Origin of the sequence: Pseudomonas migulae (assembly GCF_043225285.1) — a bacterium.
Taxonomy (GTDB): Bacteria; Pseudomonadota; Gammaproteobacteria; order Pseudomonadales; family Pseudomonadaceae; genus Aquipseudomonas; species Aquipseudomonas migulae_C.
The window spans coordinates 964893-1078276 of record NZ_CP171224.1; the positions used below are offsets into that span (position 1 = coordinate 964893).

A 113384-nucleotide genomic window follows, 5' to 3' on the forward strand; every position below is an offset into this window, starting at 1 on the left:
TGTGGGTATCGCTCAGGTTCAGCTCCTGGAGATCGAGCATTTTGCTCACATCGACGGTGGCCCCCAAGCGATTGCCGCCGAGTCCCAACTTGCGCAGATTGCGCATCGCGGCGAGCTTGCGCAATGTGTATTCGGTCAGCTGTATCTTGTTGCCGTTCAAGTGAAGGTTCTCAAGGTTGGGCATGAGCGACACCACCTCGGGCAACCTTGTGAGCTGATTGCGGTCCAGTTCCAGAGTGACCAGCTTTGTGAACGGTTTGAGGAAATACGCCAGTTCATCGCCGGCCTGCATGTCCTTGATCGAGAGCGTACGAACATGCGCGACATCCTGCTCGGTCAGTGTCGGCAACGGACCTGCGGGGTTACGGTCAAGCCTGAGCGTGTCAAAAGGCTTGTTCCGCTCCCATCGCGGATGCGGGACCCGACGCCAGCAGCTTTCAATGGTATTGGCCACTTGCCGACGATTAACGCGAACATCGCTGAGAGGCCCCGGCAGCTTCTTCATCTGCACCTCATCGTCGCGCCAGATTCGCAGCACCTTGAGAAACTCTTTCAGTTGCTTCTCCAGCTCCCTGATCCGGTTCACCCGCAATATCGGGGTGGTGCCGGCTTCGTCGAGAAACGACGAGACCTGGGCATCAGTGAACAACGGATAGAGCTTTCGAACCCGGTGAACCAGGCCCCTGGAATAGGAATTCGCGGCGGGAGAATCCGCCTGGGCGCAGGCAGTAAGGTATTTCGGTATTTCACTGCGTTCCCCTCGTAACACCCGCCCGGTACGCGCCGGATCGCCAGAGGCAGCTTTCGACAACTGTGATCGTAACGCTGCGGCGTCCAGCGTATCGTCCCCCGTCAACCCCATGGCCGTGCGCCGGGTGGCGGGCAATGCATCGAGTATCGCTTGAGGCAACGTATCGCTCGTCAGTGTGGAAGACACATTGCCATTGCTTTGGGCGACCTGATAACCCGAAGCGGTCTTGACGATGACCCCAGGCGTCAGCGCATCCGCATCGCCCACGCTGTCCAGCAACGCGCCACTGGCGGATCCCTGCCGAATTTCAAGTCGATAAGCCTCATCCCAACCTTGCACCCGATCCATCAGCCCGAGCGTGAGTTTGTCGGTATCGGCATTGGCCAGTTGCGGAAAATTCAATCCCGTCACCGCGCGGTCCTGCCTGATAGCAGCCTGCGCCTCACGAACTTGGCGGAAGAGATCATTGCCGAGGATCTTGCGGTCACGCAGAAAACTGCGATCCCTGGCAGAGGCATTGTCCAGCAATTCCTGACACACGCGGGTGGGCAGATCTGGAGCCTGCTCATGCAAAGTCGCAACGTCACCGGTGGAAGTGCCATCGTATTTTTTATACAGCCACTCACGCAGTGGCTCGCGATTGCCCTTGATACTGGCCCCGATCCTGTTGGCCAACAGCTGCGATTTCGACTCCTTGATCGTGATCGTGGTGCCGATCATGGCCTCGACTTCTTTCGGGTAGAGACCACTGATGACGGTATCGAGCAGTTCACCCGAAGCCAGTTCCGATTCACTGACATGCACGCTGTTGATGTCATCGTTGTGCGGGGCGGTCTCGGGGAAACGCGACACCACGAGGTCTTTTTCGTCGCGCACTTCAATGAAGCGTTCCTCCGGCCAGCCGGGCAACCGTGGAAGTGTGTGCAGTTGTTCCTGAATGAAATCAGTATTCTCGGTCTCGCCCCGCTCCATGGCGGCGACCATGTTGCTGATGGAGCGATCGAGCTTCACGCGCTCGACACAATCGTTCAACCGCTCCGGCAACGCGAGTTTGCTTTCATGCAGATGGTGCAAGGTGTCGGTGGACACATCGGTGATTTGCGCAAAAGGTTCGAGGTCGATGCCCAGATCGCTCAGGCGCGGACTCGTTCGTTCCAGTGCGTAGCCACCGTCACGCCACTCGTGCGCGTGCTCATAGGCATGCCGCCAGCCACCTTCCACGTTTCGTTCGACCGCCGGCTGGAATGCCTCCGATCGGGTGGGATGATTAATCGTCCACGCCGCCCCCTTGGCGTTTTGGGTGACACGATAAGAGGCGCCATCCATGACGATCGACGTCAGCCCGGCATGCCGGTAGAGCCCTTGCGAATTCGCTTGAACGTCCGCTGGCACTGTCGAGGCCTGCTTGTAGGGTTCGAGATCGGGTTTCCATAACCTGGCTTTGCCATCTGCACGAGTGACAGCCTCCAGTCCATCGTAAAACGCCACCTGTTCCTTCAGGCTTTTACCAACGCTCGAAACTATTTTTCCACCGGCTGCAAATGCCGCCAGTTGCGCGACGTTTTCCACCACGTGGAGCAAATGGGACAACGCCTTTTTTCGCTCGTCGTGCGTCCAGTCAACTACGCCTTCATACACCTCGCTGACGATGTCGACGGCCGCCGTCACCAGCATCAGCTGACCGATTACCGGTACGAAAAAAGCGGCTGCGTTCAACAGCAGAAGCCCTTCATTGAGCAATAGCTGAATGGTTTTTTCCCGCTGCTGCTCATCGACGTCTGCGGTGGGTACGACGAGTATCTTCGCATCCTTCTGGATTTTGCTGACGAATGCGCTGTAGAGAAAATAGCCCACAGGGACATCGGCAGGCAGCGCGGAAATCGTGCTCACCACCTTGTCCTTGTCGAAACCGCTAAAAAAATCGGTCTTGTCATTGCCAAACAGGAACAAATCGATGAAGCGCTTTCTGTAACTTTTGCTTTGCAGGTGCAGTGCAAGATAGTCCTTGAACTCGTCCAGCGAGGCATATTCATAGAAAGGTCGCCGGGGTTCATTGGGCATGTAAACCACACACTTGGCGTTGCTCTCGGTATCGATGGAAACTTTGCTGAACACCAACACCCCGACCAGGCAAATGTCATTCACCATCACGCCTTGCCAGATCAGCGGTCCACCATCAAACACCGCGTCTTGAACTTGAGCCGCCGGAACATCCTGTTCGATGATCTTCAGCAACGCTGTGTAAGCCGTGCTGCTGATGTCTTTTTTCAGGCAGGCCATGTGCGCCGCGACTTGCATATCCAGGCGCCTCAACCGGAGGATGTCGGCGGCGGTCGCGCGAGCACCCTCTACAGCATCCCCCGTACGGGTGGTCAGAGCCGGCAAGACTTCGTAAATGTGGCGCTGGTAGCGTTTGCCAAGGTCCAGCTCGCGACAGAGCGTGGCGAAGTTCGTGGGTGTTATTCCATCGTCTGACGGTGTTTGCCCGTTGATCTTGATCACAGAGTCGGCGGGAATGCCGCCAGGCCGGGCTTGGTCGGCGGTGAAGTTTTCCATTGCGGCGTGAAGCAGACTACGGGAAGTGGTGATGGTTTGACTGTCGTAGCCGAGCGGTAAAAGCCCCGTCCCCGAAGCCACTTTTGTGATGATTTCCAGGGTGTCGTGCTCGACATCGACTTCAATCTTCCATTTGGTCTTGAGCAAACTCGTCAATTCCTCCTGACAGAACACATCCATTGACTTGAGCCTTGTGACAACTTCCGAGGCCTTGGCATAGAGGCGATCGGATTGTGCAAAATCTGAGTTCAGGGCCTGCACCACACTCAGGTCCGGAGCGGCCAACCAGTCTGGAATCGACTTGTGCAGCACCTCGGCCTTGTCCAGATCACCCGTGTGCTCCAGCAATGCCGCCAGGCGGTCCTCGGATGTAAATGCCTTGGCAGTATTTGTATTTTTGGGGGCCAGCATGAGCAATATCCTTATTGCATTAAGAGGCACCCAGTTTATGAAGCCCGGCCGGCAATGAATAATTCGAATACCGGGTCGAACTGCTGCGCATTCCAGCAGCTACTTGTATGCATTCCATCATTAATTACCGCCACGGCCAGGTGCATTTCTGCTCTGGCCACCATTCGTCCAGCAAACCCCGCTTATAACTGATTGATCTAAAACTCCCACAACCGAGACGGGTCAGTTTCTGAGTACCCGGCGTTTTGGCCGGGTATGGCTTGACCCTCCCCAACGGAAAAACCGGTAAGGACTTTATGTGCGGATTAGCTGGCGAGTTACGCTTTGATCATCAACCTGCGGACCTTGCAGCCGTTGAACGAATCACCCATCACCTGGCACCTCGCGGGCCTGACGCGTGGGGCTTTCACAGCCAGGGACCGATTGCCCTGGGCCATCGTCGCCTGAAAATCATGGACCTGTCGGACGGCTCGGCGCAGCCGATGGTCGACAACCAGCTGGGCCTGTCCCTGGCCTTCAACGGTGCGATCTATAACTTTCCGGAATTGCGCACCGAGCTGGAAAACCTCGGCTACGCCTTCTACTCCGGCGGCGACACCGAGGTGCTGCTCAAGGGTTATCACGCCTGGGGCGAAGCGTTGCTGCCGAAACTCAACGGCATGTTCGCCTTCGCCATCTGGGAGCGCGACGCCAAGCGCCTGTTCATCGCCCGCGACCGTCTCGGCGTGAAGCCGCTGTACCTGTCGCGCACCGGCCAGCGCCTGCGCTTCGCATCCGCTTTGCCGGCGTTGCTCAAGGGTGGCGACATCAACCCGATCCTCGATCCGGTGGCGCTCAATCACTACCTGAATTTTCACGCCGTGGTCCCAGCGCCGCGCACCTTGCTGGCCGGTATCGAAAAACTGCCGCCAGCGACCTGGATGCGCATCGAAGCAGACGGCCGCACCGAGCAGAAAACCTGGTGGACCCTGCCCTACGGCCCACACGCCGACGAGATGGATCTGACCCTGGAAGATTGGCGCGACCGCGTGCTCGACAGCACCCGCGATGCCGTGGCGATTCGTCAACGGGCGGCGGTGGATGTCGGTGTCCTGCTGTCCGGCGGTGTCGACTCGAGCCTGCTGGTCGGCTTGCTGCGTGAAGTCGGTGTGGAAAACCTCTCGACCTTCTCCATCGGCTTCCAGGATGCCGGCGGTGAGCGCGGTGACGAGTTCCAGTATTCGGACCTGATCGCCAAGCATTACGGCACCCAGCACCATCAACTGCGCATCGACGAAAAGGAAATCATCGAGCAACTGCCGGCAGCGTTCCGTGCGATGAGCGAGCCAATGGTCAGCCATGACTGCATCGCTTTCTACCTGCTGTCCCGGGAAGTCGCCAAGCACTGCAAAGTGGTGCAAAGCGGCCAGGGCGCGGACGAGCTGTTCGCCGGTTATCACTGGTACCCGCAGGTCGATGGCGCAGAAGATCCGTACGCGGCCTACCGCGAGGCGTTCTTCGACCGCAGCTATGAAGACTACGCCGCCACCGTGCAGCCGAAATGGCTGACGGCGAATGACGCCGCCGGCGACTTCGTCAAAGAACATTTCGCCCAGCCCGGTGCCGAGGCCGCGGTGGACAAGGCCTTGCGCCTGGACAGCACGGTGATGCTGGTGGACGATCCGGTCAAACGCGTCGACAACATGACCATGGCCTGGGGCCTGGAAGCGCGCACGCCGTTTCTCGACTATCGCCTGGTGGAACTGTCGGCCCGGGTGCCGGGCAAATTCAAACTGCCGGACGGCGGCAAGCAAGTGCTGAAAGAAGCGGCGCGGCTGGTGATTCCGAGTGAAGTCATCGACCGCAAAAAGGGGTACTTCCCGGTGCCCGGCCTCAAGCATTTGCAAGGCGACACGTTGAACTGGGTGCGCGAACTGCTGCTGGATCCGAGCCAGGATCGCGGCCTGTTCAACCCGGCGATGCTCGACCGTCTGCTGACCGATCCACAAGGCCAGTTGACCCCGTTGCGCGGCTCCAAGCTGTGGCAACTGGCGGCGCTGAACCTGTGGCTCAGCGAACAAGGAATCTGATCGATGAAACCTCACGCCACGGCGTATAGCCAACGCCTGTTGCGCGGGCAGGCGCCCTCCTACGAACGCTTGCAGGCGCGACTGGCCGAGGACGGCAGTGAACTGGGCGCCGCGCCGATTGCCGTGCATTGCGGCTGGGGCCGGTTGCTGATCGGCCACACGTTCCCCGATCCGGCGAGCCTCGCCCAGGAACTGCTCAATGAACAGTCGGGTGAACGCGACATCGCGCTGTATGTCGCCGCGCCCCAGCAAATACTGGGGCTGGAACCGACGCAATTGTTCCTCGACCCGTCTGACACCTTGCGGTTGTGGTTCAGCGATTACCGCCAGGCGACCCGCGTGTTCCGTGGTTTCCGCATTCGTCGTGCGCAAAGCGACGCGGACTGGCAGGCGATCAATCAGCTGTATCAGGCGCGCGGCATGTTGCCGATCGACGCCAGCCTGCTGACTCCGCGTCATCTCGGCGGGCCGGTGTACTGGCTGGCCGAAGACGAGGACAGCGGCGCGATCATCGGCAGCGTCATGGGCCTCAACCACCACAAGGCGTTCAACGATCCGGAAAACGGCAGCAGCCTGTGGTGCCTGGCCGTCGACCCGCACTGCTCGCGGCCGGGTGTCGGCGAAGTGCTGGTGCGGCATCTGATCGAACACTTCATGAGCCGCGGGCTGAGTTACCTCGACCTGTCGGTGCTGCACGACAATCGACAGGCGAAAAACCTTTACGCCAAGCTCGGTTTTCGCAACCTGTCGACCTTCGCCATCAAGCGCAAGAACGGCATCAATCAACCGCTGTTTCTCGGGCCCGGCCCGGAAGCCGAGTTCAATCCCTACGCGCGGATCATCGTCGAGGAAGCCCACCGTCGCGGCATTGACGTACAGGTCGATGACGCCGAGGCGGGTCTGTTCACCCTGGTTCATGGCAGTCGGCGGGTCCGTTGCCGCGAGTCATTGAGCGACCTGACCAGCGCCATCAGCATGACCTTGTGCCAGGACAAAAGCCTGACGCACAAGGTCCTGAAAAATGCCGGCCTGAACCTGCCCGCGCAACAGCTGGCGGGAAATGCCGATGACAACCTGGCGTTTCTCGACGAACACGAACGGGTGGTGGTGAAACCGCTGGATGGTGAACAGGGCCAAGGGGTGGCGGTGGATTTGCGCACCATCGATGAGGTGCAACAAGCCATCGAATCCGCCCGCCGATTTGACAGTCGCGTGCTGCTGGAGAGTTTCCACGAGGGCCTAGACCTGCGGATTGTGGTGATCGGTTTCGAAGTGGTGGCGGCGGCCATTCGGCGGCCGGCGGAAGTGGTGGGTGATGGTCAGCACGCCATTGGCGCGCTGATTGAAGCCCAGAGCCGGCGGCGTCAGGCGGCCACCAGCGGCGAAAGCAAGATCCCGCTGGACGCCGAAACCGAGCGCACCTTGCAGGCGGCGGGTTACAGCTACAGCAGCATTCTGCCGGCGGGCGAGCATCTGTTCGTACGACGCACGGCGAATCTTCATACCGGCGGCATTCTGGAAGACGTCACGGCGATCCTGCATCCGACCCTGGTGGATGCTGCCGTGCGTGCGGCTCGGGCCTTGGACATTCCAATGGTCGGGCTCGACCTGATGGTGCCGGCGGCGGATCAGCCGGAGTACGTGTTCATCGAAGCCAATGAACGCGCCGGGCTGGCCAACCACGAGCCGCAACCGACGGCGGAGCGGTTTGTGGATTTGTTGTTTCCGCATAGCCAGGCGGCGGTCTCGTAAATGTGCATCGCATGAACTGACGCTATCGCGAGCAAGCTCGCTCCCACATTTGAGCGCACTCCCCTGTGGGAGCGAGCCTGCTCGCGATAGCGGTGTCACAGACACCGCAAATCTTCCTCATCGAAACCATCGATGCGCTCAACTCATCAGGAGTTTCCATGACCAGCAAAATCCCCGAACCAGACCTGAACTACCTGCAAAAAGTCCTGCTGGAAATGCTCGCGATTCCGAGCCCGACCGGCTTCACCGACACCATCGTGCGCTATGTCGCCGAACGCCTTGAAGAGCTCGGCATTCCGTTCGAAATGACTCGTCGCGGCACCATCCGCGCCACGCTCAAGGGCAAGAAAAACAGCCCCGATCGCGCCGTCTCCGCCCACCTCGACACCATTGGTGCCGCCGTCCGCGCCGTGAAAGACAACGGCCGCCTGACCCTGGCGCCCGTCGGCTGCTGGTCGAGCCGTTTCGCCGAAGGCAGTCGCGTCAGTCTGTTTACCGACAACGGTGTGATCCGTGGCAGCGTGTTGCCGCTGATGGCCTCCGGGCATGCGTTCAACACCGCCGTGGATGAAATGCCGATCAGTTGGGATCACATCGAACTGCGCCTCGACGCCTATTGCGCGACGCGCGCTGACTGCGATTCCCTGGGGATCAGCGTCGGTGACTTCGTGGCATTCGACCCGTTGCCGGAGTTCACCGAGAGCGGCCACATCAGCGCCCGCCACCTCGACGACAAGGCCGGCGTCGCGGCGCTGCTGGCGGCGCTCAAAGCGATTGTCGACAGCGGCGAAGAGCTGATGATCGACTGCCATCCGCTGTTCACCATCACCGAGGAAACCGGCAGTGGCGCGGCGGCGGCATTGCCTTGGGACGTCAGCGAATTCGTCGGCATCGACATCGCCCCGGTCGCGCCCGGCCAGCACTCCAGCGAACATGCGGTCAGCGTGGCGATGCAGGATTCCGGCGGACCGTATGACTATCACCTGTCGCGGCACCTGCTGCGCCTGGCCAGCGACAATGAGTTGCCGGTGCGGCGCGACCTGTTCCGCTATTACTTCAGCGATGCGCACTCGGCGGTCACCGCCGGTCATGACATCCGCACTGCCCTGCTCGCCTTCGGCTGCGACGCGACCCACGGTTACGAACGCACGCACATCGACAGCCTCGCCGCCCTCAGCCGCCTGCTCGGCGCCTACATCCTCAGCCCACCGGTGTTCGCCAGCGATGCGCAACCGGCCAAGGGTTCGCTGGACCGGTTCAGTCATCAGATCGAACATGAGACGCAGATGGAAAGCGACACGCGGGTACCGTCGGTGGACAGTTTGGTGGGGCAGCGGTCCGAGAGTTAGCCCGGTTTTTTGGGTTGCCGGGTAGATCGCCATCGCGAGCAGGCTCGCTCCCACATTGGATCGCGTTCCTCTGTGGGAGCGAGCCTGCTCGCGAAAGCGTCAGCCCAGGCAACGCATCAGGTCCAGACTAGCCGCAACCGCCCATTCGCCGTAGCATCGCGCCATTGTTTACCCGAGGTGCCTATGCTGATTCCCCACGACCAACTTGAAGTCGACACCCTGACCCGCCTGATCGAAGATTTCGTGACCCGCGACGGCACGGACAACGGCGATGACACGCCGCTGGAAACCCGTGTATTACGGGTTCGGCAGGCGTTGACCAAAGGCCAGGCGCTGATCGTTTTCGACCCGGAAAGCGAACAATGCCAGTTGATGCTCAAGCACGATGTGCCCAAGCACCTGTTCGACTGACGCCTTCACTTCAACGCGCCTTGGTTTTTGCCTCTTTGGCCTGGATGCGCTCGTAGACTTCGGCCCGGTGCACATTGACGCTCTGCGGCGCTTCGACACCAAAGCGCACAGTGTTGCCGTTGATGGCCACGATACGCACCGAAATGTCGTCACCGATGGAAATCATTTCCCCCACTACGCGGCTGAGTACAAGCATGGCAATTGTCCTTCAGGGTTATCGAACCCTGAAGATGCCCGGCGCATGGCTGGCGTTCAATGCGATGAAAGCAAATCAGTCTCGCCCTACAACCTTGGCCGAACACCTCTTTCGGAAACGTCCGACAAACCCTGAAATAGCCTCAGGAAGCGGAAAAACGCGGGCCGAACAGGATGACGCTCGCGCCAATCACGCACAGCGCCACGCCGATCCAGTCCGAGCCCAACGGACGAATCCGCTCGACCACCGCCAGCCAGCCGATCGACGCAATGATGTAGATGCCCCCGTAGGCGGCGTAGGCGCGCCCGGCGTAGCTCGCCTCGACGCGGGTCAGCAACAGCGCGAACAGCGTCAGACTGAGCAGCGCCGGCACGACCCACCAGACACTTTTGCCCTGACGCAGCCACATCCAGAAGGCGAAACAGCCGGCGATTTCAAACAGCGCGGCGAGAAAGAACCACAGGTAATTGAGCATGCGAACGCCCCGCAAGGATGACCGATGGCGGTCACCCTAACGACGACGTTGCCGGGGGGCAAGTTCAGCCTGCGGACTGTTTGGCCTTGGCGCGCATTTTATCGGCCATGATGGTCATTTCGTTGTAGAGCAGTTGCGGGTTCTTCTGCTTCAGCGCCCAGGCCATGCGGCCCTGTTCGTGGGGCAGAATCATGAACTCGCCGGCGGCGACGTGCTGATAGATGTAGTCGGCAATGTCGGTCGCGGTGATCGGCGAGCTTTCCAGCAACTTGCCGACCTGGGCCTTCATCGCCGGGGTCGGGCCACGGAAAGAATCCAGCAGGTTGGTCTGGAAGAACGATGGGCACACCACGTGCACGCCGATTTCCTGCTGAGCCAGCTCGATCAACAGGCTTTCGGACAAGGCCACCACGCCGGCCTTGGCCACGTTGTAATTGCTCATGGCCGGGCCCTGCATCAGCGCGGCCATCGACGCGATGTTGATGATCTTGCCTTTGCTCTTTTCCAGCAGCGGCAGGAACGCCTTGCAACCCTTGACCACGCCCATCAGGTTGATCGCAATCTGCCAGTCCCAGTCCTCTAGGGACAGCTCGCTGAAGAACCCGCCCGAGGCAACGCCGGCGTTGTTGACGATGATATCGATGCCACCGAGCTTCACTTCACAGGCCTGGGCGAACGCGGTCAGCTGACTGTAGTCGCGCACATCGCAACGCTGGATGAAACCGTCGCCGCCAGCTTCGCGAACCAGCTTCAGGGTTTCCTGCAGGCCCGGCTCGCTGACGTCCGACAAGGCCAGCTGCCAGCCTTCACGCGCCCAGCGCAGCGCGATTTCGCGACCCAGGCCCGAGCCCGCGCCAGTGATCATCATGCGATTTTGCATAGCAAACAGCCTTGTTGTTCCGGGGAAGATGCCTCGAGTGTAGCGAAGGACCCCGCCCATTCCACGCTCCATCAGATTGCTGAATGGCCCGAGCAAACCGTGCAAGTGACACCGCCCATTTACCCGCTCTAAAAAGAAATAAGCGTGCCTTCGAAAAACATTAAAAAAACATGGAATTTTCTTTCAAACGCAACAGTCGGACTTTGTAAGCAGCTTGGGTTTATTGCATTCCAGCTGATTGTTAAATGCCAGGTAATTCCAGAACACTTCCAACAAGGAAACAGACATGGGCACAATTCTAATCATTATCCTGATCCTCCTGCTGGTAGGCGGTCTGCCGGTTTTCCCACACTCCAGAAGTTGGGGTTATGGCCCGTCGGGTATCATCGGTGTGGTGTTGGTGGTGCTGTTGATCCTGCTGTTACTCGGCAAGATATAAGACGGTAACAGGCAAAAAAAAGAGGCCCTTGAAGGGCCTCTTTTTTATTGCTCGCAGAACTTAGTCCGGCTTGCCGTCAACCACACCGGCGGTGTTGTCGATCAGGCTTTTGGTTGCCGTTTGCAGGAACGACTCAAGTTTCTGCTTGAGGGCCGCCTCATCAGCCGACTCGGGGATTACTTCACCTTTCGGATTGGCGCCCAGTTCGTATTGATACAGCTTTGGCGGCATCTCTTTCGGCAACACCAGCACGCGGTCGGCGGTCAGCAACGCCACGGTCTGATCGCTGCCCGACGGTTTGATCACGCCAAACCCCTTGTCGCCTTCCGGCAGGTTCAGCAAGTCACGACCCCAGCATTGATGGATCACGTCGCCACCGATGCGACCCATGATGGTCGGCACGATGTCGATCTGGGTGCCCACGGTGTGGTCAACCTGGCCGAACTTGTCCTGGACGCCCGGCCCGATCAGCAGCATCGGAACGTTGAAACGGCCCAGGTCCATTTCGGTGATCTGTTGCTCGTTGCCGAAACCGTGGTCGCCGACGACGACGAACAGGGTTTCCTTGAAGTACGGTTCCTTGCGCGCTTTCTCGAAGAACTGACCCAGCGCCCAGTCGGAGTAGCGCATGGCGGTCAAATGCTCGTTGAGGCTGCCACGGTCGGTCACACGGTCTACCGGCAACGGTGTCGGCAAGGCATAAGGCGTGTGGTTGGACAAGGTTTGCAACAAGGCATAGAACGGTTTTTTGTCCTTGCCGTCGCGGGCCTTCAACTCTTCCAGGCCACGGTTGAACATGTCCTGGTCGGACACGCCCCACGTCGGATCGGAGAACACCGGATTAACGAAATCGTTACGCCCGATGAAGTTGGTCATGCCCTGGTTGCTGAAGAAGCCCGACTGGTTGTCCCAGGCGAAATCGCCGTTGTAGACATACACATCGTCGTAGTCACGGGCGCTGAGCAGTTGCGGCAGGCCGGACAGTTTGTGGCTGCCTTCCGGGGTCTGCATCAGGTATTCGAAACCCGGCAGGTTCGGGAAGCAGGCCATGGTGGCGAACATGCCCTGGTGGGTGTGCGTGCCGTTGGAGAAGAAACGGTCGAACAACAGGCCTTCTTTCGACAGTTTGTCGAAAGCTGGCGTGATATTACCCGGACGACCCAGCGCGCCCACCGAATGACCGGCGAAGCTTTCCATCAGGATCACGACGACGTTCTTGATCGGCAGGGTCTTGTCGGCATTCGGGGTGTAGTTGCGGCGAACAGCAGCCGTCTCGGCATCGACCAGCTTGTCGCTGGGCGTCAGCAACATGTCGCGCACGACCTGCTGAGCCACTGGCTGTTCGATGGTGGCTTTCCAGATGTTGTCACGCTCTTCGGACATCCGGCTCTTCGCTGCGGCAATCAGCGACAAGGTGCCGTTGAGGCCCAGCTGGTTGGCAAAGTTCGAGTCGGTGGTGTAGACGTCACCCCAGCGCAGCGGTGGACCTTGACGCAGGGTGCCGCGAGCCGCAACTACGCAGACCAGCAGGCACACCACGAAGACCACGATGCGCGCGTACCACGGGGCGATCTGGCGCGTGCCGATGCTGCCACCGCTGAACGGACCGCGAGGACGGGTCGCACGGTCGGCGCCCTTGAAGGCCAGGGTCAGGATCAGCGTGCCTACGGCCCAGGCCAGCAGGTAGCGAACCACCGGGAAGCCGTACCAGAGCATGCTCATCACGGTTTTCGGGTCTTCCTTCACATACTGGAAGACCAGGCCGTTGAGACGCTGGTGGAACTCGCGGTAGAAGTCCATCTCCATCAGGCCGAGGAACAGCGCGATGCTCGAAGCGATGGTCAACCAGAAACGGAAGAATCCGCGGGCGGCCATAGCCCGGGCGCTGAACAGGGCCAGCAGCAACGGAATGCTGAGGTAGACCACCAGACGCAGGTCGAAGCGCAGGCCGTTGGCGAACGCTTCGAGGAAGGTCGAGGCCGGGGTGTCGAGGATCATCTCGCGGTTGTATACCAGCAGCGCCAGGCGCAGCAGGCTGAACATGACCATCATGACCAGGGCACACAGCAGCGTGTAGGCCAGATGCGATTTGACGGTCGGTTGCAGCAGGCGACTAGAAGCTCGCTGCTGATTCAGGGCGTCCGGGATTGCCATGTCGTTTTAGGACCCATTGGAAGTTGAAGTTTCAAAAATACAGCTGCGCCCTGCCCTCTGTCGGCCAGCTCTCGGCCCCGGGGTTTGCGCGGTGCGCAAATGTTGCACGATCAAACGCGGCATTGCCATTTATTACTGGCTGACCCGTCGGTGCGGGGGCGAATTGTCTTGGACACATTGTGAAAATATTGTTGAACGTGCATTTGGAAACACATTTGACGGTTATTAAATTGGGGACATATCCGTTTTTTCGGTAACGGCGGCTATTGGTTTCGCCCTTACGGCGAGTCACTTGGAAAAACGGAGCGCCGCCCGGCCCTAAGTAACCAAGGGCTCTTGCCCCTGTCGTTCGGTGCCTCGCTAAGGCTCGGCATGCCCTCGCTCCGGATATGTACACCGTTCCCCTGTAGGAGCCGGCTTGCTGCGGGCGGCGTTCCGACGATGGCGTCCGTTCAGTCAATAAATGTGTCGACTGACCCACCGCCATCGCCAGCAAGCCGGCTCCTACACAGGATTGGGTTCACACGGTCAAAATGATTGGGTTCACACAGTTCGAAACTGTAGGAGCCAGCTTGCTGGCGATGGACGTCAACGATAACGCGGGATGCCTGGATGAATGCGGTGTCTGGGCGTTTTTCGCCAGCAAGCTGGCTCCTACAGGGGGCGCGCGTACGCTTTTGATCCTCACCACTCATCAGGCCGAGCGTTAGCTCGCCTTTCGCTTTTGATCTTGCGGTGCCCGCCCCCTCGAGAGGCCGAGCGCAGGTTCTGCGCAGTGGGCAACCCGGCGTGGATGGCCGATGGCGGCGGGCCCACGGAGCAGGACCGGAGCGAGGGTATGCCGAGCCATGGCGAGGCACCGAACGAAAGGGGCAAGAGCCCTTGGTTACTTAGGGCCGGGCGGCGTTCCGTTTTTCCAAGTGACTCGCCGTAAGGGCGAAACCAATCGAAGCCGTTACCGCAGCAACGGATATGCCCCCCTCCAACAACCCAAAAAAAACGCCCCGATCAAATCAGGGCGTTTTACTAAAGCAACGAAACACTTACTTCTCAGCGCGCTCTTTCAACGCCTTCAACGTATTGAACGGCGCATCAACCACAAACTTGTTGGCAATCATCGAAGGCACACTACCACCCGGCTCAGTGTGAACCTGATAGGTCACTTCAATCTGCTCACCCTTCGGCACAAACTTCCAGAAACCATCAACCTTCGCCACCCGCACAAAACCTTTTTCTTCAGGAATGTACTTCGGCACGCCTTCAAGTTTGCGCGTCAGGCTGCCATCGGCCCCTTCAGTGGTCGTGATGTGCAGCACCGAATCACGCGGAGTCACCGGCCATGGCGTATTGAACTGGGTATAGGTCCAGCTCTGATCGCCTTCGTGCTTGAGCAACTTCTGCATCTTGCACTCGTGAATCCAGGTGCAGGCGCCTGCCACGTCTTCCTGAAGCGCACGCAACTTGGCCATGGTGGTTTTCATCAGGGTAACGCCCTGATAGGCCTTGTAGTCGGAACCGGCCACTTCGCTCAAGGACACCTTGATGCCGTCTTCATTCTTGGCCACTTTCCATTCTTCGGCCTGTGCGGCGGAAGTCGCCAGCACCACCGTCAAACCACAGAGCACAGCCATACGATGCAGCGAACCCATAATCTTTTCCTTATTGTTGAAGTTCCGTTCGTTGTACACATCACGCAGCCGTCATTTGCTCCCACCAGCCCAGCAACCTGATCGCTTCGTCACTGCTGCTGCCGCAGACCTCGACGTCGGCCTCGAACGCCGAGCACACCGCCGGACGTTCCGGTTGGCCGAAAATATTGCACAGGTTTTCGACAGAAAGTTGTATGCAACGTTCTCCGGCGGCTTTGCCATTGGGCATGCCTGGAATCGGTGAACTGATGGAGGGGGCAATGCAACAGGAGCCACAGCCTTCACGGCATTTCATGACGACGAGCTCCTCGCGACGGGCGATGCATTAAAGGACGGGGCACAGAGTAACCGCTTAAACAGTTGTTTTAAATTACCCAAAGCCGGGTTTTTACGCGCAAACGGCTGTGACTGACCAGTCTCCGACAAAGCGTCTGGCTGGCGGGACACAGATGGCACGGAATCAGCGCTTGAACTCGAACTCCAGCGCAGCGCCATCCACTTCACGGCGTTCTTCGTTACGCAGTTGCAACTTCATTTCGTTGCTGATCAGCCGCCCATTGAGCTGAAACGGCGAGCTGCCGGTCTTGTCGCCGAACATCTGCGGCAACACGGTATCGTGCCGGGGCAACGGGACGGTGCCGACCGGTTTCAACTCTTCGGCCATGTCCTCGGGCAGGCTCAAATCCAGGTTGGCCGAGGGGAGCTGGGTCTTTACGACTTCACTGGCGGGTTTGGACTTGGAGGCGATCGGTGGACGTTTCTTGACCTGGGCCACGTTCTTTTTGGCCGGTGTAGTTTTCTTGGTCGCGACGTTTTTCTTGACCGGTTCGGCTTTCTTCACCGTTGCCGTTTTTTTCGCGGCCGTGCTCGCGGCAGGCTTTTCCTGAACGGTAGCCGCCAGGATGCTTTGCGCTTGAAAGGTCATCAACAGGCAGATCGACAGCCAGACGGCGGAAAAAATCGGTTTCATGGACCCAACGGAGCTGACGGCACTTTCGGCAGAGGGCCATATGCTCGCTTGTTGGACGCGACAAGACAAGCTCGGGCGGGAATTACCCGCCCGACAGTCAGATGCTGCCCGCCATCTCCTGGCAGAGTTGCGTGGCGAGCATGCCCAGGGTCATCAAGGCCCGCTCGGCTTCACGGTTCCACGGCGTTCCGCAATTGAGCCGGATGCAGTGATTGAACTGCTCGGTGTTACTGAAAATCAGCCCCGGCGCAATGCTGATGCCTTGTTGCAGTGCACGCACGTGCAGTTCCTGAGTGTTGACCCGACCTGGCAGGCTCACCCACAGGATGAATCCGCCGGTCGGCCGGGTCATCTGCGTGCCTTCCGGGAAGTACTGCTGCACCGCGAGCTGGAAGGCGCTTAGGTTCTTGCGGTATTCCTGACGGATGTAGCGCAGATGCCGGTCGTAACCGCCGTTTTCCAGGTACGCCGCGATGCCCATCTGCGTGACGCTGCAGGCGGAATGCGTGCTGAACGTCTGCAAACGCTGGATTTCCTGCTGGTATTTGCCGGCGATCATCCAGCCGATCCTCACGCCCGGCGACAGGGTTTTGGAGAAGCTCGAGCAATAGATCACCCGATCCAGACGGTCATAGGCCTTGAGTGACTTGGTGCGACCCTGCTCGAACATCAGTTCGCCATAGATATCGTCTTCGACCACCTGGATATCGAAATCCGAAGCCAGACGCAGCAGTTGTTTCTGCCGCTCTTCGGGCATGGTGCCGCCGAGCGGGTTGCTCAGGCGTGTGGTCAGCACCAGTGCCTTGATCGACCACTGGTTCGCCGCCAGTTGCAGCGCTTCCAGGCTCATGCCGGTGGCCGGATCGCTCGGAATCTCGATGACTTTCAGGCCCAACAGGTCAGCCAGCTGCAGCAAGCCGTAATAGGTCGGCGACTCGGCGGCGATCAGATCGCCCGGGCGGGTCAGCACACGCAGGGACATCTGCAGGGCATCGACACACCCGTGGGTGATCACCACTTCCGACGGATCGACCACCACGCCGGCGTCGCGCATGCGAATCGCCACTTGTCGCCGCAACGGCTCGAAACCGGGGCTGAACATGTAGCTGAAGGCACGCGGACTGTGGAAGCGGGTGACTTTGGCCAATTGCTGATGCAGTGCGCGCACTGGCAGGTAATCGACGCTCGGCACCGCCGCGCCCAAGGGAAACACGCCCTCGCGACGGGACTCAACCAGGACTTGTTGAATGATGCTGCTGCGGGTAACCAGCCCCGGACGTTCGACCCGGGCGATGTCCGGCGTTGGCGCGGTCAGGGCCGGCGTCTGGTGCACGTAGTAACCGGACTGCGGACGGGCGCGGATCAGCCCCTGATCTTCGAGGTTGGCGTACGCCTGCAACACCGTCGCATGGCTGACGTTGAGCTGCGAACTCATCTTGCGCACCGAAGGCACGCGCTCCCCCGGTTGATAGACACCCCGGCGGATGTCCTCAGCCAGTTGCTGAGCAATACGTTGGTAGAGCAAGAGATTGGTCATGACGCAGCACTCGATTTCACGGGCATTTTATTCTTGTGTGAAACAATACCGGAACAGTTTAGAAGTGTACGGGGACAGTTGCCACAATAGTCGACGGTACAGTGCAGTGTCAGCAAAATCTGTACTGGTTTGCGAGGCAATTCGCAGACACAAAAAAACCCGGCGCTGTCAGACAGCCCGGGTCTGTAGGAGCCAGCTTGCTGGCGATAGGATCAATGCGGTGTTTCAAGTAAACCGCAGTGATGCTATCGCCAGCAAGCCGGCTCCTACGAAGTACGTGGGTTAGCGGGCAGCGCCGAGCTGGCCTTTTTCGTCAGAGAACACAATTTCCACCCGACGGTTCTGCGCCCGGCCCCGTTCGGAGGCGTTCGCGTCCACCGGGTATTCGTCGCCGTAACCCTCGACCTGGATACGTTTGTCGTCGATGCCCAGGTCCATCAGCACGTTCGCCACCGATTGCGCGCGATCACGAGACAGCTTGAGGTTCTCCTGCTTGCCGCCGGTACTGTCGGCATAACCTTCGATGCGTACGACACGCTTGGGGTTGAGTTGCAGGAACTGCACGATCTTCAACACCACGCGGTTCGCCGAGTTTTTCAACTCCGCTTCGCCGGTGTCGAACAGCACATCGCCCAGGGTCATCACCAGACCACGGTCGGTCTGGGTGGTGGCCAGCGCGACAATCTGCTCTTCAAGCCACTTGCCCTGCTGTTGCACGCTGAGCAATTTGGATTCGCGCAGGGCCAGCTGCAGGCGCTGACGCTCCAGCTCGAGCTTCGCCGCGCGCTCTTCGTTAAGCACCAGCGTGGTGTGTTCCCGGGCGATTTCACTGTAGCGCTGGCTCAAGTAGGCGTAATGCACCACATCCGAACCGCTGCCCCAGTAACTGGACAGGCGATCGGCCCGGGCCAGGGACTCACCGGCGCGGATCACGTCTTTCGGCGCGATACGCAGCACATTGGAGTCTTCCTTGACCTTCTGGAAGTCGGCACTCGCGTCTTGCAACGCGGCTTCGCTGTGCTGGCCGGCGCAGCCATACAGGCTGGCGCACGCGGCGAGGATCAATCCGCCGATAGCATTGGACTTGAGGCTCATTGGGCATCTCCCACTTGCTTGCGCAGACGGGTGATGCGGGTATTGAGCACGTTCAACTGCTCCTCGCTTTTAAGGGTCAGCACTTTGGCTTCGGCAAGACGCGCATCCAGTTCGGCCTGTTCTGCACGCATCCGCGCGTGCTTGTAGGACTGATCGGTCATGTCGCCCTGGGCACGGCTGAACTTGTCTTCCGCCAGCTTCATTTCCGGCACATCGTCGGCGGTGGCGCCCACGGCCTTGGCTTGTATCAGGGCCTGTTCAGTCAGGCGTATCTGTTCATTCGGCGCCGGATCGGCTGCACAACCCGCCAGAGCCAGAACGGCCAGGGCAGCGAAAAGAGGTCGAATACTCACTAAAAATCCCTACTGTTTTGGGGTACTGACGGGTGGCTTCTGTAGCTGTTGCTGCGCTTTCCAACGCTCGATATTGCGTTGCAGTACAGCTTCCGTCAGTCCGGACGCGGGCAATTCTGTCATCTTTTTGGCCAGCTGTCCGCGCAACCACGGATCGTTGCAAGCGGAGTTATGGGAAACCGCGAGGAACAGGCCGGGTTTGTCCACCGGTTGCGGACGGGCCACCAGATCATTGGCCATACTCAATGCCTGCGCGGCCGCCATGCCTGAATAACGTCCAGCGAGGACAAATTCCACCTCACCCAGGAGCAATTTCTGAAAGGCTTGGGTCAGGTTGGGTGTACGCACGAGGGACAATTGCTGCTCGGCGAACGTACCAAATGCCTGGGTCATTCGAGACTTTTCCGACAACGCGCCGGGATGACCATGAAGGTCCTGCGCTTCGTTGTAGAGCAGTGGCGAATCTTTCCGGGTCCAGACCAGGTAATCGTTTTCCAGCAACGGCGGATGGATGTAATCCAGGGTGTCCAGTTCGCTGACCGTCAACGGCGCATCGGCCAGCATGTCCATGCGACCGCTGCGCACTTCATCCAGGGCCTGGGAGCGTTTGCCGGCGTACAGCAATTCGACCTTGATCCCCAACTCCCCCGCCACTTGCTGCAACAGCTCGGCACTGGCGCCGATCAGGTGCTTGGGGTTTTGCGGGTCTTGCCACAGGTACGGTGGCGCGTCCGGGCTGCCGGTGACCACCAGGCGTTCGCACTTGCCTGCGGCAATCGATAGCGCAGGCAATATCGTCAGACCCAGCAGCAATGACCAACCGAACACTCGTCGCACGACACTCTCCCACTTGAACTTATACACCCTGTAGGAGCGAGCCTGCTCGCGATGGACTCGAATGCGCCGTGCTCAACCTGAATACACGCGTCATCGTTGACGACCATCGCGAGCAAGCTCGCTCCTACAGGATGGGCAAAAAAAAAGCCCGACCAAAAGGTCGGGCTCTTTATAGGTCAAGCAGCAGGATTAGACCAGCTTCTCGAGCTCAGGGATGGCTTCGAACAGGTCCGCCACCAGGCCGTAATCGGCCACCTGGAAGATCGGCGCTTCTTCGTCCTTGTTGATCGCAACGATCACTTTGGAGTCTTTCATGCCGGCCAGGTGCTGGATCGCGCCGGAGATACCGACCGCGATGTACAGCTGTGGAGCAACGATCTTGCCGGTCTGACCGACCTGCATGTCGTTGGGTACGAAACCTGCGTCGACCGCGGCGCGGGAAGCACCGACGGCAGCGCCCAGCTTGTCGGCCAGGGCGTACAGGTGTTTGAAGTTGTCGCCGTTCTGCATGCCGCGGCCGCCGGAAACGACGATCTTGGCAGCGGTCAGTTCAGGACGATCGGACTTGGCCAGCTCTTCACCGACGAAGCTCGAGGTGCCGGCGTTGTGCGCAGCAGCAACGGCTTCAACGGCAGCCGAACCACCTTCAGCGGCAACCGGGTCGAAACCGGTGGCACGCACGGTGATCACTTTGACCGCAGCGTTCGACTGAACGGTAGCGATGGCGTTACCGGCGTAGATCGGGCGCTTGAAAGTATCGGCGCTTTCAACCGAGATGATCTCGGAGATCTGGTCAACGTCCAGCTGAGCGGCAACGCGCGGCAGGATGTTTTTGCCGTTGGAGGTCGCGGCAGCCAGGATGTGGCTGTAGCCAGCGCCCAGCTCGGCAACCAGCGGTGCAACGTTTTCCGGCAACTGGTGAGCGTAGGCGGCGTTGTCGGCCACCAGCACTTTAGCCACGCCAGCGATTTTCGCAGCGGCTTCAGCCACAGCGCCGACGCCCTGGCCAGCGACCAGAACGTGGATGTCGCCGCCGATTTTGGCAGCGGCAGCCACGGTGTTCAGGGTGGCCGGAGCCACTACCTTGTTGTCGTGTTCAGCGATTACCAAGATAGTCATGATCAGATTACCTTCGCTTCGTTTTTCAGTTTCTCGACCAGTTCAGCCACCGACTTGACCTTGATACCCGCGCTGCGTGCCGCAGGCGCTTCGACTTTCACGGTCTTGTTGGTGGAGGCGGTGGAAACGCCCAAAGCGTCCGGAGTCAGCACTTCGAGAGGCTTCTTCTTGGCTTTCATGATGTTTGGCAGGGACGCATAACGCGGCTCGTTCAAACGCAGGTCGGTGGTGACGATGGCCGGCAGTTTCAGGGAAACCGTCTGCGCGCCGCCGTCGATTTCGCGGGTCACGGCAACGCTGTCGCCGGACACTTCGACTTTCGAAGCGAAAGTGCCCTGACCGTAGCCGCTCAATGCAGCGAGCATCTGGCCAGTCTGGTTGTTGTCGCTGTCGATGGCTTGTTTGCCAAGGATCACCAGCTGAGGCTGTTCCTTGTCGACAACAGCCTTAAGCAGCTTGGCAACGGCCAGGGAAGTCAGATCTTCAGCGGATTCGACGAGGATGGCGCGGTCGGCACCCAGAGCCAGCGCGGTGCGCAGTTGCTCTTGAGCGGTGGTCGGGCCGATGGAGACGACGACGATTTCAGTCGCAACACCTTTCTCTTTCAGGCGTACGGCTTCTTCCACTGCGATTTCGCAGAACGGGTTCATCGACATCTTGACGTTGGCGAGGTCTACGCCGGAATTGTCCGCCTTGACGCGAACCTTGACGTTGTAATCCACAACGCGTTTGACAGCTACAAGAACCTTCATGGATTCCTCGTTACTCTCCGGTGAAAAGAAAGTCGCCTAGGCGAACCTGGCGGTTGATGCTCATCGGGCGCAAGGGCACCTCTAAAAACGCCGGCATACGTGTCAAGTGAGCGTCGCTCGTGATGTGGATGACCGTTCGTCAGTGGTGACCAACAAGTCATTCAATCTCACGGCGTGTAAACTGCGCGCAAACCTGCGCAACACATCACCTGCTACTGCCATCGCCCTGTCTTTAGAGGTGCTCTTGAAACCATCATTCAGCCTACGGCGAACGCAAAACCGCCCGTATCTTGACCGGAACACCTATTCCGGTCAATACGGCAAAATAGCCGTTCATAAGCCGCGTGACTTTGATTTCTCTGGCTTTGAGCCAATTCAAACAAACGTTTGTATTGGACGCTGAGAGTGGTGTAGATATAATGCGCCACCCAGAGAGAAAGGTGGCTCATCGATTGTCCACTTCCTGCATCTCGCAGGATTTCATGGATGCGACACCAAACCTCCAATTAGAAAAAAAACTGTTGAGCCTTGAGTAGGAGATAACCTGTGGAACGCGAATACATGGAATTCGACGTGGTCATCGTCGGTGCCGGCCCCGCTGGTCTTTCCGCCGCCTGCCGCTTGAAGCAGAAGGCTGCTGAAGCCGGTAAGGAAATCAGCGTCTGCGTGGTCGAAAAAGGCTCCGAAGTGGGTGCTCACATCCTGTCTGGTGCCGTGTTCGAACCACGCGCCCTGAACGAATTGTTCCCGGACTGGAAAGAACTCGGCGCGCCGCTGAACACGCCGGTCACCCGCGACGACATCTTCGTGCTGAAAAACGCCGAGAGCGCGCAAAAGATTCCAGACTTCTTTGTGCCCAAGACCATGCACAACGAAGGCAACTACATCATCTCCCTGGGCAACCTGTGCCGCTGGCTGGCCCAGCAAGCCGAGAACCTGGGCGTGGAAATCTACCCAGGCTTCGCCGCTCAGGAAGCGCTGATCGACGAGAACGGCGTGGTTCGCGGGATCATCACCGGCGATCTCGGCGTTGACCGCGAAGGTCATCCGAAAGAAGGCCTGTACACCCCGGGCATGGAACTGCGCGGCAAGTACACGCTGTTCGCCGAAGGTTGCCGCGGCCACATCGGCAAGCAGCTGATCAAGCGCTTCAACCTGGATAATGATTCCGACGTCCAGCACTACGGAATCGGCCTGAAAGAAATCTGGGAAGTCGACCCGGCCAAGCATCAGCCAGGCCTGGTGGTTCACACCGCCGGTTGGCCTATGGACATCATGGGCACCGAGAACACCGGTGGGTCCTTCCTTTATCACCTGGAAAACAACCAGGTGGTCGTCGGCCTGATCGTCGATCTTTCCTACAGCAACACCTACCTGTCGCCGTTCGACGAGTTCCAGCGCCTCAAGCATCACCCGGTGCTCAAGCAGTACCTGGAAGGCGGCAAGCGCATCAGCTACGGCGCTCGCGCGATCTGCAAGGGCGGCCTGAACTCGCTGCCGAAGATGGTATTCAAGGGCGGCGCGCTGATCGGTTGCGACCTCGGCACCCTGAACTTCGCCAAGATCAAAGGCAGCCACACCGCGATGAAGTCGGGCATGCTCGCCGCCGAATCCGTGGCCGAGGCACTGTTCGCCGAGAAGGACGGCACTGAAGAGCTGACCACTTACGTCGACGCGTTCAAGAACAGCTGGCTCTACGAAGAGCTGTTCGCCAGCCGCAACTTCGGCCCGGCGATCCACAAGTTCGGCGCGATCGTCGGCGGTGGTTTCAACTGGCTGGACCAGAACATCTTCGGCGGCAAACTGCCGTTTACCTTGCACGACACCAAGCCGGATTACGCTTGCCTGAAGCTCGCGGCCGACTGCAAGAAGATCGACTACCCGAAACCGGACGGCAAGATCAGCTTCGACAAACTCAGCTCGGTGTTCATCTCGGGGACCAACCACGAAGAAGAGCAGCCGTGCCACCTGAAGCTGACCGACCCGAGCATCCCGATCGCCAAGAACCTGCCGATGTACGATGAACCTGCCCAGCGCTACTGCCCGGCCGGCGTGTACGAAGTGGTCACCAAGGAAGACGGCGAGAAGCGCTTCCAGATCAACGCCCAGAACTGCGTTCACTGCAAGACCTGTGACATCAAGGACCCTGCACAGAACATCACCTGGGTGACACCGGAAGGTGCTGGCGGCCCGACTTACCCGAACATGTAAGTCGCACGCCTGAACAACGAGGCTCCCGAATGGGGGCCTTTTTGTTGCCCGCAATTCATAACCCGACACAGATCCAATGTGGGAGCGAGCCTGCTCGCGATGGCAATTTATCATTCAACATTGATGCAAGCAGACCCACCGCTATCGCGAGCAGGCTCGCTCCCACAGAGGATGTGTGGTGTGTCAGGCAGCGCGCTCTTCTCCGGGACTGCGCTCGAAGTAGCGCTTGTACTCGCGGCTGAACTGCGACGTGCTTTGATACCCGACCCGATGCGCGACCTGCGCCACGCCCAACCCCTCCGCCACCAACAGCGTCTGCGCCTTGAGCAGCCGCAAACGCTTCAGGTACTGCACCGGCGATAACAGCGTGCTGCGCTTGAAATGCTCATGAAAAGTCGACGTGCTCATGTTCGCGCAGCTGGCGAGGGTCTCGACGTTCAAGGGTTCGGTGTAGTGCGCATGCAAATGACTGATCGACGCCGCCACCCGTGCAAACTGCCCCTGCTGTTCCACCAGCGCCCGCAACACATCGGCTTGCGGCCCACGCAAGGCGACGAACAACAACTCGCGCACCCGTGACGGCCCCATGATCCGAGCTTCCAGCGGATCGTGCAGACAGCGCAACAACCGCTCCACGCAGCCGCGCATTCCATCGTCGAGCACCACGGAGGTCATCGACTCCGGCGTCTGCGCCGCCACCTGTCGCCCCGGCGCCAACCCCATGGCCAGCACCAGTTCCCCCAGCAACACGCGGTCGATGGCCACGGAAACACCGAGCAGCGGCGCATTCGGCGCGGCAAAGGTTTCGCACTCGAACGGCACCGGCAGCGCCTGGATCAGGTAATGCCCGGCGCCGTACTCAAGGGTTCGCGGCCCCAGATACGCTAGTTTGCTGCCCTGGGCGATGATCATCAGGCTTGGCTCATAAATGTGCGGACCACGGGCAACATCGCAACTTGCCCGCAGGACTTGCACGCCGGACAACTCGGTCTGGCTGAAACCATCGCGGGTCGCCAGTGGCTCAATCAGTGAAACCAGGGTGGCATTGGCATCGAGATGACGAGTCAACAACATAAGAATTCTTCACAAAGAAAGTCGCGGAATAAGGGACGAAAACATCATCGCAGGTCTGATCGTACGTTTGATCAGGTATACGCCGATGCCGGAGGAATAGGCATGACACCCGGAGGAATCGCCATGGCCGGTGACCGATGCGGCGCCCAGAATGCGCCGCCTCACCTGTCACTGCTTATGCGAGGTTCACCATGTACACCGCCATCGGATACGCCGCCCAGTCGGCCACCACTCCCCTCGCCCCCGTGAAATTCGAACGTCGCAGCCCGCGTGCCGACGACGTCGCGATCGACATTCTCTACTGCGGCGTCTGCCATTCCGACATCCATCAGGCCCGCAACGAGTGGGGTATCGCCGTTTACCCGCTGATGCCCGGCCACGAGATCGTCGGAAAAGTTACCGCCGTCGGTGCGAACGTTACCCGGCACAAGGTCGGCGATCTGGTCGGCGTCGGCTGCATGGTCGATTCCTGCCGCAGCTGCGAAGCCTGCCAGGCCAACCTCGAGCAGTATTGCCTCGAAGGTCCGACCATGACTTATGCCACACCGGATCGGGTGGATGGCAGCAACACCATGGGCGGTTACTCCGACAGCATCGTGGTCAGCGAGCACTTCGTGGTGCGCATCCCGGAAAAACTCGACCTGGCCAGCGCCGCGCCGATCCTCTGCGCCGGCATCACCACCTACTCGCCGCTCAAGCACTACGGCGTGAAAGCGGGCGACAAAGTCGGGATTCTCGGCATGGGCGGCCTTGGACACATGGGTATCAAGTTCGCCAAGGCAATGGGCGCGGAAGTCACGCTGTTCACCCGCTCGGCAAGCAAGGCCGAAGAAGGTCGCCGCCAGGGTGCGGACCATGTGATCGTGTCCACCGATGCCGAGCAGATGAAGGCGGCCGCAGGCCATTTCGACTTCCTGCTGGACACCATTCCGGTGCAGCACGACCTCAATCCCTACCTCGACACCCTGCGTTTCGACGGCGTGCACATTCTGGTGGGGTTGATTGAACCGATTGATCCACCGGTCCACGCGGCCAAGCTGGTGCTGGGCCGCCGTGTACTCGCCGGGTCGCTGATCGGCGGCATCGCCGAAACCCAGGAAGTGCTGGATTTCTGCGCCGAGCACAACATCACCTGCGACATCGAAATGCTCGACATCCGCCAGATCAACGAGGCTTACGCGCGCATGATCGCTGGTGACGTGAAATACCGCTTCGTCATCGACATGGCAACGCTGAAGGTCTAGACCTTCAAGCCGAGTTCCGCCGAAAGCCGGGCCGTGACCCCTTTGATCAGGGGAATCAGCTCGGCCATTTTTTCCAGCGGCATGTACGGCACGGTGCTAGCGATGCTGATGCCGGCGACGATGCGCTTGCTGGCATCGCGGATCGGCGCGGCCACACAGCGGATCGACGGTTCGTTGTCTTCCAGGTCGAAGGCGTAACCGCCCGCTACATACTCAATCATGCGCTGCTGAAACTGCTCCCAGGATTGCTCCGGGTGCTGCGGCCAGAACTGATTTTTCCCACCCGCCGGCAGGCTGACTTCGTACAGACGCTGCCACTCTTCCCGGGTGTCATCGAGCATCAGCGCCTTGCCGATCCCGGTACGCGCCAACGGCATGCGATGGCCGACCCGCGAACGCATTTCCGGACCATTGCGCCCCGGATTCTTGTGCAGGTACAGCACCTCGTCACCCTCGCGAATTGCCAGGTGAATGGTGTCGCCGGTCAACGCCGACAACTCATCCAGATACGGACCGGCCAAGGTCACCAGCGGCAATTCCTCGCGCGCCTGGAAACCCAGTTCGATCAGCTTCGGCCCCAACAGATAACCGACTTGCGGCACCACACGCAGATAGCGCTCGTCCACCAGGCAACTGGCCAGACGATGGGTGGTGCTGCGCGTGGTGCCGATCAGCCGGGCAATTTCCTTGAGATCGCGGGCACCACTGGCCACGGCCTGAACCACACCCAGACCACGGAGCAATGTCTGGGTGCCGGTCGGCGCGGCGTCCTTGGCGATTTTTGGGGCGTCTTCCTGCATATCCAGCCTTTACCGTTGAGCGAGTGAACGGGCGGCATTATGGTCGCCCGACGCCTGCGACTACAACTTGATACGCTCGACCTTCCCGACCAGCAACACGTAGGAAAGCGCACCGATCAACGCCAGAACCGAGATATAGGTAATCGCCGGCGCAAAGGAATCACCGCTGGCGAGGAAACCTATGACGATAGGCGTCGTAATCGCCGACAGGTTGCCGATGAAATTGAACACCCCGCCCGTCAGCCCCAACAGGCGTGCCGGTGCCAGCGTTGAAACCAGCGACCAGGTGATCGACGCCAGTCCGTTGCCGAAAAACGCCAGCGCCAGGAAGGCAATCACCAGCGGCGTCGACTCGACGAAATTGGCGCCGATGATCGACGTGGAAATCAACAGGCCGCCAATGATCGGCAACTTGCGCGCGAAGCCCACGGTGTAGCCGCGACGGATCAGGAAGTCGGAGAAGAACCCGGAACAGAGCACGCCAACAAACGCCGCGAGAAACGGCAGCGACGCCAGCAGGCCGGACTTGATGAAGTCCATGCCGCGGTATTTCACCAGGTAGGTCGGGAACCACGTCAGGAAAAACCACAGCGTCGAGTTGAGGCAGAACTGGCCGAGGTAGATGCCCCAGAGTTTGCGTTTGGTCAGGACGATACCGAGATCGGTCCAGCTGAATTTGGCTTTGACCTTGGCCTGCTCGGCCTGGATGTCCACCAAACCGCCGCCCTCGCGGATCAGGTCGATTTCGCCCTGGTTGGCACCTTTGAAATCCCGCGGTTCGCGATACACCGCGTACCAGATCACCGCCCACAGAATGCCCACCGCACCGGTGCTGACGAACACCATGTGCCAGCCGAATTCATGCTGCAGCCAGGCCAGTACCGGCGTCAGGAACGCCAGGCCGACAAACTGGCCGGAGGTGTAGAAACCAATGGCCGTGGCCCGCTCGCGCTCGGGAAACCAGGTGGTGACCACGCGACTGTTGATCGGATAAGCCGGCGCTTCCAGCGCACCGACGGCCATGCGCAAGACGAACAACGCGATGAAGCTGGCCGCGAAACCGAGCATGACCGTGGCCACCGACCACAGCAGCAGTGCGACGCTGTAGAGAATCCGTGGAGGCACCCGGTCGACCAGCCAGCCGCCGGGGATCTGCATGGCGGCGTAGGTCCAGCCGAATGCGGAGAAGATCAGCCCGACGTGGATCGGGTCGATGCCCAGTTCGCTAGTCAGCGCCGGCGCGGCGATGGAGAGGTTGCTGCGGTCCAGATAGTTGATGACCACGGTGATGAACAGCAGCACCATGATGAAAAAACGCTTGCGGCTGGGCGCCACCAACGACGCCTGCCCGGTGAGGGTTTGCGGTTGCATGGGGAATGCCTCTTCTTATGTTTATTGAGGTCGGTATCGAGATTTGCACTACCCCTTGTGGGAGCGAGCCTGCTCGCGAAGACGGCGGCACATCCGGCATTGATGTGACTGACAGGACGCTATCGCGAGCAGGCTCGCTCCCACAGGGGTCAGGGTTGAGTCAGACAGAACTCACCACTCGGCAAAACTGCCATCGGCATGGCGCCAGATCGGGTTGCGCCAGCGGTGGCCGACCGCCGCGCGTTCGATCACGTACTCTTCGTTGATCTCGATGCCCAGACCCGGGCCGTTGGGGATTTTCACGAAGCCCTTGTCGTAATCGAACACCCGCGGATCCTTGACGTAATCCAGCAGGTCATTGCTCTCGTTGTAGTGAATGCCCAGGCTCTGTTCCTGGATGAACGCGTTGTAGCAGACCGCGTCCAGCTGCAAGCACGCCGCCAGGGCGATCGGGCCCAGCGGGCAATGCAGCGCCAGCGCCACGTCGTAGGCTTCGGCCATGTTGGCGATCTTGCGGGTTTCGGTAATGCCGCCGGCGTGGGAAGCGTCCGGCTGGATGATGTCGACGTAACCTTCGCTGAGCACACGCTTGAAATCCCAGCGCGAGAACAGGCGCTCGCCCAGGGCGATCGGCGTGCTGGTCAGCGGTGCCAGTTCCTTCAGCGCTTCGTAGTTTTCGCTGAGCACCGGTTCTTCGATGAACATCAGCTTGTACGGGTCGAGTTCCTTCATCAGCACCTTGGCCATGGGTTTGTGCACCCGGCCATGGAAGTCCACACCGATGCCGACATTCGGGCCGACCGCATCACGTACGGCGGCGACGTTGGCCAACGCGAGGTCGACTTTTTCGAAGGAATCGAGGAATTGCAGCTCTTCGGTACCGTTCATTTTCACCGCGGTGAAACCACGGCTGACCGCTTCCTTCGCCGCCCGCGCGGTGTCGGCCGGACGGTCGCCGCCGATCCACGAATACACCCGAATCTTGTCGCGCACCTGACCACCGAGCAAGTCGCTGACCGACACGCCCAGGGCCTTGCCCTTGATGTCCCACAACGCCTGGTCGATACCGGCCAGGGCACTCATGTGAATCGCGCCGCCACGGTAGAAGCCGCCGCGGTAGAGCACGGTCCAGATATCTTCGATGTTGCGTGGGTCTTTGCCGATCAGGTAGTCGGACAATTCTTCAACGGCGGCCGCCACAGTGTGGGCTCGGCCTTCGACCACGGGCTCGCCCCAACCGGTCACGCCCTCGTCGGTCTCGACCTTGAGGAAGCACCAGCGCGGCGGAACGATGAAGGTGGTCAGTTTGGTGATTTTCATCTGTGCTCTCTTTTTGTAGATGCAGCTCTTATAGATGTAGCGCGCTCGGCGCCAGAAAGTCTTAACGCAGAGCGTTCCATGCAGCGACATACGCCTTGGCGTTCACGGCCACGTCTTCTGCAGTCATGCCCGGTTTGAACAACCCGGAGCCGAGGCCGAAACCCTTGACGCCGGCGTCGATAAACACCTGCATGTTGTCCGGGGTGATCCCGCCGACCGGCGCCAGGATCGTCCCGGCGGGCAGCACCGCCAGCCAGGCTTTCACGACCGCCGGGCCCATTTGCTCGGCGGGGAACATCTTCAGCACATCCGCACCTTCGGCCAGTGCGGCGAAAGCCTCGGTCGGCGTCGCCACGCCCGGTGACAGGAACAGCCCCGCCGCTTTCGCCGCGCGCAGCACCTTGGGGTCGCTGTGGGGCATGACGATGACTTGCCCGCCCGCGGCTTTCACTTGCTCGACCTGCTCCGGTGTCAGCACCGTGCCCGCGCCGATCAGGCAATCGGCAGGCAACGTACTGCGCAGGATGCGGATACTTTCGTACGGCTCGGGGGAATTGAGCGGCACTTCGATGACGCGAAATCCGGCGGCGTACAGGACTTCGCCGATGGCAGCCGCTTCTTGCGGACGCAGGCCGCGCAGGATCGCGATCAGGCCGTTCTGCGCCAGGGCTTGCTTGAGCATGTCAGACCTCCAGTCAGGTTTAACGGGATGGATGTGGGGTGACGAGTCCGGCGGCGAGCGCCAGCTGCCACAACCCGCGTTCGGTGGCTTGTTCGGCCAACGTCACGCGAGCGAAACCGCAGGCGCTGAGCGCCCGGCTGTAGCGTGAACACAGTTGGGCATTACCGATGAGAATGACCGACGGCAGATGAACGCTGTAGCGCCGACGCCGCTGAACCGCAGCGAGCGCCGACAGCTCATGGCCGATCAGCAGGCCGGACAGATAGTCCGGTTGCGCGCTGGCGCTCAGTTCGCCGGTCAGCCCGAGGCTGCGAGCGCTGAACAGCGTCGACAACAGGCCGATCTCACCCTCCGTCGACAGCGCCACTTGCACGCCCCGGTCAAACGCGTCGCCATCAAACGGCGCACCACGCTGCTGGGTGCGCCCGAGAATGCTGTGTTCGCTGAGCACAGCGAAGACTTCGCCGGTCATGAAAGTATCGAAATGCACGATGCAGCCGTCGGCCACTTCCACCCATTTCGAATGGCTGCCCGGCAGGCCGATCAACAGATCGCTACCCGCCCCGTCCGGCAGGTTCTGCAGCACCCCGAGCACCTGGGTTTCTTCGCCGCGCATCACGTTCGGCAACTGCGAACGCTGAATCACGCCTGGCACGATGTGCACGTCGACGCCGCGAAGACTACGAATGGTTTGTAGGGAAGTTCCGAGATTGGCGACGTTCGCCGGCGTATCGCGGTAGGCCGCTTCGCGCCAGCCTTGAGCGCTGCCGACCATGCCGCAGGCAATCACCGGCAAACCGGGTTGCGCATCCAGCCAGTCACCGCAGGCTTCGTCGAAGGCCAGTTCAAAACCGTCGGAGCATTCCTGGCCGTTGATGATTCGCGGCGTCCGCGGCAGCTGCATGATCCCGGACGACAGCGAACGCTGCTCCAGCACCTGGCCACCCGCGGCGAGTTTGTAAGCACGTAATGAGGTTGTCCCCCAGTCGAGCGCGATCAATTGCGCCAGCATCGCTTCACCTGTTCTGTTTATTGGCAGTGAGTGAGCTGGACTATAAACCCGGACGCGGACAAATCTCAATATATAAATATCACTCCCATATATTGGGATGAATTCAAAAAAAGATCGCAGCCTTCGGCAGCTCCTACGGTGAGATGACGCACACCCTGTAGGCGCTGCCGAAAGCTGCGATCTTTTGAGCGATCAATTCCCCGCCGCAAAATCCCTCAACACCGCCCCATCCATCCGATACCGCACCCACTCTTCCTGCGGCTGTGCGCCAAGGGATTTGTAGAAGTCGATGGCCGGCTTGTTCCAGTCCAGTACGCTCCATTCGAATCGCCCGCAATCATTGGCGCAGGCGATTTTCGCCAGGTGCCGCAGCAAGGTTTTGCCGGCACCGCCGCCGCGTTGTTCCGGGGTGATGTAGAGGTCTTCGAGGTACAGGCAATTGCTGCCGAGCCAGGTGGAGTAGCTGAAGAAGAACACCGCGAAACCGATCGGCAAGCCGTCGCGCAGGCAGATCAGGCCGTGGGCGGTGGCGCCTTCGCTGAACAGGCTGCGTTCGATGTCGGCGACGCTGGCGATGACTTCGTGGCGGGCACGTTCGTAGTCGGCCAGTTCGGTGATGAACCCGAGGATTTGCGGGGCATCGCTGGGGGTCGCCGGGCGGATTTCGATCGTCATGGACGTGCCTTCGTCAAAAGTGGAAAACGCCATACTAAGTCGGCGCCGGACTTGTGGCGAGGGCATTACTCCGCCCGTCACTAACCCTGGAATCGAGAACCTCGGACCTAACATCGGCGCCTTGCGTGATAGATAGATGACACCACCGTTATCGGGTCAAGGAACCGCGTCATGTCTACCGCACCACCGCAAGTCTCCAGCAAGCTGTTCGGCCTGTTTTGCCTCGCCAGCTATTTGTTGTCGCTGTCCTATGGCTCGACGTTTTTGCTGTCGTTGCTGATCGGCTCCCGCGGCGGCAATGAACACGATGCCGGCAGCGTGATTTCGGCGGCGATGCTCAGCACGTTTGCGGCGGTGATTGTCTCCGGGCACTTGTCCGACCTGCTCGGCGCGGCGCGTTCGATTGCGTTGTTCGGCGTGCTGCTGGTGCTCGCCAGCCTGGGCTTTGCACTGACGCCGGGCTTCGGTCATTTGCTGTTGTTTTTCGGCTTGCTGCTGGGGCTCGGCTGGGGCGTTTTTTATACGCTGGGTCCGATCATCGTCGCGAGCCTGGTGACGCCTGCGCAACGGGCCAAATATTTCGCGCTGCTGTCGGGCAGCATGATGACCGGCATCGGCAGTGGCCCGTTGCTGGGCCGCGCAGCCAGTGCGTTGGGCTATCCGGTGACGGCGGCGTTTTACCTCGCAGCGCTGGCCAGCCTGATCGGCGTCCTGCTGTTCTGGCGACTGGACGCGCAACTGAAAAAAGCCCCCTCGCCCACCGCTGCGGTCGCCCGCATTTCCTGGCGCGCAACCCGACAGGTATTGTCGTCCCGTGCCGTATTTCCAATCGTGATGGTCGGCCTCGGCGGATGCGTCTTCGGTGGCCTGTCGAGTTTCCAGACCAGTTATGCGACGTCGCGCTCGCTGGATTATTCGTTGTTCTTTTTCGGCTTCATGGGCGCAGCGATCAGCAGCCGGATGCTGATCGCCGGCTTCGTGGTCAAGCGTGATCCGTTCCGCGCATCGTGCCTGCTGTCGGGGCTGATGATGGCCTCGATCCTGATGTTCGGCTTCGTCGTCGACAGCGGCTTCAGTTATGTACTGGCGGCGATGATGCTCGGGGTCGGCTACGGGCTGACGTATTCGGTGATCAACGGCCTGGCTGCCAATGAAGCGCCGCCGGGCACCACCGCGCAATCGCTGCTGCTGTTCAGCCTGTCGTACTTCATCGGTGTGTTCGGCTTCCCGTTGCTGGCCGGGAAGATCATCGTTGAACAGGGGATGACGACACTTTTGCTCACAGTTCTCGCCGTCGCGTTGCTGAACTGGCTGATCACCGTGGGCCGCTTGCTCTGGCGGCGCTACAGGGTCGAAACGTTACAACGGGCCTGAACCGTTCGTCGTTCATCAGGCACCATCCAAATCGAGGGCGGACCAACGTCAGGTAAGGACTCTAATTCAATGGAGACGACACCATGATCATGTCCCGACTGACCGCCCTCGCCCTCACTGCCCTGCTGTCCTCCACCACCTTCGCCGCCACCACCGCTTCCGGTACCGGCCCGACCGACCCGGTCGAAAAACCCAAATCCCCCGCGATCCAAAGCGCACCCGGCATCAACACCAATGGCACCGGCGTCGACAGCAGCCTGCCGCCGTCCACGGGCACCGACCCGCGGATCCAGGGCAACGACGCGGGCCGTCAAGGCGGCATGAACATGCCTGACAGCCAGACACCCGATAACGCCGGCCCCGGCATCGGCTCGAAAACCACCACCGGTGGCTCGGGTTCCGAAGGCGGCGCCAGCCAATGAATCGCCCACGCGAGTTGCACGATCCACATCCATGAAGAGGTAACCATGAACGTCGATAAAAACCTTGAGAAAGAAGTCCTGACCCGTTTGCTGCACGCCCACCCGAGCGGGCTGGGCAAAGAGGTCCTGGACAATTACCGGGGAGAGAAAGTCGTGGCCAGCACCCTCGCCACGCTGCAGGACCGCGGGCTGATCCAGCAGGGTCATGTGACGTGTAACGAGGCCGGTGAGCACTCGTTGAATTTGCCGATCAAGCTCAGCGCCGCTGGGGTTGAGGCGGCGCGCAAGCTGGACGTTTAAACCCGATGAATCAGGTCGCAGCCGTGCGCGGCTGCGACTGATTTGCACAAGGCTGGGTAAGTATCAAAATTTTTTGGTGAATGTGCCGCCGTCATCGCGGGCAAGCCCGCTCCCACAGGGTTTTGGGTGTACCCAAAATGGTGAACACTCTCGATCACTGTAGGAGCTGGCTTGCCAGCGATGGCGGTCGATCAGGCGCCGAACGTCTTGCTGATCAACGCATCCACTTCGGCAGTCCCGGGCGCAGTCGCCGGCCCCCACCGGGTCACCGCCAGCGCCGCCGCCGCATTCGCCCGCCGCGCCGCTTCAGCCGCCGACAACCCGCGCGCCAACCCAGCCACAATCACCCCGGCATGGGCATCCCCGGCGCCGTTGCTGTCCACCGCCTCAACCGTGAAACCGGGCACATGCAGACGCTCGCCACGCTGATGAATCCAGCAGCCTTGCGGCCCGTCGCGCACCACCATCAACACCGACGCCGGCAGATGCGCGGCCAGGCGATCCAGCGCCTGGGCAATGTCCGACGCGCCGGTAAAGCGCAGCGCCTCGACACTGTTGCTGGTCCACACATCGATGCGCGGCAACAGCGCCTGCATCAACGGTGCATCCGGCGATTCCACCAGCGGGCCCGGATCGAACACGACGTTGATCCCGGTGGGCAAATCCAGCACCCAATCCACCAGCGCCTGAGCCTTGCCGACATGCAACAGGCTGTAGCCGCTGACGTAGGCATAGTCGCCCGCCTCCGCCGCGACGCTATTCAAATCCTCCACGGACACTTCACCTTCGGCACCGATATAGGAAACGAAACTGCGCTCGGCCGAGGCGTCGGTGATCGCCACGCACAACCCCGTGTCTCGTTCCGCGCGGTGAGCGATGCCGATGTGAATGCCTTCCGCCTTCATCGCGTCCCGGGCGAGGTCACCGAAACGGCCGGTGCCGTGACGCCCCAGGTAAACCACCGGCAAACCATTGCGCTGCGCCGCGGCCATTACGTTGAAGCCGCCGCCGGCTTCGAAACTGGCGGATTGCGCCAGCACGTCGCCACCGGTTTGCGGCAGTTTATCCACGGCCATGACCAGGTCGATGATGACCTGGCCGGTGTGCAACAACTTAGGCATGAGCATTCTCGATCAACCCGGCACGACGATCCTTCGCGCCACCGAGTACAAAATAAATTCCGCCAGCGACCAGGAACGTCACGATCCAGCCGAGACCGTTATGACCCAGCCACGAGTCGGACAGGAACCCGCGGAACCAGACGGTTTGTTCGGTGGTGCCGATGGTGGTGAAGCTGAAACCCAGCACGATCGCCAGCGCCCACGCGCCGAACGCACGCCACTCGACACCGCCGCGATACCAGTAGGCACTGCTCGGGCTGACGTCCAGCAAATCTTGGGGGCTGTAGTAATGACGGTGAATCAGGTCGACGACGAAGATCCCGACCCACGCCGTGATCGGCACCGCCAGCAAGGAAATGAAGGTGATGAACGGGCCGTAGAAACTGTCGGCGATCAGCATGAAATAGATCGAACCGGCGAAGATCGCCACGATATCAACGACCACGGCGTAGACGCGCTTGACCTTCAGGCCGAGCGTCAGCGTGGTCAAACCGGCGGAGTACACCGAGAGGTTGTTCGACAGCAGCAGGCCGCCGAACGCGGTGATCAGGTACGGCACGGCCATCCAGGTCGGCAGCATGTCGCGGATCGCGATGATCGGGTCAGTCGCGGACGCGAGGTCGTTGTTGCCCACCGACAGCAGGCCGCCGAGGGTGATCAGCAGCACCAGCGGAATCCCCGCGCCGAAAGCCGCCGAAGCGACCAGACGGACCGCCTTGACGCTGCGGTGCTGATAACGCGACATGTCGGCACCGGCATTCGCCCAGCCGATCCCGGTGCCGGCGGCCATGGTGCCGACGCCGATGATCATCGCGCTCAGCGGTGCGGGCGTGGCGTTGAATACCGCGCTCCAGTCGATGGTGGCGCAGAGGAAACCGCCGACCAGAATGTTCAGCGCGCCGAACACGTAGGTCGCCCACTTCTGGATCACCAGCAGCGTCGCGTGGCCGAGGCCGGACACCGACAGGGTCAGCAGCACGAAAATCGCGATGAAGATCAGGGTCAGAACCGGCGCGCTCTTGGCTTCCACCGGCGAGCCGAACAGAATCGAGCACAGCGACAGCAAAACAAATGCAGCCGTGGTGGTGTTGACGGTTTCCCAGCCCAGTCGCGACATCAGCGAGACCAGCGTCGGGCCGATGTTGCCGCGCACGCCGAAGATCGCCCGTGACAGGGTCAGGCTCGGTGCGCGGCCACGACGGCCGGCGATGGAGATGATCCCTACCACCGCGAAAGAACCCGCTGCGCCGAGGATGGCAACGATGATCGCCTGCCAGATCGCCAAGCCGCGAAACGCCACCAGCGTCGCGCCCAGCGGCAGGCCGAGGATGGAAATGTTGGCGGCGAACCAGACCCAGAACAGTTGCAGCGGATGACCGTTGCACTCCGCTTCCGGCACCGGCTCGATGCCACGGGTTTCCAGTTGCCCGGCACTTTGCCCGGCGTTCGATGAACTCATGTGAAATGCTCCTGTTGCCATTTTTGTGGTTGTGGGCAATTGCGGAAGTCGACAAAACATCCCGGCGGTCCTGGCCGTGGGTGTGCGTTCCGTTGCGGGTTATCAAATTAAATCGGCGGTGCGCCCATCGCGAGCAGGCTCGCTCCCACAGGTTTTGTGAGTACCACGGATCACCGTGGGAGTGAGCCTGCTCGCGATGAGGCCAGCCCAGTCAGCGCAGGTTCAACAGTCCCTGCACCAGAGGCTCTAAATCCAACGCATTCACGGCTTTGACCTTGTCGATCATCTCGACCGGCCAACTCTCCAACCCCAGGCAGGCCCCAAGCATGGCGCCCAGAATCCCCGCGATGGTGTCAGTGTCACCGCCCAGGCTCGCCGCCATGCACACCGCTTCGAAGGCCTCCATTTCGCCGATGGCCACTTGCTGCGCCAACGCGAACGCGACGACCACCGACTCCTGCGAAGCCACCGAGGTGCCGATCACGTCATACATCAAATCGGCCAGCAACGCTTTGTCGCTGTCGACGCTGATGCTCCGCGCCCAGCTGATGCGCGAGGCGATGCGCCCACCCGCGACCCAATGGCCGTGGCTTTCCGCTTGCTGAGCAAATTGCTGACCGAGGTTCAGCGCCTCGCCCAGATCCATGCCATTGATGCCGGCCGAAATCACGGCCGCCACCGCCGCCGCGCTGGAAATGCCCAGCGTGGTGTTGTGAGTGACCTGGCAGGCTTGCACCACGGCGCTGATGAAACCCTCGGGGTTGGCGACATCCGCTGAAATACCCACCGGCGTGATGCGCATCGCCGCGCCGTTGGTGGTGCCGTAGCGCCCCGCTTCTTCCGGGGAATGGCCGGCGAGGATCATCTCGATCGCGCGCTTGGTCGAAGGCCCGAGCAAATCCTGCGAACCCTTGGCCTGCATCACGGCTTCCCACTCGATCAGCCGTTCAGCCAGAACCGCCGGTTCGATCCGGCCTTCACCGTCGATCAGCAACTGGCCGACCAGAATCGCCTGTTCGGTGTCATCGGTGATCGAGCCTTTGGGCATGTTCGGCGCGATCGGTTGATCGGGGCCGGCGTCCTGCAGGTCGGTGATTTCGCCGAAGCGCGTCTTGATGTCAGCGCGGCTCAGGGATTGCGTCGGCATGCCCAGCGCGTCGCCCAGGGCCAGTCCGTAAAACGCGCCCAGGGCACGGTTGAGCGCGGTCATTGTGGGTTTCCAAATTGCAGGTGCAGGCGAAAGTGCACGGGGTCGAGCAGGCTTTCGACCTGCTCCATGAAACGGTTCTGCCGGTCGTAAGTGGTGCGCAAGGCTTTGAGGAACACCGTGCCGGTGGGACGGCCGAGCAGTTCGGCGTCTTCGGCGCTCAAGGGTTCGGCGCCGATCCATTGATCGCCGCGCTCGCCGATGTAGCCGTAGGCGGCCAGGGTGATGGTCAGGGAATTGTCGATCAGGCCGACACGCGGCAGGCTTTCCAGGCCTCCGGTGGCGGGCATCAATGAGCGTTCGAGGGAAACCAGCGTGCCGTCGTTGGCGCGGCGGCGACGGTCGAGGGTGATGAATTGATCTGTGCCGAAACGCGACAGCAGGTCGGGACGCGTCACCGCCTCCAGCCGCAGCACTTCGGTATTGACCAGCGCCCCGCTGTCGGCCAGCGCCTGGGCCCAGCCACTGCGCTGATCGAGCACCACCCCGTCGAACGTGACGATGGAACCGACACCGCTTTGCGTCGCGATGTAGTTGCGTCGTTTCAATTCGGCCAGGGCCTCGCGCAGCGTGCCGCGGCTGACTTTGAATTCTTGAGCCAACTGATGCTCGCCCGGCAACAGAAAACCGTCCTCCATGAGGCCGCTTTCGATGCGCCGGATGAGCTCGTCGACCACCCGTTGTTTCTTGTCAAATCGAACCTGTCTAATCATGTACAAAGTGATAACCGAAACAGGTTGTAACGAGCAAGAAATATTTAGGGGAAGTGACGGAAGGAAGGGTGACCGCTGCGCGGCCAATCGCGAGCAGGCTCGCTCCCACAGTGACAGCGTACGCCGTGAATCCCCTGTGGGAGCGAGCCTGCTCGCGAAGGCGTCGGCACATCCAACATCAATGTGTCAGATCCACCGCTTTCGCGAGCAGGCTCGCTCCCACAGGGAGGATCAGCGTTGTTTCAGGCGATCGATGACCACCGCCAGCAACAGGATCGAACCACGGATCACGTACTGATAAAACGTGTCGATGTTCTTCAGGTTCATCGCATTCTCGATGATCGCCAGAATCAGTACGCCGGCAATCACGTGACGGATCATGCCGATCCCGCCACTCAGCGACACCCCGCCCAGCACGCAGGCCGAGATCACCGTCAGCTCGAAACCCTGGCCGATCATCGGCTGGCCCGAGGTCATGCGCGACGCCAGGATCACCCCGGCCAGTGCACCGATCAAACCGTGCACGGCGAAGATGATGATCTTGGTCCGGTCAACGTTGACCCCGGCCAGCAGCGCCGCTTCCTGGTTGCCGCCGATGGCCATGGTGTTGCGCCCGTAGGTGGTGTAATTCAGCAGCCAGCCGAAAAACAGGAAGCAGACGATGGTGATCAGGATCGGCACCGGCACACCGAACAGCTGGCCGTTGCCGAAGACGAAGAACGACTCCTGGGACACGCCCACCGCTTTACCGTTGGCAAAAATGTAGGCCAGGCCGCGCACGATCTGCATGGTCGCCAGCGTGGTGATCAACGCATTGACCCGCAGCTTGGCAATCACGATCCCGTTGATCAGCCCGACGATCAGCCCCATGAACAGCGCCGCCACCACCCCGAGGAACACGCTGTCGGTGTCGCGCATCACCACTGCCGCGACCACACCGGCACAGGCAATCACCGAACCCACCGACAAGTCGAAATGCCCCGACGCCAGGCAATACAACATGGTGCACGCGGCAATCCCGGTGGTGGAAATCGCCAGGCCCAGGCCACGCATGTTCAGCGGCGACAGGAAGTTGTCGATCAGCAAGGTGCAGAGCACAAAGATCCCGACCGCCGCAGCCAGCATGGCCCAATCATCAAGAAAGCGCCGCAGGTCGAGCGGTTTGCGCGCAGTTGGCAGGGTTTCGTTTTGGGTTGTCATCATAGTCACCTCTCAGTTCGCCGCGCCGTCAGCGCGGTGGCGCGGCAAAGCCAGTTGCAGCAGGTTGGATTCGTTGGCTTCGTCACGGCCCAGTTCGCCGCGCATCGCCCCTTCGCAGAGCACCAGGATGCGATCGGAAATGCCCATGACTTCCATCAGGTCGCTGGACACCACGATCACCGCAATGCCACTCTCGGCCAGGTTATGGATGATCTGGTAGATCTCGGCCTTGGCGCCGATGTCGATGCCGCGAGTCGGTTCGTCGAGCAGCAGGACTTTCATCGGCATCGACAGCCAGCGACCGAGAATGGCCTTCTGCTGGTTGCCACCGGACAGGAACTTGATCTGCTGGCCGGCGTGGGGCGTCTTGACCCTCAGCGCCTTGATCTGTTTGTCGGCATTGTCCTTTTCCCAGAGCCCGCGAATCAGGCAGCGGAAACCGGAATGGGCGGGACGCGCGCTGATGTTGATGTTCTCGGCGACGCTGCCCAGCGGAATGATGCCTTCCTTCTTGCGGTCCTCGGGGCACAGCAGAATGCCGGCGGCAATCGCGTCCCGGGGTGAACGCAGTTTCAGTTCACGGCCACGCAATTCCAGGCGCCCGGCGGTGTTGCGCTCAAGGCCGCTGAGCAGGCGGAACAGCTCGGTACGCCCAGCGCCAACCAGGCCGAACAACCCGAGGATCTCGCCTTTGTGCGCGTCGAAACTCAACGGCTCACGCAAGCCCGGCCCGAGCAGACCGTCGACCCGCAACGCCACCGCGCCACGCTTGCGCGGGCGGTAATCGTAGATGTCCTGGATGTCGCGACCGACCATGCACGTGACCAATTGATCGTGGGTCAGCTCGCTCATGTCCTCGAACGTACGGACGTAGCGACCGTCCTTGAACACCGTCACCGCATTGCAGATGCGGAACACTTCTTCCATGCGATGGGAGACGTAGAGCACCACTTTGCCTTCGTCTCGCAGGCGACCGATGATCGCCATCAAGCGATCGATCTCCCGCGCCGAGAGGCTGCTGGTCGGTTCGTCGAACGCGATCACATGCGCGCCACGGGACAACGCCTTGGCGATTTCCACCAGTTGCCGCTGGCCGAGGGACAGGCGCCCGACCTTTTCCTGCGGATCGATTTCATCGGCCAGGCCCTTGAGGCAGGCCAGTGCCTGCTTGCGCAGAGCGCCGCGATTGATCAGGCCGAAACTGGCCGGCAGGTGACCGAGAAAAAGGTTTTCCGCCACGGTCATTTCCGGCACCAGGTGCAACTCCTGATGGATCACTGCGACCCCGCTGCCGATGCTGTCGGCGGTGGACTTGAACGCCATCGTCCGCTCGCCGATCTGCAGGTCGCCGCTGCTCGGCGTGTAGGCGCCGCCGAGGATTTTCAGCAGGGTCGATTTGCCGGCGCCGTTCTCGCCCATCAAGGCATGAACCTGCCCGGGATGGGCGACGAAGCTGATGCCGTCCAGCGCCTTCACCCCGGGGAAGGTTTTGCCGATCCCGTTGAAGCGCAAACTGCCGCCGACGCCATCCTGTTGTGTCTGTACTTGCGCGTGCATAAACCACCTCATCACACAGATCAGGCAGCCCCGTCGCCAGGGCCGCCGATGAAATCAACCGCGCCTCAGTTCCACAGGCCGATCTTTTCCAGTTCCTGCTTGAAGTTCTCGCGGGTGATCAGGGTTACGTCATCCATCGCGGTGTATTTCGGTGGTTCTTTGCCGGTGGTGACCCACTCGAACATCATGCTGGCGGTGTTGTAACCCTCGATGTGCGGGCTTGGCAGCATCGAGCCGAAGAAGCCGCTGTTAGGCTTTTTCAGTTCGCCGATGGCGTCGGTGCCGTTGATGCCGATGCCGATCACGTTGGCCGCGGCAAAACCGGCGCTCTCGGTGGCGCGCACGCCGCCCAGCACGGTGTTGTCGTTCATGCCGCCGATGATCAGGTTTTTCGCCGCGCCCGGCAGTTTCACCAGCGCCGAGTTGGTGGCGTCCATGCTGCCCGGCACGTCGAGGGTTTTCAGGGCCGAGGTCAGAATGTGGTCGGCGGGCATGCCGGCTTTTTTCAGGGCATCGATGGAGCCGTCAGTGCGCTTCTTGCCGGTGTCGAGCTCATTGAAGGTGTTGATCACCGCGTAGGTGTCTTTCCAGTCCCAGTTGCGATGTTTCGCTTCGGCGGCCATGGCGTTGCCTTGTTTCTGGCCTACTTCGAAAGCGGCCATGCCGAGGTACGGCACGTCTTCCATGAACTTGCCGCCGGCGTCAACGAAGCGGTCGTCGACGGCGATGACTTTCATGCCGTTGGCTTTGGCCTTGGCCATGATCGCCGGCCCGAGGGACACGTCCGGAGGGCAGATCACGAAGCCCTTGGCGCCGTTGGCCGCGAGGCTGTCGATGGCGGACAGGGTTTTCTCGCCGTCCGGCACGGCGATCTTGATCACGGTGAAGCCTTTGTCTTTACCGGCCTTTTCCGCGAAAGCCCATTCGGTCTGGAACCAGGGCTCTTCCGCCTGCTTGACCAGAAAACCGATCTTCACTTCCTCGGCCGCCAGCAAGCTGCTGCTGAGGCTGACTGCAGTAACCGCCAAAGCGGCACGGCACAGGGAACGGATCCCACGACGATGATTCATAAGCTGACTCCTTGTTATTTTTCTTGAGCGTTATTTTTCAAGCCGGTGCAAACGTTGAAGCAAATAGTCATATCGTATGATGATTGGATTACAGACGGAATTAGGCGTCTGGAACCCCGTTTATTCAGTCGTGGTACATCACCGAGCGCCCGCCATCGATGGTGATGCACGAGGCGTTGATGAACGGCGCTTCATCGCTGGCCAGGAACACAGCGGTCATCGCGACTTCAATCGGTTGGCCGATGCGTCGCGGCGGGTGCAGATCGAATGCCCGCTGACGTTCGGCGTGCGGGTCGGCAAAGCCGTTCCAGTAATCGACGTTCAATTGGGTTTCGATGTAGCCCGGCGCAATGGCGTTGACCCGAATGCCTTTCGGCGCATATTCGATGCCCAGCGCGCGGGTCAGGCCGAGCAAACCGTGCTTGGCCACCGGGTACGGGAAGCAACCGGGAATGATGTGCGAGGAATGGGTCGAAGCGATGTTGATGATGCTGCCGATGCCTTGCTCGATCATCTGCGGCAACACGGCCTTGCAGCCGAACCAGGCGCCGTCGAGGTCGATGGCGAAGCAGCGCCGCCAGTCTTCCTCGGTCATTTCCAATGGGTCGCGGAACACGTTGACGCCGGCGCAATTGACCAGCACATCGATGCGACCATGCAACTCGACTGCCCTTTTTGCCATTGCGTTCAGGTCTTGCTGACTGGATACATCAACCTTGATCGCCTGGACATCGCAGCCCTGGTCGCGCCAGTGAGCGGCGACCTTTTTGACTTTTTCGCCCTGGATGTCGCTGATGATCAGCCTGGCCTGCTGGCAGGCGAAAGCAGCCACAATTGCCTCGCCGATGCCCTGCGCGGCGCCGGTCAGCAGCACGACCTTGTTTTTTAGGCGCTCACCCTTGGGCGGTTCGGGCACCGGCGGCAGGGACAGAGATTGAGCCATGGATCAGGACTCCTTTCCCGGGCACGACAAAAACCGGGCATCTGTCGATGTCCGGCCAAAAAACCTGTTGGAAAATCGCTGCATCACTTCACCTGTTTTGTTTTTTTAAGTGTGAGTGCGTGTAACTGATGGAGCCGACTATAAACCCGACCGCGAAATAATCTCAATATATAATTTTACATCCCATATTTTGGGATCTATCCAGCAAACCTCGTACAGGGTTTTCCTGGCACATCGACCCGGATCGACAGCACTGCGCCGTCCAGCGGATGGTTGAGCGGGCTCGCGGCGCTGGTGATGTAGAGGGTTTTCAGGTCGGCGCCACCGAAAACACAGCTGGTCGGGCGACTGACCGGCAATTCGATGATGCGATCGACATACCCATCCGGTGTCAGGCGGATCAGGCAACTGCCGTCCCAACGTGCGTTCCAGATGTAACCCTCGGCATCCATCGCCGAGCCATCGGGGCCGCCGCGCTTGTCAGGGCCGAACCAGACATACGCTGTATCCAGGTTGCCGTCAGTGTGGATGAAATGGCGATACAACGTGCCATCGAGGCTGTCGCCGAAATAGAGTGTGGTGCCGTCGTCGCTCCACAGCAGCGTATTGGGAATGCCCAGGCCTCGAAGCAACGGCGTGACCCGCGCATCACGGTCGATGCGAAACAGCCCACCGGACCGCCGCACGAGGGGCAGGTCCTCGCCGTTGTCGCCGATGTTGTTTTGCATGGTGCCGAGCCAGAGCCGGCCCTGGGCATCACAACGGGCTTCGTTGCCGCGATTGCCGGGTTGTGGATCGGCAATGCAGAACAGCGTCAGCCGTGGTTCAAGTCCCGGTGAATCGAGGTCCAGCCGATACACACCACTGCTCAACGTCACCAGCGCATCGCCGCTTTCGCAGGGAATGAACGCCGACACGTGTTCGGGCATCTGCCAGATCTGCACGTTGGCACCGATCAGGCGCAAGGCCTGTTTGCCGGCGATATCCACCCAGTAGAGCGCTTGCGTCGGCACATCCCAGAACGGGCCTTCGCCGAGTTGGGCACGATGCTGGGTGACTGCGGTCCACGTCATGAAACCTCCTTTCTTATTGCTTTTATGTGGGAGCGAGCCTGCTCGCGATTGCGGTGGATCAGACGACATTTTTTATTGGCAGTTACCCCGCCATCGCGAGCAGGCTCGCTCCCACAGGGGTTTTGTGTGTTTAGCCGGCTTTTTTGTCGGCCATGACTTTCGGGTAGAAGCGTTTGATGGCCAGGTCCGCGTTGTCGATCAGGGTCATGCACGCCCAGACACCGCGTGCCGCATCGCGGGCAGCGATAGCATCGGCCATGTCTTTATGAATGGGTAGTGTGCGGCGCAATTCGTCCGGGTCGGCAGCGGACACTTCAAACGACACCGCCAGCAACGCGCCGAGCGCCGGGACCATTTGTTCGATGAATTGATTGTGGCTGGCCGCGAGAATGCACTCGTGGAAATACTGGTCGGCACGGTTGTAATCGACGCCGCTGTCGACGGCGCGCTCCAGAGCGTTGTAGGCCTGGAGCACCGCGTGCACCTGCTCGACGGTGGCGCGTTCACAGGCCCAGCGCACCGCCATCGGCTCGATGGTGCGACGCAGGTCGAGCAGGTCATCGACAAAATTTTCCGGCAAGCCGCTGCGTGACAGCCAGCCGACGACTTGCGGATCGAAAAGGTTCCAGCGTCGCACCGGCAACACCCGGGTGCCGACCTTGGGCCCGACTTCCAGCAGGCCTTTGGCGACCAGGGTTTTGATTGCTTCGCGGATGACGGTGCGGCTGACACCCAACTGCTCGCCGAGGTCGGCTTCGACCTTGAGGGTGCCGCCCGGTTTCACCTGGCCCGCGGCAATCCAGCAACCCAGCCAATCGACCGTCGATGCGTGAAAACTGCTGGACATGGGCACCTCGAGGGATGGACGGCACAAAGCCGTTCGCGATGGTTGCCCACGCTAATCATCATACGATTGGCTGTCAATTTGATTTTTTGAAGAGTGCATTAATCCCTGTAGGAGCGAGCCTGCTCGCGATGGCGGTGTTTCAGACGACAACTATGTCGAATGTAACGCCGTCATCGCGAGCAGGCTCGCTCCTACAGGGATTCTTACGGCTCGAGGCCGACGGGGAAAAACAGGCCGCCGCTCCACACGCCCAGCCAGCGCTGCCCATCGATCTCACGGGTCACCGCCAGCTCCACCAATTGGTAAAACACGTTGCGGTGAATCAGGGCTTCGAGGTTGGTGCGCACATGCACATAAGGTGCAGGTTCTTGCGTCACCGGATCGATCACCACGCGAATCGCATGTTCGACACCGGCCTCGGTGGTTTCATCCACGTTGGTGGTGAAACGCAGGACCTGGGCCTCACCCTCGCCTTCCACATCGACCGCAATCGCCACGAACGGCGCGTCGTCGACCTTGATGCCGACTTTCTCGACCGGGGTGATGAGGAAATAATCATCGCCGTCGCGGCGAATGATGGTGGAGAACAGTTTGACCATCGGCTTGCGCCCGATCGGCGTGCCCAGGTAATACCAGGTGCCGTCGCGGGCGATGCGCATGTCGATGTCGCCGCAGAAGTCGGGGTTCCACAAGTGGACCGGTGGCAAGCCTTGGGTCTTGGGGATTTGCCCCAGAAGGTCGTTGGCTTTTTGCGGGCCACTCATGGCGTTCTCCTTGGATTACTGGTCGCTGAGCCCCAGCAGGCTACGCGCGTATTGCTCCAGCGGCGGGCCCATCAGGTCTTCTGGCTTTTTGTCGTGGAACGTCAGTAAACCGCCACGACTCTTGATACGCGCAGTATCAATCAAATACTGGGTGCTGGTCTCGATCAACATGATCTGAATCACGCCCGTGTCGACACCGAGGCGATCCACGGCTTCCTGGTCGAGCCACTCGTCCGAGTTGCCGATACGGTCGTCGGACTTGGCGAACCGGGTGTAGAGCAGGTAATGCGCGCCGGCCGCACGGGCTTCGCCCATGGCCTGATCGAGGCCTTCCGGCGCACGCGCGCGGCGGACCATCGGGAAGTATTCGATAAAGCCATCGAAGGCGACTTCGGCGATCACGTTAGGCCGTGGATACACCGCGCTGCCCGGCGGCGCAAAGGCACCCTGGGCGATGTAGACGAACGAATCCGGCTGGATGCGCAGGTTGTTCACGCGGCGGCTATCGCTGTGGTCGAGCAGACCCGCGTCGCTCATGTGGTAGCGAGTCCCTTCAGCCATATCGCTGACATTCATGCAGCCACCAAGCGCCATAACGGCCAGCAGCAAAACCAGGCTACGCATCCTACCCTCCAGAGGCCGGTGACGGAAAACCGGCGAATGGCCATGGGATGCAGCTTCCGCGCCAGCTCCAAGACATCGTTGCCTGTTCAAATGCATTCGCGGGCAAGCCCGCTCCCACAGGATTTGCGCAAACCCTGTGGGAGCGGGCTTGCCCGCGAAGGGGACCTATCAGCCACCAATAATCTTCATGACGGTGGCGCCACCGGAAAACGCCACTTCCTGCTTGTCACCCAAGGCTTTCACCAACAGGCGCTGCAAGGCCGGCAAGGCCTGGTGACGCGGCTTGTCCAAAAGATCGCCGACATAGTGCCGGTTACTCGACGACAGACAGCCATGCAACCAGCCCGTCGACGACAGACGCAGCCGCGAGCAAGTGCGGCAGAACGGAACGCTTTCGTTGGCGATCACACCGAAGTGGCCCTGCCCCGGAATCTCGTAGCGCACGGCGGTGGCGTCGACAGGCGCATCGGCCTGCAGGTATTCGTAGCGCTCGCCAATCAGGCTCAACAGCTGTTGCAGGCTGACGAACTGTTGCAGAAAACCATTGTTGTCGCTGGCCAGATGCCCCATGCGCATCAGTTCGATAAAGCGCAGTTCATAACCGCGCTCCAGACAGTAATCGAGCAGCGGCATCACCTGATCGAGGTTCTGCCCGCGCAGCGGCACCATGTTGACCTTGATCTTCATGCCGGCGGCGCTGGCCTGGTCCATGCCGTCGAGCACCGTCGCCAGATCACCGCCGCGAGCAATGCTGCGAAACGCACCGGCATCCAGGGTATCGAGGGAAACGTTGATCCGGCGGATGCCGGCGTCGACCAGCAGCGGCAGCTTTTTCGCCAGGAGCTGACCATTGGTGGTCAGGCTGATGTCTTCCAGCCCCATTTGCCCGACAGCCGTCATGAACGCTTCTAGCTTGGGACTGACCAGCGGCTCACCGCCAGTGATGCGCAGGCGCTCGATGCCGGCGGCTTCGATCAGATACGCCACACCGCGCGCCATGGCCTCGGCCGACAGTTCGTCCTGCGCAGCCACCAGCCGCTTGCCGTTGGGCACGCAGTAGGTACACGCGTAATTGCAGGCTGAGGTCAGGCTGATTCGCAGATTGCGGAAACGCCTGCCTTGACGGTCAACGATCATGGTCACTCCGGCACGAGGAATTCGGACGACGCAAAACTTGACTCACAAATCAAGTTTTAGCAAGTCCTATGCCTGAGTATATTACTGAGGTACGGCGCCATATAGCGAAATCATGGCGCGATAAGGCATCTGAATGGCTTAGCTGCTCGGCGTGTCGGTGTCGCGCTTGCGCTTGTTGCCCATGCGCACGCCGATGTCCATCAGGAACTGGAAGAAACCTTCCTGATCTTCCAGCACATTGCTCCAGAACGGCGAGTGATACAGCGCCACGGCGCCATGCACCAGCGCCCAGGACGCGCAGTAATGGAAGTAAGGCGGCACGTCTTCGAGCTTGCCTTCGCTGATCCGGCCCTTGATCAGCAGGGTCAGGCGTTCGAAGTTCGAGGCGCGGATCTTGTGCAGCTCCTCAATCATCTCCGGCACCTGGTTGCCCTTGACCACCTTTTCTTCGAGGCGATCGAACAAGCGGTAGCGTTGCGGATCGCGCATGCGGAATTCGAAGTAGGCCCGGGACAGGGCTTCCTTGTCCTTGTCGACGTCGGCCGAGTGCAACAGCTCGTTCAAATCGCGCTCGTAGTCGAGCATCAGGCGCAGGTAGATCTCCGCCTTCGATTTGAAATGCTTGTAGATTGTGCCTTTGCCGATACCGACGGCATCAGCAATCATCTCGACGGTGACACTGTCTTCACCTTGGTCGAGGAACAGCTTGAGCGCGGTATCGAGAATTTCTTGCTCACGGCGACGAAATTCACGGACCTTACGAGGTTCTTTATGCATAAGAAAAGGTCTGTCGGGGTCAAAATTCGAAGCCGCGTATTATGCCTAACTTGCGACAAAATGCACGGATCATCCATCCATATCTGTGTTTCTAGATGAATTCTGTCGGCACCGGCTTTTAATGAGAACGCTTCCGAAGCGCACGTATTCCAAAATTGTTTAAAAACCGGGGTCGGGAAACTGGACTCGGCGCAATACTGATCAATACTTCAACTGTCGGCGGGGCATCTCCCCCAAGTGCCGCGTCGATATTGGTACCAACGGACCGCGTGCCATTGTTTTACTCCTAATGGTCTTAACCCGGATTCACCCCCCAGAACCCGGGTTTTTTTTGCCTGCGATTTAACCTTTTACGTGTGCCAGCGGGAACAGTCGCTTGAAGTTCTCGGTGGTCTGTTCGGCAAATCGCTCGTAGGACTCACCGCGCAGCATCGCCAGGAACTCTGCCACTTCCCGCACATATTGCGGCAGGTTCGGTTTGCCGCGATAAGGGATCGGCGCCAGGTACGGCGAGTCGGTTTCCACCAGCAAACGGTTGGCAGGCACTTTACTGGCCACGTCTCGCAGTGCATCGGCATTGCGGAAGGTGACGATGCCGGACAACGAGATGTAATAACCCATGTCCAGCGCCGCTTTGGCCATGTCCCAGTCTTCGGTAAAGCAATGCAGGACGCCGGCCTGGGGCAACGCGGCTTCGCGCAACAGGCTCAACGTGTCGACACGGGCACCGCGCGTGTGAATGATCACCGGCTTGCCGGTCTGCTGCGCGGCCTGCAGGTGCAGGCGGAAGGATTCCTGCTGCAACTCCGCCGCCTCAGGCTCGTAGTGATAATCCAGGCCGGTTTCACCAATCGCCACCACGCGCGGGTGATTGAGTTCCCGCAGCAGCCAGTCGAGGGCCGGCGCGGCGCCTGGCTGCACGTCCAGTGGATGCACACCCACCGAACAATCGACGTCGTCGTAACGTTCGGCCAGGGCTTTGACGTCGGCTGCGTTATCGACGCTGACGCCGATGCACAGAAAATGCCCTACCCCGCGCTGCCGGGCGGCGTCGAGGGCGGCATCCAGGGAGCCGTCGTGGGCGGCGAGGTCGAGGCGATCAAGGTGACAATGGGAATCTACGAGCATAAAAAGGCTGCAACTTACATCGTATGAGTGGGACGGTCGGACTTCAGGGCTCCGGCCAGATGGGTTTCGATGCGACTGCGGGCGGCGTCGTCGCCGTCGTTGAACTGCACGCCGACACCGGCGGCACGGTTGCCCTGAGCGCCTTTGGGGGTAATCCAGGCCACTTTGCCGGCCACGGGAATCTTTTCCGGCTCGTCCATCAGGTTCAGCAGCATGAATACCTCGTCGCCCAACTTGTAGCTTTTGTTGGTCGGGATAAACAGGCCACCGTTCCTGATGAACGGCATGTAGGCCGCGTACAGCACGGACTTGTCCTTGATGGTCAGGGACAAAATACCGTTGCGCGGCCCGGAATTGACGGCTTCATTCATGCTCACCTCCACTGCAGATGTTCAGAGGATAGGCCCAGTCGGTCACTTCTGGGTAGGCAAAGACGCCCACTGCACAAGCAATGCTTCCAGCAACAGCACCCGATTGAGGTTGGCCTTGCTCATGACTTTCTGGCGCTGGGCGAGGATCCAGTCCTGAATCCCCAGCACTTTATCCTGGCTGCTTTTCTGCGCGAGGTATTGAATGACTTTGCGCATATCGGCCAGCCCCAGCCCCTCTTCGTCCTGGGTCAGCTGATAACGCAGGATCAGGCTCGACCAGTCGCAAAACCAGTCGAACAGCAACAACAGCGGAATCGAATTCCAGCCTTCGGCCAGTTGCGTCGGCGATTGCTGCTGCTTGAGCAACTTCTTCACGCCATCGACCACCAGCGCCCGCTGTTCACGGACGCCCTGGGTCTGCAAATTGACCGCAGCCAGTGGCGAGCCGGCGGCCAGGGTCAGCAGTTCGACGCGCTCTTCCTCGGAACAATCCGGTAACGCCTTGGCCAGCCACGCCAGGCTCATCGCCTCGCTCGGCAACGGGCAGGCCTGCTGCACGCAACGGCTCTTGATGGTCGGCAACAGACGGCTGGTCTGGTGACTGACCAGCAACAGAACCGTATCGCCGGACGGCTCTTCAAGGCTTTTGAGCAAGGCGTTGGCGGCGTTGATGTTCATCGACTCGACCGGCTCGATCAGCACCACTTTACGACCGCCCATTTGCGAAGTCTGCACCACGAAGCTGACCAGATCGCGCACCTGATCGACCTTGATCGCCTTGTCGGCTTCTTCCGGCTCCAGGATGTAGTTGTCGGGATGACTGCCGGCCTTCAGCAACAGGCAGGATTTGCATTCACCGCACGCGTCGAGCGCAGTCGGACGCTGACACAGCAGGCTCGCCATCAAGCGTTCGGCCAACGCCCGCTTGCCGATCCCGGCCGGACCATGCAACAGGTAGGCGTGAGCGTGTTGCTTGCGGCCGGCCAATTGCTGCCAGAGGCTGTCCTGCCACGGATAGGCTTCAGCCACGGGTCAGCTCCAGCAAACGCGGGACCAAAGCGTCCAGCGACTGCTGAACCTGCGCCAGCGGTTGGGCGGCATCGACCAGCACATAACGCGCCGGGTCCGCTTCCGCGCGCGTGAGAAACGCACTGCGCACCGCGTCGAAAAAGGTCCGGCCTTCCAGCTCGAAGCGATCCAGGCGACCGCGCGCACTGGCGCGGGCCAGGCCCACTTCCACCGGCAGATCGAAGATCAACGTGAGGTCCGGACGCAGATCGCCCTGGACGAACGTTTCCAGGGTGGCGATGCGCTCCAGCGACAAGCCGCGACCACCGCCCTGATAGGCGTAAGTCGAATCGGTAAAGCGATCACACAGCACCACGGCTCCACGGGCCAGCGCCGGACGGATCACGCCGGCCAGATGCTGAGCGCGCGCGGCGAATACCAGCAGCAACTCGGTGTCCGGGTCCATGACTTCATCGACCGGCGCCAACAGCACTTCGCGGATCCGCTCGGCCAATGGCGTGCCGCCCGGCTCGCGGGTCAGCACGACCTCGATACCGGCGGCGCGCAGCTGCTCGGCCAGGTATTCGCGGTTGGTGCTCTTGCCGGCGCCTTCGGGGCCTTCCAGGGTAATAAACAAGCCAGTCACAGGCAGTCCTTATTCAGAATCATTGCGGGCTTTTCGGCGCACTGGCGTCCGGTTCGGGCGCAGGCGCGGCAGCGGGCTCTTGGGCAGGTTCCTGAGCCGGTTCTTGGGTTGGCGCTGGAGTCGGTGGCTGAACCGGTTCCTGCGGCGTCACGGGCGGCAAAGCCTCGGGCGCCGTGTCGGGCGAGGCCGCCGGGATCGGCGCCGACTCGTTCGTCGCCTCGGGCGCGGTCACCGGTGCAGGGCTCGAACGATAGTCGGCGCGGCGCTTGAGCTGGAATTCACGCACCGCGTTATTGTGCGCGTCCAGATCATCGGAGAACACGTGGCTGCCATCGCCGCGCGCGACAAAATACAGACTGTTGCCAGCTACCGGATTCAACGCTGCGTGGATCGCTTCGCGGCCGACCATCGCAATCGGCGTCGGCGGCAGGCCGGCAATCACATAGGTGTTGTAAGGGGTCGCTTCCTTGAGATGGGCGCGGGTCAACTTACCGTTGTAGCGATCGCCGAGGCCGTAGATCACGGTCGGATCGGTCTGCAACAGCATGCCCATTTCCATGCGCCGCACAAACACGCCGGCAATCTGCCCACGCTCTTGCGGTACGCCGGTTTCCTTTTCCACCAGCGAGGCCATGATCAGCGCCTGATAGGGTTCGGTGTACGGCACGTCCGCCGCGCGTTGCGCCCATTCCTTGGCCAGGACTTCATCGAGGCGGTCGTAGGCTTTTTTCAGCAGCTCGACGTCGCTCATGCCCCGCACGAAGCGATAGGTGTCAGGGAAGAATCGACCTTCCGGGAAGACCCCGGCGTGACCGAGCTTGTCCATCACTTCGCTGTCGCTCAGGCCGTTCAGGGTCTGCTCGAGCTTTTCATCCTTGGCCAGCGCGGCGCGGACTTGATGGAAATTCCAGCCTTCGACCAGCGTCAGGCTGTACTGCACCATTTCCCCGCGCTTCCACAGACCGATCAGGTCCTCGACCGTCATGCCAGGCTGCATGCGGTATTCGCCTTTGTGCAGCGGTTGCCCGGCCAGGTTGAAACGCCAGTAGACACGCAACCAGAACGCGTCCTTGATGACGCCGTCGGCTTCGAGTCGATAGAAGGTGCGGGTAGGTGTCGTGCCTTTGGGCACGTCCAGCAAACTTTCCTGGGTAACGTTCAGCGGCTGCTCCAGCGCCGAATGGATTTTCCAGGCCGAAGCGCCCAGACACAGCCCTGCCAGAACCAGGCCGGTTTCCAGCAACAGCAAGAATTTACGTCTCACGTATCAAGCATCCAGTAGCGCGCGGGCAATGGTTTGGAGTTTACGGGTGAGCGGCCCAACCGGCCAGCTCAGTGCTGCATAGGCGCGCACAGGCCAAACGCCATACACGCTGTTGCAGACGAAGACTTCATCAGCCCATTGCAGTTGTTCAAGGGTGATGTCGGTGATTTGCGTGGGGATCCCCAGCGACTCGGCTTGAAACAATAATTCCGCCCGCATCACGCCGGCCACACCGCATCGTTTGAGATCGGCAGTGACCAGCACGCCATCGCGCACCAGGAACAGATTGCTGAATACGCCTTCGATCACGCGGCCGTCCAGATCCAGCATCAAGCCTTCGGCATGCTCGGTGTCTTGCCATTCGGAACGGGCGATGACTTGTTCAAGACGGTTCAGATGCTTGAGCCCTGCCAGCAACGGTTGCCTGGACAGACGCGTGGTGCAAGGGAACAGACGAACGCCCTGCTCCGCATGAATCGCAGGATAAGCCGCAGGGGGATTGCCTTGCAGAATGCGTCGGGGCTGGGCCGAAGGATCGGGGGCGTAACCACGCAGGCTGTCGCCGCGAGTGACGATGAGCTTGAGCACGCCCTCACCCAGCGCTGCGGCGTAGGCCAGCAGCTCGTCGCGAATCAGATCGTGATCGGCAGAAATCGCCAGTCGCGAACAGCCTTGCGCCAGGCGCGACAAATGTCGGTCCAGCAACAGCGGCTGCCCGCCACGCACGGCAATGGTCTCGAACAGACCATCACCGTAAGCCAGGCCGCGATCTTTCAGCGACAACGCGTCAGCCGGCTGACCGTCGACCCAGCTGTCCATCAGTCAGCGAACCGGCGGAACACCAGCGAGCCGTTGGTACCGCCAAACCCGAACGAGTTGGACAGCACCACATCGATGTCCATGTTGCGCGCCGTGTGCGGCACGAAATCGAGGTCGCAGCCTTCATCTGGCTCATCAAGGTTGATGGTCGGCGGAGCCACCTGGCTATTGATCGCCAGCACGCTGAAGATTGCTTCGACTGCGCCCGCCGCACCCAGCAGGTGACCGGTCATGGACTTGGTCGAGCTGACCGCCAGCTTGTAGGCGTGATCGCCGAACACCGACTTGATCGCGCAGGCTTCGGCGAGATCGCCGGCCGACGTCGAGGTGCCGTGGGCGTTGATGTACTGGACTTGATCGCGATTGATCTTCGCGTCGCGCAGCGCATTGGTGATGCAACGCGCAGCACCGGCACCGTCCGCGGGCGGCGAAGTCATGTGGAACGCATCGCCGCTGGTACCAAAGCCGATCAGTTCGGCGTAGATGGTCGCACCGCGAGCCTTGGCGTGCTCCAGCTCTTCAAGCACCAGCGCACCGGCACCGTCGGACAGGACGAAGCCATCGCGGCCCTTGTCCCATGGACGGCTGGCGCGGGTCGGCTCGTCATTGCGGGTCGACAGCGCGCGGGAGGCACCGAAGCCACCCATGCCCAGACCGCAAGCCGCCATCTCGGCGCCGCCGGCAATCATCACGTCGGCTTCGTCGTACATGATGTTGCGCGCCGCCATGCCGATGCAGTGCGTACCGGTGGTACATGCGGTGGCGATGGCGTAGTTGGGTCCCTGTGCACCCAGGTGGATCGACAGGAAACCGGAAATCATATTGATGATCGAGCCAGGCACGAAAAACGGAGAGATCCGCCGTGGGCCGGAATCATGCAGCGTGCGGCTGGTTTCTTCGATATTGGTCAGACCGCCAATACCCGAACCCATGGCCACGCCGATGCGCTCACGATTGGCGTCGGTGACTTCAAGGCCTGCGTTACGCACCGCCTGGAAACCGGCTGCCAGACCGTATTGAATGAACAGGTCGAGCTTGCGAGCTTCCTTGACCGACAGGTATTCCTCGACATTGAAGCCCTTTACCGAGCCGCCAAAACGGGTGGAATAGGCAGAAAGGTCGGTGTGTTCGATCAGACCAATGCCACTGCGGCCAGCCAGAATGCCCTGCCAACTGCTCGGCACATCCGTGCCCAGTGGCGACAACATACCCATACCGGTGACTACGACGCGTCTACGCGACACAGCACTCTCCTTTTTCAAATGACGACTTTGCATCAGGCCTAAAGAAAAAACCGCACGCCATGATGGCAGTGCGGTTTTTCCATGACAGCAAGCAACGATTACAAACTATTACGCCTGGTGGCTAGTAACGTAGTCGATTGCAGCTTGTACAGTAGTGATCTTCTCAGCTTCTTCGTCAGGGATTTCGGTCTCGAATTCCTCTTCCAGAGCCATCACCAGCTCAACGGTGTCAAGGGAGTCGGCACCCAGGTCTTCAACGAAGGAAGCAGTGTTGACCACTTCTTCTTCTTTAACGCCCAGTTGCTCAGCAACGATTTTCTTGACGCGCTCTTCGATGGTGCTCATACCTTGTTTTCACTCCTAATGGACAAATTCAGGCAGCTGGCCAGTGGGTAAGTGTATAGAAAGACTTTTCAGCATTTCAACTGAAAGCTTCACTCCTCAAACCCGGTGGCCCTCTGCCTATAAATAGATTGCAGCTTTATAACGGATTTTAGACAGCTCGTATGACATTTTTTTGAAGCAATCCGTCACATTTAACTCATGTACATCCCGCCGTTCACCGGGATTGTAGCCCCAGTAACGTAAGCCGCACCGTCGGATGCAAGAAAAGCGACCACAGACGCGATCTCTTGTGCTTGCCCCAGACGGCCCAGCGGAATTTGCGTCTGCAAGGCTTCACGCTGCGCCTCGGGCAGTTCGCGGGTCATATCGGTGTCGATGAACCCAGGGGCCACCGAGTTTACCGTAATCGAACGCGAACCGACTTCACGTGCCAGGGCACGACTGAAACCCTCCAGACCTGCCTTGGCGGCAGCGTAGTTTACTTGGCCTGCGTTGCCCATGGCACCCACAACCGAGCCAATACTGATAATTCGTCCCCAACGGGCTTTGGTCATACCGCGCAAAACGCCCTTGGACAGGCGGAACAGACTGTTCAGGTTGGTATCGACGACGTCATGCCATTCGTCATCTTTCATGCGCATCATCAGGTTATCGCGGGTGATACCGGCATTGTTCACCAGAATCGCCGGAGCACCGAACTGCTCCTGGATGCTCGCCAGCACCGCTGCAACGGATTCGTCGCTGGTGACGTTGAGTTCCAGGCCAGTGCCTTGAATACCGTTTTCCTTCAGGGTAGCGGCGATACGCTCGGCACCCGACGCAGAGGTCGCAGTACCGACAACGATGGCACCCTGACGACCCAGTTCCAGGGCGATAGCCTGGCCGATACCGCGGCTCGCACCGGTGACCAGTGCAACTTTACCTTGCAGACTCATGCAAGCTTCTCCTGATTCAGGCCAACGCTGCGCGGGCGGCAGCGAAAGCGTCTGGGGTATTGAGGTTGGATGTCGACACGCCTTCGGCGCAGCGTTTGTTCAGGCCGGCGAGCACTTTGCCAGGGCCGCATTCGACCAGTTGGGTCGCGCCCTTGGCGGCCAGCGCCTGGACCGACTCGACCCAGCGTACTGGCTTGTAGAGCTGCTCGAGCAGATCGCGCTTGAGGGTTTCCAGATCTGCCGGAACCTCGGCACTGACGTTCTGCACCACCGGAATCTGCGGCGCCTGCCAGTTGATCGCGGCGATCGACTCGGCGAAACGCTCAGCCGCCGGGCGCATCAGCTCGCAGTGGGACGGCACGCTGACCGGCAACGGCATCGCGCGCTTGGCGCCACGAGCCTTGCAGCCTTCGATGGCGCGCTCGACCGCAGCCTTGGCGCCAGCGATCACGACCTGACCCGGGGAGTTGAAGTTGACTGCGCTGACCACTTCGCCTTGTGCCGCTTCGGCACAGGCGGCCAATACGTCAGCATCGTCCAGACCGAGGATGGCAGCCATGCCGCCCTGCCCGGCCGGAACCGCTTCCTGCATCAACTGGCCACGACGCTCGACCAGTTTCACCGCGTCGCCCAGGCTCAGGCTGCCAGCCGCGACCAGCGCGCTGTATTCACCCAGGCTGTGACCGGCAACGTAAGCCGGACGCGCGCCACCTTCAGCCAGCCACAGACGCCACAAGGCAATCGAGGCGGTCAGAATGGCCGGCTGGGTTTTATCGGTTTGATTGAGTTGTTCTTCCGGACCTTGCTGGGTCAGTGCCCACAGGTCGTAACCGAGAGCATCGGATGCTTCTTTGAATGTTTCGAGGACCAGCGGATGTTGCGCGCCCAACTCGGCCAGCATGCCGAGGGACTGCGAACCCTGTCCTGGAAAGACGAATGCGAGGGAAGCAGACATGTAACAAGCCCCTAATGATCTTGTCGTCGGAGAATTGACGTCCCGCTTGGGGGACGCAAGAAACTGACAGTTGGATGGCCAATTGAACTGAGCGGTCACATTTAAGCATTGTCCGACGAAAACGCCTAAAGCAACAAATCCTCCAGACGACCGTGAATCCGTTCCGGCAGGTTTTCCTGGATCTCGATCAAGGCTCGCGAGATGGCGCTCTGGAAACCCTGAACCCCGGCAGAACCGTGACTTTTCACCACAATTCCCTGCAAACCCAGGAAACTTGCGCCGTTATGCCGCGCGGGCGCGAGGTCCGCCTGCAAGCGTTTCATCAACGGCAGCGCCATCGCGCCGACAACTTTTGATGCAAGGTTTTTTTTGAACAAGGCTTCGATGCGCCCCGCGATCATGGTCGCCAACCCTTCGCTGGACTTGAGCAGGATGTTGCCGACAAAGCCGTCACACACCACCACATCCGCCTCGCCCCGGTACAGGCCGTCGCCTTCGATAAAACCGATGTAGTTGATGCCCCGAGCGCTCTGCAGCAGGGTGGCCGCCAGCTTGACCTGCTGATTACCCTTGATGTCCTCGGTGCCGATGTTCAGCAACGCCACACGCGGCCGCACGATACCCAGGGTTTCTGCCGCCACCGAGCCCATCACCGCAAACTGCAACAGGTGCTCGGCGCTGCAATCGACATTGGCGCCCAGATCGAGCAACTGGCAATAGCCCTTCTGCGTCGGGATCGCGGCGACCATGGCTGGCCGATCGATGCCCGGCAAGGTCTTGAGCACAAACCGCGACAACGCCATCAAAGCACCGGTGTTGCCAGCGCTGACGCAAGCCTGAACCTTGCCGTCTCGCAGCAGCTCCAGCGCCACACGCATCGACGAATCGGGCTTGCCGCGCAAGGCCTGTGCGGGTTTCTCGTCCATGGTGATGACTTCGGACGCCGGAGCAATCGACAGGCGCGAGCGATCCACAGCCGATTGGCCAGCGATCAGTTCTTCAAGAAGGGAGGGTTGACCAACGAGGGTCAGGTGCAGCGAGGGCGTAGCAGACAGGCAAGCGAGACTGGCCTGAACAATGCTGCGGGGACCGAAGTCCCCGCCCATTGCGTCAATCGCGATGACTTGAGCGGACAAGTGATTACTCGTCAGCGCCCTTGTCGATCACTTTACGGCCACGGTATACGCCTTCTGGCGATACGTGGTGACGCAGGTGAACTTCACCGGTGGTTTTTTCTACAGACAGGGTGCTAGCCTCGAGAGCGTCGTGCGAACGACGCATGTCACGGGCAGAGCGGGATTTTTTGTTCTGCTGAACAGCCATAATTGATTAACTCCTAAACGTTTGGGTCACGCTTTAACTGCGCCAATACACTGAACGGGTTGGACCGCGTTACCTCGTCCTCGCTCGGTTCGGGCTCATCTGCTCCCGCCGGCTGCTGGCATTCTTCCGGATGATGAGCAGGCACAATGGGCAAGGCGAGCAGAAGCTCCTCCTCGATCAGTGACTGCAGATCCAATGGATCTTCGCCCAGTTCCAGCACGTCATAACCTTTCGGCAACGACTGGGTATTCGCACCCTCCTTCACCACAGCATAACTGCATTCGCTATGGATCGGCAGGGTGACCAGCTCAAGACAACGCTGGCAAACCATTTTGACTTCGGTGTCGATAAAGCTGTGGATTACCACAGACTTACGTTCATCTCGTTCAAAAACGAATTTAGCCTGCACCGTACCGACATTGTCGGAAAGCGGGTCGCAGAGTCTCTTCAAATCGGCCAGCAGCAGTTCACCTTGAAGGGTGGTGCCACGGTCAGCCAATTTGCGCGGGTCAACGTGAGGTGGAATCGGGTCATTCAACATAGGCGCAGCATTATAGGGATGCACCCGGCCATGTCAAAGGAAATTCAGCCCTGTCCGTCACCTGGAAGCCTCGCTAGAATTCGCGCCTGCCTTCTGGAGATACGCATGCTGCCTTTATTACTCGCTTCAAGCTCGGTGTATCGCCGGGAATTGCTGGCCCGCCTGCAGCTGCCATTCACCTGCAGCTCGCCGGATATCGATGAAAGCCATCGCCCGAACGAACCCGCCATCGAACTGGTCAAGCGCCTTGCCAAAGAAAAAGCCCAGGCTCTCGCCGACAGCCATCCCGCTCATCTGATTATCGGTTCCGACCAGGTGGCAGTGCTCGGCGACCGCATTATCGGCAAACCCCACACCTTCGAAAAGGCCCGCGAACAATTGCTGGCTTCAAGTGGCGCCAGTGTGACCTTCCTGACCGGCGTAGCCCTGCTCAACAGCCAGACCGGCCACTGCCAGGTCGACTGCGTACCTTTCACCGTGCACATGCGCACGCTCGATGCTGAACGCATCGAACGCTACCTGCGCGCCGAGCAGCCCTACGACTGCGCAGGCAGCTTCAAGGCCGAAGGTTTGGGGGTGAGCCTGTTTCAAAGCACCGAAGGTCCTGACGCCACCAGCCTGATCGGCCTGCCGCTGATTCGCCTGATCGATATGTTGCTGGCCGAAGGTGTGCAAATCCCCTGACGGCTGCGCCATCGCCGGCAAGCCGGCCCCTACAGGATGTGAGCGCTCAACAAAAAAAACCGGCCACTTGGGCCGGTTTTTTTATGCAACGGGAAGATCAGCGCAGCGACGGGCCGTGAAAACCCATCCACATCGCCAATTGCTCAGCCACGCTGGCGCCCAGCTTCTTGGAGAAGCGATCGAACGGCGACTCCTGAACGGTGAAGTCCACCAATTCTTTCTCGCCAATCACATCACGCGCCACGGAACTGGCATTGCCCAGACCATCGATCAACCCCAGCGGCAGCGCCTGCTCGCCGGACCAGACCAGCCCGGAGAACAGCTCCGGATGCTCCTTGTCCTTGAGGCGATCGCCACGGCCCTGCTTGACGCTGTTGATGAACTGCTGGTGCGTCGTGTCGAGCACGCCCTGCCAGAACTGCGTCTCTTCAGGCTTTTGCGGCTGGAACGGATCAAGAAACGATTTGTGCTCGCCCGACGTATAGGTCCGGCGCTCGACACCGAGCTTCTCCATGGTGCCGACAAAGCCATAACCCGCCGCCGTCACACCAATGGAACCCACCAGGCTCGCCTTGTCGGCATAGATCTGATCCGCCGCACTGGCAATGTAATAGGCACCGGAAGCCCCCAGGTCAGAGATCACCGCGTAAACCTTGGTGTCCGGGTGCAGGCCACGCAAGCGACGGATTTCGTCATAGACATAACCCGACTGCACCGGACTGCCACCCGGACTGTTGATGCGCAGGATCACGCCCTTGACCTTGTCATCCTCGAAGGCGGCACGCAGGCTGCCGACGATGTTGTCAGCGCTGGCAGGCTCCTTGTCGGCGATCATGCCGGTGACGTCGATCAGCGCGGTGTAGTTGGCGCTGCGGGTCGCGGCTTTTTCCATGTCCATCAGCGGCGTGAACAGGGCCAGCGCACCAAACAGATACACAAACGTCAGCAGCTTGAAGAAGATCCCCCAGCGCCGCGAGCGACGTTGCTCCTGCACACTGGCCAGCAGGGTCTTTTCCAGCAGCTTCCAGCTCTTCTCGTCACCGCTCTCTGCACTCGCCTTGGCGGGCGGCGCTTTCCATTCGTCGGTCATGACATCTACCCCAGCAAAAATCTATTAAGCCCGCTGACTCAGCCAGGCGTGCAATTCTGAAAAACGATGGACGGACAACACCGGTTCGAACACCTGCAACGCCTCGATCGCTTGCGCGCCGTAGCTGACCGCCACCGAATCCATGCCGGCATTGCGCGCCATTTGCAGATCGAAGGACGAGTCGCCGACCATCAACGCCTGCTCCGGACGCACATCGCAATGCGCCAGGATCTGCTCGAGCATCAGCGGATGGGGCTTGCTGGCGGTTTCGTCGGCGGCACGGGTGATGTCGAAATAATCTTCCCAGCCATGTGCCTTCAACACCCGATCCAGTCCGCGTCGGGCCTTGCCAGTGGCGACCGCCAATTGATAACCCTCGGCGCGAAATGCCTCCATCGACTCGACAACGCCTTCAAACAACGGCGAAGGCACCGCTTCTGCGGCGATGTAGTGATCGGCGTAATGCTCACGAAAAGCCACCAGCTCGTCGTCACCGATTTCCGGATACAACGTACGAATGGCTTCCGGCAGGCCCAGGCCGATAATGCCTTTGACCGCAAAATCATCGCGCAGCTGAAAGCCGGAACGCTCCGACGCTACGTGCATCGCCTCGACGATCCGACCAATGGAGTCAGCGAGAGTGCCGTCCCAATCGAAAATCAGCAGCTTGTAATCAGAAGGGTGCACTCAGGCGCTCCACAGTCTTGGCCCACATCTCGTCGACAGGCGCCTGCAACTTCAGCTCGCCGCCATCCGGCAGCGGAACGGTCAGCATGTAGGCATGCAAGAACAGGCGCTTGCCGCCCAGGTCGCGGATTTCCTTGCTGAAGCCTTCATCACCGTATTTGGTGTCACCGGCAATGCAATGCCCGGCGTGCAAGGTATGGACGCGAATCTGGTGAGTCCGTCCGGTGATCGGCTTGGCTTCGATCAGGGTGGCAAAGTCACCGAATCGACGCAGGACCTTGAACACGGTCACAGACTCCTTGCCCTCCTCCTCGTCAACCTCGACCATGCGTTCGCCGGAGCGCAGATTGCTCTTGCCCAGCGACGCACGGACCTGCTTGATCGACGTCGCCCAGTTGCCGCGAACCAGCGCCATGTAGCGCTTGTCCACGCCGTCACCGCGCAAGGCCGTGTGCAAGTGACGCAGCATGCTGCGTTTCTTGGCGATCATCAGCAGGCCCGAGGTGTCACGGTCCAGGCGATGAACCAGCTCGAGTTCCTTGCAGTCCGGGCGCAGCTGACGAAAGGCTTCGATTACGCCGTAAGTCAGGCCGCTGCCGCCGTGAACCGCAATGCCGCAAGGCTTGTTGATCACAAGCAGCGCCTTGTCTTCGAAGACAATCGAGGCTTCAAGCCGTTGCAGCAGGCCTTGGGCCAGCGGCACCGGCTCGTCGCGCTCAGGCACGCGAACGGGCGGCACGCGCACGATATCGCCCGCCTGCAGCTTGTATTCGGGCTTGATCCGACCTTTGTTCACCCGCACTTCGCCCTTGCGCAAAATGCGGTAAATCAAGGTCTTGGGCACGCCTTTGAGCCGGGCGAGAAGGAAGTTATCAATACGTTGGCCGGCATATTCCGGCGAGACCTCAAGCAGTTGTACGCCTGGGGTCGAGGGGGCAGTAGTCGTCATGGCGCGGATGATATCAATTTTTTATGGAATTGAAGCACTTAATCATTACTGCTATAGTCGCGAACGCCGCCAAAAGCGGCCTGGACAGCGGACCAACGGTCAAAAACCGGCCCTGACCAATGCAATTCACCAGGACGCGAGGCCGTCCTACGGAGCTTTCGCTACGTAACGGTGGAGTTTGCAGCTGTAACGAGCGCAGGTGACATGAGGCCTGAATCACGCCGCAAAGCAGAGTTTTCACTCGCCACGCGAGCTCATATTCACGGCCAGTTCACAAAGTGCAGTCAGCTGCGAATGACCCCGAGCGAAGGCTTCGGAAACAACGCCTAAATTAGCCATGATGCGTGACCTCCCCTTTCGGAGCTCACGGTAAATGCCAACCCGCTGCGGATTCTGCGCGCGGCAGCACCCGAATTATCAGGGATACGTGTAGGGTGGAGATGCACAACCGCTGGACTGTGTAGCAATAGGCTTTATCAAGACGCTTCATCTCGTCCACAGCCGCCGGTTGATTCCTCCTCCTGACTGAGTGCTTAAGTAGCCACAGCAAGCAGGACGCGTACGTCGCGACAAAGGCCCACATTGGCCGGACATCGCTGGACACGGGAATGGCCAACCACTCCCGACGCACCTGACACCGACCGTGAGAAGTCGTGTGTGCCGAACGCCGTTTCCGGCAGCCCGGAAACCGACGGTACTACATGAAAAGAATGCTGATTAACGCAACTCAACCCGAAGAGTTGCGTGTTGCACTGGTAGATGGCCAACGCCTCTACGACCTGGACATCGAATCCGGTGCACGCGAGCAGAAGAAGGCCAACATCTATAAAGGCCGGATTACTCGCATCGAACCAAGCCTTGAGGCTGCCTTTGTCGATTTCGGCTCCGAGCGCCACGGCTTCCTGCCCCTCAAAGAAATCTCCCGCGAATACTTCAAGAAAGCCCCTGAAGGCCGCGTCAACATCAAGGACGTCCTGAGCGAAGGCCAGGAAGTCATCGTTCAGGTCGAAAAAGAAGAACGTGGCAACAAGGGCGCAGCCCTGACCACCTTCATCAGCCTGGCCGGTCGTTACCTGGTGCTGATGCCGAACAACCCGCGTGCCGGCGGTATCTCCCGTCGCATCGAAGGTGAAGAGCGCAACGAACTGCGTGAAGCCCTGAACGGCCTGGTTGCACCGGCTGACATGGGCCTGATCGTTCGCACTGCCGGCCTGGGCCGCAGCAGCGAAGAAATGCAGTGGGACCTCGACTACCTGCTGCAACTCTGGACCGCCATCAAAGAAGCGTCGCTGGATCGCTCCGCGCCTTTCCTGATCTACCAGGAAAGCAACGTGATCATCCGCGCCATCCGCGATTACCTGCGCCAGGACATCGGCGAAGTGCTGATCGACAGCGTTGAAGCCCAGGACGAAGCCCTGACCTTCATCCGCCAGGTGATGCCGCAGTACGCCAGCAAGATCAAGCTGTACGAAGACAGCGTTCCGCTGTTCAACCGTTTCCAGATCGAAAGCCAGATCGAAACCGCTTTCCAGCGCGTTGTCGAACTGCCTTCCGGCGGCTCCATTGTCATCGATCCGACCGAAGCCCTGGTGTCCATCGACATCAACTCGGCGCGCGCCACCAAAGGCAGCGACATCGAAGAAACCGCCCTGCAGACCAACCTTGAAGCCGCCGAAGAAATCGCCCGTCAGTTGCGCCTGCGCGACATCGGCGGCCTGATCGTCATCGACTTCATCGACATGACCCCTGCCAAGAACCAGCGCGCCGTGGAAGAGAAAGTCCGCGAATGCCTGGAAGCCGACCGCGCTCGCGTGCAAGTCGGTCGCATCTCGCGCTTCGGCCTGCTGGAAATGTCCCGTCAGCGCTTGCGTCCGTCCCTGGGCGAAAGCAGCGGCATCGTCTGCCCGCGTTGCAACGGCACCGGTATCATCCGTGACGTTGAATCGCTGTCCCTGGCGATCCTGCGCCTGATCGAAGAAGAAGCCCTGAAAGACCGCACCGCCGAAGTCCGCGCTCAAGTGCCGATTCCGGTTGCAGCCTTCCTGCTCAACGAAAAACGCAACTCGATCACCAAGATCGAACTGCGCACCCGTGCCCGCATCGTCATTCTGCCGAACGATCACCTCGAAACGCCGCACTTCGAAGTTCAGCGTCTGCGCGATGACAGCCCGGAAGCCAGCATCAACCAGTCCAGCTACGAAATCGCTGCTGCCGCTGCCGAAGTCGAAGAAGTCCAGCCAGCCGCTGCGACCCGCACCCTGGTTCGCCAGGAAGCCGCGGTCAAGACGGCTCCGGCTCGCGCCAACGCTCCGGTCCCGACCGAAGTCGTCGCCGCACCGGTTGCTGCGCCGGCCGCCGCGCCAGAGCCAAGCCTGTTCAAAGGCCTGGTGAAGTCGCTGGTCAGCCTGTTCGCTACCAAAGAAGAGCCTGCTGCTCCGGTTGTGGTTGAAAAACCAGCGACCACCGAGCGTCCGGCCCGCAACGAAGAGCGTCGCAACGGTCGTCAGCAGAGCCGCAACCGTAACGGTCGCCGCGATGAAGAACGCAAGCCTCGCGAAGAACGTGCACCGCGTGAAGAACGCGCACCACGTGAGCCACGTGAAGCCCGCGAAGAAACCCCGGCCGTTGCTCGCGAAGAGCGTGCACCACGTGAAGAACGCGCACCACGCGCCCCTCGCGAAGAACGTGCACCGCGCGCACCTCGTGAAGATCGCAAGCCACGTGGCGAGCGTGAAGAGCGGGTTCGTGAACTGCGTGAACCACTCGACGCCGCTGCTCCGGCTGCCGCCGCCGCTGCCGCTACTGCTGAAGAGCGTCCAGCTCGTCAGCCACGTGAAGAACGTGCACCGCGCCCACCGCGTGAAGAACGTCAACCACGTGCCGAGCAAGCCGCTGCCGCGGTTGCCGAAGAAGAGCTGACCGGCAACGAAGAACAACTGCAGGAAGACGGTCAGGAAGGCGCCGAAGGCGATCGTCCACGCCGCCGCTCCCGTGGCCAGCGTCGTCGCAGCAACCGTCGCGAGCGTCAACGCGATGCCAACGGCAACGTGATCGAAGGTTCGGAAGAATCCGAGTCCGCCGAAGGTAACGAAGGCGCCGAAGGCCGTGAAGCACCAAGTGCTGCCGATCTGGCTGCCGGTCTCGCTGTTACCGCAGCCGTTGCCAGCACCGTGATCAGCGCTCCGGCCGAAGCACAAGCCAACGAGCAAGCCGAACGCGCCACCGCCGCCACACTGGAAACCGCTCCAGTTGAAGCGCCGGTTGTTGAAGCGACCACGCCGGTAGAAGCCACTGCGGCTCCGGAAGTCGAAGTGGCTCCGGTTCGCGAAGCACAGCCTGAAGTCGAAGCTGCCGCCGAGCCTGCCGTCGTTGCTGAAACCCCTGCCGTGGTTGCAGAGCCGGTTGTTGAAACCGTCGCTGAAACCGTGACCGAAACCGTTCGTGAAGTTCGCGAAGAGCAGACAACCTTCAACTGGGTTGCCGAGCCGGCTGCCGTCGAAGCTCCAGCGCCAGTTGCTGAAGTCGCGGCTGAGCCTGTGGTTGTGGCTGCCGAACCTGAGCCTGCTCCGGTCGTTGAAGCCCCTGTTGTTGCCGAATTGGCTGCTCCAGTGGTTGAAGCTGCCCCGGCCAGTGCCCTGACGCCAAGTGGCCGCGCGCCGAACGACCCGCGTGAAGTGCGTCGTCGCAAGCGTGAAGAAGAGCGCCTGCAGAAGGAAGCCGAACTGGCTGCCGCTGCTGCTCCGGCTGCTGAAGTGGCTCCGGTTGTTGCTGAAGTCGTCGAGGCTGCTCCTGCCCCGGCTGCCGAAGTGGTTGCCGAACCGGCTGAGTCCGTGATCCACGAAGCCCCGCGCTCCGTTCAGGAAGCGGTAGAGCAACACGAACAAGCCCTGGAAAAAGAACACGAGCCTAAACCGCTCGTCTGATTCCAACGGCTATTAAAAAGCCCCGCCTGGTGATTCCAGGCGGGGCTTTTTTATGTCTCCGAATATATCGCCCCCCCCTGTGGGAGCGAGTCTGCTCGCGATGGCGCAGGCTGATCCACCGCCATCGCGAGCAGGCTCGCTCCTACATGGGATTTATGCAGGTTTGAAGATCAGTGACTCAGGCACATCCACATCCCACAACACCCCGGCATCCTCCACCGCCACCTCGACCACCTTCGCCGACGCAAACAACGGCTTGGCCCCGCGGTCACCCGACAACGCCATCAGTCCCGGTCCAAACGCGCTCCCGAAACCCACCGGATGCCCATACTCGCCATTCAGCACCGGAACACTGATCCCGTCCCCGGACATACCTGCCAGCACCTGCTCAACCGTCGACGGCAGAATGAACGGCATATCCCCCAACACAATCAGCCAACCCGCGAGCTGCGGACACGCCGCCACCCCGGCCGCAATGCTGTCGCCCATGCCGGTCGATTCGATCAGCACGCACTCGAACCCATACGCCTGAGCCATACGAACCACCTGCGGGCGATCCTCCGTCGTCACCAGCACCCGTTTCGCCAGCGTGGCCGGCAGACTCACCAGCACCTGCTCGATCACCGAACGAACGGCGCCATCGCGTCCGGTACAGTCCGCGAGCAACTTGTCCTTATCCTCACCCGCCACCTGCCGAAACCGGCTGCCCTGCCCCGCCGCCAGCACAATGACGCCAATGGCCTCGTTCATACGCTCTCCTGCAACGGCTTCTTCTGTTTCAGCTCGACGCCGTTCTTGGTCGCCACGATTTCAGCCATCAGTGACAAAGCGATTTCAGCCGGGGAATGGCTGCCGATGTGCAGACCGATCGGACCATGCAAGCGCTCGATGGCTTCCTGTGACAAGCCTAGCTGAGCGAGGTTTTCCCGGCGTTTCAGGCTATTGACCCGCGAGCCCAATGCACCGACGTAGAACGCCCGGGAGTCGAGGGCCGTGAGCAGCGCCATGTCGTCCAGGCGCGGATCGTGGGTCAGTGCGACGATGGCCGTGCGTTCGTCGGTTTGAATGTTCAGCACGGCTTCGTCCGGCATGCCGGAGACAAAGCGGCCATGCTGTTCTTCCCAGCCGTAGACAAACTCGGTGCGCGGATCGCAGATCAGCACTTCGAAATCCAGCAATCGCGCCATCTCGGCGACATACCGGGACAGTTGCCCCGCACCAATCAACAGCAATCGCCAGCGCGGACCGTAAATCGCCCGCAAGGCGTTGCCGTCAAAACTCAGCACATCGCTTTTGGTCGCGGGTTGCAACGTCACTTCACCGCTTGCGACATCCAGCACCCGCGCCGAGATTTCATGGGCCTCGCACCGCGCCAGCAACTCGGCGACCCAGGCCGGATCGCCGATACGCTCCTCGGTCAGCCGCAAAGTGCCGCCGCACGGCAAACCGAAGCGTGCGGCCTCCTCGCGGGTCACGCCGTAGGTGATCAGTTGCACCGGCGGCCCGTCAGCCGGGATACGGCCATCGTGCAGCCGGGCAATCAGGTCATCCTCGACACAACCGCCGGACACCGAGCCGATCACCACCCCGTCTTCGCGCAAGGCCAGCATGGCGCCAGGCGCCCGGGGCGCGGTGCCCCAGGTCTGGACCACGCTGTACAACACCACCCGCTGACCGGCGCGGCGCCATTCCAGCACGCTGCGCAAGACGTTCAGATCGACGCTGTCCATCAGGCCTCAGCCTTCTGCCAACCCTGCAATTGATAGCGGACCGGCAGGTTGCGGATGCGTTTGCCGGTGGCGGCGAAGATCGCATTGCACAGCGCCGGCGCAATCGGCGGCACGCCAGGTTCTCCGACGCCACCCAACGGCACGACGCCCGGTGGCGTAACCAGGTGCACGGCGACTTCCTTCGGCGCCAGGGACATGCGCGCCACTTCATACATGTGGAAGTTGTCCTGCTGGACCTTGCCGTCCTTGAAGCTGATTTCCCCCAGCACCGCGTTGCCCAGGCCCATCACGCAGGCGCCTTCGAATTGCGAGCGGATCCGCTCCGGGTTGATCTGCGGGCCGCAATCCACGGCAATGTCAGCCTTGTGCACGATCAACGTGCCATCATCCTTGACCTCGACTTCGATCACCGCCGCCACGTACGTGACGAAGCTGTAATGCACCGCCAGTCCCAATCCGCGGCCCTTCGGCAATTCTCGTCCCCAACCGGCGGCTTTGGCGGCAGTTTCCAGTACGGTGCGCATCCGCCCGATGTCGATCGGATAACGCTCGGGCGACTCGCCGTAGTTCCACTCTTCGCTCAAGGTGCGCGGATCAATCTGACGATCCGGGCCGAGCAACTTGATCTGGTACTTGAGCGGGTCTTCACCGGCCTTGTGCGCCAGCTCGTCGACAAAGCTCTGGATCGCAAAGCCGTGAGGGATGTTCGACACCGAGCGATACCAGCCGACCCGCGTGTGGATCGCCGCTTCCGGGTTTTCCAGGCGCACGTTGGGAATCGCATACGCCATGTTGGTGAAACCCATGCCCAGCTCGAAGGCCGCTTCGTGGTTCATGCCCGGCGCGAACAGCGCGGTGATGCTCGGCGCCACGGTCCGGTGCAGCCAGCCGGAGGGCAAGCCGTCCTTGTTCAGGCTGGCCTTGAGGTATTCGGCGGATACGGTGTGGAAATAGGAACAATGGATGTCGTCTTCGCGGGTCCATTGCACCCGCACGGCTTTGCCGGGGAATTCCTTGGCGAGGATCGCCGCTTCGATGATGAAATCCGGCTTGGACTTACGGCCGAAACCGCCACCGAGCAAGGTGACATGAAAGGTCACGTTATCGAACGGAATGCCCAGGCGTTCGCCGAGCCGTTCACGGGTGACTTGCGGCGCCTGGCTAGGCCCCCAGGCTTCGCACACGCCGTCCTTGAAGCGCGCGATGGCGACCATCGGTTCCATCGGCGCCTGCGCCAGGTGCGGCAAATAGTAGGACGCTTCGAGGGTGCTGTTGGCGCTGCCCATGGCCTGGTCGATGTTGCCGGTATTGCGCACCACTTTGCCGGGCTTGAGCGACGCGGCTTCCAGTTCCTTGCGATAGGCGATCGAGTCATAGCTGGCGTTGGGGCCATCGTCCCACTCGATTTTCAGTGCATCGCGGCCCTTGATGGCCGCCCAGGTATTGCTGGCCACCACGGCCACGCCGCCCAGCGGCTGGAATTCCGAAGGCAGCGGACGACCTTCGATCTGGATGACCTTGATCACGCCCGGCACTTTCAGCGCGGCGCTGTCATCCAGGGATTTAACCTTGCCGCCGTACACCGCCGGACGGGCGATGGTGGCGTAGAGCATGCCGTCGAAATGCACGTCGGCGCCGTAGATCGCGCGGCCGTTGACGATGTCCGCGCCGTCGATGGCCTTGGTGCCTTCCTTGCCGATGTAACGGAATTCCGCAGGTTCCTTGAGCCGCACGCTGTCGCGGGCCGGCACCGCCAATGCACCCGCAGCCGCGGCGAGGGCACCGTAGCCCAGTTCGCGGCCGGTGGGTTTATGGATGACTTTGTGCAACTGCGCACGGCATTCGCCGAGCGGGACTTTCCATTGATCGGCGGCGGCCTGCTCCAACATGGTCCGCGCGGCAGCGCCGCAACGGCGCATCGGTTCGAACCAGTGACGCATGCTGCGCGAGCCGTCGGTGTCCTGGTTGCCGAAACGCACTTCGTCTCCCGGCGCCTGTTGCACTTTCACCAGCGCCCAGTCGGCGTCCAGTTCGTCGGCCACCACCATCGTCAGGCTGGTACGTACGCCCTGGCCCATCTCCGAACGGTTGCAGATCACCGTCACCGTGCCATCAGCGGCGATGCTGACGTACACCTTCGGATCATCGATCCAGCCGTGAGGCATGCCGTCGGCGCCGAATTTCTTCTCTTTCTCGGCAGCGAACGCATCCTGCCACCCCCAACTCGCCGCGATCACCAGCGCACTGGTGGCGCCGACGCCCTTGAGGAAACCCCGACGGCTGAGGTTACTGAGGTTGCTCAGGGCGAAATCATTCGGTAACTGGCTCATGCCTTGGCTTCCTTCAGGTGAGTGGATGCCTGGCGGATGGCGGTCTTGATGCGGTTGTAAGTGCCGCAACGGCAGATATTGCCGACCATCGCCTCTTCGATCTGTTCGTCGCTCGGGTTGGGATTGGTCTTGAGCAGCGCCGTCGCCGACATGATCTGCCCGCCCTGACAGAAACCGCACTGGGCCACGGCGGTATCGAGCCAGGCCTGCTGGACGATTTGCCCGACCGGATCGGCGTGCAGATTGTCGATGGTGGTGACGTTCTGGCCGATCACCGAACCGATCGGCGTGATGCAACTGCGCGCCGGGGAGCCTTCGATATGAATGGTGCACGCGCCACACAGGCCCATGCCGCAGCCGAATTTGGTGCCGTTGTAGCCCGCCACGTCGCGGATTGCCCAGAGCAGCGGCATGTCCTCGGTGACGTCGAGTTGATGGTCTTGACCATTGAGCTTCAGGGTAATCATGGGCACGCCCGCATATTTGTATGGTTATGGGGTCGAGCAATCTGCCGCCGGGGGATGGCGGTTGGCATCACGCAGATCGGCTCAGGCTAATGAGGCTCTCTTATGCGGACGAAAGCGTCTGCATCGGGCCTTTGGTGGAACAAACGCTTGATCGTCAGGTGGCTAAGTTAACCCAGCATTAACAAAAAAGCCCTGCACAATGGAAGTTGCACAGGGCTTTGAAATCAGTCTTGAAAGCTTAGCTCAATACCGATTGGGCTCCATTTCCAGATCCACATGGAAACGCTCTGCAATGTCTTTCTGGATGCGTTGCGCCAGGTCGAGCAATTGCAGGCCCGTCGCCGCCCCGTAGTTGACCAGCACCAGCGCCTGCAACTTGTGCACGCCGGCGTCGGCCTCGCGGAAGCCTTTCCAGCCTGCCCGCTCGATCAGCCAGCCGGCGGCCAGTTTCATCTGCCCGTCCGGTTGCGCGTAGGCCACCACATCCGGGTATTCACCCTTGAGTTGTACGACCAGCGCGGCCGACACCAACGGGTTCTTGAAGAAGCTGCCGGCATTGCCGAGGACGGCCGGATCCGGGAGTTTTTCGTTGCGGATGCTGCAGATCGCCAAGCTGACGTCGGTGGCGGTCGGCTGATCGATGCCCTGCTCGGTCAGGCGTTGACGCACCGGGCCGTATTCCAGATGCAGGTGCGCGGCACGGTCCAGCGTGAACCGCACCCGCAGGATCAACCAGCGTCCCGGCTCCTGCTTGAACAGGCTGTCGCGGTAGGCGAAGTTGCACTCGGCCAACGTGAAATCGCGAAGTTCACCGGTCTGGCGATCCAGGGCGGTGAGGCCGGCAAACACGTCCTTGATTTCCACGCCATAGGCGCCGATGTTCTGCATCGGTGCCGCGCCGACGGTGCCGGGGATCAGGCTGAGGTTTTCCAGCCCCGACAAACCCTGCGCCAGCGTGTGTTGCACGAACGGATGCCAGGGCTCGCCGGCCTCAGCTTCGATGACAACCTTGCTGCCGTCGTCGCTCAGAATCCGAATCCCGCGGGTGGCCATGCGCAATACCAGCGACTGGATATCGGCGGTCAGCAGCAGGTTGCTGCCACCGCCGATTACCAGCAGCGGCACGTCATGCGCCGCCGCATAGGCCAGGGCCTCGCGCACGTCGGCATCGCTGTGGGCCTCGGCAAACAAACGGGCCTGAACATCTACGCCAAAGCTGTTGTAAGGCTTTAGCGAAACCCCGGAATGAACCTGCAAGCTCATAACCGGCCCTTCAGTTCGATCAGCAGCAAATCGCTGGCGCGCTCGATCAGGTCCAGTACGTGCTCGAAACCCTGTTCACCGTCGTTGTACGGATCCGGCACTTCATCGACGTCCGACTGGTAGCGACGCAGGAACAGGTCCAGTTCGGCCTTGACCTTGCCCTTGGTCGGTTGCAGCGCCATGAGGTCACTCAGGTTGCTGTTGTCCATCGCCAGGATCAGGTCGTAGGTGGAAAAATCGGCGCGGGTCACCTGCTGGGCGCGCTGCATCGACAGGTCGTAACCGCGCAGCCTGGCCGCGGCCTGGCTGCGCTGGTCCGGCGCCCTGCCGACGTGCCAGTCACCGGTACCGGCGGAGGCCACTTCGACCTGATCGGCCAGCCCCGCTTCCCGCAGTTTGTGTCGCAACACGCCTTCGGCCGTGGGTGAACGGCAGATGTTGCCCAGGCATACGAACAGAACCCGCATCAGGCCTCCAGCAGGCGACGAACGCGCTCTAGATCTTCAACGGTGTCGACACCGGTGGGTGGAGCGATCAGCGCATCGGCGACGTGAATCCGCACGCCGTGCCACAGGGCACGCAGTTGCTCCAGGGATTCGGTGTTTTCCAGCCAGCACGGGCCCCAGCTGACGAAGTCATGCAGGAAACCGGCGCGGTAGGCATAGATGCCGATATGGCGGCGGTACGGCACGCCTTCCGGCAGCACATCACGATTTTTTGCGAACGCGTCCCGGGCCCATGGCAAGGTCGCGCGACTGAACGTCAGCGCCAGGCCATTGAGGTCGCTGACGACCTTGACCACGTTGGGATTGAACAGGGTTTCGACGTCTTCGATCGGCTCGGCCAGGGTGGCCATGCGCGCTTCGGTGTGGGCGGCGAGGTTGGCGGCGACCTGATCGATCACGCTCGGCGGGATCAATGGCTCGTCACCTTGCACGTTGACCACGATCGCGTCAGGCGCCAGGCCCAGTTTTGCGGCGACTTCAGCCAAACGGTCAGTGCCGGAATTGTGGTCTTCGCGAGTCAGCACCACTTCGGCGCCAAAGCCCTTGCACGCCTCGACAATGCGCGCATCGTCGGTGGCAACCACCACGCGCTCAGCGCTGCTTTTGCTCGCCTGTTCCCAGACGTGCTGGATCATCGGCTTGCCGGCGATCAGCAGCAGCGGTTTGCCCGGCAAACGGGTGGAGGCGTAACGCGAGGGAATGACAACGGTAAAGGCTGTGGTCATTTATCCAGGCGCTCGTCAGAGGTCAGGGTGCGGGCTTCGGTTTCGAGCATCACCGGGATGCCGTCGCGAATCGGGTACGCCAGGCCGGCGCCCTTGCTGATCAGCTCGGTTTTGTCGGCGCTGAGCTTGAGCGGGCCTTTGCAGACCGGGCAAGCGAGGATGTCGAGCAATTTGGTGTCCATGAGCATTCCCTGGATAAAAACGGTTTAAGGCAAAAGACGAGCCGGCAACAGGCGCATCAGCTGCGTATCGAACCAGGCCACGAAGGCCGGCGATGGCGCAGCATCGACCGCCAGGTACCACCAATCGGCGGCGGCGAAGGCACGGCACTTCACCGCGTCCTTTTCGGTCATCACCAATGGCAATGACGGGGTGAAATTCAAGGCCTGCACGCTGTACTCGGCGTGGTCGGCAAAGGCATGAGGGACAGGCTGCCAGTGTAGCGTTTCGAGGGTCGTGAAGAAACGCTGCGGATTGCCGATCCCGGCCACCGCGTGCAGCGCCTGGCCTGCGGGAAAGTGATCGAGGGGACGTCGCTCGCCGCTGTGCAGGTTGACCAGCTCGGTCGGTTGTAGCTGGAAGGCGAAACCGTCCGCGCGATCGGAGGCGGCACCGTTGTACAACACGGCGTCGACGCTGTGCAGGCGCTCGGCCGGTTCGCGCAACGGTCCGGCGGGCAGGCAACGCTTGTTGCCCAGGCCACGGGCGGCGTCGATCAATACCAGCTCAAGGTCTCGCGCCAGACGGTAATGCTGCATGCCGTCATCGGACAGAATGAGGTCCAGCGGTTCGCTCGCCAGCAGCGCTTTGACCGCTCGGCTGCGGTCCGGATCGATCATCAGCGGCACACCGGTGCGCTGGACGATCAGCAGCGGTTCGTCCCCCGCCACCTCGGCGCTGTGCTCGGCCTCGACGCGCCACGGCAGTTGCGGCGGCTTGGCGCCATAACCGCGGCTGACCACGCCGACCCGCAAACCGCTGCGCTGGCAATGCTGGATCATCCACAGAATCAGGGGCGTCTTGCCGGTGCCACCTACGGTGATGTTGCCAACGACGATCAGCGGCACCGGTGGCTGATAGATCTCGCCCTCGCCCGCCAGAAAACGCTTTCTCTTGTTCGTGACCACGCGCCGATACAGCCACTCCAGTGGCTGCAACAGTTTCAGGGCCGGATGACCTTGATACCACGCGGCGAGCAAGCGATCGGACATGGCCATCAGGGCGCGGGCGGCGCCGCCTCGACGGTGGTCATGCGCAGGTGGCTGAAGCCGAGTTTGCCGGCGGCGTCCATGGCGGTGATGACCGACTGATGCTGGGCCTTGCCGTCAGCGCTGATGGACAACGGCAGGTTGGTGTCGCCACTGGACTCTTTCTGTAGCGCATCCATCAAGGTCGCGAGGTCGTTCTTCTGCAGGATCTGATTATTCACCGAGAACACGCCTTCGGCACTGATGGCGACGTCCAGGTGCTTGACCTGCTGATCTTCGGCAGGCGAACCGCTGACCGCTTGCGGCAGTTCGACGCGCAGCTGGGTTTCACGGGTGAAGGTGGTGGTCACGACGAAAAACAGCAGCAGGATAAACACCACGTCGATCAGCGACGCGAGGTTGATGTCCACATTCTCCCGTTGCTTGCGGCGGAATTTCACGCTTTTTTGCCCTCGGACAGGTCCACGTCACGGTCACCCTGCACCACCTCGACCAGCTTGATCGCTTCCTGTTCCATGCCCACCACCAGCTCATCGATCCGGCGTTGCAGGAAACGGTGGAAGAACACCGACGGGATACCGACCATCAGGCCCGCAGCCGTGGTGATCAGGGCCTTGGAAATACCACCGGCCAGCACGGAGGCGTTGGTGGTCATGCCGGTGCCCATGAACGCGCTGAAAATATCGATCATGCCCAGCACCGTGCCCAGCAAGCCCAGCAGTGGCGCCATGGCGGCGATGGTGCCCAGCGCATTGATGTAGCGTTCGAGCTCGTGAATCACCCGCGCGGCAGCTTCTTCGATGCACTCTTTCATGATCTCGCGACCATGTTTGGAGTTGGCCAGGCCCGCGGCCAGGATTTCGCCCAACGGTGAGTTGGCGCGCAATTCCTTGAGTTTGTCTTTATTGAGTTGCTTGTCCTTGATCCATACCCAGACTTGCCCGAGCAAGTGCTCCGGGGTCACACGGCTGGCACGCAGGGTCCACAGGCGCTCGGCGACAATCGCCATGGCCGCGATGGAACTCAGAATGATCGGCAGCATCATCCAGCCGCCGGATTTGACCAATTCCCACACAGTGACAGTCCCCTCGAAAAAGTGCGCCACTCTAACATAGGGGGTGGGCGCACCGAAGACCGTGATGTCGCATCCGGTCGGGCTTTAATAGCGTGCGGTTATGGCGCGGTACGCCAGAAACGCCGCTCCTGACGCATCGTCCAGGGCGGTTTGAAGCGCCCGAGATGCAGACGAATGGCGCCCTGCCCGGCGCTGTCGTAAATCGCCATCCCGCGTTTTTGATAGCGGGCCATGACCGTGGGATGCGGATGGCCGAAGGAATTGCCGTTGCCGCGCGAGATCAGCACCGCTTTGGGTTGCAGCGCGACCAGCAGTGCCATCGACGACGAACTGCGACTGCCGTGATGTGGCGCCTGCAGCCAGTCGGTGGGCACGGCCAACGGACTGTCGAGCAGCACGCGCTCGGTGGTTGTGTCGATATCGCCGGTCAGTAGCAAGCGCTCGCCATTGGCTTCGATTTGCAGAACGCAGGATTTCTGATTGCTGTCCGAGGCGGAGGGCCATTGCCAGAGCTGAAACCGGACGTCATCCCAGGTCCATTGCTCGCCACTTTCGCAAGCGGCGGCGTGCAATTTGGCGGGCAGCGCCAAGGGATCACCGCTGAGGACCCGCGTCACCGGCAGCCCGTTGGCGACGGCCCGCGCACCGCCGGCGTGATCGGCGTCGGCATGGCTGATCAGCATCAGGTCGAGTTCGTCCACGCCCAGTTTGCGCAACGTTGGCAGCACCACTCGTTCACCGAGATCGAAGTCGCCGAAGCGCGGGCCGGTGTCATATAGCAGTGTGTGATGACGGGTGCGTACCAGTATTGCCAGCCCTTGGCCGACATCCAGCTGCCAGACTTCGGCGATGCCCTCCGGTAACAGAGATCGGGGTGGAAAAATCAGCAGCAACATCAACGGCCATCCCAGTGGGCGCAACGGTACGCCGCGTGGCATCAACAGCAGAATCGCACCGAGCGTGCCCAGCGCCCAGATCCACACTGGAATCGCCACCGGCACCCACGCGGGTAATTGACCGGCCATCAATCCCAGCCCCTTGAACAGCCAGTCGATCAGCCCTCCCGCCAGCCACAGCAGACCTTCGCCCACATAAGGCAGCGGCAGCAACAACGTTCCCAGCAGGGCCGGTGGCAGCACCAGCAGGCTTATCCACGGCACGGCGAACAGATTGGCGACAGGCCCGCTGACACTGATTGGCAATCCCAGCACCAACAACAAAGGGCCCAGACCGATCGCGATCAGCCACTGAGCGCGGGTCCAGGTTTGCCACCATCGCCAGGGGCCGAGGCGACCGCCGAAGGTGAAGATCAACACCGCCACGGCGGCGAAGGACAACCAGAAACCTGGCTGCAGACTTGCCAGCGGGTCCAGCAACAACACCGCGTCCAGCGCCAGCAGCAAGGGCCACCAGGCACCGAGATGGCGAAATCGCAGGCGCCATAACAGCACCAGGCCGATCATCACGCAGGCTCGTCGCACCGGCACTTCGAATCCCGCCAGCAGTGCGTAACCGAGGGCCGCGGCGAACGCCAGTCCGCACGCCCAGGGCAGCCACGACAAGCGGTTCGGCCACATGCCGTAGCGAGCCAGCCCGGCGATCAGCAGATACACCACACCCGCCAGCAAACCGACATGCTGCCCGGAGATCACCATCAGGTGCACGGTGCCGGTGTCTTGCAACACCTGCCAGTCCTCGCGACTGAGCCCGGCGCCATCGCCCAGTACCAGCGCGGTCAACGCAGCGGTTCGCCCTTGGGCGTCCACGGCTTGCAAGCGTTGGCGGATGCCGTCACGCCAGGCCCATCTGGCTTCTTCCAGCCGATTGCCATCCTTGACGGTGCCGGTTGCGCCGATGCCTTGCGCCAGCAGCCAGGCGTCGTAATCGAAGGCATGCGGATTGAGCAGCCCGGCAGGTCGCTTCAGTTTCACCGCCAGACGCCAGCGTTCGCCACTGTTGACCGGTGGTCCGTCGTACCAGGCCAGGCGCATCAATGAGGGCACTTTTGCCTGACGCGAGCGTGCATCCGCCAGTTCGAAGCGCACTACCCCGTCATTGTTCTGAGGCAATCCGGTCACGCGACCTTCGACCCAGCGGGTTTCGCCATCCAGATCTGGTGACAGACGCTCATCCAGCGCCCACTGCGCATTCGCGCCCGCCCAGCTGAAACCGAACAGGAAGAACGCCAATGGATAAGTCCTGAATGGCAGCAGCATCAAACCTGTTGCCGGCAACAGCAGCCACAACCAGACCGGCGGTAATGCCGGTAAAAAACGCAGGGCCAGCAGACCCAACGCCAGCGCCATCATCCCTGTGCGCATAAGCCCGTCCTTGAGAGTCCCCTCCCTAGGCATAGCCGGCCCACGGCACGTGCATCGTTATTAATTGTCACAAAGTCTGAATGGGCGACTCATAGAATCCAGACATACTTGCCGCCTTAACCGACCGAGAAGCCCTATGCCCCGGCGCTTATTCAAACGTTACATGCCAGACCCGATCAGCATCAGGGAACACAAATCCTTACGCTTTCTCGGCTCTCTGCTGCATGACCCGAACCTCTGGCACCTTAACCGTCACTCGGTCGCGCGGGCCATGGCGGTGGGTTTGTTCGCGGCGTTCCTGCCGATTCCCTTGCAGATGCTGGTGGCGGCGGTCCTGGCCATTGCCGTGCGCGGCAATATGCCGATTGCGGTCAGCCTGGTCTGGCTGACCAACCCGATCACCATGCCTGCGGTGTTCTTTTGTACCTACCAGACCGGGGCGTGGCTGATGGATGTGCCGGCCCGTCATCTGCCGGACGAGTTGACCTGGGAATGGATCAGCGGCGAGCTCTCGACCTTGTGGCAGCCGTTTTTGCTGGGGTCTGTGGTGGTGGGGTTGGTGCTGGGGGCGCTCGCGTATTGCCTGGTGATGATGTACTGGCGGTGGTGGGTGAGTCGGCAGTGGGCGCGGCGGAAGAAGAAGCGGATGCGGTGAGTGCGGGGTTAGGGTGCAGATCCGTTTCTGCGGTAACGGCGGCTATTGGTTTCGCCCTTACGGCGAGTTACTTGCAAAAGCGGCAAGTAACCAAGCGCTTTTGCCCCTTTCGTTCGGTGGCTCGCTAAGGCTCGCCATGCCCTCGCTCCGGTCCTGCTCCGTGGGCCCGCCGCCATCGGCCATCCATAGCCGGGGGCGGCTACCGCGGCATCCTTGCCACGGTGCCCACTGCGCAGAACCTCCACTCGGCCTCTCGAGGGGGCGTGCACCGCAAGATCAAAAGCCAAGGCGAGCTAACGCTCGGCCTGATCAGTGGTGAAGATCAAAAGCGTACGCCGATCCCCTGTAGGAGCCAGCTTGCTGGCGAAAAACGCACAGACACCGCGTTCATCCAGACAACCCGGGTCATCGTTGACGTCCATCGCCAGCAAGCTGGCTCCTACAGTTTTGACCATGTGAACCCAATCATTTTGACCGTGTGAACCCAATCCCCTTGTAGGAGCCGGCTTGCTGCGGGCGGCGTTCCGACGATGGCGTCCGTTCAGCCAATAAATATGTCGGATGACCCACCGCTATCGCCAGCAAGCCGGCTCCTACAGGGGATGGTGTGTATATCCGGAATGGGTGCCGCAGCCGAGAAGAACAACGCGGTCGAACAAAGAGCCAGGTCGGCTACTAGGCCGCCTCGGCGGCTGTGGCGGTGGTCGCCCCCTCGAGAGGCCGAGTGGAGGTTCTGCGTAGTGGGCAACCCGGCATGGATGCCGGGTTAGCCGCGCACGGCCATGGATGGCCGATCGCGGCGGGCCCACGGAGCAGGACCGGAAGGAGGACATGCCGAGCCTTGGCGAGGCACCGAACGAAAGGGGCAAAAGCGCTTGGTTACTTGCCGCTTTTGCAAGTGACTCGCCGTAAGGGCGAAACCAATATCAGCCACTACCGAAGCAACGGATATATACCCTTAAGTCCGCATCCCCCGCCCGCTAACCAACAACCGCGCACACCCGATATACAGAACAACCGTCGCCACCAGCATGAACGTAATCGCCACACTGATCCTGATGTCCGAAACCCCAAGAATCCCATAGCGAAACGCATTGACCATATGCAACACCGGGTTGGCCAACGACACCGTCTGCCAAAACGGCGGCAACAACGAGATCGAGTAAAACACCCCGCCCAGGTACGTCAGCGGTGTCAGCACAAAGGTCGGGATAATCGAAATGTCATCAAAGTTGCGCGCAAACACCGCATTGATGAAGCCCAGCAGCGAGAAGATCGTCGCCGTCAGCACCACCACCAGAATGGTCACGCCCAGGTGATGCACCTGCAATTGAGTGAAGAACAGCGACAGCAGCGTCACGATCAGCCCGACCATCAACCCGCGCAGCACGCCGCCCAAGGTGTAGCCGATCAGAATCGTGTGTGGCGACACCGGCGACACCATCAACTCTTCGATGGAGCGCTGGAACTTGCTGCCGAAGAAACTCGACACCACGTTGCCGTAGGAGTTGGTGATCACCGACATCATGATCAGCCCCGGCACGATGTATTCCATGTAGGTGAAACCACCCATGTCACCAATCTGCCGGCCGATCAGGTTACCGAAGATCACGAAGTACAGAACCATCGTGATCGCCGGCGGCAGCAGCGTCTGCGGCCAGATCCGGGTGAAGCGCCTGACTTCGCGGTAAACGATGGTATTGAGCGCGACGAGGTTGGGTTGCAGCTCGGAACTCATACCGCCACCTTCGACAGATTTTTCTCCACCAGGGACACGAACAACTCCTCGAGGCGATTGGTTTTGTTACGCAGGCTCAGCACTTCGATGTTTTGCTGTGCCAATTGGGTGAACAGCGCGGTGATGCCCATGGACTTGTCGACCTGGACTTCAAGCGTGTGGCCGTCGACCAACCGGCTCGGGTACCCGAGCAATTGCGGCGCGACGCTCAGTGTGTTCTTCGTGTCGAGCAGGAAGGTTTCCACATGCAGCTGGCCGAGCAGCTGTTTCATGCTGGTGTTCTCGACGATGACGCCGTGATCGATGATGCCGATGTTGCGGCACAGCTGCTCAGCCTCTTCCAGATAATGCGTGGTGAGGATGATGGTGATGCCTTTCTGGTTCAGCTCGGTGAGGAAAGTCCACATCGAACGACGCAGCTCGATATCCACCCCCGCCGTCGGTTCGTCGAGGATCAGCAGGCGCGGTTCGTGAACCAGAGCGCGGGCGATCATCAATCGACGCTTCATGCCGCCGGACAGCGAACGCGACGGCACATCGCGCTTGTCCCACAGGCCCAACTGGGTCAGGTACTGCTCAGCGCGTTCCTTGGCGACTTTCGGCGGGATGCCGTAGTAACCGGCCTGGGTCACGACGATGTCGAAGGTTTTTTCGAACTGGTTGAAGTTGAATTCCTGCGGCACCACGCCGATGGAGCGCTTGAGCTGCGCAGGATTCTTGTCCAGGTCGTTGCCAAAGATATTCACCGTGCCGCTGGTCTTGTTCACCAGGGTCGAGAGAATGCCGATGGTCGTGGATTTGCCGGCGCCGTTCGGGCCGAGCAACGCGAAAAAGTCACCTTCGGCGACGTCCAGATCGATACCACTCAGGGCCTGGAAACCGTTGCCGTAGGTTTTGGTTAGCTGCCGGATGGACAGAGCGGAACTCATATCGGATTTACGCACCAAGAAGGGAAGAAAGGGCTCAATAAGCGCGGGCGGCGAACAATGCAACCGCGGCGCATGAGCGCAATGGTGCTTGTCGCCGCCACACAAGTACAGTCAAGTGTGTCGATAGTGAGTATTAAGTCAACGCGGTCATGACGGCTTTTTTGTACGCCGGGCGCTGTTTCAGGCGCGCATACCAGGCTTCAAGATGAGGCCGCGGCGCGCGCTCGATCGGCATCTCGAACCAGGCATAAATGAAACTGCCAAGGGGGATGTCGCCCATGCCGATTTCATCACCCGACAGGTACGGTTTGCCGGCAAGCGCCTGATCGGCCATCGCCAGCAAAGCGTCGCATTCCTTGATCGCGGCGTTGATTGCCGGCCAGTCCTGCTGATCGGCCGGCGTGCGCAGGACACCCCAGAATACGGTGCGGAACGGGCCGGCAAAACTTGAAGTGGTCCAGTCCATCCACTTGTCGGCCGTCGCGCGGGTTTGCAGATTTTCCGGGTACCAGGCCGTGCCGTTCGCGTGCAGGGCCATCAGGTAGCGGACGATGGCGTTGGATTCCCACAGCACGAAACCGCCGTCCTCGATGACCGGCACGCGGCCGTTGGGGTTCATCGCGCGGTACTCCGGCGTGTCGACAACACCAAAGGCACCGCCGGCATCGATGGCCTCATAGGCCAGGCCCAGTTCCTCGGCAGCCCACAAAGGCTTTCTGACATTCGACGAATTTTTCCGACCCCAGATCTTCAGCATGACCGCCTCTTAATGGATGAATGCGCAGGCAGCATACGCCGGATCAGGCGCGACTCAAATCGCCCTGCATGTCACCCAGCATCGACGGCAACTGATCGCTGAACAGGTGCGGGTAGCACTTTTCCAGGTGCTCGAAAAAGAACGTTTCCGGCACGTCGGTAAACTGGCCGTGGTCGATCAGGTACTCCATCAACTGCTCGCCGTCGCGATTGAACGGGTGGAAAACGCTGTCATTGATGCCGTCGAATTCCAGCGGCGCCACGTTGAACAGTTCGCACAGTTGCTGATTGAACGCCGGCGTGGCTTTGACCCAGCGGCCGTTCAGGTACAGCTCTGTATAACCATGCATGGCGAACACGTCGCTCTTGAGCAATTCCAGCAGCCGCGGGGTGGACAAATGATTGCGCACATCCGCCAGGCCGATCCGCGCAGGAATCCCGCAATGCCGGGCCGCACCCGCGAGCAACGTGGCTTTGGGCACGCAGTAACTTTCTCCGGCGGCCAGCGCAAAACTGCCGCGCAAGGTGTCTGGGTCGCGGCTGAACGTGTAGGGGTTGTAACGCACGGCTTCGCGCACCGCGTAATAGAGATTGATCGCCTGCTCCAGCGGATCGCGACTGCTGCCACGATGTTTTTCGGCGAACTCCACCACCGACGGGTGGTCACTATCGATGAAGCGGCCGGGACTCAGATACTCGTGCATGAGAACAATCTCCTGGGGAAGCCACGAGTCTAGCGACAGGTTCAGCACAGAGATAACGACGTTTCGGCCAAACATGGACGCTTTGCCGCCCGCCCACGAACGATTCGCCCAGCCCGGTGCCAACCGGTCCTACAAAACTCATCAAAGGTTTCCCACGAATTCAATCCCCTCGCTCTGACCACCCTGTTTTGCGGATGCCGTCTAAGCTCTGAAGGTTGTTTTTGCCCTTGTTTCACGGAGGATTAAATATGCTGCTGTTGTGGATACTGGTTCTGGTTGTCGGGATTGCGTATTTAGCCCACCGCCGTATCGCCCCGCTGCCCGCCCTGTGCATCGTTGCCGTGTATGTGGTGTTGATGGGTGCCTTCAGCCACGCGCCAGGCTGGCTGTTGCTGGTGCTGTGGGTGCTGATCGCAGCGGTCGCGGCCCCTTTGCTGCTGCCTGACCTGCGCCGCAAGTATTTCAGTGCGCCGCTGTTCAACTGGTTCCAGAAAACCCTGCCGCCGATGTCGGAAACCGAACGCGATGCCATCGACGCCGGCACGGTGTGGTGGGACGGCGAACTGTTCAGCGGCCGCCCGGACTGGGACAAACTGCTGTCCTACCCGAAAGCTCAATTGACCGAAGAGGAACAGGCCTTCATCGATGGCCCGACCGATGAGCTGTGTGCCATGGTCACCGACTGGCAGATCGGCCAGGACATGGACCTGCCCGCCGAAGCCTGGACCCACATCAAGGAAAACGGCTTCTTCGCCCTGATCATTCCGAAGGAGTTTGGCGGCAAGGGCTTTTCCGCCTACGCGCACTCCCAGGTGGCGATGAAACTGGCGACCCGCAGTGGCGATCTCGCGTCCACCGTGATGGTCCCCAATTCCCTCGGCCCGGCCGAGTTGCTGCTGCATTACGGCACCGATGAACAACGCAACCATTACCTGCCACGACTGGCCCGCGGCGATGACATTCCTTGCTTCGCCCTGACCGGACCACTGGCTGGCTCCGATGCCGGCTCGATGCCCGACACCGGGGTGATCTGCAAAGGTGAATGGGAAGGCAAGGAAACCCTCGGCCTGCGCCTGAACTGGGAAAAGCGCTACATCACTCTCGGACCGGTAGCCACCCTCCTCGGCCTGGCGTTCAAGGCCTATGATCCCGACCACTTGCTGGGCGATGAAGTGGACCTGGGCATCAGCCTCGCACTGGTCCCGACCGACACCCCCGGCGTCGAAATCGGCCGTCGTCACCTGCCGCTGGGCGCTGCGTTCATGAACGGTCCGAACTCCGGCAAGGACGTGTTCATTCCGCTGGACTTCCTCATTGGCGGGCAGGACATGCTCGGCAAAGGCTGGATGATGCTGATGAACTGCCTGTCGGTCGGGCGCTCGATCTCCTTGCCGGCAGTGGGCACCGGCGCGGCGAAGTTCACCAGCCTGGTGACCGGCCAATACGCGCAGATTCGTGAGCAGTTCAACGTGCCGCTTTCCGCGTTCGAAGGTATTCAGGAAGCCATGGCGCGCATCGGTGGCAACGCCTGGATGATGGACGCAGCACGGATGCTCACCGCCAACGCGGTAGATCTGGGCGAGAAACCCTCGGTGCTGTCGGCAATTCTCAAGTACCACCTCACCGAACGCGGCCGCGAATGCATCAGTCACGCCATGGATGTGCACGGGGGCAAGGCAATCATCATGGGGCCGAACAATTATCTCGGTCGCAGCTGGAATGGCGCACCGATCTTCATCACCGTCGAGGGCGCGAACATTCTTTCGCGTAACCTGATGATCTTCGGCCAGGGCGCGATCCGCTGCCATCCATTCGTCCTGAAGGAAATGGCCCTCGCCGGTCGTGAGGACAAGGAGCAGGCCCTCAAGGAGTTCGATGGCCTGCTGCTCAAGCACATTGGTTTTGCCGTGAGCAACGCCGCCAGTACGCTGGTGCTGAACTTCGGTTTCGGGCACTTCGAACGGGCGCCGGGCGACAAGCTCAGCCAGGGTTATTTCCGCGCACTCAACCGCCAGGCGGCCGCATTTGCCATGCTCGCCGACTTGAGCATGATGTTGCTCGGCGGTGAACTGAAACGTCGTGAACGCCTGTCGGCGCGTCTCGGTGATGTGCTCAGCAACCTGTACCTCGCCTCCGCCGCACTCAAGCGTTATCACGACCTTGATTCACCGGAGCACATGGCACCGCTGTTCAACTGGGCCATGGAGGAAAGCCTCGGTCAGTCGGAGCGGGCACTGGATGAATTGCTGACCAACTTCCCGAATAAGGGGTTGGGTTGCCTGTTGCGGGGGATCGTGTTCCCGTTCGGGCGTCGCCACAAAGGGCCGTCGGACAAACTTGGTGCTGAAGTCGCGGCGGTGATTGGCCGGGCCAAAGGCGATCCAACCCTCGAAGAATTGCTCGGTGGTTGCTTCCGTCCCCAGTCGGCCGACGACGCAGTCGGTGCCCTGCAACACGCTTGCGACTTGTTGAACGCAGTGCAGCCAGTGCAGAAAAAACTGCACGTGGCGCTCAAAAGCGGTCAGGTCAAACCGGTTGCCGGGGAAAACGTCATCGATGCCGCACTCGAGGCTGGCGTGTTGCAGCCAGTGGAGGCGCACAACCTGCGGGATGCCGAAGTGGCACGGCGCAAGGTGATCGACGTCGATGATTTCGATAAAGAGGAGCTGGCGCTGGCGGCCGGAAAGGTCCGTTGATCCCGCTTCCGATGTAAAAAAGGGCGCGGGAGCTTTATACTCTCGCGCCCGTTTTGCTCTTGAGGACTTATCTCGTGTCCAACATCGTTGCCGATCATCTCGTTTTGCTCGACCACTTGCGCAGTATCCTGGTCGCCGTAGGTGAGGCCGATCAGGTTCCCGAAGAAAGCCATGCCTTGTTCCTGGAGCGCTTCGACGAACTGCGTGCATTGCTGCCGGTCGACCCGATCGAAAGCCAGTACCTGGGCCAGGACATCCTGTGCCAGGTGATCACCCGTTACCCGCAAATTGCCCACCTGGTCCCGCGCGACCTGCTGTGGTATTTCGCCGGTGACTGCCTGCATTACATGCCTGATGATGAAATCGATTTGTATCAGGCACTGGAAGAACGTCGCTTCGAAGCGGAACAGAACGACGAACCGTTCGACTGGAATCAGGAAAAGCAATTGCTGGCGATGTCGAACGACGACAGCAAGCACTGATCCCCAATCAGAAATGCAAAAGGCCCGCATGGTTAAACAGGCGGGCCTTTTTTGTGTCATGTGTAGGGGCGAGCTTGCTCGCGATGGACGTTAACGAAGACGCGGGATATTTGATTGAACGCTGCGCGGCCCGTCAGAACAATCCATCACTCTCGGGCAACTCATATTCCGCCGCGCCTCTCCCTGGCTTCCCCGGCTTGCTCAGCGTCGGCTCCTTCTCCAGACACTCCACCAGATAATCGATCAGCACCCGCATCTTCGGCGGCATGTAACGCGTCGGCGAATGCAGCAACCACGCCCCGCCGTGGTACGACGCCAGGAACGTCCAGTCCGGCAGCACCTGCACGATCAACCCTTGCTCCAGTGCATGACGCGCTGTGAAGTACGGCAAACTGCCAATCCCGATATGTTGCAACACCGCCCCCAGCCGCACGCCGGTGTGATTGGCGGCATATCGCCCGCGCACACCGACGGTGACAGCCTTGGTGCCCTTCTTGAATTTCCAGCGCGCATCACTGGGCGTTTCGCCCAGGTAGATGCAACTGTGGTTGAGCAAGTCATGGGGATGAGTCGGCGTCCCGCGCTCCGCCAGGTACTGCGGCGTTGCGCAGAGCAAATGGTCGATGGTCAACAATTGCCGCCCCACCAGCCCGGCCGGTGGATGGTCGGTAATTCGAATGGCCAGGTCGACGTTGTCATCGATCAGATCAACCTGACGATCCTCGAGCAGCAATTCCACATCGACTTTGGGGTAGCGCCGCAGGAATTCCGGCATGTGCGGGTGAATCACGAATCGCCCGACCGCCTTGGGCACACTGACGCGCACCAGCCCTTCCGCTTCATCGGTGAACTGACCACTGATCTCCATCACCGACTTGGCGGCACTGACCATTTCCTGACAGCGCTTGAATACCTCTTCGCCCCCGTCGCTCAGCCGCAACTTGCGCGTGGTGCGCTGCAGTAATCGCATGGCAAGCGCCTTCTCCAGGCGCGAAATGCTGCGACTGACCGCCGACGGCGACGAGCCCAACTGGCGCGCGGCTTCAGAGAAGCTTCCGGTCTCGACGACTTTGACGAAAATCGCCATTTCGCCCAATAGGGGTAGCGGGAGATTTATGCTCACAGCGCAACAGTCCTTTGATGTTTGAACGGATTATCACGCAATTCCGCCCTTCATATAATAAAAAACAGAATCTTTAATGAGGGCATGGAATATGACGCTTCGCCTCTTTTTCCATAGTGATGACCTCAAGGCCAACGTGGAAGTACTGGAATGCACGCCTCACGAGAACGAGTTCGCCGTGGAGCTGCGCGCAACACTGTTTCACCCCCAGGGTGGTGGACAGCCCTTCGATACCGGCTGGATTGGCGACAGCCAGGTGTTGCGCGTGGTGCAGGATCCGGACCGGATCATTCATTTCGTCGATCGCCCGGTCCAGCTCGGCATGACGGCGATTCGCGTCGATGAGCCACGTCGCCTGTTCAATACGCGGATGCATTCTGCCGGGCATCTGATCGGCCATTTCGTCCAGGCCCTGGGCTGGATGCCGATCAAGGCTCATCACTGGCCGGGCGAAGGCCGCGTGCAGTTCAAACCGTCGGACTCCGCGCAGGAGGCGGATGCCGCCACTATTCAGCATGGCATCGAACAATGGATCGCCCATGACCTGCCGCGCCTGACCTCGTTGCGCGAGGGTGCCCGGGAAATCGGTTTCGGCGAGCTGCCCGCCTACGGCTGCGGCGGTACCCATGTACGCAGCCTGAAGGATTTGAGCACGGTCACCATCGTTTCCGTTTCGCAAAAGAAAGGAACGCTGTCAGTTCATTACAGCGTGGATTGAGCACGTCGGCGATGCCGAACCCGGCATCGCATGACGCCGGGGAAGCCTGCATTCGCGGGTTTCGTTGACTATCCGTTAGATGGACCTGAACCCATGATGCTTGACGTCGAGCGTCTCGATGAGACGTGCATAAAAAAACTGGCCAACGAAGAAGTCCTCGCCATCCGCCTCAAAGGCTTCCTGCCGCCGTCGCTGGCCATTCAGATTGGCGACAAGATTCTTGCCCCCGGCTTCGAAGGCTATATCAATGCGCCGAGCATCGGTCGCATCGGCATGGCGTTTTATGAAGCGGAAAACCAGCCCCTGCTGATCGAAGACTACTTCGAACGTGCCACGCGCAACATCGCGGAATTGCGCAACCGCTGCGCGCCCTACTCGTCCCCGGTCGACACCTTGCGTTGCATACTCGACGAGTCCTGGCCGGCGGGGGCGCACCTGGAAAATCTCTACGGTCGCAAAATGTATGTCGGACTGTCCCGGGTCGTGAAGCCCGGGGTGTGTTTCCTGGCGCACCACGACATTTTCGCCAAGGACGCCCCCGACAGCTATCAGGCCAGAAGCCTCGATGCGCAATTCGCCTGCAACGTGTACCTGAACATGCCCTCCGAGGGCGGTGCGCTGCAGATGTGGGACCACGACATTTCCCCGGACCGCTTCGACGAAATGCGCGGCGACAGCTACGGCATCGATCCGGCGTTGCTCGGCACGCCAGTCCTGGAGGTCTGCCCCGAGCCGGGGGATTTCATCATGTTCAATTCGCGCTGCATGCACGCGGTCACGCCAGGTGTGGCCGATCCACGTCTGAGCCTTTCATTCTTTGTCGGCTATCGCGGCAATGCTTCCCCCCTTACGTTCTGGAGTTGAGATGCAGTTTTCGAATTACCTGGGTGAGTTTCTGGCGCTGGCAACTATCCACTTTCTGGCCGTGGTCGCCCCTGGACCGGACTTCGCAGTCACCATCCGCCAGAGTGTGCGCTTCGGTCGTGGAGTGGGAATCTGTACGGCGCTCGGGATAGGCGCGGGCATTTCCGTGCATGTGCTTTACACGCTGCTCGGCGTTGGCGCGCTGATGCACACGACGCCCTGGCTGTTGACGGTGGCCAAGGTGGTGGGCGGTGCCTACATTCTTTACCTCGGAGTCAGCCTGTTGCGCAGCCAACCCAAATCGGTACTGGAGGGCGAGAAAGACACCGACGAACCCATGGTCGAGCAAACACTGCTGAAGGCGTTTACCACCGGGTTTCTGACGAACGCCACCAACCCCAAGGCGACGCTGTTTTTCCTCGCGATCTTCACCACCCTCATCAGCGCCACGACCCCCCTCGACATTAAGGCGCTTTACGGGGTCTGGATGTGTTTCGTGAACGCCTTGTGGTTTGTGATCGTCGCGCTGTTTTTCTCCAGCCCCCGGGTGCGCTCGTTGTTCATGCGCATGGGGCACTGGTTCGAGCGGACGATGGGCGTTGTCCTGATCCTGTTTGCCGGACGACTGATGCTGTCCTGGTAAAACGCAAGAGGCCCGCCGATTCACATCCGCGGGCCTCTTCATTTCAAATCGTGACTGACAGCCTGGTCCGACTGCTTTGAATAAATCGTCCGCCCATCAAGATCGTTGCCAGCGTCAGCGCCGTAATCAACCCCATCCAAATTCCCTGCGGTCCCCATTCCAGTCCAAACGCCAGCCCTGTCCCGAGTGGCACGCCGACGCCCCAATAACAAAAAATCGCCAGCCACATGGGTATTTTCGTGTCCTGCAAACCCCGCAAAGCACCTGCCGAAAGCATCTGCAGCCCGTCCGGAAACTGTAATGCCGCAGCGTACAGCAGCAACGTCGAAGCCAGCGCGGTGACCGCAATGTCCGAGCTGTAGAGATTGGCGATCGCTTCATTTCCCAGCAGCAGAGTTCCTACCGACAGGCTCTGCGCCGCCAGGACGATAACGCACCCAGCCTTGGCAGCCTGCCTGACACCCTTGAAGTCTCCGCGCCCGAGCGCATGACCGACTCGAACGGTCGTCGCCTCGGCCACCGCGACCGGGATCATGAAACACAACTGCGCGAGGTTGACCGCAATTTGATGCGCCGCGAGAAACGTCGAGCCCAGTCGAGCGATCAGCAGTGAAGTGACAATGAAGAGACTGCCCTGCATCAGGATGGCAATGCCGATAGGCATCCCGGTTCTGAGCAGATCGGCAATGCCGTCACGCCGAGGTGCATCGAATCGGACAAACAACTGCAAATGCGCCAGGCGAGCGCTTCGCCAAAGGTAGAGCGCAAAAAGTAACGCTTGCAGCCACATCATGATTGCCGACGCGATGCCCAATCCTTGTGCACCCATTTCGGGAAAGCCCAGCTTGCCGTTCGTCAGCACATAACCCAAGGGTGCCAACACCAACAGGCCACCGAAACTGAACAGCATGGTCGGACGCATCCAGTGCAGCCCTTCGCACAGGTAGCGCATGCAAAAAAACAGAGTCAACGCCGGACTGCCCCAGCGCACGGCATAAAGAAACGCCTGGGCTCCGGGAATCATTTCTTCGGCGATCCCCGCGGGCGCAAGCAGCACAGGCGCAAGACTCAGGAAGCCAAACATGAACAGCCCCATGAACAACGCCAGCCACAAGGCTTGCCGAAAAACAGGTGCGATTTCGTTAATTCGGTCTGCCCCTTGCAAACGTGCCACCGAAGCCGTCAGCGCGATCAATGTGCCGATCGGCACCAGCATTGGCAGCCACAGCAGCGCAGTCCCCAAGGTTACGGCGGCCAGAGTATCGGTGCCGTGATTACCAGCGATGAGGTTATCCACGAAGGCGATCAACCCGGCGCACACATGACCGACGACCAAGGGAAACGCCAACAACGCCGTGGCGCGAATTTCTGCGCGAGCACCAAGGGAGGCGGATTTCTGTGACATAAGGAAAAGTCCTGAGAGCCGACAAGCAAGTTTGGCCACATGGCCAACGTGCTTGTCGTTATCCCAGAATTCTCATATTCCCGATGTCAGACCGTTCCTGACTTCACGTTTTCGACGTAGGAAATTTGTAACAGGAAGGACCAACCAAAAAACGGACAAACAAAAACGCCGCTCAATGAGCGGCGTTTCTGTGAATTTGGAGCGGGAAACGAGACTCGAACTCGCGACCCCGACCTTGGCAAGGTCGTGCTCTACCAACTGAGCTATTCCCGCAAATGGCGTCCCCTAGGGGACTCGAACCCCTGTTACCGCCGTGAAAGGGCGGTGTCCTAGGCCACTAGACGAAGGGGACACGCTGCCCGGAACACATGGTGTGTGTTTCGGTGCCCAGATCCGCATCCGAAGACTTGGTTCTGGTTTCACTCAGCACTGCCCGAAAGCAACGCTGTTTAAAATTGGAGCGGGAAACGAGACTCGAACTCGCGACCCCGACCTTGGCAAGGTCGTGCTCTACCAACTGAGCTATTCCCGCATTGGCGTCCCCTAGGGGACTCGAACCCCTGTTACCGCCGTGAAAGGGCGGTGTCCTAGGCCACTAGACGAAGGGGACACACGTACAACATTCACTCCCTACCGCGTTTCGCTGTGTGCTTTACGCTGTAAGTGGCGCGCATTCTATGGATGGATTGAGGGGTCGTCAACCCCCAGATATAAATTTATTTAAATCAATGACTTCGCCCTGCTTTAGGCCACCAATCCAGCTTTTGTGCTGCACCGGGTTTGACGCCTATATTCTGACGCCCGCCAAGACGTTATAGTCCACCCACGTAACAGATGATGGCATTGTGCACCTTTTATTGCTCCTTATAGTAAGCAGCGTTGCGGCCGATATAAACGCAAGCAAATCCGATTCATCCCGTCGAGCGGCCCTATGCGCTCCAATGCCAAGCCACTACACTCGCACGCGAACCCCATAAAGAGGTCTTACCGGTGACACCACTCATGATCACCCTGCTAGTTGTAGCCGGGATCGCACTATTGATCGCCATTGGGTACATGAACCATGTGGTGGAAAACAACAAACTGGAAAAGGCCCGCACCAAGGTTGAACTCAACGATCGCCTGCGCCGTTGCGGCGAAATCACCGAGACCTTTCCTGGCCAGTTGATGACTCCAGCCCTCAAGCTGTTGTTGACTCGCCTGGAGCTGAATGTCTGCCAGCGCCTGCTGAACCTGGAGAAGTCCAGCGCCAACCTCAAGGTGCGCATCACTGAACTGGAAACCCTGGCTGCCCAAGGCGAATCGATCCCGGTCAACAATCCGCCAGCACCGATCCAGACTGAAGCCAAAGCCAAGGATGTGCGCTTTCTGCTCGAGGCCCTTCACGGCCAGATCACCCGTGCTGCGCAGGACGGCTTCCTGCCGACCACCGAAGCCAAACGCTGGATCCGCGAAGTTCGCCACATCCTGGTCCTGCTGCACATCGAATTCTTCAACAACCTCGGCCAGCACTCCCTGCAGCAGAACCAGCCTGGCCAGGCCCGGCTGGCATTCGAACGCGGTGTGCAGTACCTGCGCAAACAGCAGGAGCCACAGATCTACGCAGAACAACTCGAATACCTGGAAAAACTCCTGGCCCGTGCGAACGCGCAAGTCATGGACAACATTGCTTCGGTGGAAAGCGAAGAGAACCAGTTGAATGTAGGCCTCAAAGACGTCGAGGCGGATGCGGACTGGAAGAAGAAAGTGATTTACGACTGATCAGAACGCGCAGAAAAGAAGCCACCGCAGAGGTGGCTTTTTTTTGCGTGGTATCACGCCCTGTAGGAGCCGGCTTGCTGGCGATGGTGTGTCAGTTGACATCACCGTCGCTGACACTCCATCGCCAGCGAGCTGGCTCCTACAGCGGGATTGGGTACGTCCGGGGAGATGGGGCGGCTTTGAAGCCGCTATCGCCGGCAAGCCGGCTCCTACAAGGGATTGGGTTTGTCTGGGGGGATGGGGTGACCCGGAAGCCGGGTCGTGCAACGGGCGTCCGCATCAGAGCCGGAAATGCCCGACCATCCCCTTCAACTCGGCCCCCAACTGCGCCAGCTCGATACTCGAGGCAGCATTGCCCTGCATCGCCAGTGACGACTGATCGGCGCTCGCACGAATGCTGGTCACACTGCGGTTGATCTCCTCGGCCACTGAGCTCTGCTCCTCGGCAGCCGCCGCAATCTGCTGGTTCATCTGCTGAATCAACGACACGGCCGCGGCGATACTGCCCAAGGCGCTTTCGGTCTGCAGTGCATCACTGACCGCCAGCTTCACCAACTCGCCACTGCTTTGAATCTGCTGCACCGACGACTGCGCCGCCGACCGCAAGGCGCTGACAAGACGCTCGATTTCCTCGGTCGATTGCTGGGTGCGCTTGGCCAGGGCCCGCACCTCATCGGCGACCACTGCAAAGCCCCTGCCCTGCTCGCCGGCCCGCGCGGCCTCGATAGCCGCGTTGAGCGCCAACAGGTTGGTCTGTTCGGCCACACTCTTGATGACGCTGAGCACCGTGCCGATATTCTGGATTTCCGCACTCAGGCTTTCGATGCTGGCACTGGCCGAGGATGCCGAATCCGCCAGTTGCTCGATCCGCGCCATGCTCTGGCGCACGACCGCCTGGCCACCTTCGACCTTGCCATCCGCTGTTTGCGCGGCCTGCGCCGCTTCTTCCGCATTACGCGCAACGTCGTGCACGGTGGCGGTCATCTGATTCATCGCCGTGGCGACCTGCTCGGTTTCTTCCTTCTGGCTGCTGACCTCAAGATTGGTCTGCTCGGTCACCGCCGACAGCGAATGCGCGGAACTGGCCAACTGTTCGATGCCCGCCTGCAAGCCGCTGACAATGCTGCTCAGCCCAGCACCCATCTGCTGCATGGCCTGCATCAACTGGCCGATCTCGTCGTTGCGGGTCACTTCGACCGTAGCACTCAAGTCGCCCGCAGCGATCTGCTGAGCGACACGAATCACACTGCGCAACGGGCCGACGATCAATCGGGTAATCACCCACGCCGCAATCAGCCCGACCAGCAAGGCCAGAGCCGACGAGCCGATAATCAGCAGTGAATTCTTCTTCAGCTCGGCCTGCATCGACTGGTCTTCAGCGACATAAGCCTGGTCCACCCGCTCCACGACCTGGGCGGCGCGCTGATGCAATTGTTCATAGACGGTCTTTTCCTGGGCCAGCAACCCGGTGTACTCCGTCAGCTTTTCACTGAAACCGCCAATGTGCCCGACCACCTCGTTCAAGACTGTCAGGTAACCCTCATCCTTGACCGTGGTTTTCAGTTGTTCCGCCTGAGTCAGGGCCTGGTCGGCCTGCTCGATCTTGCCTTGGCCGGCACTGTCATCACCCTTGCGACTCTGGTCCAGGCGCACGCGGGCTTCGTTCATGGCTTGCAGCATCAGCCGCGAAACCTGGCTGACCTGACTGGCTTGTTCGAGGAACTGCGAGCCGTCCTTGCCTTCGGATTCCTTCAGAGTATAAGCGCCATCGTCGGCGAGACCGGATTGCAGCACGTCAAGGTTGTTAGCGACGCTGGAAACCGACCAACTGGCCATTTCCAGTGCCAGGTCCTTGGCCTGACTCAGCGAGACGAACTCGTCGAAAGCCTTGCGGTAAGCCGCCAACGATTGCTCGACGTCGTTCATCACGGGCACGTTGGCCGGCGTTTGTGCCTTCAACTGATTCGCCAGGGCAACCAGGCCATCGACGCCTTCGTGCAACGCCGTCACGGTTTTAGGGTTGCCGTGCAAGGCGTACTCCTGCTCGAGCAGGCGCACTTTGAGCAGGCCACTGTTGAGCGACGACATCTGCTTGAGCCCGTCGAAGCGATGGCTGATGGTTTGCAGGGACCATACGCCGATGGCCGCCACCAAAGCTGTCAACAACAGCACCAGCACAAACCCGACACCCAGTTTTTTTGCCATACCGAGGTTGGCAAAACGTCCTTGCACGGCCGAAATCATTGCACTTAGTCCCCTGCCATAGTCTGTTGACGCAGATTCGCAACGGGCCTGTGTCAACACAAGTCTCTGGCGTCGGAATAATGGCAAAAAGCTACGCCAACGTCGTTTTCAGAACGCTTGAGGTCGATCCAGAGCGGTGGCCTGAAAAAACGCCCGGGCTCGCGGATCACAGGCGCAGGCCACATTGATCCGCTGCCAGTCGCTGGCCTCGCCGGTGGGATTGAATGCCGTCGCGGAAGACAGCAGGACACCGAAGCGCCGTGCCTGTGTCCGCACGTGAGCGTAGTCGGACTTGCGCGACCGTGCCCAGATGAACAATCCGCCGACGGGATTGCCGAACACCTCCCACTCAGCGTCTTCCAGCATCTGCAACGCAGCTTCCCGGTCATGCCTCAAGCGCTGGCGAAGGCGCAGCACCAACTTGCGATAAGCACCACTGGCCAACAGACAGGCCAGCACTGACTCGCAGAATGCTGATGCGCCCAGACTACTGATCCTCTTGGCCTCGGCCAGTCGCGAAATAACCTCGGCCCCGGCCACCACAAAACCCACCCGCAATGAACTGCTGAGGGTTTTCGAGAAGCTGCCGACGTAGATGACGTTGTCATCCAGGGCCGCAAGCCGCGTGCCGGGGCCACTGTGCAAATCGGCGTAGACGTCGTCTTCAATCACCAGCACGCCATGTTTTTTCGCCAGTTTCAGGATCTGCTGCGCCACCACCGGCGCCAGACTGCTGCCTGTGGGGTTGTGAGAGAAACTGTTGATGAACAACGCCCGGGGCTTGTTCTCGAGCAGCAGCGCCTCAAGCACTTCGATGTCCGGCCCGTGGGGGGTGCGCGGCACTTCGATCATCGACACACCGTGCAGCCTGAGCAGCTCGAACAACATTGAATAGCCGGGGCTTTCGACCACCGCGCAATCGCCGGGGCGGAGCAAGGTTCGCACAATCAGGTCGAGCCCTTGGCTGGCCCCAGCCGTGGTCATGATCCGGTTTTCTTCGGCGGCGATATCAAGCACGCTCAGGCGCTTGCTGATTTGTTGACGCAGGGCCGGCAGGCCCAGTGCCGTGCTGTAGTTGAACAGCCCCGCCATGTCGGTACGGCTGACCTCCCGGATTGCGTAGGTCAGATCATCCGTCTCGCGCCAGCTTTCGGGGAGCCCGCCACACCCTAGCTTCAACTCACTCTGCGCATTGACCGGTTGCACCTGCGCGCCCTCGAACCAGGGCGAATCCGCAGCCGCCGACGTCGGGGCTGCCACCGTAAACCTGGCACCCTGCCGTGACGCCAGCACGCCTTGAGCCACCAGCCGGTCGCACGCCTCCAGGACACTCGAATGGCTGAGTAAATTGGTCCGCGCGATTTGCCGTGCAGAAGGCAAGCGTGTACCCGGTTCCATGTCGCTCTGTCGCAGCCGGCACGCCAGGGCGTCGACGATTTGCTGTACGACCGGCACTTGGGCCTGTCTATCGATTCTCAATTCCATGAGCAAGCAAACTCCTGTTCGTTTGACGGAATCAGTTAATCACAGGCGTGCCTGACGGGCTGTGCGACAACGCCGTCAAAACTTGTGGATCTAACCATTTGATACACATTGCTCGGGTGTTTTGCTGGAGTGGTGGAAAGCAAAAACGTACCCGCGCGCCCTGTAGGAGCGAGCTTGCTCGCGAAAAACGCCCAGACACCGCGTTCATCCAGACAACCCGCGTCATCGTTGACGCCCATCGCCAGCAAGCTGGCTCCTACAATGGAATGCACCCGTATTCGGAATATGCACGATCCCCCTGTGGGAGCGAGCCTGCTCGCGAAAAATGCTCAGGCACCGCGTTCATTCAGATAGCCCGCGTCATCGTTGACGTCCATCGCGAGCAGGCTCGCTCCCACAGGGGAACGCGTACGCAAAATGAGCCAGGTCGGCTTTAAGGCCGCCTCGGCGGCTGTGACGGTGAGCGCCCCCTCGAGAGGCCGAGTGGAGGTTCTGCGCAGTGGGCAACCCGGCATAGATGCCGGGTTAGCCGCCCCCGGCCATGGATGGCCGATGGCGGCGGGTCCACGGAGCAGGGCCGGAGCGAGGGCATGCCGAGCCTTAGCGAGGCACCGAACGAAAGAGGCAAGAGCGCTTTGGTTACTTTCGCGCTTTTCGAAAGTGACTCGCCGTAAGGGCGAAACCAATAGCCGCCGTTACCGCAGAAATGGATATGTACACAACCAACAATCATCAACCCCCGCGGTTTAAAACGCCGTAACCCCCCCATCCACCGCCAACGAATGCCCCGTGGTAAACGCAGCACCATCACTGCACAGATACAGCACAGCACTGGCGATTTCTTCCACCTTGCCAATCCGCCCTACCGGGTGCATGGCGCTGGCGAACTCACCCTTCTTCGGATCCGCTTCATAGGCACGGCGGAACATATCAGTGTCGATAACCGCCGGGCACACCGCATTCACGCGGATTTTCTTCTTCGCGTATTCAATTGCCGCCGACTTGGTCAAGCCAATCACCGCATGTTTCGACGCCGCATAAATGCTCATCTTCGGCGCAGCGCCAAGGCCCGCAACCGAAGCGGTGTTAACGATCGCACCACCGCCCTGAGCCAGCAACAGCGGCAACTGGTACTTCATGCACAGCCAGACGCCTTTGACGTTAACGCCCATGATCGCGTCAAACTCATCGATCGTACCGTCAGCCAGCTTGCCTTTTTCGATCTCGATACCCGCGTTGTTGAAGGCATAGTCGAGACGGCCGTAGGTATTCACCACTTCGTCCATCAGATTTTTCACATCGCTTTCCAGAGTGACGTTGCAACGTACGAAAGTTGCTTCACCGCCCGCCGTACGAATCAGCGCCACAGTGCCCTCGCCACCGGCGGTGTCCATGTCGGCCACGACCACTTTCAACCCTTCGGCGGCGAACGCCTGGGCGGTCGAGCGACCGATACCGTTGGCGGCGCCCGTTACGACGGCGACCTGGCCGGAAAACGTCATGCTCATTGTGTTGTCCTCGAAGAGAAGAATGCGTGGGTTCGCGTGCCCCAGTCTAGCCACAGCCGTTGCCGGCACGGCAGCACTATCAGAAGGCCGGTTAAGTGCCCATGAGTGGCAGTGATAGAACCCGCCGCATGACTATCACTGCACTGGATCAACGTGCATTCGCCGCATCAGCCAAACTTGCGACGTTGCCCATGAAGGTCTATCAACAAGGCTTCATTCATCTTGAGTGCCTGTCATGACTACCCAGACCAATCGCCAATTCCTGCTCGCCAAACGTCCGGTGGGCGCGGCTACCCGCGAGACGTTCACCTACCAGGAAGTACCGGTCGGCGAACCGGCCGCGGGTCAGATCCTGGTCAAGAACGAATACCTGTCCCTGGACCCGGCCATGCGTGGCTGGATGAACGAGGGCAAATCCTACATTCCGCCGGTCGGTATCGGCGAAGTCATGCGGGCATTGGGTGTAGGCAAAGTCGTGGCGTCGAACAATCCAGGCTTCGCGGTCGGGGACTACGTCAACGGCGCCCTTGGCGTGCAGGATTATTTCCTTGGCGAGCCACGCGGTTTCTACAAGGTCGATCCGAAACTGGCACCGCTGCCGCGTTATCTGTCCGCACTGGGCATGACCGGGATGACCGCTTACTTCGCCCTGCTCGACGTCGGCGCACCGAAAGAAGGTGACACTGTGGTGCTGTCCGGCGCGGCCGGTGCGGTGGGCAGCATTGCCGGGCAGATCGCCAAGCTCAAAGGCTGCCGTGTAATCGGCATCGCGGGCGGCGCGGACAAGTGCAAGTTCCTGATCGACGAACTGGGGTTTGACGGTGCCATCGATTACAAGAGCGAAGACGTCGTCGCCGGCCTCAAGCGCGAATGCCCGAAAGGTGTCGACGTGTATTTCGATAACGTCGGCGGCGACATCCTCGATGCGGTGCTGAGCCGCCTGAACCTGAAAGCGCGGGTGGTGATTTGCGGCGCCATCAGCCAGTACAACAACAAGGAAGCGGTCAAGGGCCCCGCCAACTACCTGTCGCTGCTGGTGAACCGCGCGCGGATGGAAGGCTTCGTGGTGATGGACTATGCGGCGCAGTTTGCCGCGGCTGGGCAGGAAATGGCCGGGTGGATGGCCAAGGGGCAGCTCAAGAGCAAGGAAGACATTGTCGAAGGACTGGATACGTTCCCGGAGACGCTGATGAAGTTGTTCAGCGGTGAGAATTTCGGCAAGTTGGTGTTGAAGGTTTAACGCAATATTTGAAACCGCCTAAAAACCACTGTGGGAGTGAGCCTGCTCGCGATAGCGTTGTATCAGCCGACATCAATGCTGATTGATAAAACGCTATCGCGAGCAGGCTCACTCCCACATTTGGATCTGCGGCGTTTTAGTTAAGCGAGTTCGGCTACCACGGCAGCCAACGCCTTGGCCGGATCCGCCGCCTGGCTGATCGGGCGACCGATCACCAGATAATCCGAACCGGCATCCAGTGCCTGGCGCGGCGTCAGAATGCGACGCTGATCGTCCTGGGCGCTGCCCGCCGGACGAATCCCCGGGGTCACCAGTTGCAACGACGGGTGAGCCGACTTCAGCGCCTGGGCTTCCAGCGCCGAGCACACCAGACCGTCCATCCCGGCTTTTTCCGCCAGTGCCGCCAGACGCAGCACCTGCTCCTGCGGTTCGATGTCCAGACCGATGCCGGCCAGGTCTTCACGCTCCATGCTGGTGAGCACGGTCACACCGATCAACAATGGTTTCGGGCCGCTACGCTGGTCCAGCACTTCACGGCAGGCCGCCATCATGCGCAGGCCGCCGGAGCAATGCACGTTGACCATCCACACGCCCATTTCCGCCGCCGCCTTCACTGCCATGGCGGTGGTGTTCGGGATGTCGTGGAACTTGAGGTCCAGGAACACTTCAAACCCCTTGTCGCGCAGGGTGCCGACGATTTCCGACGCGCAGCTGGTGAACAGCTCCTTGCCGACTTTGACCCGGCACAGTTTCGGGTCCAACTGGTCGGCCAGCTTCAGTGCGGCGTCACGGGTGGGGAAATCCAGGGCGACGATGATAGGAGTCTGGCAGACGGACATGTGCGGGCTCTCAGGCAGGACGAAATCGGCGCGCATTGTAGCGGAACCAGCGCGGCTGCGGGACCCGATGATCGGTAAATCGTCGTCGGCGCTCAGCAAAGACTAGTCGCTCCACCCATTGTGTCGAGACCGATACATTCATGACACGCCCGCAACACCCTTCCCCGCTACCCTCGGCAGCCGCAACACGTCCTTACAGCACTTCCCGCCTCCGGGCAGGACGCCTATGCTGAAGCCACAACCTCGCAGCCTATCTTTGTGGTTGGCAGCCTACCTGGCAGATGAACGCACGCATGCACAGTACCCAAGCACCCTTGAACGACGATCTGAAAGCGCCCGGCGACGACAAACGCTGGAGCATTCGCGCGCTGATCGTCGACGATGACGTCCCGATCCGGGAACTGATGATCGACTACCTGGCCCGGTTCAACATCCACGCCAGCGGCGTCACCGACGGTGCCGCCATGCGCCAGGCGCTGCTACTGGAACATTTCGACGTAGTGGTGCTTGACCTGATGCTGCCCGGTGAAGACGGATTGTCGTTGTGCCGCTGGTTGCGTGCCGAATCGGACATCCCGATCCTGATGCTCACCGCCCGTTGCGAACCGACCGACCGGATCATCGGCCTGGAACTGGGCGCCGACGACTACATGGCCAAGCCGTTCGAACCGCGAGAACTGGTCGCACGGATTCAGACCATTCTGCGTCGCGTGCGCGACGACCGTACCGAACAGCGTGCGAATATTCGCTTTGACAGCTGGCGCCTGAACAGCGTGCTACGCCAGTTGATTGCGGCGGATGGCCTGGTGGTGCCGTTATCCAACGCCGAATTCCGCCTGCTGTGGGTGTTCATCGAACGTCCACGCCGGGTGCTCAGCCGCGAACAACTGCTGGACGCCGCGCGCGGTCGCTCGATCGAAGCCTTTGATCGCAGCATCGATTTGCTGGTCTCGCGCCTGCGCCAGAAACTCGGTGACGACCCGAAAGCCCCACAGTTGATCAAGACCGTTCGCGGTGAGGGTTACCTGTTCGACGCCCGAGACATCGGCTGATGCGTGCGCGCTTCGATACGCTGTTCGGCCGCCTGTTTGGCGTGCTGCTGGTGGCGATCATCCTGGCGCACCTGCTGGCATTTGCCTGGTTTCATCACTACGGTCCACCGCCCCCACCACCACCTCCGGAATTCTCCGAAGGCTACGAAGAACAGCTCCCGCCAATGGACCCGCGCTTCGAGAAGCGGCCACCGCGGCCATGGTTCGGTGGGCCGCTGGTGCCCCTTACGTTCCAGCTGATTTCGCTGATCATTGCCGCCTGGTATGGCGCCAAACTGTTGAGTCGGCCGATTCAGCGACTGAGCGCCGCCGCCGAGCGCCTGAGCGAGAACCTCGACAGCCCGCCGCTGGATGAATCCGGCCCACGGGAAGCCCGGCAAGCGGCTTACACCTTCAACCTGATGCAAAAACGCATCATCGAGCAAATGCAGCAGCGTTCGCGAATGCTCGGCGCGGTGTCCCATGACTTGCGTACACCGCTGTCACGGCTCAAGTTGCGGCTGGAACAGATTGACGACGACAAGCTGCAAGGCCAGATGCGCCAGGATCTGGATGACATGATCAGCATGCTCGACGCCACCCTCACCTACCTGCACGAACAGCGCACCAGTGAGGCGCCGCAATGGATGGATGTGCAGGCGCTGATCGAATCCCTCAGCGAAAACGCCCAGGACCAGGGCGCCGATGTCCAGGCCAGTGGTCATTGTGCGCCGTTGCAGGTGCAACCCATGGCCTTGCGTTCGTGCATCAACAACCTGCTGGACAACGCCCTGCGTTACGCCGGACAGGCGCAGATCGTGCTCGAGGACCATCGCGAACAGCTGGTGATCCGGGTGATCGACCAGGGGCCGGGAATCGCAGCGGATAAACGCGAAGCCGTCTTCGAACCGTTCTTCCGCCTGGAAGGTTCGCGCAATCGCAATTCCGGCGGGGTCGGGCTGGGTATGACCATTGCCCGGGATGCGGCCGAACGACTGGGCGGGCAATTGACGCTGGAAGAAACCCCCGGTGGCGGCTTGACCGCCGTGATCCGCCTGCCCCGCGCCTGAGTCCCACATAAATTCCCTGTGGGAGCGAGCCTGCTCGCGATTGCGGTTGATCATTCAACATTGATGTCGACTGATGCACCGCAATCGCGAGCAGGCTCGCTCCCACAGGGTCTGAGGCTGACCTGTGTGTACCGAACGGTACAAATCCCACATACCCCCGATAACTTGCTACCCGAGGCTGCATAAGCCGGTGCACCCGCCGGTTTTCCATTCCAGGGAGTGAGCCCAATGATCGGTAGCGTCAGCAACTACTCGAGCTATAACAATACCGCCAGCACCACCAGCAATGCCCGCAGCCAGCAGTTCCAGAAAGAACTGCTGGCCAAACTCGATACCAACAGCGACGGTTCAGTGGACCAGGACGAGCTCAAAAGCGCCCTGTCACAGAAATCCGATGACGGCCTGCTGGTCAGCCTCAGCAAAAACTTCGCCGACCTGGACAGTGATGGCAGCGGCAGCCTGAGCAGCGAAGAAATGGCGGCGATGGCACCTCCGCCACCACCACCGCGGGATCAAGCTCCGGACACTGAATTGGCCGACGCGTTGATCAGCGCGCTGGACGCCGACGGCGACGGGGCCATCAGCAGCGACGAACTCAGCAACGGCCTGACCAGCGCCGGCAGCAGCGCCGACAGCAGTGAAATCTTTTCGGCCCTGGACAAGAACGAAGATGGTGTCGTCAGCAAGGATGAGCTCGCCGCCAGCCTCACCCCGCCACCGCCGCCACCTCAGCAGGTTTCCAGTGAAGAACTGTTCAGCCAGCTGGATACCGACAGCGACGGCAGTGTCAGCGCCACCGAACTGAACAGCGCGCTGCAGGCCAGCAACAGCACTTCATCGACCAGCACCGACACCAGCGCCGCGCTGCTCAAGGTACTCGACAGCGACAGCAGTGGCGGTGTCAGCAGTGATGAGTTGAAAGCTGCCTTGCAGGCCGGTCGCGAGAAGGACAGTTCTACCGATCAGGTGAATGTGACGGAAGCCTTGAACAAGATGATCGCCAACCTGAGCAAGCAGTACTCGCTCGACAACGTGGCGACAGTGGGCAAGTACCTGAACGTTACAGGCTAAAGCAAAAGCTTCGCGGGCAAGCCTCGCTCCCATAAGGATTGAGGTGAACACATCATTTGTGTGAACACCACGAAACCTGTGGGAGCGAGCCTGCTCGCGAAGAGGCCGTTAGCCTCCATATCCATCTCAGGGCCGGCGATCCTCCACCCGCGCCTGGCTCTTGCTCCAGTCGGTCAACAGGCTGTACGCCACGGCCAGTAACGTCGGCCCGATAAACAGACCGATGAACCCGAACGCAATCAACCCGCCAAAGACGCCCAGCAGCACGATCACCAACGGCAGGTTCCCGCCGCGACTGATCAGGTAAGGCTTGAGCACGTTGTCGACGCCACTGATGATGAAGGTGCCCCAGATCCCGAGGAACACCGCCATCCCGTATTCGCCTTTCCAGGCCAGCCAGGCGGTCGCCGGAACCCATACGAGCGGCGGCCCCATGGGAATCAGGCTGAGCAGGAAGGTGACGATGCCGAGCACCAGTGCGCCAGGCACTCCGGCAATCAGGAAACCGATCAACGCCAGCACCGCCTGGGCGGCCGCTGTCCCGATCACGCCGTTCACCACCCGTTGCACCGTACCCGCCACCAGTTCGATGTAATAACCGGCGCGGTCACCGATCAACCGCTGCAGCAGACTATGGACAAACGCCGCCAGGCGCGGCCCGTCGCGGTAGAAAAAGAACACGAACACAATGCTGAGCGTCAGCTCGAGAATGCCGCCGCCAATCTGCGCACTGCGGGCCAGCAACCAGTTGCCGACCTGCCCCAGATAAGGTTTGAGCGAGACCATCAGCGCCGCGCCCTGCTGGTCGATGCTGTTCCAGACCACCACCAGGCGCTCACCCACCAGAGGAATACCGCCCAGCCAGGTCGGCGCCTCGGGCAAGCCGTCCATTTGCACATCTTTGATGAAAGCCGTGGCATCGCGCACGTGGTCCGCCAGGTTGAACCCCAGCCACACCAGCGGCACCGCCACCAGCAGCATCCAGCCCAGGGTCAGCAATGCCGCCGCCAGGGATTCGCGACCGTCGAGCCAGCGCGTCAACAAACGCATCAATGGCCAACTGGCAAACGCCAGGACCGCGCCCCAGAACAGCGCCGACCAGAACGGCGCCATCACCCAGAAGCTCGCGCCAAACAGCACCAGGAGGAGGATTTGCACCAACAGCCGATCGTTATTGATCATCCGGATCTCGAAAAAAGTCAGTCTGCAAAAGAGTAGGCGAACACGGCGCGCGTGTTCGCCTGATACAGCTTATCGCAACAGTTCGATGTGCAGGCCAGAGCCTTCGACGTTGCCGGTCTCCATGCGCGCCGCCCGTACGCCCTGAGCCATCAATGCCTGGCGCCAGGCTTCGGCATTCGGTCCGGAAACGCTTACCCGCAAGGTTGTGTCCAGGTTCAGGCCTCGTGAAAGCAGGCGCAGCCAGGTGTCGTCGGGCGCTTCAGTCAGTTTTGGAAAGTCAAGTTCGCCGGTGCTCTTCAGCTCCCTGAGCAAGGTCGCGGAGGTCGGCAGCAAATCACCCAGCGGTGCAGCGGCGTCGAACTGTTCGACGTGCAGATAGGCTTTGCGATTGCCGCGAGTGATGCTGTACAGCGCCACCAGGGTGTTTTCCTTGGGTGCCGCCAGTCGTAACAGCAGATATGCCTGCTGGTCGTCAGCGCCATAGAGCTTGGCATTGCCGAAGACCTCATTGGCCCACAGGCTGCTTTCACCGCAATCGCGGGCCTGGCACCAGAACAGCAATTGCGCGTCCTGCTTCTGCAAGGCTTCGCGAGCGGCGGTGAAGGCTTCGGTGGAGGAATGCTCCGGCGGCAACTCGTAGGTCACCGAAGTGGTATGGCCCCGTGCGCTGACCTGCCCGTCGAAGCGCAACTGACCGCTGATCTTGCGAATCGAACCCATCGGGTAAATCCGCTCCAGCTCGACCGCCGGACGATAGTCGACGATCTGCGAATCGGTCACGCGCGGCACGATTGGCAGGTCCTGGCTGCCCGGTACATCGGCGGCAAACAATAGAGGGCTGAAACTGCACAACGTCAGCAGACTGAGTGAACGTATGGTCAGGCTCATCGGATGAACATGGCCTGGGCACCCGCGATATGGGCCGTGTGGCCATTCGGGGTCGCAGCGGTACTGACTTCTGTCATGGTTGTCTCCCTTTTCAACCCGTCCAGCCTCGACAGTTGCCCGGCGCAAGTCAAGGAACGGCGAAGAACCGATTGAAACAGTCTGCGACAAGGTCGGCACCGGCTTCGTCATTCAGGTGCAAATGGTGACCGCCTGGCAGCTGTTCCCGGCTAAAGGGTAGACGCTCCAGCAACTCGGAATGTTTGGCGAGCATGCCGTCGGCCGCGACGACCAGCAACGCGGGACAAGCGACACGCTGGACGAAGGCCATCGCCTGTTCCGTAGTAAGACGCAGCGGCGATGGCAGCGTCAGGCGGTTGTCGGTGCGCCAGGTGTAGCCGCCCGGCACCGGCATCAAGCCGCGCTGGGCCAGCAACTCTGCCGCTTCGCGACTGACCGCGACCAGGCCTTTCATCCGCGCCTCGATGGCACGGTCGAGGGTGTTGTAGACCGGTTTGCGTTTCTCCCGCAGATCGAGCTGAGCCTGTAAGGCCATGCCCATCCGCTCGGCGGCATTTTCGCCTTTGTCTGTAGGCGGAATGATGCCGTCGATCAGGGCCAGGTGGGTGACGCGCTCGGGCATTGAGCCGGCGATGATCAACGAAGCGATCGCGCCCATGGAGTGACCCATCAGTGCAAAGCGCTTCAGGCCCAACTGATCGGCGACTTGCAGCACGTCGTGGGCGTAGTCCCACATCGCATAGCCCGCACCCGCCGGACGATGCCCGGAATGACCGTGACCGGCCATGTCCAGCGCGATGATCCGCAGCCCTTTGAGCTTCGGCGCCAACCGGGCAAAGCTGTTGGCGTTGTCCAGCCAGCCGTGCAAGGCAATCACCGGCAGACCGTCCTCCGGGCCGAACAGGTGCGCGGCCAGCTCGATGTGCGGCAGGCTCAGGCGGACTTCTTCGACGACATGGCTCATGCACAATCCTGCTGATGGCGCGCGTCCCAGCGGCTGAACAGGTTTTTCAGCAGCGCGGCCGTGTCCTGAGGACGCTCCAGGGGAAACATGTGGCCACCGGGCATGCTCAGGGATTCCCCCATCGGCATGCGACCGACAGAACTGGCGTGATGACGCATCACCACGCGGCTCTTGTGCCCGCGCACCACTGCCAGTGGCACTTTCAACTGACGCGCGCGGCCGGGGCTGGTGTGCGGCACGCCGCGATAGATGCTGATTTCCGTGGCCGGGTCGAAACTCAGGCGCAGCTTGTCGCCAACCTTGTGCAAGCCGTGTTGCAGGTAGGCGTCGAAACACTCCGGATCAAAACTGCGAAACAGGGTTTTACCGGCGAAATAACGGCGGGCGCTGTCGAGGTCGGCAAACTCCTCCCGACGCCCCAGCGTGCGGCCGGCCGGCGTCAGACGGTCGATGAAACCGAAGCGCTTGGCCGCGCGGATCACCCATTGATCGGCACGGGTCAGCACTGGCGAATCGAGCATCACCACGCCGCGATACAGCTCGGGACAGCGCAAGGCGGCGTGCAAGTGCAGCACGCCACCGAAGGAATGGCCGACGCCCCACACCGGCTCCGCCTGCTGCTCGAGGTGATGAATCAGCTCGTCCACCAGGTTGTACCAGTTGTCGTCCGCCGGGAAGCGCGGGTCATGGGCGTGCTGCTCCAGATGCCTCACCTGATACTCGGGCGCCAGCGCCGCGAACAACTTGCCGTAGGTCCCCGACGGAAAACCATTGGCGTGGGCGAAAAAAATCTGCTGCGACATACCGGTCGATCCATCAACGAAAAACAGGGTTTGATTGTCCGCAAGCCCGTTGCGAACCGCAATGACCGTAACGGCCAGGAATGATGACAGTCCTGCCATGGCTATATTGCGTGTTAACAGGCCCATACCTGTTATTTCTGACAGTTGACAGCCGAACCGGATGACGCGGATAAGAGCAGTGTCCACAGGCCCCGGGCAACTCACGTCATGACCCATGCCAATACACCCGCTATCGACGTCATCGACCCTCGCGGACGAAGTGTCAGGCGCGTGGAATATCACCGGCGCGACGGTACGGCCTTGGCTGACAGCTGCGTCACCGAGCACGTACACGATGGGGTGGGTCGCTTGGTGCTTAGCCGTGATCCACGGCTGTTTGATGCACATCGGCAAGGCCAGGCTGTCGCCAGTCAAATCAATGTATTCAGCTTGTCGGGTGCGTTGCTTTTGTCCGAAAACAATGACGCTGGCTGGCGCCTGGGATTGTTCGGCGAGGACGGGCAAGGCTGTGAAGGCTGGGATTCAAAACTCAGCCATAGCCGCGTGCAACATGACGGGCAACGCCGGCCAACGGCCACATTCGAGAACGCCCACGGTGAACCGGAACGCTGCACTGCGCGGTTTTCCTACGCCGATGCCAGCGCCGATGCAACTCGCAACCATCGCGGCCAGGTACTTCGATATGACGACACGGCCGGCACCGTGCACTACATCGAATTCGGTCTGACCGGGGTGCCGCTGGAACACGACCGTACGTTTACCGAAGATCCGTATTGGCTCGTGGACTGGCCTTTGGCCGAGAACGAGCGCGATGCGGTTCTGGAAGCGGAATCCGCTGTCACGCGTATTCAATGCAACGCGGCGGGCGACCCCATCAGGCAGACCGACGCAAAAGGGAATATCCAGACATTCGTTCAGACCCGTGCCGCCGAGCTGAAGGAAGTTCGGCTGACCCTGGTCGGACACACTGGAGAAACGCCACTGGTCAGTGATATCCAGTACAACGCTTTCGGGCAGATCGAACGACAAACTGCCGGAAATGGCGTTGTTTCATGTGCGACGTTTCGTCTCGACGATGGGCGTCTGGACCACCTGAAGGCTTATGTGCCAAGGCAATCCGCGCTGCAGGATCTGTCGTATCAGTATGACGCCGTCGGCAACATCACGTGCCTGGCCGACGCGGTCGATCCGGTGCATTACCACCGCAACCAACGCGTCGCGCTAACCAATCACTATCGTTACGACAGCCTTTACCGCCTGATAGAAGCCCGCGGCAGCCAGAGGCGCAATGCCCCCGGCGGCCCGCAACTTCCGGAGTTCCAGATCGGCGCCGACCCTGCGCAGCTGGAAAACTACACACGCCTCTACAGTTACGACAAGGCCGGTAATCTGGAAATCATGCAGCATCATGCTGCGAGTGCAAACCGCACTGAACGCACGGCAATCGCTGCTTCGAGCAATCGCAGCCTGCCCGAAAAGGTCGACGGTGAACTGCCTGACGAGAACGAGATTGCCGCCGGTCATGATTTGAACGGCAATCGAACCTACCTGTTACCGAGGCAAAACCTGCTGTGGGATCTACGCAACCAGTTACGTCAGGTCGATCAGGTGGTGCGTGAGGACGGGCCTGACGACATTGAATTTTACTTGTACGACGGGAGTGGCCAGCGTGTGCGAAAAATTCGTCAGGCTTACACCGGGACACTGACCCGTACACACGAAACCCGATACCTGCCGGGAGTGGAAACGCGTACTTCCGCTGACGAAGTGCTCCATGTCATCACCGTCAAGGCCGGCCGTAGCACGATCCAGGTGCTGCACTGGGAGAAAAAACCGGCGTCAGACATCCCTCAAGACCAGCATCGCTACACCTTCACCGATCATCAGAATTCCAGCACCCTTGAACTCAACGAGGACGCAGGGCTCATCACGTGGGAGCGCTTTTACCCGTATGGCGGAACCTGTTGGTGGGCCGGGCGCAACAAGCTCGAGGCCAGCTACAAGACCCGGCGTTACTCGGGCCAGGAGCGGGATGCGACCGGGCTGTATTACTACGGATTCCGGTATTACATGCCTTGGTGCCAGCGATGGCTCAGTGCCGATCCGGCAGGGATTGCCGATGGGTTGAATCTGTATGCGATGGTGCATGGCAATCCCACCGGGCATGTCGACTTGCAGGGATTAATCACCTCACAAGAATCAAACGGGGCTGCCGGCGCCGCGATCAGCCGTGACGGTCTGAGTGCGTTGGCGGGGGGGCTTGTTCGATACGTTGCAACACTGGGGCTGACACAATGGGCAACCAATACCGATGATCCGGACAAGGCAGTAGACGTCACTGCCAACCTGGCATTGACCGCAGCAGGCACCGCTGTAGGCGCGTTCGTCGTTGGGTCAATGGGCATGGCTGCGGGCAGTAACGTCGCTTCCCGATACAGCAACAGCCGTACGGCACAAAAAATTGGAGCAGGCGTGGGCGCTTTGCTCGGTGCCACTATGGGAGCAGCAGCGCCATTGTATGCCTACCTGAGCAACCCCGAAGCATTGAACGTCACCGCGATCAGCATCATCAGCAGTGTGCCTGGCAACGTGACAAGGGAGGCAGGACAGCGAGTTTCCGCAGAGCTTGGCCCCCGGGTAACACTGGCGCCCTCCGGGCTAGCAACTTTGATACGAACACCGGCTTATGGTGCTCTGCTGTTTACCGGCGGAGCAGTGCGTGCAGAGCTTCCACCTTTGGTCGGTGTGCTTGTCAGCGCGGCCGTCGAGGGGCTGGATGGTGCCTCCATTACTTTTATCAATACTTTTCTTGGCGGCACACTTGAACCGGGAACCAACGAACTTTCCAAGCCTCGTTTATGGGAAATGGTCTATGGCGCGTCTACCCGTACAGCCGGTTCCATATCAACGGCCTCGCTGACGTTTCTGTCCTCGCCACTGACAAACTCAATTACAGACCCTTACCTGCGGGCAGCCGCGGCCGCCACCATGGCAACACCTACTGAAGCCCGGACCTATTTGGGCCAGTTTGTGCAACGTGGTGCGCTTGATTTTCACAGATATGGCGGCAGCAACTTCCAGCCGGACCGTTTTTCCCCGAGCGCAGCAGGGCCCCTTCCACCCCAGAGCTATCGCCGTCGGAGCTTTTCAAATGGGGATATTCCCATGGCCGAACTCAGAAGTACCACCGCTGCATGACCACCAGGATCAGCGTACCGGGGGTGTTTGCCCCAACGGCACCACCGCCATGGTCAACCGCGACACACAACTGGCCTTGCCCTCATCGCTGGTCAGGCGAATGTCCCAGACATGGGTGGTACGCCCGATGTGAATCGCCTTGGCCACCGCCGTCACCCGGCCACTTCGCAGCCCTCGCAGATGGTTGGCGTTGATTTCCAGGCCCACGCAATAAAACTTGTTCGCATCGATGCACAGATAGCTGGCCATGGAGCCGACGCTTTCGGCCAGCACCACCGAGGCGCCACCGTGCAGCAAGCCATAGGGCTGATGAGTTCGGTGGTCGATGACCATGCTCGCGGTCAGGGACTCTTCGTCGAAGGCTTCGAAGCGGATATCCAGCACTTCGCCGATGGTGTTTTTCTGGATTGCGTTCAACTGCTCGATGTTGGGAGTGGTACGCCACAAACTCATTGCTGACATCCTTTGTTGGTTTTGTTTGTCACTCAATCCTGCCACAGCACGGCTTCGCTGCGCTCGCTCCATTCTTCGAACCGGGAGCCGTAAGCCGCTTCGATCACGTTGCGCTTGATCTTCAGGGTCGGCGTCAGGAAGCCGTTTTCCACGGCCCAGCTGTCCTTGACCACCACGAGCCGGCGCAGGCGCTCATGTTTGTCGAGGGCACCGTTGACGTCTTCAAGGAGCTTTTCCAGGCTCGAATGCAGGCCGGCGCGTGAGGATCCGCCAGCGTCCTGCTGACCGACCGCCGAGAGCACGCACAGCCCCAGCGGCGCACTCAAACCGTCACCGACCACGCACACCTGCTCGATCCGCGAATGCACCGCCAGGCGGTTTTCGATCGGGGCCGGGGCCACGTATTTGCCTTTGCTGGTCTTGAAGATTTCCTTCAGTCGCCCGGTCAGACGCAGGTTGCCTTCGGCGTCTTGCTCACCCTTGTCTCCGGTGCGCAGGAAACCGTCGGCGGTGATTGTGTCGGCGGTTTTTTCCGGCTCCTTGAAATAGCCGAGCATGGTCGCGCCACTGCGCACCATGACTTCGCCAGAATCGTCGATCCGCACTTCAACCTCAGGGCACGGTTTGCCGATCCAGCCGGGCTTGTTCTCGCCTGGCCGGCCGATGTGCGAATAACCGCAGCTTTCGGTCATGCCGTACACCTCCAGCACGTCCAGCCCGAGCTTGCGGTACCACAGCAACAAGGTCTGCGGCACGGGCGCGGCACCGGACAATGCAACGCGCAACGCATCCAGCCCCAGCCCGGCCAGGACCTTGTGCCCTACCCGCTTGCCGATGAAGGGCAACCCGAGGAGAAAATCGAGGCGTTTTGCCGGGATCTTGCTGTACACGCCCATCTGGAACTTGGTCCAGATACGCGGCACCCCGAACAATGCGGTGGGCCGCGCACGCTGCAAGTCAGTCAGGAAGGTGTCGAGGCTTTCGGCAAAGAACACGGTTTGCCCGGTATAGATCGACGCCAACTCGACGAACATGCGTTCGGCGACATGGCACAGCGGCAGGTACGACAGCAGGCGGTCCGACTCATTGAGACCGAACAACTGCGTGCCGCGGGTGGTGGCGAACCCCAGGTTGCCGAAGGTGTGCATCACGCCCTTGGGCATGCCGGTGGTGCCGGAGGTGTAAATGATGGTCGCCAATTGATCGGTGGCAGGTTTCGGATCGTCCTGGATCGGTGAGCTCGTCAGCAGGTCGGCCCAGCTGAAATCGAAACTGCCCGGCGGATGCAGTGGCAGGCTGATGGTCGGCAGATCAGGATTGACTCCGCGGGACATGCCGGGCCAGTCGTCGAGCTTGCCGATGAACGCCAGCGCCGCTTCGGAATGGTCGAGTACTTGCGCAACGGATTCGGCGGTGAGGTTCGGGTACAACGGCACCGAGACGTGTCCGGCCATCCAGATGGCCAGGTCGGCGATGATCCAGTGGGCGCAGTTTTTCGAGATCAGGGCGATGTGGCTGCCTTGGGGCAACTCCCGCGCTCGCAGCCAATGCGCGGCGCACCGGGCCTGATGGCCGACATCTTCCCAGGTGAGGGTTTCGACCTGGCCACCGCCCACCGGCTGAACCAGAAAGCGCTGGCGGGGATGACGGGCTTCACGCTCGTAGAAGACGTCCAGCGGCAAACGAAAAGCAGCAGACATGCGACTCGCTCCTGTGTTTTTTTATTCTGGAGCAAGCGTAGTCAACCAAGCGGTTGCTTGGTTGACTATTTCATTACAAAAAAACAGCCACACCGTCCCACACTGTAGGAGCGAGCTTGCTCGCGAAGGTCGTGAACGATAACGCGTGAATTCAGGGGAATCGCGTCATCGTTAACGACCTTCGCGAGCAAGCTCGCTCCTACAGTTGTCCGATCACTTTACGGATGCTTGATGCCGTTGAGCTTCATCGCCCCGGCCAGCGGCAAATCGCCTTCCAGCTCCGCGAGACCGGCGGTGGCCACCCTTTCAGGGTCCTGCACATGACCATGCTGAAGATAACCCAGCAAATTACCCACCAACGGGTTATGACTGACCAGCAATGCGCGATCCACGGACACCAGTTGTTCCGAAACGACTTGCGGGCTGTAGTCGGGGGTCAACCATTCGACCGTGCGAATTTCCGGCCCGAACCCCAGCGTCTCGCGCACCAGTTGCGCCGTCTCCTGCGCACGCCGGTAAGGGCTGGCATAGATGGCGGTCAGCTTTTTGTCCATCAACTCGGCTGCCGAGCGCAGCACCTCTTCGCGACCGTGGGCGGTCAGTGCCCGCTCGGAATCAGGACGTTTGCCGTGTGGCTCGGCTTCACCATGACGCAATACCCAGAGTTTCATAGCTTGGGTTCCTCATCTCGGGCCGGATGCGGAGCAGGTGCGACAACGTGTGGCGCTTCACCTTCCGGCGTACGCGGCGACGGCCAGTCGGCGAACGGCCAGGGTTTCTGGTCGCTGTGAAAGGTGCCGAAACGACCGATCTGCGCCAGAAACTGGCTCAGACTGTCACCGAAGTTCATCAGGCTGGCGCTTGGCGCGCCATAGATCAAACGATAGACCAGTTGCACCAGCACCACGGCGCCGAGGATGAACTGCGCCACCTGCCAGACCAGCAAG

At 60.6% G+C, this 113384-nt stretch carries 107 protein-coding genes, 4 tRNA genes and 1 pseudogene (2 of these 112 cut by a window edge); 25 read left to right on the forward strand and 87 right to left on the reverse strand.

What is annotated here, in order from left to right; translation table 11 throughout:
• Positions 1 to 3718: the 5' portion of an NEL-type E3 ubiquitin ligase domain-containing protein gene (locus ACF6ZU_RS04440; protein WP_392890695.1), read on the reverse strand. It extends 1190 nt beyond the left edge of the window; only the first 3718 of its 4908 coding nucleotides appear in the window; its start codon is at positions 3716 to 3718; its stop codon lies off the left edge, out of view.
• Between the two features lie 296 nt (positions 3719 to 4014).
• Between ACF6ZU_RS04440 and ACF6ZU_RS04445 the strand changes: the two genes are divergently transcribed.
• The 4 genes from ACF6ZU_RS04445 to ACF6ZU_RS04460 all read left to right on the forward strand — a co-directional run bounded on the left by ACF6ZU_RS04445 (position 4015) and on the right by ACF6ZU_RS04460 (position 9299).
• Positions 4015 to 5787, forward strand: a complete 1773-nt coding sequence (locus ACF6ZU_RS04445) for an N-acetylglutaminylglutamine amidotransferase (RefSeq protein WP_392890696.1) — start codon at positions 4015 to 4017, stop codon at positions 5785 to 5787.
• Positions 5788 to 5790: 3 nt separating this feature from the next.
• Positions 5791 to 7539, forward strand: coding sequence for an N-acetylglutaminylglutamine synthetase (ngg, locus tag ACF6ZU_RS04450; protein WP_392890697.1), 1749 nt, complete (start codon positions 5791 to 5793; stop codon positions 7537 to 7539).
• Between the two features lie 158 nt (positions 7540 to 7697).
• On the forward strand, positions 7698 to 8888 hold the full coding sequence (locus tag ACF6ZU_RS04455; RefSeq protein ID WP_392890698.1) for an osmoprotectant NAGGN system M42 family peptidase: 1191 nt from the start codon (positions 7698 to 7700) through the stop codon (positions 8886 to 8888).
• 183 nt (positions 8889 to 9071) lie between these two features.
• The gene (locus ACF6ZU_RS04460) at positions 9072 to 9299 is read left to right on the forward strand and encodes a YheU family protein (protein ID WP_003199186.1); all 228 of its coding nucleotides are present in this window, start codon (positions 9072 to 9074) and stop codon (positions 9297 to 9299) included.
• A gap of 10 nt (positions 9300 to 9309) precedes the next feature.
• On the opposite strand, the gene csrA is transcribed toward ACF6ZU_RS04460, so the two are convergent.
• The 3 genes from csrA to ACF6ZU_RS04475 all read right to left on the reverse strand — a co-directional run bounded on the left by csrA (position 9310) and on the right by ACF6ZU_RS04475 (position 10850).
• Entirely contained in the window at positions 9310 to 9495 is a 186-nt protein-coding gene (gene csrA / locus ACF6ZU_RS04465; protein ID WP_392890699.1) for a carbon storage regulator CsrA, read from the reverse strand.
• Positions 9496 to 9637: 142 nt separating this feature from the next.
• A complete protein-coding gene (locus ACF6ZU_RS04470) occupies positions 9638 to 9970 on the reverse strand; it encodes a YnfA family protein (RefSeq protein WP_392890700.1) in 333 nt (110 codons plus the stop codon).
• 64 nt (positions 9971 to 10034) lie between these two features.
• Complete coding sequence (locus ACF6ZU_RS04475) at positions 10035 to 10850, reverse strand: SDR family oxidoreductase (protein WP_392890701.1); 816 nt, start codon at positions 10848 to 10850, stop codon at positions 10035 to 10037.
• 286 nt (positions 10851 to 11136) lie between these two features.
• On the opposite strand from ACF6ZU_RS04475, the gene ACF6ZU_RS04480 reads away from it, so the two are divergent.
• On the forward strand, positions 11137 to 11289 hold the full coding sequence (locus ACF6ZU_RS04480; protein WP_008034551.1) for a DUF3309 family protein: 153 nt from the start codon (positions 11137 to 11139) through the stop codon (positions 11287 to 11289).
• A 60-nt stretch (positions 11290 to 11349) separates the two neighbouring features.
• Here the strand turns inward: ACF6ZU_RS04480 and ACF6ZU_RS04485 are convergent, their stop codons facing one another.
• Positions 11350 to 13443, reverse strand: a complete 2094-nt coding sequence (locus tag ACF6ZU_RS04485; protein WP_392890702.1) for an LTA synthase family protein — start codon at positions 13441 to 13443, stop codon at positions 11350 to 11352.
• A gap of 581 nt (positions 13444 to 14024) precedes the next feature.
• Between ACF6ZU_RS04485 and ACF6ZU_RS04490 the strand changes: the two genes are divergently transcribed.
• Positions 14025 to 14153, forward strand: coding sequence for a hypothetical protein (locus ACF6ZU_RS04490; protein ID WP_392890703.1), 129 nt, complete (start codon positions 14025 to 14027; stop codon positions 14151 to 14153).
• A 333-nt stretch (positions 14154 to 14486) separates the two neighbouring features.
• Here ACF6ZU_RS04490 and ACF6ZU_RS04495 read toward each other — a convergent pair whose 3' ends face one another.
• The 9 genes from ACF6ZU_RS04495 to ACF6ZU_RS04535 all read right to left on the reverse strand — a co-directional run bounded on the left by ACF6ZU_RS04495 (position 14487) and on the right by ACF6ZU_RS04535 (position 21755).
• Positions 14487 to 15092, reverse strand: a complete 606-nt coding sequence (locus ACF6ZU_RS04495) for an START domain-containing protein (protein WP_392890704.1) — start codon at positions 15090 to 15092, stop codon at positions 14487 to 14489.
• A gap of 40 nt (positions 15093 to 15132) precedes the next feature.
• Entirely contained in the window at positions 15133 to 15387 is a 255-nt protein-coding gene (locus ACF6ZU_RS04500) for a YkgJ family cysteine cluster protein (protein ID WP_392890705.1), read from the reverse strand.
• 165 nt (positions 15388 to 15552) lie between these two features.
• Entirely contained in the window at positions 15553 to 16062 is a 510-nt protein-coding gene (locus ACF6ZU_RS04505) for a translation initiation factor 2 (protein WP_392890706.1), read from the reverse strand.
• A gap of 97 nt (positions 16063 to 16159) precedes the next feature.
• Positions 16160 to 17599, reverse strand: a complete 1440-nt coding sequence (locus ACF6ZU_RS04510; protein WP_392890707.1) for a PLP-dependent aminotransferase family protein — start codon at positions 17597 to 17599, stop codon at positions 16160 to 16162.
• A gap of 282 nt (positions 17600 to 17881) precedes the next feature.
• A complete protein-coding gene (locus tag ACF6ZU_RS04515; protein WP_392890708.1) occupies positions 17882 to 18694 on the reverse strand; it encodes an OmpA family protein in 813 nt (270 codons plus the stop codon).
• Complete coding sequence (locus ACF6ZU_RS04520; protein WP_392890709.1) at positions 18691 to 19047, reverse strand: DUF4398 domain-containing protein; 357 nt, start codon at positions 19045 to 19047, stop codon at positions 18691 to 18693. Before ACF6ZU_RS04520 ends, ACF6ZU_RS04515 begins: the two co-directional genes overlap by 4 nt.
• A gap of 9 nt (positions 19048 to 19056) precedes the next feature.
• Positions 19057 to 19884, reverse strand: a complete 828-nt coding sequence (locus tag ACF6ZU_RS04525) for a substrate-binding periplasmic protein (protein ID WP_392890710.1) — start codon at positions 19882 to 19884, stop codon at positions 19057 to 19059.
• 189 nt (positions 19885 to 20073) lie between these two features.
• On the reverse strand, positions 20074 to 21003 hold the full coding sequence (locus ACF6ZU_RS04530; RefSeq protein ID WP_392890711.1) for an electron transfer flavoprotein subunit alpha/FixB family protein: 930 nt from the start codon (positions 21001 to 21003) through the stop codon (positions 20074 to 20076).
• Between the two features lie 2 nt (positions 21004 to 21005).
• A complete protein-coding gene (locus tag ACF6ZU_RS04535; RefSeq protein ID WP_028620627.1) occupies positions 21006 to 21755 on the reverse strand; it encodes an electron transfer flavoprotein subunit beta/FixA family protein in 750 nt (249 codons plus the stop codon).
• Positions 21756 to 22301: 546 nt separating this feature from the next.
• Between ACF6ZU_RS04535 and ACF6ZU_RS04540 the strand changes: the two genes are divergently transcribed.
• Positions 22302 to 23966 (forward strand): electron transfer flavoprotein-ubiquinone oxidoreductase, encoded by a 1665-nt coding sequence (locus ACF6ZU_RS04540; protein ID WP_392890712.1) that lies wholly within the window; start codon positions 22302 to 22304, stop codon positions 23964 to 23966.
• A gap of 183 nt (positions 23967 to 24149) precedes the next feature.
• On the opposite strand, the gene ACF6ZU_RS04545 is transcribed toward ACF6ZU_RS04540, so the two are convergent.
• On the reverse strand, positions 24150 to 25040 hold the full coding sequence (locus ACF6ZU_RS04545) for an AraC family transcriptional regulator N-terminal domain-containing protein (protein ID WP_392890713.1): 891 nt from the start codon (positions 25038 to 25040) through the stop codon (positions 24150 to 24152).
• A 191-nt stretch (positions 25041 to 25231) separates the two neighbouring features.
• On the opposite strand from ACF6ZU_RS04545, the gene ACF6ZU_RS04550 reads away from it, so the two are divergent.
• Entirely contained in the window at positions 25232 to 26284 is a 1053-nt protein-coding gene (locus tag ACF6ZU_RS04550) for an NAD(P)-dependent alcohol dehydrogenase (protein WP_392890714.1), read from the forward strand.
• Here the strand turns inward: ACF6ZU_RS04550 and ACF6ZU_RS04555 are convergent.
• The 6 genes from ACF6ZU_RS04555 to ACF6ZU_RS04580 all read right to left on the reverse strand — a co-directional run bounded on the left by ACF6ZU_RS04555 (position 26281) and on the right by ACF6ZU_RS04580 (position 32144).
• The gene (locus ACF6ZU_RS04555) at positions 26281 to 27084 is read right to left on the reverse strand and encodes an IclR family transcriptional regulator (protein ID WP_392890715.1); all 804 of its coding nucleotides are present in this window, start codon (positions 27082 to 27084) and stop codon (positions 26281 to 26283) included. The two genes, ACF6ZU_RS04550 and ACF6ZU_RS04555, sit on opposite strands and share 4 nt — an antisense overlap.
• A gap of 60 nt (positions 27085 to 27144) precedes the next feature.
• Positions 27145 to 28455 carry an MFS transporter gene (locus ACF6ZU_RS04560; protein WP_392890716.1) on the reverse strand — a complete coding sequence of 437 codons (1311 nt, stop codon included), beginning with the start codon at positions 28453 to 28455 and terminating at the stop codon, positions 27145 to 27147.
• A 171-nt stretch (positions 28456 to 28626) separates the two neighbouring features.
• The gene (gene dgoD / locus ACF6ZU_RS04565) at positions 28627 to 29775 is read right to left on the reverse strand and encodes a galactonate dehydratase (RefSeq protein WP_007903915.1); all 1149 of its coding nucleotides are present in this window, start codon (positions 29773 to 29775) and stop codon (positions 28627 to 28629) included.
• A gap of 61 nt (positions 29776 to 29836) precedes the next feature.
• Positions 29837 to 30457 carry a 2-dehydro-3-deoxy-6-phosphogalactonate aldolase gene (locus ACF6ZU_RS04570; protein WP_392890717.1) on the reverse strand — a complete coding sequence of 207 codons (621 nt, stop codon included), beginning with the start codon at positions 30455 to 30457 and terminating at the stop codon, positions 29837 to 29839.
• A gap of 19 nt (positions 30458 to 30476) precedes the next feature.
• Positions 30477 to 31469 carry a 2-dehydro-3-deoxygalactonokinase gene (locus tag ACF6ZU_RS04575; protein ID WP_392890718.1) on the reverse strand — a complete coding sequence of 331 codons (993 nt, stop codon included), beginning with the start codon at positions 31467 to 31469 and terminating at the stop codon, positions 30477 to 30479.
• Between the two features lie 192 nt (positions 31470 to 31661).
• On the reverse strand, positions 31662 to 32144 hold the full coding sequence (locus ACF6ZU_RS04580) for a GNAT family N-acetyltransferase (RefSeq protein ID WP_157711742.1): 483 nt from the start codon (positions 32142 to 32144) through the stop codon (positions 31662 to 31664).
• Between the two features lie 171 nt (positions 32145 to 32315).
• Between ACF6ZU_RS04580 and ACF6ZU_RS04585 the strand changes: the two genes are divergently transcribed.
• The 3 genes from ACF6ZU_RS04585 (at position 32316) to ACF6ZU_RS04595 (ending at position 34240) form a co-directional block, all read left to right on the forward strand.
• Positions 32316 to 33518, forward strand: coding sequence for an MFS transporter (locus ACF6ZU_RS04585; RefSeq protein ID WP_392890719.1), 1203 nt, complete (start codon positions 32316 to 32318; stop codon positions 33516 to 33518).
• Between the two features lie 83 nt (positions 33519 to 33601).
• The gene (locus tag ACF6ZU_RS04590) at positions 33602 to 33940 is read left to right on the forward strand and encodes a hypothetical protein (protein WP_392890720.1); all 339 of its coding nucleotides are present in this window, start codon (positions 33602 to 33604) and stop codon (positions 33938 to 33940) included.
• Between the two features lie 45 nt (positions 33941 to 33985).
• Positions 33986 to 34240, forward strand: coding sequence for a hypothetical protein (locus tag ACF6ZU_RS04595; RefSeq protein WP_392890721.1), 255 nt, complete (start codon positions 33986 to 33988; stop codon positions 34238 to 34240).
• A 191-nt stretch (positions 34241 to 34431) separates the two neighbouring features.
• Here the strand turns inward: ACF6ZU_RS04595 and ACF6ZU_RS04600 are convergent, their stop codons facing one another.
• The 27 genes from ACF6ZU_RS04600 to ACF6ZU_RS04730 form a co-directional block, all read right to left on the reverse strand.
• Complete coding sequence (locus tag ACF6ZU_RS04600; RefSeq protein ID WP_392890722.1) at positions 34432 to 35361, reverse strand: PfkB family carbohydrate kinase; 930 nt, start codon at positions 35359 to 35361, stop codon at positions 34432 to 34434.
• Positions 35354 to 36820 carry a purine-cytosine permease family protein gene (locus ACF6ZU_RS04605; RefSeq protein WP_392890723.1) on the reverse strand — a complete coding sequence of 489 codons (1467 nt, stop codon included), beginning with the start codon at positions 36818 to 36820 and terminating at the stop codon, positions 35354 to 35356. The genes ACF6ZU_RS04600 and ACF6ZU_RS04605 overlap by 8 nt, the downstream gene beginning before the upstream one ends.
• A gap of 211 nt (positions 36821 to 37031) precedes the next feature.
• Positions 37032 to 38030, reverse strand: a complete 999-nt coding sequence (locus ACF6ZU_RS04610; protein WP_392890724.1) for an ADP-ribosylglycohydrolase family protein — start codon at positions 38028 to 38030, stop codon at positions 37032 to 37034.
• Entirely contained in the window at positions 38027 to 38740 is a 714-nt protein-coding gene (locus tag ACF6ZU_RS04615; protein WP_392890725.1) for a GntR family transcriptional regulator, read from the reverse strand. Before ACF6ZU_RS04615 ends, ACF6ZU_RS04610 begins: the two co-directional genes overlap by 4 nt.
• Positions 38741 to 38971: 231 nt before the next feature.
• The gene (gene araH / locus ACF6ZU_RS04620) at positions 38972 to 39940 is read right to left on the reverse strand and encodes an L-arabinose ABC transporter permease AraH (protein WP_392890726.1); all 969 of its coding nucleotides are present in this window, start codon (positions 39938 to 39940) and stop codon (positions 38972 to 38974) included.
• Positions 39941 to 39952: 12 nt separating this feature from the next.
• A complete protein-coding gene (araG, locus tag ACF6ZU_RS04625) occupies positions 39953 to 41497 on the reverse strand; it encodes an L-arabinose ABC transporter ATP-binding protein AraG (RefSeq protein ID WP_392890727.1) in 1545 nt (514 codons plus the stop codon).
• A gap of 65 nt (positions 41498 to 41562) precedes the next feature.
• Positions 41563 to 42567, reverse strand: coding sequence for a substrate-binding domain-containing protein (locus ACF6ZU_RS04630; RefSeq protein WP_392890728.1), 1005 nt, complete (start codon positions 42565 to 42567; stop codon positions 41563 to 41565).
• A gap of 124 nt (positions 42568 to 42691) precedes the next feature.
• On the reverse strand, positions 42692 to 43510 hold the full coding sequence (locus ACF6ZU_RS04635; protein ID WP_392890729.1) for an SDR family oxidoreductase: 819 nt from the start codon (positions 43508 to 43510) through the stop codon (positions 42692 to 42694).
• Between the two features lie 197 nt (positions 43511 to 43707).
• Complete coding sequence (locus ACF6ZU_RS04640; RefSeq protein WP_392890730.1) at positions 43708 to 44583, reverse strand: SMP-30/gluconolactonase/LRE family protein; 876 nt, start codon at positions 44581 to 44583, stop codon at positions 43708 to 43710.
• A 130-nt stretch (positions 44584 to 44713) separates the two neighbouring features.
• Positions 44714 to 45430 carry a FadR/GntR family transcriptional regulator gene (locus ACF6ZU_RS04645; protein ID WP_392890731.1) on the reverse strand — a complete coding sequence of 239 codons (717 nt, stop codon included), beginning with the start codon at positions 45428 to 45430 and terminating at the stop codon, positions 44714 to 44716.
• 203 nt (positions 45431 to 45633) lie between these two features.
• Positions 45634 to 46194 carry a DUF1285 domain-containing protein gene (locus ACF6ZU_RS04650; RefSeq protein WP_392890732.1) on the reverse strand — a complete coding sequence of 187 codons (561 nt, stop codon included), beginning with the start codon at positions 46192 to 46194 and terminating at the stop codon, positions 45634 to 45636.
• Positions 46195 to 46209: 15 nt separating this feature from the next.
• Entirely contained in the window at positions 46210 to 46818 is a 609-nt protein-coding gene (locus ACF6ZU_RS04655; protein WP_392890733.1) for a DUF4823 domain-containing protein, read from the reverse strand.
• A 168-nt stretch (positions 46819 to 46986) separates the two neighbouring features.
• Positions 46987 to 47955, reverse strand: coding sequence for a GTP 3',8-cyclase MoaA (locus ACF6ZU_RS04660; RefSeq protein WP_392890734.1), 969 nt, complete (start codon positions 47953 to 47955; stop codon positions 46987 to 46989).
• A 138-nt stretch (positions 47956 to 48093) separates the two neighbouring features.
• Positions 48094 to 48732, reverse strand: coding sequence for a TetR/AcrR family transcriptional regulator (locus tag ACF6ZU_RS04665; RefSeq protein WP_008031613.1), 639 nt, complete (start codon positions 48730 to 48732; stop codon positions 48094 to 48096).
• Positions 48733 to 49074: 342 nt separating this feature from the next.
• Complete coding sequence (locus ACF6ZU_RS04670) at positions 49075 to 49860, reverse strand: TatD family hydrolase (RefSeq protein ID WP_392890735.1); 786 nt, start codon at positions 49858 to 49860, stop codon at positions 49075 to 49077.
• A 14-nt stretch (positions 49861 to 49874) separates the two neighbouring features.
• Positions 49875 to 50231, reverse strand: coding sequence for a PilZ domain-containing protein (locus ACF6ZU_RS04675; RefSeq protein WP_392890736.1), 357 nt, complete (start codon positions 50229 to 50231; stop codon positions 49875 to 49877).
• 42 nt (positions 50232 to 50273) lie between these two features.
• On the reverse strand, positions 50274 to 51260 hold the full coding sequence (locus ACF6ZU_RS04680; RefSeq protein WP_392890737.1) for a DNA polymerase III subunit delta': 987 nt from the start codon (positions 51258 to 51260) through the stop codon (positions 50274 to 50276).
• Positions 51253 to 51885: a dTMP kinase gene (gene tmk, locus ACF6ZU_RS04685; protein ID WP_392890738.1), complete on the reverse strand. Its 633-nt coding sequence runs from the start codon at positions 51883 to 51885 to the stop codon at positions 51253 to 51255. The genes ACF6ZU_RS04680 and tmk overlap by 8 nt, the downstream gene beginning before the upstream one ends.
• 19 nt (positions 51886 to 51904) lie before the next feature.
• Positions 51905 to 53149, reverse strand: coding sequence for an endolytic transglycosylase MltG (mltG, locus tag ACF6ZU_RS04690; protein ID WP_392890739.1), 1245 nt, complete (start codon positions 53147 to 53149; stop codon positions 51905 to 51907).
• Between the two features lie 3 nt (positions 53150 to 53152).
• Positions 53153 to 53968: an aminodeoxychorismate lyase gene (pabC, locus tag ACF6ZU_RS04695; RefSeq protein ID WP_392890740.1), complete on the reverse strand. Its 816-nt coding sequence runs from the start codon at positions 53966 to 53968 to the stop codon at positions 53153 to 53155.
• Entirely contained in the window at positions 53968 to 55212 is a 1245-nt protein-coding gene (gene fabF / locus ACF6ZU_RS04700; RefSeq protein ID WP_392890741.1) for a beta-ketoacyl-ACP synthase II, read from the reverse strand. The genes pabC and fabF overlap by 1 nt, the downstream gene beginning before the upstream one ends.
• Positions 55213 to 55320: 108 nt before the next feature.
• Positions 55321 to 55557 (reverse strand): acyl carrier protein, encoded by a 237-nt coding sequence (gene acpP, locus ACF6ZU_RS04705; protein WP_003175607.1) that lies wholly within the window; start codon positions 55555 to 55557, stop codon positions 55321 to 55323.
• Between the two features lie 191 nt (positions 55558 to 55748).
• Complete coding sequence (gene fabG, locus ACF6ZU_RS04710) at positions 55749 to 56492, reverse strand: 3-oxoacyl-ACP reductase FabG (RefSeq protein WP_007942004.1); 744 nt, start codon at positions 56490 to 56492, stop codon at positions 55749 to 55751.
• A gap of 16 nt (positions 56493 to 56508) precedes the next feature.
• The gene (gene fabD, locus ACF6ZU_RS04715; RefSeq protein ID WP_392890742.1) at positions 56509 to 57447 is read right to left on the reverse strand and encodes an ACP S-malonyltransferase; all 939 of its coding nucleotides are present in this window, start codon (positions 57445 to 57447) and stop codon (positions 56509 to 56511) included.
• A gap of 125 nt (positions 57448 to 57572) precedes the next feature.
• Entirely contained in the window at positions 57573 to 58583 is a 1011-nt protein-coding gene (gene plsX, locus ACF6ZU_RS04720) for a phosphate acyltransferase PlsX (protein WP_392890743.1), read from the reverse strand.
• Between the two features lie 4 nt (positions 58584 to 58587).
• Positions 58588 to 58770: a 50S ribosomal protein L32 gene (rpmF, locus tag ACF6ZU_RS04725; RefSeq protein WP_003179396.1), complete on the reverse strand. Its 183-nt coding sequence runs from the start codon at positions 58768 to 58770 to the stop codon at positions 58588 to 58590.
• Positions 58771 to 58783: 13 nt separating this feature from the next.
• On the reverse strand, positions 58784 to 59311 hold the full coding sequence (locus tag ACF6ZU_RS04730) for a YceD family protein (protein ID WP_014339505.1): 528 nt from the start codon (positions 59309 to 59311) through the stop codon (positions 58784 to 58786).
• 105 nt (positions 59312 to 59416) lie between these two features.
• Between ACF6ZU_RS04730 and ACF6ZU_RS04735 the strand changes: the two genes are divergently transcribed.
• Positions 59417 to 59995: a Maf family protein gene (locus ACF6ZU_RS04735; protein WP_392890744.1), complete on the forward strand. Its 579-nt coding sequence runs from the start codon at positions 59417 to 59419 to the stop codon at positions 59993 to 59995.
• 97 nt (positions 59996 to 60092) lie between these two features.
• On the opposite strand, the gene sppA is transcribed toward ACF6ZU_RS04735, so the two are convergent.
• The 3 genes from sppA to rluC are packed head-to-tail and all read right to left on the reverse strand — an operon-like array spanning position 60093 to position 62721.
• Positions 60093 to 61085, reverse strand: coding sequence for a signal peptide peptidase SppA (gene sppA / locus ACF6ZU_RS04740; protein WP_392890745.1), 993 nt, complete (start codon positions 61083 to 61085; stop codon positions 60093 to 60095).
• 24 nt (positions 61086 to 61109) lie between these two features.
• Positions 61110 to 61772, reverse strand: coding sequence for an HAD-IA family hydrolase (locus ACF6ZU_RS04745; protein ID WP_392890746.1), 663 nt, complete (start codon positions 61770 to 61772; stop codon positions 61110 to 61112).
• Entirely contained in the window at positions 61759 to 62721 is a 963-nt protein-coding gene (gene rluC, locus ACF6ZU_RS04750) for a 23S rRNA pseudouridine(955/2504/2580) synthase RluC (protein ID WP_392890747.1), read from the reverse strand. Before rluC ends, ACF6ZU_RS04745 begins: the two co-directional genes overlap by 14 nt.
• A gap of 701 nt (positions 62722 to 63422) precedes the next feature.
• On the opposite strand from rluC, the gene rne reads away from it, so the two are divergent.
• Positions 63423 to 66644, forward strand: a complete 3222-nt coding sequence (gene rne, locus ACF6ZU_RS04755) for a ribonuclease E (RefSeq protein WP_392890748.1) — start codon at positions 63423 to 63425, stop codon at positions 66642 to 66644.
• Positions 66645 to 66797: 153 nt separating this feature from the next.
• On the opposite strand, the gene ACF6ZU_RS04760 is transcribed toward rne, so the two are convergent.
• The 12 genes from ACF6ZU_RS04760 to ACF6ZU_RS04815 all read right to left on the reverse strand — a co-directional run bounded on the left by ACF6ZU_RS04760 (position 66798) and on the right by ACF6ZU_RS04815 (position 78269).
• A complete protein-coding gene (locus tag ACF6ZU_RS04760; protein ID WP_392890749.1) occupies positions 66798 to 67394 on the reverse strand; it encodes a nucleotidyltransferase family protein in 597 nt (198 codons plus the stop codon).
• Positions 67391 to 68374 carry an XdhC family protein gene (locus ACF6ZU_RS04765; protein ID WP_392890750.1) on the reverse strand — a complete coding sequence of 328 codons (984 nt, stop codon included), beginning with the start codon at positions 68372 to 68374 and terminating at the stop codon, positions 67391 to 67393. Before ACF6ZU_RS04765 ends, ACF6ZU_RS04760 begins: the two co-directional genes overlap by 4 nt.
• Positions 68374 to 70704 carry a molybdopterin cofactor-binding domain-containing protein gene (locus ACF6ZU_RS04770; protein ID WP_392890751.1) on the reverse strand — a complete coding sequence of 777 codons (2331 nt, stop codon included), beginning with the start codon at positions 70702 to 70704 and terminating at the stop codon, positions 68374 to 68376. Before ACF6ZU_RS04770 ends, ACF6ZU_RS04765 begins: the two co-directional genes overlap by 1 nt.
• The gene (locus ACF6ZU_RS04775; RefSeq protein WP_392890752.1) at positions 70701 to 71171 is read right to left on the reverse strand and encodes a (2Fe-2S)-binding protein; all 471 of its coding nucleotides are present in this window, start codon (positions 71169 to 71171) and stop codon (positions 70701 to 70703) included. Before ACF6ZU_RS04775 ends, ACF6ZU_RS04770 begins: the two co-directional genes overlap by 4 nt.
• A 243-nt stretch (positions 71172 to 71414) precedes the next feature.
• Positions 71415 to 72434, reverse strand: coding sequence for a UDP-N-acetylmuramate dehydrogenase (gene murB, locus ACF6ZU_RS04780; RefSeq protein ID WP_392890753.1), 1020 nt, complete (start codon positions 72432 to 72434; stop codon positions 71415 to 71417).
• A complete protein-coding gene (locus tag ACF6ZU_RS04785) occupies positions 72431 to 72901 on the reverse strand; it encodes a low molecular weight protein-tyrosine-phosphatase (protein ID WP_392890754.1) in 471 nt (156 codons plus the stop codon). Before ACF6ZU_RS04785 ends, murB begins: the two co-directional genes overlap by 4 nt.
• Positions 72901 to 73665, reverse strand: a complete 765-nt coding sequence (gene kdsB, locus ACF6ZU_RS04790; protein WP_392890755.1) for a 3-deoxy-manno-octulosonate cytidylyltransferase — start codon at positions 73663 to 73665, stop codon at positions 72901 to 72903. Before kdsB ends, ACF6ZU_RS04785 begins: the two co-directional genes overlap by 1 nt.
• The gene (locus ACF6ZU_RS04795) at positions 73662 to 73847 is read right to left on the reverse strand and encodes a Trm112 family protein (protein ID WP_392890756.1); all 186 of its coding nucleotides are present in this window, start codon (positions 73845 to 73847) and stop codon (positions 73662 to 73664) included. The genes kdsB and ACF6ZU_RS04795 overlap by 4 nt, the downstream gene beginning before the upstream one ends.
• A gap of 24 nt (positions 73848 to 73871) precedes the next feature.
• Positions 73872 to 74882 (reverse strand): tetraacyldisaccharide 4'-kinase, encoded by a 1011-nt coding sequence (gene lpxK / locus ACF6ZU_RS04800; protein ID WP_392890757.1) that lies wholly within the window; start codon positions 74880 to 74882, stop codon positions 73872 to 73874.
• Complete coding sequence (locus tag ACF6ZU_RS04805) at positions 74882 to 75313, reverse strand: ExbD/TolR family protein (protein WP_392890758.1); 432 nt, start codon at positions 75311 to 75313, stop codon at positions 74882 to 74884. The genes lpxK and ACF6ZU_RS04805 overlap by 1 nt, the downstream gene beginning before the upstream one ends.
• Positions 75310 to 75948 (reverse strand): MotA/TolQ/ExbB proton channel family protein, encoded by a 639-nt coding sequence (locus tag ACF6ZU_RS04810; protein WP_392890759.1) that lies wholly within the window; start codon positions 75946 to 75948, stop codon positions 75310 to 75312. Before ACF6ZU_RS04810 ends, ACF6ZU_RS04805 begins: the two co-directional genes overlap by 4 nt.
• A 98-nt stretch (positions 75949 to 76046) precedes the next feature.
• Positions 76047 to 78269 carry a DNA internalization-related competence protein ComEC/Rec2 gene (locus ACF6ZU_RS04815; RefSeq protein WP_392890760.1) on the reverse strand — a complete coding sequence of 741 codons (2223 nt, stop codon included), beginning with the start codon at positions 78267 to 78269 and terminating at the stop codon, positions 76047 to 76049.
• 136 nt (positions 78270 to 78405) lie between these two features.
• Between ACF6ZU_RS04815 and ACF6ZU_RS04820 the strand changes: the two genes are divergently transcribed.
• Complete coding sequence (locus ACF6ZU_RS04820; protein ID WP_392890761.1) at positions 78406 to 78924, forward strand: DUF2062 domain-containing protein; 519 nt, start codon at positions 78406 to 78408, stop codon at positions 78922 to 78924.
• A 293-nt stretch (positions 78925 to 79217) separates the two neighbouring features.
• Here ACF6ZU_RS04820 and ACF6ZU_RS04825 read toward each other — a convergent pair whose 3' ends face one another.
• The 5 genes from ACF6ZU_RS04825 to ACF6ZU_RS04845 all read right to left on the reverse strand — a co-directional run bounded on the left by ACF6ZU_RS04825 (position 79218) and on the right by ACF6ZU_RS04845 (position 83051).
• On the reverse strand, positions 79218 to 79379 hold the full coding sequence (locus tag ACF6ZU_RS04825) for a hypothetical protein (RefSeq protein ID WP_392890762.1): 162 nt from the start codon (positions 79377 to 79379) through the stop codon (positions 79218 to 79220).
• Positions 79380 to 79882: 503 nt separating this feature from the next.
• Entirely contained in the window at positions 79883 to 80662 is a 780-nt protein-coding gene (locus ACF6ZU_RS04830; RefSeq protein ID WP_392890763.1) for an ABC transporter permease, read from the reverse strand.
• A complete protein-coding gene (locus tag ACF6ZU_RS04835) occupies positions 80659 to 81591 on the reverse strand; it encodes an ABC transporter ATP-binding protein (RefSeq protein ID WP_392890764.1) in 933 nt (310 codons plus the stop codon). The genes ACF6ZU_RS04830 and ACF6ZU_RS04835 overlap by 4 nt, the downstream gene beginning before the upstream one ends.
• Positions 81592 to 81724: 133 nt before the next feature.
• Complete coding sequence (locus ACF6ZU_RS04840) at positions 81725 to 82348, reverse strand: glutathione S-transferase family protein (protein WP_392890765.1); 624 nt, start codon at positions 82346 to 82348, stop codon at positions 81725 to 81727.
• A 43-nt stretch (positions 82349 to 82391) separates the two neighbouring features.
• Positions 82392 to 83051 (reverse strand): transglutaminase family protein, encoded by a 660-nt coding sequence (locus tag ACF6ZU_RS04845; protein WP_392890766.1) that lies wholly within the window; start codon positions 83049 to 83051, stop codon positions 82392 to 82394.
• A 248-nt stretch (positions 83052 to 83299) separates the two neighbouring features.
• Here ACF6ZU_RS04845 and ACF6ZU_RS04850 point away from each other — a divergent pair, with 248 nt between their 5' ends.
• Positions 83300 to 85747 (forward strand): acyl-CoA dehydrogenase, encoded by a 2448-nt coding sequence (locus ACF6ZU_RS04850; protein WP_392890767.1) that lies wholly within the window; start codon positions 83300 to 83302, stop codon positions 85745 to 85747.
• 74 nt (positions 85748 to 85821) lie between these two features.
• Positions 85822 to 86229 carry a PA2817 family protein gene (locus ACF6ZU_RS04855; protein ID WP_008032949.1) on the forward strand — a complete coding sequence of 136 codons (408 nt, stop codon included), beginning with the start codon at positions 85822 to 85824 and terminating at the stop codon, positions 86227 to 86229.
• A 133-nt stretch (positions 86230 to 86362) separates the two neighbouring features.
• Here the strand turns inward: ACF6ZU_RS04855 and ACF6ZU_RS04860 are convergent, their stop codons facing one another.
• A complete protein-coding gene (locus ACF6ZU_RS04860) occupies positions 86363 to 87352 on the reverse strand; it encodes a LysR family transcriptional regulator (protein WP_392890768.1) in 990 nt (329 codons plus the stop codon).
• A 91-nt stretch (positions 87353 to 87443) separates the two neighbouring features.
• Between ACF6ZU_RS04860 and ACF6ZU_RS04865 the strand changes: the two genes are divergently transcribed.
• The 3 genes from ACF6ZU_RS04865 (at position 87444) to ACF6ZU_RS04875 (ending at position 89577) form a co-directional block, all read left to right on the forward strand.
• Positions 87444 to 88070: an alanyl-tRNA editing protein gene (locus ACF6ZU_RS04865; protein ID WP_392890769.1), complete on the forward strand. Its 627-nt coding sequence runs from the start codon at positions 87444 to 87446 to the stop codon at positions 88068 to 88070.
• Positions 88071 to 88163: 93 nt separating this feature from the next.
• Complete coding sequence (locus ACF6ZU_RS04870) at positions 88164 to 88934, forward strand: 2OG-Fe(II) oxygenase (protein WP_392890770.1); 771 nt, start codon at positions 88164 to 88166, stop codon at positions 88932 to 88934.
• 1 nt (position 88935) lies between these two features.
• Complete coding sequence (locus tag ACF6ZU_RS04875; protein WP_392890771.1) at positions 88936 to 89577, forward strand: LysE family translocator; 642 nt, start codon at positions 88936 to 88938, stop codon at positions 89575 to 89577.
• Positions 89578 to 89620: 43 nt separating this feature from the next.
• Here ACF6ZU_RS04875 and ACF6ZU_RS04880 read toward each other — a convergent pair whose 3' ends face one another.
• The 5 genes from ACF6ZU_RS04880 to ACF6ZU_RS04900 form a co-directional block, all read right to left on the reverse strand.
• Positions 89621 to 90982: an MATE family efflux transporter gene (locus tag ACF6ZU_RS04880; RefSeq protein ID WP_392890772.1), complete on the reverse strand. Its 1362-nt coding sequence runs from the start codon at positions 90980 to 90982 to the stop codon at positions 89621 to 89623.
• Positions 90983 to 91179: 197 nt separating this feature from the next.
• Positions 91180 to 91255, reverse strand: a tRNA-Gly gene (locus tag ACF6ZU_RS04885).
• A 3-nt stretch (positions 91256 to 91258) separates the two neighbouring features.
• A tRNA-Glu gene (locus ACF6ZU_RS04890) sits at positions 91259 to 91334 on the reverse strand.
• 104 nt (positions 91335 to 91438) lie between these two features.
• Positions 91439 to 91514 (reverse strand) — tRNA-Gly (locus tag ACF6ZU_RS04895).
• A 2-nt stretch (positions 91515 to 91516) separates the two neighbouring features.
• A tRNA-Glu gene (locus ACF6ZU_RS04900) sits at positions 91517 to 91592 on the reverse strand.
• Between the two features lie 392 nt (positions 91593 to 91984).
• Between ACF6ZU_RS04900 and ACF6ZU_RS04905 the strand changes: the two genes are divergently transcribed.
• A complete protein-coding gene (locus ACF6ZU_RS04905) occupies positions 91985 to 92743 on the forward strand; it encodes a hypothetical protein (protein ID WP_392890773.1) in 759 nt (252 codons plus the stop codon).
• A 279-nt stretch (positions 92744 to 93022) separates the two neighbouring features.
• Here the strand turns inward: ACF6ZU_RS04905 and ACF6ZU_RS04910 are convergent, their stop codons facing one another.
• The 4 genes and pseudogenes from ACF6ZU_RS04910 to ACF6ZU_RS04925 form a co-directional block, all read right to left on the reverse strand.
• Positions 93023 to 93904: a methyl-accepting chemotaxis protein gene (locus ACF6ZU_RS04910; protein ID WP_392893699.1), complete on the reverse strand. Its 882-nt coding sequence runs from the start codon at positions 93902 to 93904 to the stop codon at positions 93023 to 93025.
• Between the two features lie 27 nt (positions 93905 to 93931).
• Positions 93932 to 94987: pseudogene (locus ACF6ZU_RS04915) on the reverse strand (methyl-accepting chemotaxis protein); the annotation flags it as partial.
• A gap of 108 nt (positions 94988 to 95095) precedes the next feature.
• Entirely contained in the window at positions 95096 to 96472 is a 1377-nt protein-coding gene (locus ACF6ZU_RS04920; protein ID WP_392890774.1) for a PLP-dependent aminotransferase family protein, read from the reverse strand.
• A 746-nt stretch (positions 96473 to 97218) separates the two neighbouring features.
• A complete protein-coding gene (locus tag ACF6ZU_RS04925; protein WP_392890775.1) occupies positions 97219 to 97980 on the reverse strand; it encodes an SDR family oxidoreductase in 762 nt (253 codons plus the stop codon).
• A gap of 235 nt (positions 97981 to 98215) precedes the next feature.
• Here ACF6ZU_RS04925 and ACF6ZU_RS04930 point away from each other — a divergent pair, with 235 nt between their 5' ends.
• A complete protein-coding gene (locus ACF6ZU_RS04930) occupies positions 98216 to 99220 on the forward strand; it encodes an NADP-dependent oxidoreductase (protein ID WP_392890776.1) in 1005 nt (334 codons plus the stop codon).
• 140 nt (positions 99221 to 99360) lie between these two features.
• On the opposite strand, the gene pyrF is transcribed toward ACF6ZU_RS04930, so the two are convergent.
• The gene (pyrF, locus tag ACF6ZU_RS04935) at positions 99361 to 100059 is read right to left on the reverse strand and encodes an orotidine-5'-phosphate decarboxylase (RefSeq protein ID WP_392893701.1); all 699 of its coding nucleotides are present in this window, start codon (positions 100057 to 100059) and stop codon (positions 99361 to 99363) included.
• Positions 100060 to 100352: 293 nt separating this feature from the next.
• Here pyrF and ACF6ZU_RS04940 point away from each other — a divergent pair, with 293 nt between their 5' ends.
• The 3 genes from ACF6ZU_RS04940 (at position 100353) to xopAW (ending at position 103231) form a co-directional block, all read left to right on the forward strand.
• A complete protein-coding gene (locus tag ACF6ZU_RS04940; protein ID WP_392890777.1) occupies positions 100353 to 101111 on the forward strand; it encodes a response regulator in 759 nt (252 codons plus the stop codon).
• Positions 101111 to 102160 (forward strand): sensor histidine kinase, encoded by a 1050-nt coding sequence (locus ACF6ZU_RS04945; protein WP_392890778.1) that lies wholly within the window; start codon positions 101111 to 101113, stop codon positions 102158 to 102160. The genes ACF6ZU_RS04940 and ACF6ZU_RS04945 overlap by 1 nt, the downstream gene beginning before the upstream one ends.
• A 228-nt stretch (positions 102161 to 102388) precedes the next feature.
• Positions 102389 to 103231: a XopAW family type III secretion system calcium-binding effector gene (gene xopAW, locus ACF6ZU_RS04950; protein ID WP_392890779.1), complete on the forward strand. Its 843-nt coding sequence runs from the start codon at positions 102389 to 102391 to the stop codon at positions 103229 to 103231.
• A gap of 126 nt (positions 103232 to 103357) precedes the next feature.
• Here xopAW and ACF6ZU_RS04955 read toward each other — a convergent pair whose 3' ends face one another.
• The 4 genes from ACF6ZU_RS04955 to ACF6ZU_RS04970 form a co-directional block, all read right to left on the reverse strand.
• Entirely contained in the window at positions 103358 to 104413 is a 1056-nt protein-coding gene (locus ACF6ZU_RS04955; protein ID WP_392890780.1) for an AI-2E family transporter, read from the reverse strand.
• Between the two features lie 69 nt (positions 104414 to 104482).
• Complete coding sequence (locus ACF6ZU_RS04960; protein WP_392893703.1) at positions 104483 to 105289, reverse strand: DUF4892 domain-containing protein; 807 nt, start codon at positions 105287 to 105289, stop codon at positions 104483 to 104485.
• Between the two features lie 139 nt (positions 105290 to 105428).
• Positions 105429 to 106283 carry an alpha/beta hydrolase gene (locus ACF6ZU_RS04965; RefSeq protein WP_392890781.1) on the reverse strand — a complete coding sequence of 285 codons (855 nt, stop codon included), beginning with the start codon at positions 106281 to 106283 and terminating at the stop codon, positions 105429 to 105431.
• The gene (locus ACF6ZU_RS04970; protein WP_392890782.1) at positions 106280 to 107086 is read right to left on the reverse strand and encodes an alpha/beta fold hydrolase; all 807 of its coding nucleotides are present in this window, start codon (positions 107084 to 107086) and stop codon (positions 106280 to 106282) included. Before ACF6ZU_RS04970 ends, ACF6ZU_RS04965 begins: the two co-directional genes overlap by 4 nt.
• Positions 107087 to 107293: 207 nt before the next feature.
• On the opposite strand from ACF6ZU_RS04970, the gene ACF6ZU_RS04975 reads away from it, so the two are divergent.
• Positions 107294 to 110284: an RHS repeat-associated core domain-containing protein gene (locus ACF6ZU_RS04975; RefSeq protein WP_392890783.1), complete on the forward strand. Its 2991-nt coding sequence runs from the start codon at positions 107294 to 107296 to the stop codon at positions 110282 to 110284.
• 9 nt (positions 110285 to 110293) lie between these two features.
• Here ACF6ZU_RS04975 and ACF6ZU_RS04980 read toward each other — a convergent pair whose 3' ends face one another.
• The 4 genes from ACF6ZU_RS04980 to ACF6ZU_RS04995 all read right to left on the reverse strand — a co-directional run.
• Positions 110294 to 110737 carry a hotdog fold thioesterase gene (locus ACF6ZU_RS04980; RefSeq protein ID WP_392890784.1) on the reverse strand — a complete coding sequence of 148 codons (444 nt, stop codon included), beginning with the start codon at positions 110735 to 110737 and terminating at the stop codon, positions 110294 to 110296.
• Positions 110738 to 110769: 32 nt separating this feature from the next.
• Positions 110770 to 112437, reverse strand: coding sequence for an AMP-binding protein (locus tag ACF6ZU_RS04985; RefSeq protein ID WP_392890785.1), 1668 nt, complete (start codon positions 112435 to 112437; stop codon positions 110770 to 110772).
• Between the two features lie 218 nt (positions 112438 to 112655).
• The gene (gene sixA, locus ACF6ZU_RS04990; protein WP_392890786.1) at positions 112656 to 113108 is read right to left on the reverse strand and encodes a phosphohistidine phosphatase SixA; all 453 of its coding nucleotides are present in this window, start codon (positions 113106 to 113108) and stop codon (positions 112656 to 112658) included.
• Positions 113105 to 113384, reverse strand: the 3' portion of a protein-coding gene (locus ACF6ZU_RS04995; protein ID WP_392890787.1) for a DUF4389 domain-containing protein. 68 nt of this gene lie beyond the right edge of the window; only the last 280 of its 348 coding nucleotides appear in the window; its start codon lies off the right edge, out of view; it ends in the stop codon at positions 113105 to 113107. Before ACF6ZU_RS04995 ends, sixA begins: the two co-directional genes overlap by 4 nt.

Excerpts from the sequence above, each read along its gene's own strand:
- rluC (WP_392890747.1), bottom strand. The coding sequence starts at position 62,721 with ATGACGACTACTGCCCCCTCGACCCCAGGCGTACAACTGCTTGAGGTC.
- ACF6ZU_RS04485 (WP_392890702.1), bottom strand. The coding sequence starts at position 13,443 with ATGGCAATCCCGGACGCCCTGAATCAGCAGCGAGCTTCTAGTCGCCTG.
- ACF6ZU_RS04735 (WP_392890744.1), top strand. The coding sequence starts at position 59,417 with ATGCTGCCTTTATTACTCGCTTCAAGCTCGGTGTATCGCCGGGAATTG.
- ACF6ZU_RS04665 (WP_008031613.1), bottom strand. The coding sequence starts at position 48,732 with ATGCATAAAGAACCTCGTAAGGTCCGTGAATTTCGTCGCCGTGAGCAA.
- ACF6ZU_RS04575 (WP_392890718.1), bottom strand. The coding sequence starts at position 31,469 with ATGCTGGCGCAATTGATCGCGCTCGACTGGGGGACAACCTCATTACGT.
- csrA (WP_392890699.1), bottom strand. The coding sequence starts at position 9,495 with ATGCTTGTACTCAGCCGCGTAGTGGGGGAAATGATTTCCATCGGTGAC.
- ACF6ZU_RS04510 (WP_392890707.1), bottom strand. The coding sequence starts at position 17,599 with ATGACCAATCTCTTGCTCTACCAACGTATTGCTCAGCAACTGGCTGAG.
- rpmF (WP_003179396.1), bottom strand. The coding sequence starts at position 58,770 with ATGGCTGTTCAGCAGAACAAAAAATCCCGCTCTGCCCGTGACATGCGT.
- ACF6ZU_RS04835 (WP_392890764.1), bottom strand. The coding sequence starts at position 81,591 with ATGAGTTCCGCTCTGTCCATCCGGCAGCTAACCAAAACCTACGGCAAC.
- pyrF (WP_392893701.1), bottom strand. The coding sequence starts at position 100,059 with ATGTCCGTCTGCCAGACTCCTATCATCGTCGCCCTGGATTTCCCCACC.
- ACF6ZU_RS04910 (WP_392893699.1), bottom strand. The coding sequence starts at position 93,904 with ATGCAGGCCATGCAGCAGATGGGTGCTGGGCTGAGCAGCATTGTCAGC.
- ngg (WP_392890697.1), top strand. The coding sequence starts at position 5,791 with ATGAAACCTCACGCCACGGCGTATAGCCAACGCCTGTTGCGCGGGCAG.
- ACF6ZU_RS04480 (WP_008034551.1), top strand. The coding sequence starts at position 11,137 with ATGGGCACAATTCTAATCATTATCCTGATCCTCCTGCTGGTAGGCGGT.
- ACF6ZU_RS04865 (WP_392890769.1), top strand. The coding sequence starts at position 87,444 with ATGACGCTTCGCCTCTTTTTCCATAGTGATGACCTCAAGGCCAACGTG.
- ACF6ZU_RS04570 (WP_392890717.1), bottom strand. The coding sequence starts at position 30,457 with ATGCTCAAGCAAGCCCTGGCGCAGAACGGCCTGATCGCGATCCTGCGC.
- dgoD (WP_007903915.1), bottom strand. The coding sequence starts at position 29,775 with ATGAAAATCACCAAACTGACCACCTTCATCGTTCCGCCGCGCTGGTGC.
- ACF6ZU_RS04940 (WP_392890777.1), top strand. The coding sequence starts at position 100,353 with ATGCACAGTACCCAAGCACCCTTGAACGACGATCTGAAAGCGCCCGGC.
- ACF6ZU_RS04635 (WP_392890729.1), bottom strand. The coding sequence starts at position 43,510 with ATGGCTCAATCTCTGTCCCTGCCGCCGGTGCCCGAACCGCCCAAGGGT.
- ACF6ZU_RS04760 (WP_392890749.1), bottom strand. The coding sequence starts at position 67,394 with ATGAACGAGGCCATTGGCGTCATTGTGCTGGCGGCGGGGCAGGGCAGC.
- ACF6ZU_RS04920 (WP_392890774.1), bottom strand. The coding sequence starts at position 96,472 with ATGGAATTGAGAATCGATAGACAGGCCCAAGTGCCGGTCGTACAGCAA.
- araH (WP_392890726.1), bottom strand. The coding sequence starts at position 39,940 with ATGACAACCCAAAACGAAACCCTGCCAACTGCGCGCAAACCGCTCGAC.
- ACF6ZU_RS04970 (WP_392890782.1), bottom strand. The coding sequence starts at position 107,086 with ATGTCGCAGCAGATTTTTTTCGCCCACGCCAATGGTTTTCCGTCGGGG.
- ACF6ZU_RS04545 (WP_392890713.1), bottom strand. The coding sequence starts at position 25,040 with ATGTTGTTGACTCGTCATCTCGATGCCAATGCCACCCTGGTTTCACTG.
- ACF6ZU_RS04795 (WP_392890756.1), bottom strand. The coding sequence starts at position 73,847 with ATGGACACCAAATTGCTCGACATCCTCGCTTGCCCGGTCTGCAAAGGC.
- ACF6ZU_RS04945 (WP_392890778.1), top strand. The coding sequence starts at position 101,111 with ATGCGTGCGCGCTTCGATACGCTGTTCGGCCGCCTGTTTGGCGTGCTG.
- ACF6ZU_RS04730 (WP_014339505.1), bottom strand. The coding sequence starts at position 59,311 with ATGTTGAATGACCCGATTCCACCTCACGTTGACCCGCGCAAATTGGCT.
- ACF6ZU_RS04965 (WP_392890781.1), bottom strand. The coding sequence starts at position 106,283 with ATGAGCCATGTCGTCGAAGAAGTCCGCCTGAGCCTGCCGCACATCGAG.
- xopAW (WP_392890779.1), top strand. The coding sequence starts at position 102,389 with ATGATCGGTAGCGTCAGCAACTACTCGAGCTATAACAATACCGCCAGC.
- sppA (WP_392890745.1), bottom strand. The coding sequence starts at position 61,085 with ATGACCGACGAATGGAAAGCGCCGCCCGCCAAGGCGAGTGCAGAGAGC.
- ACF6ZU_RS04645 (WP_392890731.1), bottom strand. The coding sequence starts at position 45,430 with ATGTCCAGCAGTTTTCACGCATCGACGGTCGATTGGCTGGGTTGCTGG.
- ACF6ZU_RS04585 (WP_392890719.1), top strand. The coding sequence starts at position 32,316 with ATGTCTACCGCACCACCGCAAGTCTCCAGCAAGCTGTTCGGCCTGTTT.
- ACF6ZU_RS04615 (WP_392890725.1), bottom strand. The coding sequence starts at position 38,740 with ATGATTAGACAGGTTCGATTTGACAAGAAACAACGGGTGGTCGACGAG.
- ACF6ZU_RS04605 (WP_392890723.1), bottom strand. The coding sequence starts at position 36,820 with ATGAGTTCATCGAACGCCGGGCAAAGTGCCGGGCAACTGGAAACCCGT.
- pabC (WP_392890740.1), bottom strand. The coding sequence starts at position 53,968 with ATGGACAGCTGGGTCGACGGTCAGCCGGCTGACGCGTTGTCGCTGAAA.
- ACF6ZU_RS04875 (WP_392890771.1), top strand. The coding sequence starts at position 88,936 with ATGCAGTTTTCGAATTACCTGGGTGAGTTTCTGGCGCTGGCAACTATC.
- ACF6ZU_RS04460 (WP_003199186.1), top strand. The coding sequence starts at position 9,072 with ATGCTGATTCCCCACGACCAACTTGAAGTCGACACCCTGACCCGCCTG.
- fabD (WP_392890742.1), bottom strand. The coding sequence starts at position 57,447 with ATGTCTGCTTCCCTCGCATTCGTCTTTCCAGGACAGGGTTCGCAGTCC.
- ACF6ZU_RS04880 (WP_392890772.1), bottom strand. The coding sequence starts at position 90,982 with ATGTCACAGAAATCCGCCTCCCTTGGTGCTCGCGCAGAAATTCGCGCC.
- ACF6ZU_RS04975 (WP_392890783.1), top strand. The coding sequence starts at position 107,294 with ATGACCCATGCCAATACACCCGCTATCGACGTCATCGACCCTCGCGGA.
- ACF6ZU_RS04550 (WP_392890714.1), top strand. The coding sequence starts at position 25,232 with ATGTACACCGCCATCGGATACGCCGCCCAGTCGGCCACCACTCCCCTC.
- lpxK (WP_392890757.1), bottom strand. The coding sequence starts at position 74,882 with ATGGCCATGTCCGATCGCTTGCTCGCCGCGTGGTATCAAGGTCATCCG.
- ACF6ZU_RS04765 (WP_392890750.1), bottom strand. The coding sequence starts at position 68,374 with ATGGACAGCGTCGATCTGAACGTCTTGCGCAGCGTGCTGGAATGGCGC.
- ACF6ZU_RS04630 (WP_392890728.1), bottom strand. The coding sequence starts at position 42,567 with ATGAATCATCGTCGTGGGATCCGTTCCCTGTGCCGTGCCGCTTTGGCG.
- ACF6ZU_RS04830 (WP_392890763.1), bottom strand. The coding sequence starts at position 80,662 with ATGAGTTCCGAGCTGCAACCCAACCTCGTCGCGCTCAATACCATCGTT.
- ACF6ZU_RS04655 (WP_392890733.1), bottom strand. The coding sequence starts at position 46,818 with ATGCGTAGCCTGGTTTTGCTGCTGGCCGTTATGGCGCTTGGTGGCTGC.
- ACF6ZU_RS04850 (WP_392890767.1), top strand. The coding sequence starts at position 83,300 with ATGCTGCTGTTGTGGATACTGGTTCTGGTTGTCGGGATTGCGTATTTA.
- ACF6ZU_RS04555 (WP_392890715.1), bottom strand. The coding sequence starts at position 27,084 with ATGCAGGAAGACGCCCCAAAAATCGCCAAGGACGCCGCGCCGACCGGC.
- ACF6ZU_RS04580 (WP_157711742.1), bottom strand. The coding sequence starts at position 32,144 with ATGACGATCGAAATCCGCCCGGCGACCCCCAGCGATGCCCCGCAAATC.
- ACF6ZU_RS04840 (WP_392890765.1), bottom strand. The coding sequence starts at position 82,348 with ATGCTGAAGATCTGGGGTCGGAAAAATTCGTCGAATGTCAGAAAGCCT.
- ACF6ZU_RS04490 (WP_392890703.1), top strand. The coding sequence starts at position 14,025 with ATGGACGTCAACGATAACGCGGGATGCCTGGATGAATGCGGTGTCTGG.
- ACF6ZU_RS04660 (WP_392890734.1), bottom strand. The coding sequence starts at position 47,955 with ATGATCGTTGACCGTCAAGGCAGGCGTTTCCGCAATCTGCGAATCAGC.
- fabG (WP_007942004.1), bottom strand. The coding sequence starts at position 56,492 with ATGAGTCTGCAAGGTAAAGTTGCACTGGTCACCGGTGCGAGCCGCGGT.
- ACF6ZU_RS04515 (WP_392890708.1), bottom strand. The coding sequence starts at position 18,694 with ATGAGCCTCAAGTCCAATGCTATCGGCGGATTGATCCTCGCCGCGTGC.
- ACF6ZU_RS04590 (WP_392890720.1), top strand. The coding sequence starts at position 33,602 with ATGATCATGTCCCGACTGACCGCCCTCGCCCTCACTGCCCTGCTGTCC.
- ACF6ZU_RS04770 (WP_392890751.1), bottom strand. The coding sequence starts at position 70,704 with ATGAGCCAGTTACCGAATGATTTCGCCCTGAGCAACCTCAGTAACCTC.
- ACF6ZU_RS04640 (WP_392890730.1), bottom strand. The coding sequence starts at position 44,583 with ATGACGTGGACCGCAGTCACCCAGCATCGTGCCCAACTCGGCGAAGGC.
- ACF6ZU_RS04825 (WP_392890762.1), bottom strand. The coding sequence starts at position 79,379 with ATGGTCAAAACTGTAGGAGCCAGCTTGCTGGCGATGGACGTCAACGAT.
- ACF6ZU_RS04495 (WP_392890704.1), bottom strand. The coding sequence starts at position 15,092 with ATGGGTTCGCTGCATCGTATGGCTGTGCTCTGTGGTTTGACGGTGGTG.
- ACF6ZU_RS04445 (WP_392890696.1), top strand. The coding sequence starts at position 4,015 with ATGTGCGGATTAGCTGGCGAGTTACGCTTTGATCATCAACCTGCGGAC.
- ACF6ZU_RS04675 (WP_392890736.1), bottom strand. The coding sequence starts at position 50,231 with ATGAATGAAGCCGTCAATTCCGGGCCGCGCAACGGTATTTTGTCCCTG.
- ACF6ZU_RS04905 (WP_392890773.1), top strand. The coding sequence starts at position 91,985 with ATGATCACCCTGCTAGTTGTAGCCGGGATCGCACTATTGATCGCCATT.
- ACF6ZU_RS04530 (WP_392890711.1), bottom strand. The coding sequence starts at position 21,003 with ATGACTATCTTGGTAATCGCTGAACACGACAACAAGGTAGTGGCTCCG.
- ACF6ZU_RS04475 (WP_392890701.1), bottom strand. The coding sequence starts at position 10,850 with ATGCAAAATCGCATGATGATCACTGGCGCGGGCTCGGGCCTGGGTCGC.
- ACF6ZU_RS04955 (WP_392890780.1), bottom strand. The coding sequence starts at position 104,413 with ATGATCAATAACGATCGGCTGTTGGTGCAAATCCTCCTCCTGGTGCTG.
- ACF6ZU_RS04535 (WP_028620627.1), bottom strand. The coding sequence starts at position 21,755 with ATGAAGGTTCTTGTAGCTGTCAAACGCGTTGTGGATTACAACGTCAAG.
- ACF6ZU_RS04505 (WP_392890706.1), bottom strand. The coding sequence starts at position 16,062 with ATGAAACCGATTTTTTCCGCCGTCTGGCTGTCGATCTGCCTGTTGATG.
- ACF6ZU_RS04870 (WP_392890770.1), top strand. The coding sequence starts at position 88,164 with ATGATGCTTGACGTCGAGCGTCTCGATGAGACGTGCATAAAAAAACTG.
- ACF6ZU_RS04985 (WP_392890785.1), bottom strand. The coding sequence starts at position 112,437 with ATGTCTGCTGCTTTTCGTTTGCCGCTGGACGTCTTCTACGAGCGTGAA.
- ACF6ZU_RS04560 (WP_392890716.1), bottom strand. The coding sequence starts at position 28,455 with ATGCAACCGCAAACCCTCACCGGGCAGGCGTCGTTGGTGGCGCCCAGC.
- ACF6ZU_RS04775 (WP_392890752.1), bottom strand. The coding sequence starts at position 71,171 with ATGATTACCCTGAAGCTCAATGGTCAAGACCATCAACTCGACGTCACC.
- ACF6ZU_RS04815 (WP_392890760.1), bottom strand. The coding sequence starts at position 78,269 with ATGCGCACAGGGATGATGGCGCTGGCGTTGGGTCTGCTGGCCCTGCGT.
- ACF6ZU_RS04980 (WP_392890784.1), bottom strand. The coding sequence starts at position 110,737 with ATGAGTTTGTGGCGTACCACTCCCAACATCGAGCAGTTGAACGCAATC.
- ACF6ZU_RS04500 (WP_392890705.1), bottom strand. The coding sequence starts at position 15,387 with ATGAAATGCCGTGAAGGCTGTGGCTCCTGTTGCATTGCCCCCTCCATC.
- ACF6ZU_RS04785 (WP_392890754.1), bottom strand. The coding sequence starts at position 72,901 with ATGCGGGTTCTGTTCGTATGCCTGGGCAACATCTGCCGTTCACCCACG.
- ACF6ZU_RS04470 (WP_392890700.1), bottom strand. The coding sequence starts at position 9,970 with ATGCTCAATTACCTGTGGTTCTTTCTCGCCGCGCTGTTTGAAATCGCC.
- ACF6ZU_RS04925 (WP_392890775.1), bottom strand. The coding sequence starts at position 97,980 with ATGAGCATGACGTTTTCCGGCCAGGTCGCCGTCGTAACGGGCGCCGCC.
- kdsB (WP_392890755.1), bottom strand. The coding sequence starts at position 73,665 with ATGACCACAGCCTTTACCGTTGTCATTCCCTCGCGTTACGCCTCCACC.
- ACF6ZU_RS04820 (WP_392890761.1), top strand. The coding sequence starts at position 78,406 with ATGCCCCGGCGCTTATTCAAACGTTACATGCCAGACCCGATCAGCATC.
- sixA (WP_392890786.1), bottom strand. The coding sequence starts at position 113,108 with ATGAAACTCTGGGTATTGCGTCATGGTGAAGCCGAGCCACACGGCAAA.
- rne (WP_392890748.1), top strand. The coding sequence starts at position 63,423 with ATGAAAAGAATGCTGATTAACGCAACTCAACCCGAAGAGTTGCGTGTT.
- ACF6ZU_RS04845 (WP_392890766.1), bottom strand. The coding sequence starts at position 83,051 with ATGCACGAGTATCTGAGTCCCGGCCGCTTCATCGATAGTGACCACCCG.
- ACF6ZU_RS04455 (WP_392890698.1), top strand. The coding sequence starts at position 7,698 with ATGACCAGCAAAATCCCCGAACCAGACCTGAACTACCTGCAAAAAGTC.
- ACF6ZU_RS04610 (WP_392890724.1), bottom strand. The coding sequence starts at position 38,030 with ATGACCGCGCTCAACCGTGCCCTGGGCGCGTTTTACGGACTGGCCCTG.
- ACF6ZU_RS04930 (WP_392890776.1), top strand. The coding sequence starts at position 98,216 with ATGACTACCCAGACCAATCGCCAATTCCTGCTCGCCAAACGTCCGGTG.
- araG (WP_392890727.1), bottom strand. The coding sequence starts at position 41,497 with ATGCACGCGCAAGTACAGACACAACAGGATGGCGTCGGCGGCAGTTTG.
- ACF6ZU_RS04600 (WP_392890722.1), bottom strand. The coding sequence starts at position 35,361 with ATGCCTAAGTTGTTGCACACCGGCCAGGTCATCATCGACCTGGTCATG.
- ACF6ZU_RS04650 (WP_392890732.1), bottom strand. The coding sequence starts at position 46,194 with ATGAGTGGCCCGCAAAAAGCCAACGACCTTCTGGGGCAAATCCCCAAG.
- murB (WP_392890753.1), bottom strand. The coding sequence starts at position 72,434 with ATGAGCTTGCAGGTTCATTCCGGGGTTTCGCTAAAGCCTTACAACAGC.
- ACF6ZU_RS04595 (WP_392890721.1), top strand. The coding sequence starts at position 33,986 with ATGAACGTCGATAAAAACCTTGAGAAAGAAGTCCTGACCCGTTTGCTG.
- acpP (WP_003175607.1), bottom strand. The coding sequence starts at position 55,557 with ATGAGCACCATCGAAGAGCGCGTCAAGAAAATCGTTGCTGAGCAACTG.
- ACF6ZU_RS04670 (WP_392890735.1), bottom strand. The coding sequence starts at position 49,860 with ATGCTCGTAGATTCCCATTGTCACCTTGATCGCCTCGACCTCGCCGCC.